Origin of the sequence: Actinomyces ihuae (genome assembly GCF_001457875.1) — a bacterium.
GTDB lineage: Bacteria > Actinomycetota > Actinomycetes > Actinomycetales > Actinomycetaceae > Pauljensenia > Pauljensenia radingae_A.
In genome coordinates this window covers 1-115,343 of sequence record NZ_CZPX01000005.1, presented here as the reverse complement: position 1 = coordinate 115,343, position 115,343 = coordinate 1, and the positions used below count along the sequence as shown (strand labels likewise).

93 protein-coding genes, 4 tRNA genes, 3 rRNA genes and 1 other RNA gene (1 of these 101 running past the window's edge) are annotated in these 115,343 nt (G+C 59.6%); 73 read left to right on the top strand and 28 right to left on the bottom strand.

The features are described 5' to 3' along the window. A protein-coding gene (locus BN3002_RS05275) for a S8 family serine peptidase (RefSeq protein ID WP_157843508.1) crosses the window boundary here: on the top strand, positions 1-976 show its end. The gene continues 1,253 nt to the left of window position 1, outside the view; 976 of the gene's 2,229 nt are visible here — the last part of the coding sequence; its start codon lies off the left edge, out of view; its stop codon occupies positions 974-976. Positions 977-1,159: 183 nt separating this feature from the next. On the opposite strand, the gene hrpB is transcribed toward BN3002_RS05275, so the two are convergent. The 6 genes from hrpB to BN3002_RS05245 all read right to left on the bottom strand — a co-directional run bounded on the left by hrpB (position 1,160) and on the right by BN3002_RS05245 (position 10,265). Then, positions 1,160-3,823 carry an ATP-dependent helicase HrpB gene (hrpB, locus tag BN3002_RS05270; protein WP_058236999.1) on the bottom strand — a complete coding sequence of 888 codons (2,664 nt, stop codon included), beginning with the start codon at positions 3,821-3,823 and terminating at the stop codon, positions 1,160-1,162. After that, positions 3,804-4,700, bottom strand: coding sequence for an aldose-1-epimerase (locus BN3002_RS05265; protein WP_058237823.1), 897 nt, complete (start codon positions 4,698-4,700; stop codon positions 3,804-3,806). The genes hrpB and BN3002_RS05265 overlap by 20 nt, the downstream gene beginning before the upstream one ends. Positions 4,701-4,823: 123 nt before the next feature. Then, positions 4,824-5,705: a pyruvate formate-lyase-activating protein gene (gene pflA, locus BN3002_RS05260; RefSeq protein ID WP_058236998.1), complete on the bottom strand. Its 882-nt coding sequence runs from the start codon at positions 5,703-5,705 to the stop codon at positions 4,824-4,826. A 148-nt stretch (positions 5,706-5,853) separates the two neighbouring features. Beyond that, positions 5,854-6,105 (bottom strand): autonomous glycyl radical cofactor GrcA2, encoded by a 252-nt coding sequence (gene grcA2, locus BN3002_RS05255; RefSeq protein WP_058236997.1) that lies wholly within the window; start codon positions 6,103-6,105, stop codon positions 5,854-5,856. A 56-nt stretch (positions 6,106-6,161) separates the two neighbouring features. Continuing rightward, positions 6,162-8,258, bottom strand: a complete 2,097-nt coding sequence (gene pflB / locus BN3002_RS05250) for a formate C-acetyltransferase (RefSeq protein WP_058236996.1) — start codon at positions 8,256-8,258, stop codon at positions 6,162-6,164. Positions 8,259-8,522: 264 nt separating this feature from the next. Continuing rightward, positions 8,523-10,265 carry a pyruvate dehydrogenase gene (locus BN3002_RS05245; RefSeq protein ID WP_058236995.1) on the bottom strand — a complete coding sequence of 581 codons (1,743 nt, stop codon included), beginning with the start codon at positions 10,263-10,265 and terminating at the stop codon, positions 8,523-8,525. A gap of 263 nt (positions 10,266-10,528) precedes the next feature. Between BN3002_RS05245 and BN3002_RS11265 the strand changes: the two genes are divergently transcribed. The 25 genes from BN3002_RS11265 (at position 10,529) to BN3002_RS05120 (ending at position 34,679) form a co-directional block, all read left to right on the top strand. After that, the gene (locus BN3002_RS11265; protein WP_058236994.1) at positions 10,529-11,836 is read left to right on the top strand and encodes a homoserine dehydrogenase; all 1,308 of its coding nucleotides are present in this window, start codon (positions 10,529-10,531) and stop codon (positions 11,834-11,836) included. 3 nt (positions 11,837-11,839) lie between these two features. Further along, positions 11,840-12,952, top strand: coding sequence for a threonine synthase (gene thrC / locus BN3002_RS11260; RefSeq protein ID WP_058236993.1), 1,113 nt, complete (start codon positions 11,840-11,842; stop codon positions 12,950-12,952). Between the two features lie 148 nt (positions 12,953-13,100). Further along, positions 13,101-14,045, top strand: coding sequence for a homoserine kinase (gene thrB / locus BN3002_RS05230; protein WP_058237822.1), 945 nt, complete (start codon positions 13,101-13,103; stop codon positions 14,043-14,045). A gap of 269 nt (positions 14,046-14,314) precedes the next feature. Further along, positions 14,315-16,180 (top strand): transcription termination factor Rho, encoded by a 1,866-nt coding sequence (rho, locus tag BN3002_RS05225; RefSeq protein ID WP_058237821.1) that lies wholly within the window; start codon positions 14,315-14,317, stop codon positions 16,178-16,180. A 174-nt stretch (positions 16,181-16,354) separates the two neighbouring features. Then, positions 16,355-16,567: a 50S ribosomal protein L31 gene (gene rpmE / locus BN3002_RS05220; protein WP_058236992.1), complete on the top strand. Its 213-nt coding sequence runs from the start codon at positions 16,355-16,357 to the stop codon at positions 16,565-16,567. An 83-nt stretch (positions 16,568-16,650) separates the two neighbouring features. Further along, the gene (prfA, locus tag BN3002_RS05215) at positions 16,651-17,754 is read left to right on the top strand and encodes a peptide chain release factor 1 (RefSeq protein WP_058236991.1); all 1,104 of its coding nucleotides are present in this window, start codon (positions 16,651-16,653) and stop codon (positions 17,752-17,754) included. After that, positions 17,747-18,655 carry a peptide chain release factor N(5)-glutamine methyltransferase gene (prmC, locus tag BN3002_RS05210; protein WP_074026190.1) on the top strand — a complete coding sequence of 303 codons (909 nt, stop codon included), beginning with the start codon at positions 17,747-17,749 and terminating at the stop codon, positions 18,653-18,655. Before prfA ends, prmC begins: the two co-directional genes overlap by 8 nt. 4 nt (positions 18,656-18,659) lie before the next feature. Beyond that, on the top strand, positions 18,660-19,319 hold the full coding sequence (locus BN3002_RS05205; protein WP_058236990.1) for an L-threonylcarbamoyladenylate synthase: 660 nt from the start codon (positions 18,660-18,662) through the stop codon (positions 19,317-19,319). Between the two features lie 12 nt (positions 19,320-19,331). Then, a complete protein-coding gene (locus BN3002_RS05200; RefSeq protein ID WP_058236989.1) occupies positions 19,332-20,474 on the top strand; it encodes a glycosyltransferase family 4 protein in 1,143 nt (380 codons plus the stop codon). Positions 20,475-20,476: 2 nt separating this feature from the next. Further along, the gene (locus tag BN3002_RS05195) at positions 20,477-21,004 is read left to right on the top strand and encodes a hypothetical protein (protein WP_058236988.1); all 528 of its coding nucleotides are present in this window, start codon (positions 20,477-20,479) and stop codon (positions 21,002-21,004) included. Positions 21,005-21,147: 143 nt separating this feature from the next. Beyond that, positions 21,148-22,047: a F0F1 ATP synthase subunit A gene (atpB, locus tag BN3002_RS05190; RefSeq protein ID WP_058236987.1), complete on the top strand. Its 900-nt coding sequence runs from the start codon at positions 21,148-21,150 to the stop codon at positions 22,045-22,047. A 45-nt stretch (positions 22,048-22,092) separates the two neighbouring features. Further along, the gene (gene atpE / locus BN3002_RS05185) at positions 22,093-22,299 is read left to right on the top strand and encodes an ATP synthase F0 subunit C (protein ID WP_058236986.1); all 207 of its coding nucleotides are present in this window, start codon (positions 22,093-22,095) and stop codon (positions 22,297-22,299) included. Positions 22,300-22,304: 5 nt separating this feature from the next. Further along, positions 22,305-22,889, top strand: coding sequence for a F0F1 ATP synthase subunit B (locus BN3002_RS05180; RefSeq protein WP_058237819.1), 585 nt, complete (start codon positions 22,305-22,307; stop codon positions 22,887-22,889). After that, entirely contained in the window at positions 22,889-23,716 is an 828-nt protein-coding gene (locus BN3002_RS05175) for a F0F1 ATP synthase subunit delta (protein WP_058236985.1), read from the top strand. Before BN3002_RS05180 ends, BN3002_RS05175 begins: the two co-directional genes overlap by 1 nt. 43 nt (positions 23,717-23,759) lie before the next feature. Further along, the gene (atpA, locus tag BN3002_RS05170) at positions 23,760-25,394 is read left to right on the top strand and encodes a F0F1 ATP synthase subunit alpha (RefSeq protein ID WP_058236984.1); all 1,635 of its coding nucleotides are present in this window, start codon (positions 23,760-23,762) and stop codon (positions 25,392-25,394) included. Between the two features lie 3 nt (positions 25,395-25,397). After that, positions 25,398-26,324, top strand: coding sequence for a F0F1 ATP synthase subunit gamma (locus BN3002_RS05165; protein ID WP_058236983.1), 927 nt, complete (start codon positions 25,398-25,400; stop codon positions 26,322-26,324). An 18-nt stretch (positions 26,325-26,342) separates the two neighbouring features. Beyond that, positions 26,343-27,797, top strand: coding sequence for a F0F1 ATP synthase subunit beta (gene atpD, locus BN3002_RS05160; protein WP_371935771.1), 1,455 nt, complete (start codon positions 26,343-26,345; stop codon positions 27,795-27,797). Then, positions 27,797-28,060 carry a F0F1 ATP synthase subunit delta/epsilon gene (locus BN3002_RS05155; protein WP_058236982.1) on the top strand — a complete coding sequence of 88 codons (264 nt, stop codon included), beginning with the start codon at positions 27,797-27,799 and terminating at the stop codon, positions 28,058-28,060. Before atpD ends, BN3002_RS05155 begins: the two co-directional genes overlap by 1 nt. A 79-nt stretch (positions 28,061-28,139) precedes the next feature. Continuing rightward, the gene (locus tag BN3002_RS05150; RefSeq protein ID WP_058236981.1) at positions 28,140-28,562 is read left to right on the top strand and encodes a DUF2550 family protein; all 423 of its coding nucleotides are present in this window, start codon (positions 28,140-28,142) and stop codon (positions 28,560-28,562) included. Positions 28,563-28,589: 27 nt separating this feature from the next. Continuing rightward, a complete protein-coding gene (gene nucS, locus BN3002_RS05145) occupies positions 28,590-29,288 on the top strand; it encodes an endonuclease NucS (protein ID WP_058236980.1) in 699 nt (232 codons plus the stop codon). A 13-nt stretch (positions 29,289-29,301) separates the two neighbouring features. Next, the gene (locus BN3002_RS05140) at positions 29,302-30,555 is read left to right on the top strand and encodes an N-acetylglucosamine-6-phosphate deacetylase (RefSeq protein ID WP_058236979.1); all 1,254 of its coding nucleotides are present in this window, start codon (positions 29,302-29,304) and stop codon (positions 30,553-30,555) included. Between the two features lie 102 nt (positions 30,556-30,657). Further along, entirely contained in the window at positions 30,658-30,900 is a 243-nt protein-coding gene (locus tag BN3002_RS11570) for an Rv1322 family protein (RefSeq protein WP_227469285.1), read from the top strand. A gap of 153 nt (positions 30,901-31,053) precedes the next feature. After that, positions 31,054-32,706, top strand: coding sequence for a hypothetical protein (locus BN3002_RS05130; protein ID WP_058236977.1), 1,653 nt, complete (start codon positions 31,054-31,056; stop codon positions 32,704-32,706). Further along, a complete protein-coding gene (locus tag BN3002_RS05125) occupies positions 32,703-33,716 on the top strand; it encodes a DUF8094 domain-containing protein (RefSeq protein WP_058236976.1) in 1,014 nt (337 codons plus the stop codon). Before BN3002_RS05130 ends, BN3002_RS05125 begins: the two co-directional genes overlap by 4 nt. After that, on the top strand, positions 33,717-34,679 hold the full coding sequence (locus tag BN3002_RS05120) for a tetratricopeptide repeat protein (protein ID WP_227469280.1): 963 nt from the start codon (positions 33,717-33,719) through the stop codon (positions 34,677-34,679). It abuts the gene before it with no gap. Positions 34,680-34,741: 62 nt separating this feature from the next. Here BN3002_RS05120 and BN3002_RS05115 read toward each other — a convergent pair whose 3' ends face one another. The 5 genes from BN3002_RS05115 to BN3002_RS05095 form a co-directional block, all read right to left on the bottom strand. After that, positions 34,742-35,263: an O-acetyl-ADP-ribose deacetylase gene (locus BN3002_RS05115; RefSeq protein ID WP_058236975.1), complete on the bottom strand. Its 522-nt coding sequence runs from the start codon at positions 35,261-35,263 to the stop codon at positions 34,742-34,744. 70 nt (positions 35,264-35,333) lie between these two features. Then, positions 35,334-37,523 carry a 1,4-alpha-glucan branching protein GlgB gene (gene glgB, locus BN3002_RS05110; protein ID WP_058236974.1) on the bottom strand — a complete coding sequence of 730 codons (2,190 nt, stop codon included), beginning with the start codon at positions 37,521-37,523 and terminating at the stop codon, positions 35,334-35,336. 102 nt (positions 37,524-37,625) lie between these two features. Then, a complete protein-coding gene (locus tag BN3002_RS05105; RefSeq protein WP_058236973.1) occupies positions 37,626-39,035 on the bottom strand; it encodes a phosphotransferase in 1,410 nt (469 codons plus the stop codon). After that, entirely contained in the window at positions 39,028-40,743 is a 1,716-nt protein-coding gene (gene treS, locus BN3002_RS05100) for a maltose alpha-D-glucosyltransferase (RefSeq protein ID WP_058237816.1), read from the bottom strand. Before treS ends, BN3002_RS05105 begins: the two co-directional genes overlap by 8 nt. A 197-nt stretch (positions 40,744-40,940) precedes the next feature. Further along, a complete protein-coding gene (locus BN3002_RS05095; protein WP_058236972.1) occupies positions 40,941-42,965 on the bottom strand; it encodes a maltotransferase domain-containing protein in 2,025 nt (674 codons plus the stop codon). A gap of 333 nt (positions 42,966-43,298) precedes the next feature. Between BN3002_RS05095 and BN3002_RS05090 the strand changes: the two genes are divergently transcribed. Beyond that, positions 43,299-45,668 carry a glycogen/starch/alpha-glucan phosphorylase gene (locus BN3002_RS05090; protein WP_058236971.1) on the top strand — a complete coding sequence of 790 codons (2,370 nt, stop codon included), beginning with the start codon at positions 43,299-43,301 and terminating at the stop codon, positions 45,666-45,668. Positions 45,669-45,683: 15 nt separating this feature from the next. Here BN3002_RS05090 and BN3002_RS05085 read toward each other — a convergent pair whose 3' ends face one another. The 4 genes from BN3002_RS05085 to glgX form a co-directional block, all read right to left on the bottom strand. Continuing rightward, positions 45,684-46,337 (bottom strand): hypothetical protein, encoded by a 654-nt coding sequence (locus BN3002_RS05085; protein ID WP_257525475.1) that lies wholly within the window; start codon positions 46,335-46,337, stop codon positions 45,684-45,686. A 174-nt stretch (positions 46,338-46,511) separates the two neighbouring features. After that, positions 46,512-47,234, bottom strand: coding sequence for a VIT1/CCC1 transporter family protein (locus BN3002_RS05080; protein WP_058236969.1), 723 nt, complete (start codon positions 47,232-47,234; stop codon positions 46,512-46,514). A gap of 86 nt (positions 47,235-47,320) precedes the next feature. Beyond that, on the bottom strand, positions 47,321-48,421 hold the full coding sequence (gene trpS / locus BN3002_RS05075) for a tryptophan--tRNA ligase (RefSeq protein ID WP_058236968.1): 1,101 nt from the start codon (positions 48,419-48,421) through the stop codon (positions 47,321-47,323). Next, positions 48,414-50,768: a glycogen debranching protein GlgX gene (gene glgX / locus BN3002_RS05070; protein WP_257525474.1), complete on the bottom strand. Its 2,355-nt coding sequence runs from the start codon at positions 50,766-50,768 to the stop codon at positions 48,414-48,416. The genes trpS and glgX overlap by 8 nt, the downstream gene beginning before the upstream one ends. A 180-nt stretch (positions 50,769-50,948) precedes the next feature. Between glgX and BN3002_RS05065 the strand changes: the two genes are divergently transcribed. The 15 genes from BN3002_RS05065 to BN3002_RS04990 all read left to right on the top strand — a co-directional run bounded on the left by BN3002_RS05065 (position 50,949) and on the right by BN3002_RS04990 (position 64,381). Continuing rightward, complete coding sequence (locus BN3002_RS05065) at positions 50,949-51,749, top strand: electron transfer flavoprotein subunit beta/FixA family protein (RefSeq protein ID WP_058236966.1); 801 nt, start codon at positions 50,949-50,951, stop codon at positions 51,747-51,749. A 2-nt stretch (positions 51,750-51,751) separates the two neighbouring features. Beyond that, the gene (locus BN3002_RS05060; protein ID WP_058236965.1) at positions 51,752-52,750 is read left to right on the top strand and encodes an electron transfer flavoprotein subunit alpha/FixB family protein; all 999 of its coding nucleotides are present in this window, start codon (positions 51,752-51,754) and stop codon (positions 52,748-52,750) included. Beyond that, positions 52,747-53,982 (top strand): cysteine desulfurase family protein, encoded by a 1,236-nt coding sequence (locus BN3002_RS05055; protein WP_058236964.1) that lies wholly within the window; start codon positions 52,747-52,749, stop codon positions 53,980-53,982. Before BN3002_RS05060 ends, BN3002_RS05055 begins: the two co-directional genes overlap by 4 nt. Continuing rightward, complete coding sequence (mnmA, locus tag BN3002_RS05050) at positions 53,979-55,196, top strand: tRNA 2-thiouridine(34) synthase MnmA (RefSeq protein ID WP_058236963.1); 1,218 nt, start codon at positions 53,979-53,981, stop codon at positions 55,194-55,196. Before BN3002_RS05055 ends, mnmA begins: the two co-directional genes overlap by 4 nt. Before the next feature lie 38 nt (positions 55,197-55,234). Continuing rightward, a tRNA-Leu gene (locus BN3002_RS05045) sits at positions 55,235-55,315 on the top strand. A 738-nt stretch (positions 55,316-56,053) separates the two neighbouring features. After that, positions 56,054-57,049 carry a hypothetical protein gene (locus tag BN3002_RS05040; protein WP_154955702.1) on the top strand — a complete coding sequence of 332 codons (996 nt, stop codon included), beginning with the start codon at positions 56,054-56,056 and terminating at the stop codon, positions 57,047-57,049. Between the two features lie 132 nt (positions 57,050-57,181). Beyond that, positions 57,182-58,354 (top strand): hypothetical protein, encoded by a 1,173-nt coding sequence (locus BN3002_RS05035; protein ID WP_058236961.1) that lies wholly within the window; start codon positions 57,182-57,184, stop codon positions 58,352-58,354. Between the two features lie 102 nt (positions 58,355-58,456). Then, complete coding sequence (locus BN3002_RS05030; RefSeq protein WP_058236960.1) at positions 58,457-59,206, top strand: TetR/AcrR family transcriptional regulator; 750 nt, start codon at positions 58,457-58,459, stop codon at positions 59,204-59,206. A gap of 147 nt (positions 59,207-59,353) precedes the next feature. Continuing rightward, entirely contained in the window at positions 59,354-60,451 is a 1,098-nt protein-coding gene (locus BN3002_RS05025; protein ID WP_307781424.1) for an MFS transporter, read from the top strand. Positions 60,452-60,559: 108 nt separating this feature from the next. Continuing rightward, entirely contained in the window at positions 60,560-61,033 is a 474-nt protein-coding gene (locus tag BN3002_RS05020; RefSeq protein ID WP_058236959.1) for a peroxiredoxin, read from the top strand. Positions 61,034-61,107: 74 nt separating this feature from the next. Next, a complete protein-coding gene (locus BN3002_RS11470) occupies positions 61,108-61,521 on the top strand; it encodes a YbaB/EbfC family nucleoid-associated protein (RefSeq protein ID WP_074026187.1) in 414 nt (137 codons plus the stop codon). Further along, entirely contained in the window at positions 61,518-61,856 is a 339-nt protein-coding gene (locus tag BN3002_RS05005) for a type VII secretion target (protein ID WP_074026186.1), read from the top strand. The genes BN3002_RS11470 and BN3002_RS05005 overlap by 4 nt, the downstream gene beginning before the upstream one ends. Next, positions 61,849-63,189, top strand: coding sequence for a TNT domain-containing protein (locus tag BN3002_RS05000; RefSeq protein ID WP_058236955.1), 1,341 nt, complete (start codon positions 61,849-61,851; stop codon positions 63,187-63,189). Before BN3002_RS05005 ends, BN3002_RS05000 begins: the two co-directional genes overlap by 8 nt. Continuing rightward, positions 63,177-63,707, top strand: coding sequence for an Imm61 family immunity protein (locus BN3002_RS04995; RefSeq protein ID WP_058236954.1), 531 nt, complete (start codon positions 63,177-63,179; stop codon positions 63,705-63,707). Before BN3002_RS05000 ends, BN3002_RS04995 begins: the two co-directional genes overlap by 13 nt. A gap of 200 nt (positions 63,708-63,907) precedes the next feature. Beyond that, entirely contained in the window at positions 63,908-64,381 is a 474-nt protein-coding gene (locus BN3002_RS04990) for an Imm61 family immunity protein (RefSeq protein WP_157843507.1), read from the top strand. Between the two features lie 337 nt (positions 64,382-64,718). Here BN3002_RS04990 and BN3002_RS04985 read toward each other — a convergent pair. Both BN3002_RS04985 and BN3002_RS04980 read right to left on the bottom strand, forming a co-directional pair. Further along, positions 64,719-64,791: transfer RNA gene (locus tag BN3002_RS04985), tRNA-Lys, on the bottom strand. A gap of 12 nt (positions 64,792-64,803) precedes the next feature. Further along, positions 64,804-64,879: transfer RNA gene (locus tag BN3002_RS04980), tRNA-Lys, on the bottom strand. Between the two features lie 167 nt (positions 64,880-65,046). Between BN3002_RS04980 and BN3002_RS04975 the strand changes: the two genes are divergently transcribed. Beyond that, entirely contained in the window at positions 65,047-65,775 is a 729-nt protein-coding gene (locus tag BN3002_RS04975; protein ID WP_058236952.1) for a metal-dependent transcriptional regulator, read from the top strand. 42 nt (positions 65,776-65,817) lie between these two features. Here BN3002_RS04975 and BN3002_RS04970 read toward each other — a convergent pair whose 3' ends face one another. Beyond that, a complete protein-coding gene (locus BN3002_RS04970) occupies positions 65,818-66,264 on the bottom strand; it encodes an HIT family protein (RefSeq protein WP_058236951.1) in 447 nt (148 codons plus the stop codon). 181 nt (positions 66,265-66,445) lie between these two features. Here BN3002_RS04970 and BN3002_RS04965 point away from each other — a divergent pair, with 181 nt between their 5' ends. After that, positions 66,446-69,352: a leucine--tRNA ligase gene (locus tag BN3002_RS04965; protein ID WP_058237814.1), complete on the top strand. Its 2,907-nt coding sequence runs from the start codon at positions 66,446-66,448 to the stop codon at positions 69,350-69,352. Between the two features lie 34 nt (positions 69,353-69,386). Next, complete coding sequence (locus BN3002_RS04960) at positions 69,387-70,334, top strand: Fpg/Nei family DNA glycosylase (RefSeq protein ID WP_058236950.1); 948 nt, start codon at positions 69,387-69,389, stop codon at positions 70,332-70,334. Between the two features lie 34 nt (positions 70,335-70,368). Here the strand turns inward: BN3002_RS04960 and BN3002_RS04955 are convergent, their stop codons facing one another. Further along, entirely contained in the window at positions 70,369-71,496 is a 1,128-nt protein-coding gene (locus BN3002_RS04955; protein ID WP_058236949.1) for a glycoside hydrolase family 172 protein, read from the bottom strand. Between the two features lie 224 nt (positions 71,497-71,720). On the opposite strand from BN3002_RS04955, the gene BN3002_RS04950 reads away from it, so the two are divergent. The 4 genes from BN3002_RS04950 to BN3002_RS04935 all read left to right on the top strand — a co-directional run bounded on the left by BN3002_RS04950 (position 71,721) and on the right by BN3002_RS04935 (position 76,966). Next, positions 71,721-73,115: an ABC transporter substrate-binding protein gene (locus tag BN3002_RS04950; RefSeq protein ID WP_058236948.1), complete on the top strand. Its 1,395-nt coding sequence runs from the start codon at positions 71,721-71,723 to the stop codon at positions 73,113-73,115. Between the two features lie 47 nt (positions 73,116-73,162). Continuing rightward, the gene (locus BN3002_RS04945; RefSeq protein ID WP_058236947.1) at positions 73,163-74,071 is read left to right on the top strand and encodes a carbohydrate ABC transporter permease; all 909 of its coding nucleotides are present in this window, start codon (positions 73,163-73,165) and stop codon (positions 74,069-74,071) included. Positions 74,072-74,073: 2 nt separating this feature from the next. Continuing rightward, positions 74,074-74,988: a carbohydrate ABC transporter permease gene (locus BN3002_RS04940; protein ID WP_058236946.1), complete on the top strand. Its 915-nt coding sequence runs from the start codon at positions 74,074-74,076 to the stop codon at positions 74,986-74,988. Between the two features lie 64 nt (positions 74,989-75,052). Then, the gene (locus tag BN3002_RS04935; protein WP_058236945.1) at positions 75,053-76,966 is read left to right on the top strand and encodes a glycoside hydrolase family 183 protein; all 1,914 of its coding nucleotides are present in this window, start codon (positions 75,053-75,055) and stop codon (positions 76,964-76,966) included. A 233-nt stretch (positions 76,967-77,199) separates the two neighbouring features. On the opposite strand, the gene BN3002_RS04930 is transcribed toward BN3002_RS04935, so the two are convergent. From BN3002_RS04930 to BN3002_RS04915, 4 genes are all read right to left on the bottom strand, one after another. Next, complete coding sequence (locus tag BN3002_RS04930; protein ID WP_058236944.1) at positions 77,200-77,718, bottom strand: GNAT family N-acetyltransferase; 519 nt, start codon at positions 77,716-77,718, stop codon at positions 77,200-77,202. Positions 77,719-77,863: 145 nt separating this feature from the next. Next, positions 77,864-78,472, bottom strand: a complete 609-nt coding sequence (gene cysE / locus BN3002_RS04925; RefSeq protein WP_058236943.1) for a serine O-acetyltransferase — start codon at positions 78,470-78,472, stop codon at positions 77,864-77,866. A gap of 96 nt (positions 78,473-78,568) precedes the next feature. Continuing rightward, positions 78,569-79,510 carry a cysteine synthase A gene (gene cysK / locus BN3002_RS04920; protein WP_058236942.1) on the bottom strand — a complete coding sequence of 314 codons (942 nt, stop codon included), beginning with the start codon at positions 79,508-79,510 and terminating at the stop codon, positions 78,569-78,571. 249 nt (positions 79,511-79,759) lie between these two features. Further along, a complete protein-coding gene (locus BN3002_RS04915; protein WP_058236941.1) occupies positions 79,760-80,401 on the bottom strand; it encodes a YigZ family protein in 642 nt (213 codons plus the stop codon). Between the two features lie 318 nt (positions 80,402-80,719). On the opposite strand from BN3002_RS04915, the gene rpmF reads away from it, so the two are divergent. From rpmF to dcuC, 3 genes are all read left to right on the top strand, one after another. After that, complete coding sequence (gene rpmF / locus BN3002_RS04910) at positions 80,720-80,896, top strand: 50S ribosomal protein L32 (protein WP_058236940.1); 177 nt, start codon at positions 80,720-80,722, stop codon at positions 80,894-80,896. A gap of 255 nt (positions 80,897-81,151) precedes the next feature. Continuing rightward, positions 81,152-81,880, top strand: a complete 729-nt coding sequence (locus BN3002_RS04905; protein ID WP_058236939.1) for a Type 1 glutamine amidotransferase-like domain-containing protein — start codon at positions 81,152-81,154, stop codon at positions 81,878-81,880. 117 nt (positions 81,881-81,997) lie between these two features. Further along, complete coding sequence (gene dcuC / locus BN3002_RS04900) at positions 81,998-83,491, top strand: C4-dicarboxylate transporter DcuC (protein ID WP_058236938.1); 1,494 nt, start codon at positions 81,998-82,000, stop codon at positions 83,489-83,491. Positions 83,492-84,003: 512 nt separating this feature from the next. Here the strand turns inward: dcuC and BN3002_RS04895 are convergent. Continuing rightward, a tRNA-Arg gene (locus BN3002_RS04895) sits at positions 84,004-84,076 on the bottom strand. 66 nt (positions 84,077-84,142) lie between these two features. Next, positions 84,143-85,462 carry a threonine ammonia-lyase IlvA gene (gene ilvA, locus BN3002_RS04890; RefSeq protein WP_227469076.1) on the bottom strand — a complete coding sequence of 440 codons (1,320 nt, stop codon included), beginning with the start codon at positions 85,460-85,462 and terminating at the stop codon, positions 84,143-84,145. Positions 85,463-85,694: 232 nt separating this feature from the next. On the opposite strand from ilvA, the gene orn reads away from it, so the two are divergent. From orn to rnpB, 6 genes are all read left to right on the top strand, one after another. Beyond that, entirely contained in the window at positions 85,695-86,336 is a 642-nt protein-coding gene (gene orn, locus BN3002_RS04885; protein ID WP_058236937.1) for an oligoribonuclease, read from the top strand. A 165-nt stretch (positions 86,337-86,501) separates the two neighbouring features. Further along, a complete protein-coding gene (locus BN3002_RS04880; protein ID WP_082628544.1) occupies positions 86,502-86,999 on the top strand; it encodes a single-stranded DNA-binding protein in 498 nt (165 codons plus the stop codon). 181 nt (positions 87,000-87,180) lie between these two features. After that, positions 87,181-88,863 (top strand): energy-dependent translational throttle protein EttA, encoded by a 1,683-nt coding sequence (gene ettA / locus BN3002_RS04875; RefSeq protein ID WP_058236935.1) that lies wholly within the window; start codon positions 87,181-87,183, stop codon positions 88,861-88,863. A 71-nt stretch (positions 88,864-88,934) separates the two neighbouring features. Next, positions 88,935-89,783, top strand: coding sequence for a Nif3-like dinuclear metal center hexameric protein (locus BN3002_RS04870; protein WP_058236934.1), 849 nt, complete (start codon positions 88,935-88,937; stop codon positions 89,781-89,783). Next, a complete protein-coding gene (locus BN3002_RS04865; protein ID WP_058236933.1) occupies positions 89,780-90,511 on the top strand; it encodes a zinc ribbon domain-containing protein in 732 nt (243 codons plus the stop codon). The genes BN3002_RS04870 and BN3002_RS04865 overlap by 4 nt, the downstream gene beginning before the upstream one ends. 152 nt (positions 90,512-90,663) lie before the next feature. Further along, positions 90,664-91,044, top strand: an RNA gene (rnpB, locus tag BN3002_RS10645) — RNase P RNA component class A. Between the two features lie 5 nt (positions 91,045-91,049). Here rnpB and map read toward each other — a convergent pair. Both map and panB read right to left on the bottom strand, forming a co-directional pair. Then, entirely contained in the window at positions 91,050-91,970 is a 921-nt protein-coding gene (gene map, locus BN3002_RS04860; RefSeq protein WP_257525473.1) for a type I methionyl aminopeptidase, read from the bottom strand. 39 nt (positions 91,971-92,009) lie between these two features. Further along, a complete protein-coding gene (gene panB / locus BN3002_RS04855) occupies positions 92,010-92,864 on the bottom strand; it encodes a 3-methyl-2-oxobutanoate hydroxymethyltransferase (RefSeq protein WP_058236932.1) in 855 nt (284 codons plus the stop codon). A gap of 176 nt (positions 92,865-93,040) precedes the next feature. Between panB and pheS the strand changes: the two genes are divergently transcribed. The 10 genes from pheS (at position 93,041) to BN3002_RS04805 (ending at position 105,542) form a co-directional block, all read left to right on the top strand. Continuing rightward, positions 93,041-94,126: a phenylalanine--tRNA ligase subunit alpha gene (pheS, locus tag BN3002_RS04850; RefSeq protein ID WP_058236931.1), complete on the top strand. Its 1,086-nt coding sequence runs from the start codon at positions 93,041-93,043 to the stop codon at positions 94,124-94,126. A gap of 2 nt (positions 94,127-94,128) precedes the next feature. Then, positions 94,129-96,783 (top strand): phenylalanine--tRNA ligase subunit beta, encoded by a 2,655-nt coding sequence (gene pheT / locus BN3002_RS04845; protein ID WP_058236930.1) that lies wholly within the window; start codon positions 94,129-94,131, stop codon positions 96,781-96,783. 181 nt (positions 96,784-96,964) lie between these two features. After that, positions 96,965-97,486, top strand: a complete 522-nt coding sequence (locus BN3002_RS04840) for a flavodoxin domain-containing protein (RefSeq protein ID WP_058236929.1) — start codon at positions 96,965-96,967, stop codon at positions 97,484-97,486. 64 nt (positions 97,487-97,550) lie between these two features. After that, positions 97,551-98,612 carry an N-acetyl-gamma-glutamyl-phosphate reductase gene (gene argC, locus BN3002_RS04835; protein ID WP_058237811.1) on the top strand — a complete coding sequence of 354 codons (1,062 nt, stop codon included), beginning with the start codon at positions 97,551-97,553 and terminating at the stop codon, positions 98,610-98,612. Continuing rightward, on the top strand, positions 98,609-99,805 hold the full coding sequence (argJ, locus tag BN3002_RS04830; RefSeq protein ID WP_058236928.1) for a bifunctional glutamate N-acetyltransferase/amino-acid acetyltransferase ArgJ: 1,197 nt from the start codon (positions 98,609-98,611) through the stop codon (positions 99,803-99,805). Before argC ends, argJ begins: the two co-directional genes overlap by 4 nt. After that, entirely contained in the window at positions 99,802-100,704 is a 903-nt protein-coding gene (gene argB, locus BN3002_RS04825) for an acetylglutamate kinase (protein WP_058236927.1), read from the top strand. The genes argJ and argB overlap by 4 nt, the downstream gene beginning before the upstream one ends. Continuing rightward, positions 100,701-101,954: an acetylornithine transaminase gene (locus BN3002_RS04820; RefSeq protein ID WP_058236926.1), complete on the top strand. Its 1,254-nt coding sequence runs from the start codon at positions 100,701-100,703 to the stop codon at positions 101,952-101,954. The genes argB and BN3002_RS04820 overlap by 4 nt, the downstream gene beginning before the upstream one ends. Next, the gene (gene argR, locus BN3002_RS04815; protein ID WP_058236925.1) at positions 101,954-102,472 is read left to right on the top strand and encodes an arginine repressor; all 519 of its coding nucleotides are present in this window, start codon (positions 101,954-101,956) and stop codon (positions 102,470-102,472) included. Before BN3002_RS04820 ends, argR begins: the two co-directional genes overlap by 1 nt. 42 nt (positions 102,473-102,514) lie before the next feature. After that, positions 102,515-103,753, top strand: coding sequence for an argininosuccinate synthase (locus BN3002_RS04810; protein WP_058236924.1), 1,239 nt, complete (start codon positions 102,515-102,517; stop codon positions 103,751-103,753). Between the two features lie 193 nt (positions 103,754-103,946). Continuing rightward, on the top strand, positions 103,947-105,542 hold the full coding sequence (locus BN3002_RS04805) for an O-antigen ligase family protein (protein ID WP_058236923.1): 1,596 nt from the start codon (positions 103,947-103,949) through the stop codon (positions 105,540-105,542). On the opposite strand, the gene BN3002_RS04800 is transcribed toward BN3002_RS04805, so the two are convergent. Continuing rightward, positions 105,448-106,677, bottom strand: coding sequence for an arginine deiminase (locus BN3002_RS04800; RefSeq protein WP_058236922.1), 1,230 nt, complete (start codon positions 106,675-106,677; stop codon positions 105,448-105,450). The two genes, BN3002_RS04805 and BN3002_RS04800, sit on opposite strands and share 95 nt — an antisense overlap. Positions 106,678-106,768: 91 nt before the next feature. Here BN3002_RS04800 and argH point away from each other — a divergent pair, with 91 nt between their 5' ends. The 5 genes from argH to rrf all read left to right on the top strand — a co-directional run bounded on the left by argH (position 106,769) and on the right by rrf (position 115,301). Beyond that, a complete protein-coding gene (gene argH / locus BN3002_RS04795; RefSeq protein WP_058236921.1) occupies positions 106,769-108,244 on the top strand; it encodes an argininosuccinate lyase in 1,476 nt (491 codons plus the stop codon). A 121-nt stretch (positions 108,245-108,365) separates the two neighbouring features. Then, positions 108,366-109,634 carry a tyrosine--tRNA ligase gene (tyrS, locus tag BN3002_RS04790; RefSeq protein WP_058236920.1) on the top strand — a complete coding sequence of 423 codons (1,269 nt, stop codon included), beginning with the start codon at positions 108,366-108,368 and terminating at the stop codon, positions 109,632-109,634. A 513-nt stretch (positions 109,635-110,147) separates the two neighbouring features. Then, a 16S ribosomal RNA gene (locus BN3002_RS04785) occupies positions 110,148-111,698 on the top strand. 261 nt (positions 111,699-111,959) lie between these two features. Continuing rightward, positions 111,960-115,060: ribosomal RNA gene (locus tag BN3002_RS04780) — 23S ribosomal RNA — on the top strand. A gap of 122 nt (positions 115,061-115,182) precedes the next feature. Further along, a 5S ribosomal RNA gene (gene rrf, locus BN3002_RS04775) occupies positions 115,183-115,301 on the top strand. Together the 16S, 23S and 5S rRNA genes form the textbook arrangement of a ribosomal RNA operon. Positions 115,302-115,343 lie beyond the last annotated feature (42 nt).

Sequence of the window (115,343 nt, the reverse complement as noted above, 5' to 3'; positions counted from 1 at the left end):
AGCTGCAATTGAGAACCGCTCGTCAGTGGGAGGCGTGGACCTTCCCAGCGATCTTTCCGGAGTGGTCGTGGTCTCTTCGGTGGCAAAGCCAGAGGGTTCAGATCCGCTTGACGGACCCTTCATTCGCTCATACTTCTCGAACTACGGCGCGAATGCTATTGATGTCGCCGCACCTGGATCGAGAATCTTTTCAACGATTCCACTTGGTTTCGACTGGAGGGATGAGACTGCACTGTACGCATCGAAGAGCGGTACATCTATGGCGTCGCCACATGCCGCAGGCGTTGCAGCACTTTTGCGGTCCGTTAACCCGACACTGAGTGCTGACCAGGCAGCAAACCTTCTGCGTGAACAGGCAGGTGGGCGCTACAAGGTCTTGGCCGACCCGAACAACGCAGAGGCGCCAGACGGCAAGGAATACCGCGGCACCGGTCTGGTGGACGCACTGGCAGCTGTCACAGTGAATCAGCCTCAGCCGACGGTTGCGGGAGTGGAGTACTGGGACTCTGAGAGCCAGTCGTGGAAGGCCATTGCGGATGCGAAAGTTGCGCCCCAGGGTGAGTACGTCAGGATTCGTGCAGCAGTGGCCGGGCCCTACACGAAAGCTGCTTTGCGAGTCAACGGTCGGTCCGTGGCCACCCTTGACGGGACTGGCGCCTTCGACTCGCAAGTTGCCTTTCTGGAAGCTGAGTTGAAAGTCGCTCAGGCATTCACTGCGGACAGGAAGCTGAATGTTGCAGTCGACGCGTGGGGACGTAATAACGATGCGCGTGCTGATGACGATGTGACGGTGGCTGTTCAGGGAACTCTGGACACGACCCGCAAGCACGACGAGCAAAATAAGCAGCCAGCTGCATACAGTGCAAAGCCCAGCGTTGCCCGTACCGGCGCATCGGTGCCCGCGATGGCACTGGCCGGTCTTGCGCTTGCTGGGGCTGGAGCGTTGACAGCTTCGCGGCGCATGACGCGTTTCTGATTTAGTGAAGATGGCACCGGGTGTAACCGCAGCCGATGTCGCACTCAAACGTGGCGCCTGCACCGTGTGGTGTGGGCGCCACGTTGTCTGTCCAGGCCACCACAGGCAGCGCCGGCGGGAATCCTTCGCTCTTTGAGCCGCCCCGGCGAACCCTCGGCGTTCAACAACCGCCGTTCAACACTCTCAGCGGGATCGCCCTCGTCCCTTTGCGCGCGAGCTGGGAGTAGCCGACAGGGGGTCTTCAGGCCAGGCATGCTTCGTGTACCGGCCGCGAAGCTCGGAGCGAACCTGTTGGTAGGGACCAGCCCAAAACGACGCAAGATCGGAAGTGATCGCCACCGGACGACCGGCCGGATCGGTTAGGCGAATAATCAGCGGAACTCGGCCGTCGACGAATCTGGGCGTAGACGTCCACCCGAATGCTTCCTGGACTCGCAGCGTGAGCGTCGGCCCGTTCTCAGTCCACTCAATGCGCCGACGTGCTCCCGTTGGAATCTCAATATCGGGCGGAGTCAGTTCATCCAGTCGCGCAGCCTGAGGCCAGGGCAACAGCGAACGCAACAGTCGCATCGTATCGATGCTGGTCAGTGGTTTTCCCGAAGCCAAGGCAGGTAAATCCTCAGCTCCCCACTGCGGAAAACTCGAGGCCAATGCTGCATCCGACACATCCGGCCACGGATCTGTGACAGTCTCGTGAAGCGCTGCCATGCGGGCACGCAACTGCACGGCGGTCGGTGTCCACGTCAGCGCTGACATTCCGTGCTCATTCAAGACCTGCTCCATGAGATCTTGAACAGTCTGCGGCGGCAGCGTCCTGAGTGACCGTGACGCGAGTCGAATAGCACCCAGCATGGTGGCCTGTTCGCCGCGAAATCGCTGTGCTGCCGGATCATACCAGGCGCGCGTGTCCTCATGGACAAGGGCGCCCGCACACCCCAGCGCATCATCCTCGCTGAGGGGGAGCGCCGCCCGGATCAGCGCGGTTGAACTGCCTGACGGCCGTGTCATATCGCTCACCGCCAGCCACTGCTGTCCGGCGAGGGGACTGGTGGCGGGCAGGGACGCTCCCAGACCGGACACCGACTGGTAGGACAAGGGAGAATCGCGGCGCCTACGCATGATCCACTGCGGGTGAGCGGTGGCCGCGACGAGGGCAAGCTGGTCATCACGGCTGAGCTGGTCTGCAGGGGCGTGGCGCGACATGTCGGCAGCGTATCGACCCATGAGGCGTGTCAGTCGCGCCGACTGGTCGCGTATATGCGACCACTCGGCGTGCGAGGAGTGGCGCAGACGGCGCACGCTGGCAGCAAGATCGGCGTTGTCACAGCGAATCTGCTCATCAATGATCGCAACACACTCACACGCGGCCTCCACCCCGATGACCGGCGCGCAGGCTGCCAGTGCGTGAGCAAGCGAGGGTGCGACCGGCAGTCGCGCAATCATCTCGCCATGAGGTGTGGGCGCGCCCTCAGTGTCGAGCGCCCCGATAGCGACCAGCGCCTCGCGAGCAGCCTGGACATTGCCCGAGGGGGGCTGATCCATCAACGGCAAGTCAGCAAAGTCGCGCACGCCCCACACCGCGCACTGCAACAGTGCATCAGTCAGATCAGACTCCACGATTTCCGGGGCCGGGGTCTGCCGGCGGCGCGCCCACTCATTTTCCGCGCAGCACCGCACCGCCCAACCAGGGCCGAGCCTGGCTGCACGCCCTGAACGCTGGACCATCTCAGCTCGTGACGCTGGCACTGTGACCAGGGTGGTGACACCGCGTGCCGGGTCGATGGACGGGTGGCGAGCCAGCGCAGAATCAACAACGACGCGCACTCCGGGAACAGTCAGTGACGATTCAGCGATCGACGTGGACACGATGACGCGTCGCCGTCGCTCGCAGCCCTCAGGCACAGGTGTCAGGATACGGTCCTGCTCGGCCGCTGACAGAGCAGACAACAGAGGCACTATCTCCACGTCGCCTCGCAGACGCGCACGCAACTCATCAATCAGCATGCGGATCTCGCGTGCACCTGGCACAAAGACCAGGACATCTGCGCTGGTGCGCTGCACAGTCTCATCGACAACGCGACCCATGTGAGCTAGGAACTCTCGACTTACTCCCACTCGACCACTGCCACCGACAGGTGCGAGAGCAGAAACGCTCGGTGCGGCAGGCGCCCACGACTGTTCCAGTGGAAACAGCACGCCCGGCGCCTCAATCGTCATGACATCTGCACCCTCGCACTCGCAGGCGTGGGTGCGGACGAAAGTCAGTGTCGGCGCCATATCCAGCGTTGCCGAGGTGAGGAAGATCGTCAGATCCTCACGCAGTGTCTGCCGTACATCGAGCAGGAACGCCAGGGCCAGATCAGAGTCGAGCGCACGCTCATGGAACTCGTCCAGAATTACGGCACTCACTCCCGGCAAATCCGGATGAGTCTGGAGGCGGCGCACCAACACGCCAGGGGTGACCATCTCGATACGCGTGTGCGGGCCGACGGCGCGCTCGCCGCGCACCGTGAACCCGACCGTTTCCCCCACACGCTCACCCAGCAGGGAGGCAATTCGTCGGGCGGAAGCGCGCGCAGCCATACGTCGCGGCTGCGTGCAGACCACCGTGCCGCTGACGCGCGCTGCGACAGCGGGCGCAATGAGCGTCGTCTTACCGGACCCGGTGGTGGCTGACACGACGGCAAACGTCCCCGGGTGCGCGGCGCGCGTCACCTGATCGAGGACTGACACGATAGGCAGGTCCGGTGGATGTGTGATCAGATCAAACAGCGATCGCCGGGGCTCGCTGGCACTCAACCCCGGATCCGTCACAGTGTCAGTGTGCTCACTCGACGAAGTCAGCACTGATCATGAACGTCATCGAGTAGTCCTCGCCCGGTTCCAGCACGATCAGGTCGATCCCGGAATTGAACGCATCAGGCGGGCAAGTCATCGGCTCAACAGCGGTGGCGATACGTCCCTGCTGATCACCGGAGTACACCTGAACCCACGGCGCGTCAGAGGTGACCGACACGGATGAGCCACCCTCGTCACACAGGCTGACTTGCCACGTGCCGTCGGGCAATTCGGTGAACGCGTGATCGACCGACTGGCTGCCGATGAGCCGCCCGGAGCGGAAATCCAGATCCAGATCTTCCACATCCTTCAGCTCGACGGGTGCCAAACGCTTATCGACATCGAAAACCTTGCCGGCCGGAACCGTCAGCGTCATCGCGTCGATCGACTGCTGACCGATCGTGATGTAGGGGTGGTGTGAGCAACCATAGGGGGCAGGTTCGCTGCCCACATTCTTCGCGTAGATCGTGATGCTCAGGCCGCGCTCCGCGCTCAGTGCGTACGTCACCGACAGGTCGAGGGCGAAGGGGTAGCCGTATTGCGGCGGCAGGAATGTGCTCATGGTCGCTGAATCAGAATCGGAGTGTACGACGGTCCAGTCGGTCCAGGACACCAGCCCATGCAGAGCTGCCCCGGTTTCGATTTCGTTTCGCGGCACGTCCATGCGCTCACCGTTCCACGTGTACGTCGCCTCGGTGATGCGGTTGGGCCACGGTGCCAGCGTCTTGCCGAAGTAGCCCTTCGTCAAAACGTTCGGGTCGAACGGAAGCGTGACATCGCGGCCGTTGAACGTCAGGGAAGCAAGAGCCGCTCCCACCGACACCACGTGAGCGGTGTATGCGCCTGCGCGCAGAGCAATATCGTGTCCGGAAAGTGTGCGTGTCATCGTTCCCACCCATCTGTGCTGGCAATCGTCATAGATTTCTTCCAGTGTAGTGGCTCGAGGCCGCTGCGCTGACACCCCGAGCGAGGGTGACGGAACCCACGCCAAGGGTGGCGCGAGGCACTGCTACATCACCGCTGCAATATCGAAGCGGCGCAGCTGCTCGCGCACCTTATCCACGTGCTCCACACTCGGGGGCTTGACGTCCTCCAGCGTGTACGTCATCCCCAGGTTCTTCCACTTGTCAATCGCCATCTGGTGGAACGGAAGGACTTCCAGACGGGACACGTTCGGCCACTTTTCGACGATCTGTCCCACTCGGTCGATGTTGTCCGGATCGTCGGTCAAACCCGGCACCAGGACGAAACGTACCCATACTTCGGTGCCGTGCTGAGCCAGGCGATCTCCGAAACTGATGGTGGGTTGCAGGTCGCGGCCAGTGACCTTTCGGTAGGTATCAGGATCACCGGACTTCACGTCGAGCAGCACCAGGTTCGTGTCCTCGATCATTTCATCGGTTGCCATCGCACCCAGGAAGCCGGAAGTGTCCAGCGCCGTGTGAATACCCATTTCACGGGCGCCGCGCAGGATGCGTGCAGTAAAAGCAGGCTGCATCAGTGCTTCGCCGCCCGACAGCGTGATTCCGCCGCCGGTGGTACGGAAGATTCTGCGATAGCGCTTAATGCGGCGCAACAGTTCATCGGACTCGATGGGCTGGCCGTCGCGCATATTCAGAGTGTCAGGGTTGTGGCAGTACAGGCAGCGCAGCGGGCACCCGTTGAGAAAAATCGTCATGCGGGTACCAGGTCCGTCCACCGCGGTCACGAGTTCCCACGAGTGAATCGACCCGAGTGTTCCTTCGCGCATACGGCGCAGACGATCTGTTCGCTCAAGGTCGGTCAGCTCCTGCAGGCCGGCTGTGCCCGCCCCGGCCATCCGATTAGCTGGCGGCTGAAAATCCTGGTCGCCGAGCAGCTCAATAGCCACTGGCTGTGACTGTGTCGTCATGTATATGCACCTCCTGCCATAAAAAGCGCTTGGCTGCCTGCCATCGTTGAATCGATCGGCAGGCAACCAAGCGGCACGTTTCAGTTTTCTGATCTTCGCATTGCGGTGTCATCGCGCAGTGCCGAGGACGCCCTCGTACCTGCGGGGATCAGGCTGAGTGGTGGAACGTACGGGACAGAACATCCAGCTGCTGCTCGCGGGTGAGCTTCACGAAGTTCACTGCGTAGCCGGACACACGCACCGTCAGGTTCGGGTATTTCTCAGGATGGTCGATCGCATCTTCCAGGGTGGAACGGTCCAGCACATTAATGTTGGCGTGGTACAGCCCCTTGATGCCGCCGTTCTCCTCACGCTTGTCCTTCATGTCGGCCAGGCGCTCATCAAACGTCTTCGTTGCCATGATCTCTCCTTCTCAGGTTGTTTCTAGTATCTCAAAAGAACTGTTCGTCGTCTCAATCAGTCTTCAGGAATGAAGCCGGAATCGAGGATGCCGACCAGGTTCGTGACCTGCTCGCCCTTGTTCCGACCCAGACCTGATGGCGTGATCGTGTTGGTCAACGAAATGCCGTCAAGGGCATCGTTGTAGTCCAGTTTACCGACCGACAACATGGATGCGACCATGCCGTGCGTGTCCACACCGTTCTGCGGGTTGGCGCCCGGCGCGAAAGGTGTGCCGGCCTTGTGTCCGCAGGGGAACGCGCCGGTTGCGCGGCCGTAAACCACGTTCGAGGTAATGGTCAGCACCGACTGAGTCGGGATGGCATCACGGTACAGGGGGATCTGACGGATCTTGTCCATGATGGTGTGAACAACGGTGGCGGCGATTTCGTCTGCACGATCATCGTCGTTGCCGTAGGTCGGGAAGTCACCTTCGACCTCGTAGTCCACAACCAGGCCGGTCTCATCACGCACGGGGACGACCTTGGCGTACTTGATGGCAGCCAGGGAGTCGGCCACGATGGACAGGCCGGCGATACCGCAGCCCATGGTGCGCACGATATCCGAATCATGCAGTGCCATTTCCATCGCTTCGTAGGCGTAACGGTCGTGGCAGTAGTGGATGATGTTGAGGGCCTCAACGTAGGTGCCCACAACCCAGTCCAGCATGTCCTCGTACTTGGCCCAGACCTCATCGAAGTCCAGCGGGCCGTCACCCTTGATGGGCTCGTACTCGTCAACGATCTGCTTGCCGGTCATCTCATCGCGACCACCGTTGATGGCGTACAGCAGAGCCTTGGCGGCGTTGACGCGCGCGCCGAAGAACTGCATCTGCTTGCCCACGCGCATCGGAGACACACAGCATGCGATCGCTGCATCGTCGCCCCAGTGAGCGCGGATCTGCTCATCGGATTCGTACTGGATGGAGGACGTCTCAATCGAGATCGAGGCACAGAATTCCTTGTAACCTGCGGGCAGGTTCTCATCCCAGAAGATCGTGATGTTTGGCTCGGGAGCCGGTCCCAGGTTGCGCAGTGTCTGCAGCAGACGGAAAGACGTCTTGGTGACCAGTGTGCGACCGTCCTCTGAGAAACCGGCATCTGACCAGGTTGCCCAGTAGGGATCGCCGGAGAAGATCTGATCGTACGCCTCGGTGCGCAGGAAACGCACGATACGCAGCTTGACAACCAGGGCGTCGATGATTTCCTGAGCGTCCTGCTCGGTGATCACGCCTGCCTTGAGGTCGCGCTCGAAGTAGATATCGAAGAATGCGGACAGGCGGCCGATTGACATTGCAGCGCCGTCCTGAGACTTCACGGACCCGAGGTAAGCGAAGTAGGTCCACTGCACAGCTTCCTGCGCGTTCTTCGCGGGGCCGGAGATGTCGAAGCCATAGCTGGCAGCCATGCTCTTCAGTTTCTTCAAAGCCTTGATCTGCTCGGCGTGTTCTTCACGGTAGCGGGCCCAGTGCTCGGAGAACGGCTGATCAGCGTAGCGGTCCTTGTCAACCTGCTTGGCTTCGATCAACGCGTCGACACCGTACAGAGCGACGCGGCGATAGTCACCGATGATACGGCCACGGCCGTAGGCGTCCGGCAGGCCGGTGATGATGTGGGAAGAACGGGCTGCGCGAATACGAGGTGTGTAAATATCGAACACGGCATCGTTGTGGGTCTTGCGGTACTGAGTGAAGATCTTCTTCACGTCAGGGTTGACCTCTTTACCGGCTTCCTTGATGGCGGTTTCCACCATGCGCCATCCGCCGAACGGCATCATCGCGCGCTTGAGGGGTGAGTCGGTCTGCAAGCCGACGATCACATTGTCGTCGTCGCTGATGTATCCGGGGCCGAACGCGTCAACGTCTGCCGGTGTATCCGTGTCAACGTCGAGTACGCGCTTCCTGCGCTCCTCGGACAGGTAATTCTTCTCCAGTGTGTCCCACAGGCGCAGTGTCTTGTCTGTAGGGCCAGAAAGGAAGGAGGCGTCGCCCTCGTATGGCGTGTAGTTGCGCTGAATGAAATCACGAACGTCGATGTGCTCGGTCCATGCACCGCGCTCGAACCCATCCCACGGGTCTTCGCTGACGGATGTTGGAGCGGTCATCTGGGTGGTCATAATCCCTCTTCTCCGGTTCCGGTCCCTTCGATCTGAAGGGTTTCGGTGGCGTGGTTCGCGGCCAGCCAATGTATGTCTGTTTGACATCTGACCTTATTGTCTCTCGAAAGCGCTGGGCCTTCTAGGAGGATCCTGAATCAGGACCTATGGACTACGTCTCACTGCGCGTGGTTATGCTGACGGCATTCTGAGCAATGGGACAAAAGTCCCATGACGAATGTCGCATTATGCAGTAAGCGACGAGGGAGTCCTGTCCGCGCCGGATCAGAAGCGTGGAATGTTGCGCATATTTGACGTTGCCATTGACACTGCTTCGCCGGCACCGCGGTTCAACACGATCTTCGACATGGCCGTGGCAAAGCCGAACAGCTGCTCGCCGGTAATTTCAGGTGGAAGGCTCAGCGCGTTTGGATCGGTGATGACTTCGACGAGGGAGGGACCGCGATGGCTGAGCGCCCTCGTCAAGGCATTGCGCACATCCTGAGGATCGTCCACGCGTTCAGCCTGGAATCCCATTGCGGACGCGACATCTGCATAGTGCATGTCGTGCACGTCGGTGCCGAAGTCAGGCATTCCGTCCACGAGCATCTCCAGCTTGACCATGCCCAGCGTTGAGTTATTGAACACGATGACCGTGATGGGCAGGTCATGCATGCGGGCTGTGACCAGCTCGCCGAGCAGCATTGACAGGCCGCCGTCGCCTGAAATGGAGATCACCTGGCGGTCCGGGAATGCTTCCTGAGCGCCGATGGCCTGAGGCAGAGCATTCGCCATTGATCCGTGCAGGAAGGAGCCGATCAGTCGGCGCGACCCCAGCGGATCGATGTAGCGGGCTGTCCACACGTTGCACATGCCGGTGTCGGCGGTGAAGATCGCGTCGCGTGCGGCAATCTCGTTCAGGACGTGTGCGACGTATTCGGGGTGAATCGGCTTGATGTGCTCGACCTTGCGCGTATAGGAGCCGACGGGTGCCTTCATGATCTTGGCGTGCTTCTTGAGCTGCTTCTTCAGGAATGCTGATGAGCGGCGCCCCTTGAGCTGCGGCATGAGGCTGTCAATCAATGCCTTGACATCGGCGCAGATCGGCAGGGACACGTCGGTGCGTCGTCCGAGTTTTTCGGGGCTGTTGTCGACCTGTACGGTCAGCGTGTCAGGCAGGAACTGGTTGTACGGGAAGTCTGTTCCAAGCAGCAGCAGGACATCCGCATCGTTCATGCCTTCTGCAGCTGCGCCGTATCCCAGCAGGCCGGTCATGCCGACATCGAAGGGGTTGTCGTACTGAATGAAGTCTTTCCCGCGCAGGGTATGCCCGATTGGTGCCTGCAGTGCGTCTGCCAGTGCAATGACCTCATCATGTGCGCCCGCCACACCGATACCCGCGAAAATCGCGACCTTCTTGGCTTTGTTGAGCATGGTGGCAAGCTGAGCAACATCATCGGGGTTGGGGTGCAGAATCGGACGGCGAGCCGGAACGAACTGGGGTGTGGGAGCCTGCGCCTTCTGGTCAGACACGTCACCGGGAATCGTCACCACTGCGACACCCTGAGTGCCAATCGCGTGACGGATCGCAGCGTTCATGACGCGCGGAGCCTGTTGAGCGGTGGAAACCATTTCGCAGTACGACGAGCACTCCACAAAAAGCCGGTCGGGGTGGGTCTCCTGGAAGTAAGACTGTCCGATCTGCACGCTGGGAATGTGTGAGGCGATAGCCAGGACAGGCGCGCCGGAACGCTGCGCATCAAAGAGGCCGTTGATCAGGTGCAGGTTTCCCGGGCCGCATGAACCCGCACACACTGCCAGTTTTCCGGACACCTGAGCATCAGCGGCAGCGGCGAACGCGGCCGACTCCTCGTGGCGCACGTGCACCCAGTCGATACCGCCCCTGGCGGATCCTCCGGTTTTGCGCACCGCATCAACAATTGGGTTGAGCGAATCGCCCACGATTCCATAGATCCGATGTACTCCAGCTTCCACCATTTGGCTGACGAGTTGTTCTGCGACGTTCATTGCGTCTTTTTCCTTAACCGTCGAGGATCGATCTGCGAATCACCACATACATGCGGCGCATCTTTTACTGTACGCAATCTTGCTGCCATATACCTCGTGATGACGCTCACGAGGGAGCCCTCGCTCGCAGTGACGGTCGCCATTGACGAGGAGCGAGCATCAACGACGCGGATCCATGTGCCGCACACTGGACACTGTCGCATCGGGCCTGTGGCCTTGGTTAGGATCACTATCGAAACGTCTGATCAATGAAGGGGTGCACGATGTCGGAACAGCCGCGCACAGTGCGAGTCGCCATCCTGGGAGCGGGAACCGTCGGCTCGCAGGTCATTCGACTGATCCACGAACGAAGCGATGACTTGAGCGAACGATGCGGAGCGCAGCTGGAAATCTCAGCTGTCGTCGTGCGAAATGTGCACGCTCCGCGTGATGTTGACATCGATCCGGAACTGCTGACAACGGATGCGGCAGAAGCGATCGACCATGCAGACATCGTCATCGAACTGATCGGCGGCATTGAACCGGCACGTGAATACGTGCTGCGGGCCCTGAATGGTGGGGCAACGGTCGTGACCGGCAACAAAGCACTGCTTGCCGCCCACGGCCCGGAACTGTACGAGGCTGCGGCCCAGGCGGATACGGACCTGTACTTCGAAGCGGCAGTGGCTGGAGCCGTCCCAGTTGTCTACGGTCTGCGTGAATCGCTGGCAGGTGACAAGATCAGCCGTATTGTCGGCATCGTCAACGGCACGACGAACTTCATCCTTGATTCCATGCTCACCGCACACGCCAGCTACGAACAAGCCCTTGCCGACGCGCAGAAACGAGGCTACGCGGAAGCTGACCCCACTGCTGATGTCGAAGGGTATGACGCTGCCGCTAAGTGCGCACTGCTGGCCTCCCTGGCGTTCCATTCACGCGTATCCATGAACGATGTCAGCGTCGAAGGCATCTCGCAGATCACCGCTGACGACATGATGGAAGCGGCGCGCACCAATCACGTGATCAAACTGCTCGCCGTGGCTGAGCGTTGCCTCGACGATCTGGGCAATGAAGTGATCAACGCGCGCGTCCACCCCGCCCTCGTGCCGACAGGACACCCACTGGCCACTGTCGACGGCGTGTACAACGCCGTCATCATCGAAGGCGAATCTGCCGGACGGCTCATGTTCTACGGGCAAGGCGCAGGCGGTGCGCCAACTGCCTCAGCGGTATTGTCCGACCTGGTCGCCGGGGCGTCCCACCGTGTGCACGGTGGCCATGCTCCGCGCGAATCCACCTACGCGCATCTGCCTATCATTGAACAGGGCATGACACGCACCCGCTATCAGCTTCGTCTGCATGTTCATGACGATCTGGGTGTTTTAGCTGACGTGGCCTCCGTATTCGCCCGTCACGGCGTATCCATCCACTCGGTCGACCAGCGTGACGGTGAACCGGGTGCGCAAACCACCATCGTGATCGCCACGCACTGTGCCCGTGAGGCTGACGTGCTGGCAGTAGCTGAAGCACTCCGTCAATCTGACGCCGTCATCGACGTGGCGTCGCTCCTACGTATGGAAGGTGAATAACACATGGCTCATCAATGGCGCGGATTGCTGCGTGAATACGCTGAGCGGCTCCCACTGGAAGAATCCGACCCGGTTGTCACGCTGCTGGAAGGTGGTACGCCACTGGTAGAAGCTCCTGCCATTTCGAAGCGCGTCGGAGCGCGCGTCTGGCTGAAAGTGGAAGGCGCCAACCCGACTGGCTCGTTCAAGGACCGCGGCATGACAATGGCCGTGTCCAAAATCGCCGCCACTGACACCCAGATGATCGCCTGCGCCTCCACCGGCAACACGTCAGCCTCGGCTGCAGCCTATGCTGTGGCTGCCGGACTGCAATGCGTCGTGATCCTGCCCGCCGGAAAAATCGCTGCAGGAAAGCTGGCCCAGGCCATCATGCATGGTGCCCGCCTGGTTCAGGTCGACGGAAACTTCGACGATGCGCTGCGCATCGTGCGCAAGCTGACGGAAACCTACCCTGTCGCACTGGTCAACTCGGTCAACCCCTACCGCCTACAGGGGCAAAAGACCGCCGCATTCGAAATCGTTGACGCGCTGGGCGATGCGCCCGACATTCACATACTGCCCGTGGGAAACGCCGGGAACATTTCCGCCTACTGGATGGGTTACAACGAATACGCTGGCCAGAAAGCTGTCACCACGATGGAAGAGTCCTACCGAAACCTTCCAGCCGTTGCCACACACGTACCGCAGATGTGGGGCGTGCAGGCAGCCGGAGCGGCACCATTTGTTGCCGGACACCCCATCGACAACCCGGAAACAATTGCGACCGCCATCCGGATCGGATTCCCTGCGTCGTGGGATTTCGCCTCACGTGCGCGCGACGATTCCAAGGGACTCATCACCGCTGTTCCCGACGAGAAAATCATGCGCGCCCAGCAGATCATCGCCGGCGAAGCCGGAGTATTCGTCGAGCCGGCATCTGCCGCATCCGTGGCCGGGCTGCTCCGCGCAGCTGAAGACGGACGCGTTCCGCGCGACGCACGAATTGTGTGCACGGTGACGGGCAATGGCCTGAAGGATACGAAGACGGCGCTCGCGGCTCTGCCTGACGGGGGTGTGCAGGCCGAAGTCGTTGCACCCGACACGCACGAAGTTGCTGAACTGCTGGGGTTGAAGTAGCCGACGTTATCGAGGTGCACGCAGGCGCATCGCTGTGCCGTTAGTGGGCGATTCGGCGCCGTGTGCGGTCTAGACTAAGTTTCATCGCCTCATGAACGGCGGCGAGCGCCGCCCTCGTTCACTGTTAATCAATGTGTGGGAGACCATCGTGCAACTGCGTGCGGATTTTGCTCGTGTCAGCGTGCCGGCCACCAGCGCCAATTTGGGGCCGGGTTTTGACTGTCTCGGGATCGCACTGGATCTGCGCGACATCGTGTCCGTTCACGCCACTGCCGGCCCGACCAGCATTGTTGTCGAGGGCGAAGGGGTAGGCACTGTCAGCGAGGGCGACGACAACCTGATCGTGCGTGCGATGCGAGTGGGCTTGGATCATGTGGGCGCGCCGCAGGTAGGCGTGAGAATGCACTGCCATAACGTCATTCCGCACAGCAGGGGATTAGGCTCATCGGCCAGTGCCGTCGTGGCGGGACTGGCCCTGGCGCGCGAGCTGATCCGCGACGCTGAGGCGCTGGATGATCACACGATCCTGCAGCTCGCCACGCACATGGAAGGGCATCCGGACAATGTGGCCCCCGCAATCGAAGGCGGCATGACAGTGGCGTGGATGGGTGATGATGACGCTCAGGCCCTGCGATTTGAGCCCCCCGCGTCGATGACGCCCACCGTGTTTATTCCTGATTTCCCACTCGCCACGTCGAAGGCGCGTCAGGTCCTGCCCGACGTCGTGCCCTATCGCGATGCTGTTGCCAACATTTCACGTGCAGCTGTGCTGGTTGCCGTCATGTCCGACAATGCGCGCACTGTCGGCTCGGACGATGCGGATATCAGCCGCTGGCTTTTCGACGCAACTGAGGACCATCTGCACCAGGAATACCGGCGCGCCGTGATGGAGCCGTCACTGGCACTGGTTGACTGGCTGCGTGAAGCCGGCGTGGCGGCAGTGGTCTCCGGCGCAGGACCCACTGTCATGGCGTTGAACCACGTGGATGATGACATGCGTGCGAGCGCGCAGCGGTCGGGTTGGACTGTGCGCTCTCTGGCTGTCAGCGGGGATGGAATCCGAACAGATCGCCCGCAGCGTCCCAATGTGTGATTTTCCGCTCAACAATCCTCGCATTGCCACGCGAAAGATGGCATAGTGGGGGGAGAAGTGGTTAAACTTTTCAGCGGTGACTGTGTTGTACAGTCATAGCCGCTGTGTCGGCCATCCTGGTACTCGTCACAAGACTTGTTCGACGTGTACACCTCCGTTTGTGTATCTTTCAACGGATTTCATCTGCCCGCATAGGGCGATCAAGTGAGGAACAATTAGTGAGCAACGATCACACTGATGGCGCATCGAATCACGCGCCATTGTCAGCCATGAAGCTGACGGAGCTGAAGGCACTTGCAGCGCAGATGGGGCTCCGCGGAGTCTCGACCATGCGCAAGGCCGATCTGGTCTCCACCATCGAAGCCGCCCGCCGCGGCAACAATTTGTCTCAAGCACGCTCAGAGCACAAACGCCCTGCCGCTGACGCCTCTGAACGCCACCAATCTGAATCGACAGGCGAACAGGCCTCGACACCGACACGGTCACGAGGACGTCGCCGCGTCGCCACTGCCGGTGCTGTCGAGCCGCGTCAATTCTCACTCGACTTTCCTGGGTCGGACTTCCAGAGCAAGCCGCTGGCTCCCAAGGGTGACGGCCACGACGAGGGCGACTCATCTGACGAGCACCGCGAACGCAAGCCACTGGCCCGCAAGGGCAATGGTCACGGACGTTCACGCTCCAACCAGTATGACCGCAGCAACGAGGCGCGTGAGAATCGCGCGGCTGCCCTCGATGTGCGTGCTGAACTCGCCGGTGTTCACAGTGATGATGACTCGGCCGACGCCGAGCAGTCCGGTAGCGAGTCAGCTCACCGCAAACTCAATGAGATTGAACTGCCTGAAGGCGACAACGCGAACAACTCCCGTGGGCGCGGTCGCAGAGAACGCAATGCGCGCCGCCGCGGACGAGACCGTGACGAGCGCCGAGACCGCTCAGATCGTTCGGAGCGAAATTCGCGCAACAACCGCCGTCGCGACAATGAGCCGGAAATTCGTGAAGACGATGTGCTGGCACCTATCGCAGGCATCCTGGACGTTCAGGAAAACCACGCCTTTGTTCGTACCTCGGGATACCTGCCCGGCCCGAACGATGTGTACGTCACTTTGGGCAATGTGCGCCGATGGAACCTGCGCGCAGGCGATGCCGTCTCCGGTGCGGTGCGTCAGCCTCGCGAAGGCGAGCGCCAGCGCCAGAAGTACAACGCACTGGTCAAGGTGGACACCGTTAACGGAATGTCTGTCGAGGAAGCCGGCGAGCGCCGCGAATTCGGCAAACTGACGCCGCTGTACCCCAATGAGCAGCTGCGCCTGGAAACCACCCCGAAGGCCGTAACGCCTCGCGTCATCGACCTGGTGGCACCGATCGGCAAGGGACAGCGAGGATTGATCGTCTCCCCGCCGAAGGCCGGTAAGACGATGATTATCCAGCAGATCGCCAAGGCAATCGAGGTCAATAACCCTGAGGTTCACCTCATGGTCGTCCTGGTTGACGAGCGTCCTGAAGAAGTCACCGACATGCGCTCCATTGTCAAGGGTGAAGTCATCGCCTCCACCTTCGACCGCCCCGCTTCCGACCACACCACGGTTGCCGAACTTGCCATTGAGCGAGCCAAGCGCCTGGTCGAGCTGGGACAGGACGTTGTCGTGCTGCTCGATTCACTCACGCGCCTGTCACGCGCCTACAACCTGGCGGCACCGGCGTCAGGTCGTATCCTCTCCGGTGGTGTGGACGCTTCCGCGCTGTACCCGCCCAAGAAGTTCTTCGGCGCAGCCCGCAACCTCAAGGAAGGCGGCTCACTGACCATCGTGGCCTCTGCCCTGGTGGAGACCGGGTCCAAGATGGACGAAGTCATCTTTGAAGAGTTCAAGGGCACCGGCAACATGGAACTGCGCCTGTCGCGCGCGCTGGCAGATCGTCGAATCTTCCCGGCCATCGATGTCAACGCCTCGGGCACTCGTCGCGAGGAAGTCCTGTTCAAGCCTGAAGAGCTGCGCATCATGTGGAAGCTGCGCCGCGTCCTCGGATCCCTTGAGCAACAGCAGGCACTGGAAGTGGTTCTGGACAAACTCAAGGAAACCCAGTCCAATGCTGAGTTCCTCATGCTGATCCAGAAGACCACGCCGAACGCTGACTAGATCACACACCGGCGGTGCAGGTGGGTAATCTCACCTGCACCGCCGGTACATCATCTGGATCTATCGGCCGGAAAGTGGCACAATTGCAACTCGGTTCCGGTTCACCGCGTAATGCGCGATGTCGATGATTGCGCATGCGGACCCGGCGTCCTCGAATCCCGTAAGGAGAAAACCATGAAAAAGGGTATCCACCCCGAATACGTTCCCACCACGGTGACGTGCACATGCGGCAACTCGTTTGAAACACGCTCGACGATTACGTCGGGTCAGATGCGCGTGGACGTGTGCTCCCAGTGCCACCCGTTCTACACGGGTAAGCAGAAGATTATGGATACTGGTGGCCGCGTGGCTCGCTTCGAAGCCCGTTACGGCAAACGCAGCAAGTAGCGTTTGACTTCAGCGCCGGTGACCCGTCAGGGCACCGGCGTCTTTGTATCGCACATCTTTTCGCCACAATCGGAGGAGCTCGCATGGCATCGGCATCACACGCAGATGAATTCCCGACGCTGCAGGCACTGCTCGAAGAGCACCATAGTGTCGAGCAGCAAATGGCAGATCCTGCACTGCACAACGATCAGGCAAAGGCTCGTAAAGTGGGGCGGCGCTACGCCGAACTGAACCGTGTTGCCGAGGCTTACCAGCGCTACTGCGCAGCCACTGATGATATGGAAGCAGCTCGCGAACTCGCTGAGGAGGATCCCTCATTCGCGGATGAGGTGACAAGCCTGGAGGAACAGACCCGCCAGGCGCACGATGCCCTCGTCGATATTCTGACGCCGCGCGACCCTGACGACGCGCTCGATGTGATCCTGGAAGTCAAGAGCGGTGAAGGCGGCGAAGAATCCGCCCTGTTCGCAGCAGACCTGGCACGTATGTACGAGCGCTACGCCACCACGAAGGGATGGTCGGTCACCGAACTGTCCTCCACGCCCACCGAGCTGGGCGGCTTCAAGGACATCACGATGGCGATCCGCGCCAAAGGCACACCCAGCCCGGAAGAAGGCGTGTGGGCTCATCTCAAGTACGAGGGTGGCGTTCACCGCGTCCAACGCATTCCTGTCACCGAATCGCAGGGACGAATCCACACCTCTGCTGTCGGCGTATTCGTCATGCCGGAAGTTGAAGAAGATGACGAAGTTGAAATCGACCAGAACGATCTGCGCATCGACGTCTACCGTTCGTCAGGGCCTGGCGGACAGTCAGTGAACACGACGGACTCGGCTGTGCGCATCACTCACATTCCGACCGGCATCGTCGTGTCGATGCAAAATGAGAAATCGCAGCTGCAAAACCGTATCGCAGCTATGCGCGTGCTGGCATCCAGACTTGCTGCTGAAGCCAGGGCCAAGCGTGAGGCTGAAGCCAGCGCACAGCGCCTGTCTCAGGTACGCACCGTTGACCGCTCGGAGCGCATCCGCACCTACAATTTCCCGGAAAACCGCATCTCTGACCATCGCACCGGTTTCAAGGCCTACAACCTTGACCAGGTGTTGTCCGGCTCCTTGGATCCTGTCATCCAGTCAGCGATCGACACTGACGAGGCAGCGCGCCTGGGCAAAGCGGGCGATGAATAGGGCACTGAACGAGCAGCTGGTGCTGCCGCGTTCAGCAACCTATACGCCACGCGAATTGTTCGCGTGGGGCAGACGCGCCCTTCAAGCAGTCAACCTGGAGGGAGCACACGCCGACCAGGATGCCCGTGAGCTGCTGGAATGGGTACTGGGCTGTGACAGCCTCGTGAGTGCCCCGGACCAGGTGGGCGCGCGCGCAGCAGAACGCTACCGCTGCGCCATCGCATCGAGGCGCACCAGCATTCCTCTGCAGCACATCACAGGTCGCATGTATTTTCGGATGCTCACCCTGCGCGCAGAGCCCGGCGTATTCGTTGTTCGACCCGAAACCGAAATGGTCGCGCAGCACGCCATTGACGCGGCGCGAACCTGCAGTGCGGATGAGCCTGTGGTGGTGGACCTGTGTACAGGGTCGGGAGCCATCGCACTTGCGGTTGCCACCGAGGTACCCGCCTCGCGCGTTCTTGCCGTGGAGATTGACGAGGCTGCCTGTCAGCTTGCCGCTCGCAATATCGCTGACATCGAGCCGGTGCGCGTTCATCTGGTACGCGCCGATGCATTATCCGCCCTCGTCGAATACGAGGGGAGGGCCGACGTTGTCGTGTCGAACCCGCCGTATGTTCCCGGCAGCGCCCACCCTACGCAACGCGAAGCGCAACTGGACCCGCCGCGTGCCTTGTATGGCGGGGGAGAAGATGGGCTGGTGATCCCACGTGGCATCATGACCCGGGCGCGCGCCCTGCTGGCTCCGGGCGGCACACTCGTTATGGAGCACGCCGAATCTCAGGCAGAGGATCTGGTGGCATACGCTACAGCTCAGGGCTTCACGAATGCGCATACGGCACCGGATTTGACGGGACGGCCCCGCATGGTTATCGCAACCGCCCCCGTCGTGGAACAATAGCCGCGTGGCACATTCGACTATTCTTCACTGTTCACATGGCATCTCAGCGCAGGATCTGCAGCGCATCCGCGCATGTGTCAACGGTGGTGGCCTCATCGTCATGCCGACCGACACGGTCTACGGGATCGGCGCAACCGCACACGACCCTGCCGCCGTCGAAGCTGTTCAACACGCCAAGGGGCGAGGACGCTCCAAACCGCCGCCGGTTCTGGTCGCAGATAATGAAGCGCTGGACGTGCTTGGCACTGACATCAGTGAGAGCACGCGTTTACTGGCGCGACGGTTCTGGCCTGGAGGTTTGACGCTGATCGTCCGCGCCCACCCCGACCTGGGCTGGGATCTGGGCGACACGGGCGGCACGATCGCACTGCGCATGCCTGATAGTGAGGTGGCGCTGTCGATTTTGCGCGAATGCGGTCCAATGGCCGTCACATCAGCGAATCTGACGGGCGAGCCTCCCGCCACCAGTGTTGAGGCGGCCGCTGCCTCGTTCGAGGATCACGTCGACCTGTATATTGACGGTGGTCCAACGGCGGGGGCGACTCCCTCGACGATCATCAATATGGCCACGGAGCAGCCCACACTGATCCGCCTGGGCGTCATCGACCCGCGCGACCTGGAAGATACGGCGGGCTGCACTTTTAAAAGTCCTGAGGACAAGTAGAGGCCGCCACCGATGAAGGTCTACCTGCTGCTCATGCTCATAGCCAGTGGTGTCACCGCGATTATGACGCCGCTGGTGCGATGGGCGTGTCTGCGGTGGGGGATTGTGCCGAAGCTGCGTGAACGCGATATTCAGGTCACACCGATACCGCGACTGGGTGGCATCGCCATGACCGTCGGTCTGCTCATCACTTTGCTGATCGGCTCACGAATCCCGTACATGGCGCCCGTGTATTCGACCAGCATCCCGTGGGCAGTGATGGCAGGTGCTGCAGCCATGTGCGTGCTGGGCGTGCTCGATGACCTGCTGGAGCTGGACTGGCTGACCAAACTGACCGGACAGATCCTGATCGCCGGTCTCATGGCACTCCAGGGTGTTCAACTCGTTTCATTTCCCATCTTCGGCATCACGATCGGGTCGTCACGGTTGTCGCTGATTGCCACCGTGTTCGTCATGGTCGGCATCATCAACGCCGTGAACTTCATTGACGGTCTGGACGGTCTGGCGGCCGGAGTCGTGGGGATTGGTGCGGCCGTGTTCTTCGGGTATTCCTACCTGCTGTCACGCCAGCTTGGTGCACAGTCATATGCGACAACCGCGTCACTGATCGTGATTGCACTGGTCGGGATCTGCGCCGGGTTCTTGTGGTACAACTATCACCCCTCGTCCATCATGATGGGCGGGGGAGCTGAGACGCTGGGATTGATTCTGGCTGCCTCCGGTGTCATCGTCACCGGTCAGATCGACCCCAACGTGCTGGAGCGAAGCCAGATCATCGCCGGTCTCATGCCGATTATTTTGCCCCTGGCTGTGATCGTCGTCCCCATCGGAGATCTGATGGTGACGGCAGTTCGACGCATGATGCGTGGGAAGAGCCCATTCCACGCCGACCGCTCCCACTTCCACGATCGCCTATTGGCACGAGGACGTTCCCATCGCGCCGTTGTCATGATTTTGTATTTATGGACGGCGATCATTTCGACTGCCGCATTGTCCTTGCTGCTGGTTGAATGGAACCGGACAGTGATGATTTTTGTGCCGCTGATTGTCCTGGCCACGATCCTGACCGCATCTGAATTCCCGTGGAAGATATCAGCGCGCGCACGCCCGCCACAGTCCGAGGCAGATGCGCCCGACCCGAGATCCGAAAGGTAGCCATGTCACTCGACAATGACCACACGCCCACCCGCGCAGCTACTCAGCCAGCGATGAATCACGCCATGACAGCGCTGCGCCGGTTCATAGTGCTTGCAGGCGTCGTGATGACAGGCGGGATCCTGGTGTGCTGGGCGTTGATGTCAACGGTCGGCTGGGCGACCGCGCTGGTCAGCATCCTGGTTGTGGCAGTCCTGTGCGCCGCCGAATTCGTTGCACTGCCGCGCATGGTCGCGCAGGGACCGAATCTGTTCCTGGCGTGGATCGGCGGGGGATATTTGCTCAAGCTTGTGGCAGTGGCGGTCGCGCTCTTGGCATCGCGCCCCCTGGGGCTCAATCACCGCGTTGTCGCGATGACGGTAATCGTGACAATCCTCTCATTGATGGTGATTGAACTCGTGATTTTGATGCGTACGCGCACCCCCACGGTGGTCCCAGCTGCGACGCAATCCGGTCAAGTGGCGCAAACTCGCGACTACTCCCGCACGCGGTTAGGTGAGCACGATCCGGGTGCTGACACCTCAATGTGACGTTTGTCCCGCGTATCAGGTAGTTTTGGCACTAAAGAGGGTCTGAACCCTGTTAGAGTAGGGACGCTGCAACGCTCGTGACACCACGTGTCGGCTAGCCTGTAGCGCAGTGCATGCGGATCGAAAGGAGGCCGTCCTCGGCGATGTCAACGACCCAGGTGTCCACACAGGTCACGTCACGCTCCGCTGAGCCCAGGCGACGTAACCTTCCGCTCTGGTACTGGATTGTCACGGCAGGTCTGGTTCTTCTGATAGCTCTGACAGCTATTCCTGCGCTGCGCAGCCATCCCCACAGTCCCGGTGTGACAGATTTCTTCCCGCCATCGCTGTTCGGACCTGAACACGGTACGGTGGTCAACCGCCTGACACTGGCACGCATCATTGCTGCGGTGCTGATCTGCGCTCTGTTTGCTGCGGGCGCAATGAGGGCGAAGATCGTCCCCACTCGCTTCCAGCAACTGATTGAAGCATGCGCCCTGTTTATCCGCGATTCGATCTCCATCCCGATGTTGGGGGAGAAGCGAGGGCGACAGTACGCGCCACTGATCGGCGTCTTTTTCTTCGGCGTGATCGCAATGAACATCACCGGCATCGTTCCCGGTATCAACATTGCCGCCTCGTCGGTAATCGCTGTGCCGCTGGTGTTCGCAATCTTCTCCTACGTGTCGTTCATCTGGGCGGGTATCCGTACCCGCGGTGTCGGCACGTTCTTTGCTGAGCAGCTCTTGCCGAAGGGACTCCCTAAGCCGGTTTACCTGCTGATCACTCCCATCGAGTTTTTCTCAACATTCATTGTCCGCCCTGCAACGCTGGCGGTCCGACTCCTGTGCAACATGATGTCGGGACACCTGTTGCTCGCATTGACGTTCTTCGGGACGTCAGCCCTGCTGGCGGCGGCAGGCTCGCTCAAGGCTCTGGCGGTCGCCACATTCGCGGCAGCCATTGCAATGACGCTTTTCGAGATCTTCGTCGCCTTCCTGCAGGCCTACATTTTTGCCACGCTGACTGCTGTCTACATCAAGTTGTCGGTGGAATCCCATTAGTCAAATACACAGCCGCTTGGCACACACACAGAAAAGGAAGAATCCATGACCGGAACAATCGCCTACATCGGCTACGGAATTGCAACCCTCGGACCTGGTTTGGGTATTGGCATGCTGGTGGGCAAGACCCAGGAAGCAACCGCCCGTCAGCCTGAGGTTGCCGGCCGTCTGTTCACCAACATGATCATCGGTGCCGCACTTGTCGAAGCCCTCGCCTTGATCGGCTTCGCAATGCCCTTCGTCGTTCAGTGATATTCATGTTGCCAATGCAAGAAGCAGGAGATGCGGCGGCTGGGACGAGCGTCCTCGTCCCACCAGTGGCCGAAGTCTTTCTGTCTGCCATCATTTTGCTGGGAATCTGGCTTGTCATCGGCAAGTTCGCTCTTCCCCGCATCTACGCGATGATGGATGAGCGCGAGGAGCGCATCGAGGCCGGTCTGCATGCTGCTGAACAGGCACGTGAAGACCGTGCACTTGCTGAACGCGAACGCGAAGAGGCGTTGGCGCAGGCCAACGTTGAGGCTCATTCCATTCGCGAGCAGGCAAATGCTGACGCGAAACGCATCAAGTCTCAGGCTCGCGAATCCGCCCAGGAAGAAGCCGCCCGCATTCAGGAGAACGCTCAGCGCCAGATTCAGGCTGAACGCCAGTCAGCAGTGGTTTCGCTGCGCTCGGACATTGGTGAGCTGGCAACCCAGCTGGCCGAACGCATCGTCTCTGAGCAGCTCAGGGATCAGGATCTGTCACATCGGGTGATGGACCGCTTCCTCGATGACCTTGATGACATGTCGTTGAGCACACCTGCGTCGACCTCCGCACAGCCGCAAGGAACGAACGCATAATGCGCAGATCAAGCCGCATGAGCGTCGATGCCGCACAGTCAGTTGTGTCGCGCATCTTGTCGCCCACGTTCTCTGAAACTGACCAGGGACTGCGTGTGGCGGAAGAGCTCTTCGCTATCGCAGATATGGTCAGGGACGATTCACGCTTGGGTCGCTCATTGACCGATCCGGCGCGCGCTCGTGAGGACAAGGTGCGTCTGGCTGACGACTTGTTCGCCGCCACGGTCACCTCTCAGACGCTCGAGGTGATTCACACTCTCGTTGAGGGCGAGTGGTCATCGTCCAGTGACATTATCGAGGGTCTGGAGCAGGTGGGTATTCACGCTCTTCTGCGTGACGCGAAGTCTCATGACGGCTTGGACCGGGTTCTTTCCGAATTGTCCGACATTCACCAGGTCCTCCTGTCCAACCGGGAGCTGCGCACGCAGCTGTCGGTGCTGGGGCGTGGATCATCTGACGATCGGGCAGCTCTGGCGGAAAAGATTTTCGGACCTCACGTCAGCGCATGGACTCTGCGGATTGTGCGCCGCCAGGTCGGACGGCTCAACAAAGGACAGCTGATGTCGCATCTGCGCCATATCGCGCAGGACGCAGCGTCCCTGAAAGATGAAAACCTGGTGTCCGTCATCAGTGCCGGCCCGTTGACAGATACTCAGATGCATCGCCTCCAGACGATGCTCAACGAGAAACTGGGCGAAACGGTCAGCATCGACATGACATACGATCCCTCCCTGATCGGAGGATTCCGAATCATCTCCGGCGACCTCGTCATAGATTCATCGATAGCAACGCGACTACGACAGTTGCACCAATCCCTCGCGCACTGATAGATGAAGGCGCACCACAATACACAGACAAAGGAAACGCTCAATGGCTGAACTCTCGATTAGCTCCGAAGAGATCCGCTCGGCTCTCGATTCTTTTGTGGACTCCTACAAGCCCACTCAAGCGGCAGTCGAAGAAGTCGGACACGTCACCGAAACGGCCGACGGCATTGCCCGCGTGGAAGGCCTGCCCGGTGCAATGGCAAACGAGCTTCTTCGCTTTGAAGACGGCACGCTTGGCGTGGCCATGAACCTCGACGTGCGCGAAATTGGTGCCGTTCTGCTGGGTGATTTCAGCGGCATTGAAGAAGGCCAGCCGGTTCACCGCACAGGTGACGTTCTGTCTGTGCCGGTTGGTGACGGATACCTGGGGCGCACCGTTGACCCCCTCGGCAATCCGATCGACGGTCTGGGCGAGATCCAGGATCTGACGGGTCGACGCGCCCTCGAACTTCAGGCACCCGGCGTGATGATGCGTCGTTCGGTCCACGAGCCGCTCCAGACCGGTCTGAAAGCTATCGACTCGATGATTCCGATCGGACGTGGCCAGCGTCAGCTGATCATCGGTGACCGTCAGACAGGTAAGACCACCATCGCGATCGACACGATCATGAACCAGCGTGATAACTGGCTGTCGGGCGATCCGAGCAAGCAGGTGCGCTGCATCTACGTGGCGGTTGGCCAGAAGGGTTCGACGATCGCATCGGTGCGCTCCACACTGGAAGAAAACGGGGCGATGGACTACACCACCATCATTGCCTCACCGGCATCCGACCCCGCAGGCTTTAAGTACCTTGCGCCCTACACCGGATCCGCTATCGGACAGCACTGGATGTACGAGGGCAAGCACGTCCTCATCGTGTTCGATGACCTGTCCAAGCAGGCCGAGGCCTACCGAGCCGTGTCCCTTCTGCTGCGTCGCCCACCGGGGCGTGAAGCATACCCCGGCGACGTGTTCTACCTGCATTCACGTCTGCTCGAACGTTGCGCCAAACTCTCCGATGAACTGGGCGGCGGATCGATGACGGGTCTTCCCATCATCGAAACGAAAGCGAACGACGTATCGGCCTACATTCCGACCAACGTCATTTCAATCACCGACGGCCAGATCTTCCTGCAGTCGAATCTGTTCAACTCGAACCAGCGCCCTGCAGTCGACGTCGGTATCTCGGTGTCCCGCGTGGGTGGCGACGCTCAGATCAAGGCCATGAAGAAAGTGGCGGGCACGCTGAAACTGACGCTGGCCCAGTACCGTTCGATGGCGGCGTTCGCAATGTTCGCTTCCGACCTTGACGCCACGACCCGTTCGCAGTTGACTCGTGGTGAGCGTCTGATGGAACTGCTCAAGCAGCCGCAGTCCACGCCGTACCCCGTGGAAGAACAGGTCGCATCGATCTGGGTGGGTACGCACGGCTACCTCGACGAGCTGGACGTGTCTGACGTGAGTTCCTATGAGCATCAGCTTCTGGACTACCTGCGCTCACACTCCGACGTGCTGACCACGATCCGCGAGACTGGCGTGCTGGATGATGACACGGAGAATGCTCTGCGTGAGGCCGCAGAGAAGTTCACGCAGCAGTGGCTGAGCGCTCAGCCAGGTGAGAACCTGGAGGACGGCGAGGTTGAAGCTGAACATTCACGTGAAGAGATTGTCCGTCGTCGCCGTGAGAAGAAGGCCTGATCGATGGCTGGTCAGCAGAGGATCTACAAGCAGCGCATTGCGTCTACGCAAACGCTGAGCAAGGTCTTCCGCGCCATGGAGATGATTGCAGCCTCCAGGATCGGCGCGGCGCGTCGCGATGCGACCGAAGTGGGACCCTACGAGCAGGCGATCACGCAGGCTGTGGCCTCAGTTGCCATCCACACGGATATGGGGCACCCGCTGACCGACGTGCGAAACGACACGCCTCGCGTGGCCGTGCTGGTGGTCGCTTCTGACCGAGGCATGGCGGGTGCCTATTCAGCGACAATTCTGCGTGAAACAGAGCACCTGATCACCACGCTGCGCGAAGAAGGGAAGACCCCGATCCTCTATACCTGCGGGCGTCGCGCCAAGAATTACTTCAGCTTCCGTGGCGCTGAGATCGAGCGTTCGTGGGAAGGTGAATCGGACGAACCCAGCCTGGAGATGACGCACAGCATCGCCGAGGAACTGCTGAAGCGGTTCCTGGATGAGGACAGGATGACCGGCGTGTCCGAGGTTCACCTGGTCTACACGCGATTCCGGAACATGATGAGTCAGATTCCTCAGGTCAGGCAGATGCTGCCGCTGACTGTCGTGGATGCCTATGGTGAAGGCGAGACAAATGAAGTCGATCCGGTAAAGGACGACGGATCACTGCTTTTCCCTGAATACGAATTCATCCCGTCTGCGCGCGACGTCCTCGATGCTTTGCTGCCTCTTTATGTGGAAAGCCGCATCCGCAACGTTCTGCTTCAAGCCGCCGCATCGGAACTGGCGTCGCGTCAGCGAGCGATGCACACGGCAACCGACAACGCTGAAGAATTGATTACGAAGTACACGCGTTTGGCGAATTCGGCCCGCCAGGCGGAGATCACGCAGGAAATTAGTGAGATCGTGGGCGGGGCCGACGCCTTGGCTAACGGCTGAGCCCACATGATGGAGAAGATGACCATGACAGAATCACCAGAAACCGGCGAAGGCCGAGTTGCCCGCGTCGTCGGCCCCGTTGTCGACGTCGAGTTTCCGCCTGACCGGATCCCGGCCCTCTACAACGCACTGCAGGTGGATGTGGAGCTGCCTGACCAGGGCGAAGGATCCGAATCATTCGTCATGACGCTGGAAGTCGCACAGCACTTGGGTGACAACCTGGTTCGCACAATCGCACTCAAGCCGACTGACGGCCTGGTGCGCGGTGCCCGCGTGCGCGACACCGGCGGCCCCATCACTGTCCCGGTCGGTGACGTCACCAAGGGACACGTCTTCAACGTGATCGGTGAACCGCTCAACCTCAAAGATGGCGAACAGCTCGAAATCACAGAGCGCTGGCCTATTCACCGTCAACCACCTGCATTCGATCAGCTTGAGCCACGCACCAAGATGTTCGAAACGGGCATCAAGGTGATCGACCTGCTTACCCCCTATGTGCAGGGCGGCAAGATCGGCCTGTTCGGCGGCGCAGGCGTGGGCAAGACCGTGCTGATTCAGGAAATGATTCAGCGTGTTGCTCAGGATCACGGCGGCGTGTCCGTGTTCGCCGGTGTGGGCGAACGTACCCGTGAAGGCAACGACCTGATTCACGAAATGGCTGATGCAGGCGTCTTCGACAAGACCGCACTGGTCTTTGGCCAGATGGACGAGCCGCCGGGGACCAGGTTGCGTATCGCGCTGACCGGCCTGACGATGGCGGAATACTTCCGCGATGTACAAAACCAGGACGTGCTGCTGTTCATCGACAACATCTTCCGTTTCACTCAGGCAGGTTCCGAGGTGTCCACCCTGCTGGGCCGTATGCCCTCGGCCGTGGGTTACCAGCCGAATCTGGCGGACGAGATGGGCCAGCTTCAAGAGCGCATCACCTCTGCCGGTGGTCACTCCATTACCTCGCTGCAGGCCATCTACGTGCCAGCCGATGACTACACGGACCCCGCGCCGGCTACCACGTTCGCGCACCTGGATGCGACCACGGAACTGTCCCGTGAGATCGCGTCGAAGGGTCTGTACCCGGCGGTTGACCCGCTGTCATCGACCAGCCGTCTGCTTGACCCGGCTGCGATCGGCCAGGAACACTACGATGTGGCAATCCACGTCAAGGCCATCTTGCAGAAGAACAAGGAGCTGCAGGACATCATCGCCATTCTGGGTGTCGACGAATTGTCCGAGGAAGACAAGGTCACGGTTGCGCGTGCACGTCGAATCGAACAGTTCCTGTCACAGAACATCTATATGGCTGAAAAGTTCACCGGCCAGCCAGGCTCCACCGTTCCGCTGTCAGAAACCATCGAAGCCTTCAAGCGCATTGCCGAGGGCTACTACGACAAGGTTCCTGAGCAGGCATTCTTCAATATCGGCGGCATTGAGGATCTGGAGCGCAAGTGGCACGAACTTGAGGCAGAATCCTGATGGCCGAGACAGGGGCGCTGAGCGTCAAAATCGTGACGAAGCGAGGCCTGTCCTGGCAGGGAGCTGCGCAGTATGTGCAGGTCCCAGTCGAAGACGGCTCGCTGGGCATTTTGCCTCATCGTCAACCATTGTTGGCTAGATTGAAAGAAGGTCCCGTCATTCTCACCATTGGCGACGACACGAAGACATTTCCGGTAGCCGGCGGATTCGTCTCCGTGGATTCTGACGTTGTCACCGTTGTTGCAGAAGGCATGGAGTCCTGAGAACACTGAGAACTACGTCCGTGATGAGCATTCATCACGGACGTAGGCGATATTACTGCATGGAAGGAGCTACAGCATCATGAACACTGCGTTGGTGTGGGCGCTGTGGCTCATCGTCATACTCGCCGTCATCGCTATGCTGATCGTCGGCTATATCAATGTGCGTGCCCGCCGGCTGGACACCTACCTGGGATCGTTTAGATGCTGGGCGCGCCGAGACTCTCAGTCCGGCTGGACAGCCGGAGTCGCCCATTACGGAGTCGAAACCCTCACCTGGTACCGCCTGGTGGGGTTTTCCATGCGGCCGGTTTTCTCAATGCCTCGACGTACCCTTGAAGTCTCAGCGCCCGACACTCGCTCTGTTGACGGAACCATGATCGAGGTGCATCTGGTCTCCGGTGATGATCGCTGGCAGGTGGCGATGGCCGCATCCAGTTACAACGGCCTGGTGTCATGGGCAGAATCTGGCCCTCCGCGTTCCTCGCAATCGTCCATCGACTAAAACGAGCAAAAAGGCAGGCACGCTTTCGTGCGTATCGTAGTAGCAACATGTTCAGTTGATTATTCAGGCCGGCTAACCGCGCACCTGGACAAAGCCCCGCGCGTCATCATGCTGAAGGCAGACGGCTCGGTCCTGGTTCACTCCGATGGCGGCTCCTATAAGCCGCTGAACTGGATGAGCGCCCCGTGCCATATGCGCATCGATGAGCCCAGCACCGATGAAACGGATCTAGGCGTGAGCGAGGTGTGGACTGTTCAGGCCGCCAAGTCTGACGACCAGCTGCTCATCCGTATTTTCGACGTTCTCCACGACGTCAACGAGGACCTCGGCGTGGATCCAGGCCTCATTAAGGACGGCGTGGAAGCCCACCTGCAGGCTCTGCTGGCTGAACAGGTGCCCTTGATCCTAGGAACGGGATACTCGCTGGTTCGCAGAGAATATCCCACGCCAATCGGGCCGGTGGATCTGCTGGTGCGCGACGAACACAATGTTCCCATCGCTATCGAGGTGAAGCGACGCGGTGGCGTCGACGGAGTGGAACAGCTCACTCGCTACCTGTCGCTACTGGCCAGAGATCCCCTGCTTTCTGACATTCGCGGCATTTTCGCTGCTCAGGAGGTCACGCGGCAGGCACGCACACTGGCAGAAGACAGAGGAATCCAAGTAGTCGTACTCGACTACGACGCAATGCGAGGCGTCGATGACGCAGAATCTCGCCTGTTCTAGGAAAAGAGAGACCATGACGGATCAGACTGATCAATCCACTTCACTCGTTGCTCTTCGAGGACGGGTCGTCACACCGGATACGGTGATCGACGATGGGGCAGTGGCGTGGGACCGCGACACCATTATCTGGGTCGGTGATGCGGCGGCGCAGGAGGCCCCCTCGTCAATTCGTGAACAACTCAATGATCTGAAGCCGAGCGATGACATCATCATCCCTGGCCTCGTCGACGTGCACTGCCACGGCGGTGGTGGCGAATCGTTCCCGAACGCGCAGACCCCCGAGCAAGCGATGACGGCTGTTACCGAGCACCGCGCTCACGGGACGACCTCCCTTGTTGCATCGCTGGTGACTGCTGACGCGCAGACCCTCAAGGAACGTGCTGCCATGCTCGCCACGCTGGCCGATCGAGGGGAGCTGGCTGGAATCCACTTTGAAGGTCCGTTCGTGTCTCATGAGCGCTGTGGCGCGCAGGACCCACAGTTCATCTGCGACCCGGATCCCGTGCTGACAGCTGAACTGCTGGACGTGGCTGGCGGGCACGCGGTGACCATGACCGTGGCGCCGGAGAAACCGCACGCCAGCGGTGAGGGATCAGTGGCTGAAGTACTGCGCGAGGGGGGTGCTCTGCCATCGTGGGGGCATACGGATGCAGAGCCGGACGACGTTCGAGCCGTCTTTGAGGACGCCCGAGGACGCTACGCTGATCAGCTGAAAGACCCGGACCATACACGTCCCCTGGCGACGGTGACGCACCTGTTTAACGGCATGAAGCCGATGCACCACCGCGATCCCGGTTCCATTGCAGAGTTCCTTGCAGCGGGTGCGCGAGGTGATGCGGTCGTGGAGATGATCTGTGATGGTGTGCATGTCAATCCCACGCTGGTGCGCTGTGTGTACGAGGTTCTCGGACGGTCGCGCTGCGTCTTCATCACTGATGCGATGGCTGCTGCCGGAATGGCGGATGGCAGCTACCAGCTTGGGCCTCAGGCTGTGACGGTAACTGATGGGATTGCTCGTCTGACTGATGGCGGAGCGATCGCCGGTGGAACAGCTCACCTGCTCGATTGCGTGCGCGTCGCAGTAGGCGCTGGAATTCCGCTGGTCGATGCGGTATTTATGGCATCTGCTCAAGGTGCCAGAATCCTTGGCGATGAGACGGTGGGGGCACTCGAAGTCGGCAAGCGTGCTGACGTGGTCTGTCTGGATTCTGAGCTGCACCCCTTGCGCGTGTGGCGCGCGGGTGTCGTGTGCGATAGGAATAAGTAAGAGCGGCAAGACGACGTAGGCGGCCAGAGGAGCGATCACGACATGGGGCGGGGCAGACGGTCACGAAAACGACCTTGGGGCGGCGAACATCCGCGCCTCGATATGAGTCGTCTGGCCTCCATGCCGCTTAGTGCCGAGGGGCCTGGTGGGCTGCACTATCAGGTGTCGTACGTGTCGGGATCGCAGAAGACGTACACGTGTCCTGGTTGTGTCCATCCGATTGCTCCTGGCACACCTCATGTGGTCGCGTGGCCCGAAGAAGCACCCTTTGGATGGGATCAGGGGGTGGAAGCCAGACGTCATTGGCACCGGCATTGCTGGGAGCACCGGCTTCGGCCCCTCTGAGCCTGACTTGTTGGGCCTGTCTCGTGAGCCCGTCAGGCACTGCCCTTTTCGACTCTGCGATATGATGGATTATTACCATCGGTTCTGCGCTCACATCAACGGGCACTGTATTGTGAATGGCATACGAGGAATTTTTGCGGAGGAGCGGACACTGTGAGTGGTATCAGACGTTACGCCAGCGCTTTAGCCCTTGCAGCAGTGGCTCTTGTTGCTGGCATCATCGGCATTTTGACACTGACCGTTTGGGCACCTGGACAGCACATTGAGGCCAAGGCTGACCCAGATCAGCCCTATGTGATGACGCGTGCGCGTGTGCTCCCTTTGAAAGCAGAAGACGTGACAGTGACCGTCGAAGCTGCCGATGCGTCGACGCCCGTCAGTGTCGTGGTTGGATCCACTCCTGATGTGATCGGGTGGCTCGGTGACGAGGCTTATACCGAAGTTGTGGGCCTGGAAGCTGGTATGACACAGCTGAAAGTAACCGACCATGCGGAAACGGATGCGAATCAGGCGCAATCGTCGGATGTGGCTGATGGCGAGCAATCCGCAGCTGCTCCTCAGTCAACGGCCGATGGCCAGGCACAGTCCGAAGCTCAGACTGCCAAGGAAGAAGCTCAGTCGGGGGCCTCGATTGCGAACCCGTTGGATAATGACATGTGGTTGGATCAGGCAGCCGGCCAGGGGAGCGCGTCGCTCACACTGAAAGCCGTTCCTGACACGGTGTCCGTACTGGCCACGACAGACGGTTCGAAAGCCCCGACATTGACGTTGACTTGGCCGGTTGAGCGCACCAATATCGCAGCGATCGCCGTGTGGCTTTTGACCATTGTCCTGGCACTGATCGCCGCAGTCATGGCGGTCATCATCTGGCGCAACCAGCGTCGCCGCGCGGCACGTGCCGACGAGCTGAAGTCTCGTGACCAGGCTGATACCACCGACACCGCCCCGATCGACATCTCCCAGATGCCAGACGCCGAGGAAGCCTCTGACGAGGCAGACGATGAGGGTGACGTGTCGCAAGCTGAGGACGGTACCCATGAAGCAGACGAGGCTGAGTCGCTTGATGTCAGCGAGCCGGTCCCGGTAGCCGACCTGACAGATGAAGCTGACGGCTTGCCTGAGGAGCAAGCTCACCGGGAAGAACACGATCACTGTGAAGAGGTGAAACGCTCCGAAGAGGCGGACCAGTACGAAGAAGCGGAAGAGCCGGAAGAACTTGCTGAATCCGCTGAACCTGTCGAGCCGGCCATGAACGGCGAAGCTGAAGACCTCGTCGAACAGAAACAGGCTGCCGAACCCGCTGAGTCGGAGGAAGCTGTAGAACCGGCTGAGCTTGCTGAGCCGGCTGAGACTGCAAAGCCAGCCGAACCAGTCGAACATTCGGCCCCCACCGATTCGGGTGTCATTGACATGTCCGTGGCTCGTGTACCGATGGTCTTCCCGACGCGACGCGCATTACGCGAAGCGCGCTCCCGAGGCGAAGAATCGGTGAATATCGATGGCCACGAATTCAACACTGGCCTCATCCCGATCGTCCCGTCGGCGCACCAAGCAGACAGCGGCGACACCCTCGTACGTCAGACAGACGGCGACCGTGCGGAAAACGAAGCCGACCATGTGAGCGGCACTGGACACGCGAGCCGAACCGACCGTTCACAGGACGGCGACGATCCACGGGGCGACGATACACAAGCTGACGCCGAACGACCTCAGGACACTGGCCGTTCCCAAAAGGGCGCATGGACGTCCATCATGTCGAACTGGCTGCATCGTGACGGAACAGGATCGACCAAGGAGGAACAGTGATACGCCGCCGCATCTGCGCTGCCGTGGTGATGCTCGCATCACTGTCGATGGTCAGCGCCTGCTCGTCAGGAGAAATAGAAGTACCGGCCACTGAACAGCCAGCGTCCGGCGCAAACGGTGCGGCCAACCTGGATGCCAACCGCATCAACACGATCCTCGGACATATCCAGGCCGCACTCGACCAAGCCAGTGACGAGGGCACGACCGAAGCCCTGTCCGGACGCGTCAAAGACCCGGCTCTGCGCATGCGCGGTGCACAGTTCGTGCTCGCCAAAGCCAAGGACACCACGGTGCCGCAGCTGAGTCTCACCGGGGAAATGGTGACATCGACCAACTCAACGACGTGGCCGCGAATGTTCCTGGACATCGAGCAAAGCTCGGACGGGGAACTGCCGATTGTTTACGTCATCACTCAGCAGGATGCGCGCTCCAATTACGAACTGGAGAACTGGGTGCGCCTTCTGGGCGGCTCAGAATTCACGACAGCCCCACTGGAGACGGGTGCAGCATACGTACCTGCCGATGCCGACGGCTTCATCATGACGCCCAGCGAAGCAGTGGAAAAATACGTCGAAATGCTCAATTCTGGCACCGCCGGATCCGACATGTTCGCAGAAGACGAGTATGCGCGCTCGCACTTCGACGAGATCGCATCGCTCGGACAATCCGTGCAGGCCGCCGGTACCGTCACGGCTCACGCACAGACGGAGGGATTGCCGATCTCAGGACTCGTCTTGAACAACGGATCAGCCCTCGTGTCCGCATCGTTCGCAATGACGCACACCTACCAGCGCACGGTTGCCAGATCCACCATGCAGCTGGGCGGCTCCCCTGCGGCTATTAACGAGGGAGACCCCAAGGTTATCGGATCGGCATCTGCAAAATACCTGGTCTCGGTTTTGATTGAGCTGCCGCAGGCCGGATCCGATCAGAAAGCTCGCGTCATCGGCGCTGAACGTGTGATCGAGCAGGTCACGCGCGACGATTCAACCAAACCCGAAGGAGAATAAGTGGCAGAGAGTGATCCATCAATGGCGCAGCACAATTCGCAGCGGGAACCAGCCTCGCGTGCAGCGCACAGCGCGGAGGCCTCCGAACAGTCTCACGTGCAGCGTCAGGTCGCCGATTCTCACGGTGCCGTTGACCTGTCCGCTTCGGGCGTCCCTGCTGCCGCTCCTGCCGACGGTGATGCCGGGGTGCAACTGAACGTGCCTTTGATTCGCGACTGCGATGACGCTCAGTTCGAGGACATCATGGCAACGTCACGCACTGTTCCTGTGCTGATGGCACTGTGGTCATCGCGCTCCTTGGAGTCATCGTCCGTTCTGTCCATGCTGGAGGGGATCGTCCGCGAAAGGAGCGGCGCCTTCCAGTTGGTGAAGATCGAGGTGGAGAAAGCTCCGGGCATCACTCGCGCACTTCAGGTGCAGGCCTTGCCGACGGTGTGTGCACTGATCGGTGGGCGCCCGATCCCGCTCTTCCAGGGAAATGCGATTAAAGAACAGGTCGTGCCGGTCCTGGATGAACTGTTGACGGCAGCCCAGCAGATGGGGGTTACGGGCCGCGTCGCAGTCAGCGGGGAGGACGTGAAGGCGCCCGTACCGCCTGAACACCAGCATGCGTTGGACCTGGAAGAATCAGGTGACCTCGACGGCGCGATCGCGGCGTGGGAGAAGATCGTGGAGCGCAATGCGCGCGACCACGATGCCGAAGCCCAGTTGGCGCGCGTGCGTCTGCTTGAGCGCGGCACGGCTGGGAATGCGGATAACGACCTGGATCATGCTGATGAGCTGTTTAACGCCGGCCAGCACGCTCAGGCCTTCGACGTTCTGATCAGCGCTTTGGAGCACAGCACCGATGATGACAGGCGTGAAGAGCTGCGCACACGCATCCTGGACTTGTTCCGCGTGGCCGGATCCTCACCGGAAGTCAACGCTGCCCGTCGCAGGCTGGCAACCGCTCTCATGATCTAGAGGCTGGTGTGGTGATCGCACCTGAGGCAGCTCGAATCGGCTCGTCCGCGCGTCGGGGCAGTCTAGTGCTCGCCGGCGACGCTGCGCCATACGTGCAGGGCTCGGTCATCAAATAAGCAGAACACGATCCTGATTGCGTGCTCGTCCTGTTCGCTTTCATAGGTGCGAGCCGCCTCTATGCCGATACTCGCAACCTGTTCCATATCCCAGCCGTACACTCCTGCTGAAATTGCAGGGAACGCTACGGAGCGTGCACTGATGTCCTCGGCAACCCGCAGACTCGACGTGAAGCAGGAGCGTAGCAGATCCGGGTCAGTCTGCCCGCGATGCCGGTTAGGTCCGACAGTGTGGATTACCCAGCGCGCCGGCAGTCTGAAACCCTCAGTCGCTACAGCGTGCCCCACGGGAAGACCATCAGGGAACTGGCTGGCACGCACTTTCTTGCAGGCGGCGAGCAGGTCGGGCCCAGCTCCGCGGTGAATTGCCCCATCCACGCCGCCACCACCCAGCAGTGACGAGTTCGCAGCGTTGACAATGGCGTCCACCTCAAGTGTTGTGATGTCGCCGCTGATCAGTTCCATCATTGCTCGCATATCTCACGGGCGGTTGAGCGAGCAGGCAGGAATTGCTGCCCGTCCGCTCAACCGTCCGTGTCTAGTTCTCAGATGTGACAGGACGCAGCCAGAGCGCACCCAGCGGTGGCACGCGCAGCTCAGCCGATGCTGGCCGGCCGTTCCATGGAACATCTTCAGCGATGACCGGCCCCATGTTGATCACACCGGATCCGCCGAACTCTTCGCTGTCAGTGTTGAGGATTTCCTCCCACTGGCCGCTGAACGGCAGCCCCACGCGGTAGCCCTCGTGAGGTGTGCCGGCAAAGTTCGTGACGCAGACAAGGAGGTGCTGCTTGTCATCGGAGCCCATTCCCTTGCGGATATGGGAGATCACGTTGTGATCGCCGTCTGACGCGTCGATCCACTCAAAGCCCGTGTAGTCGTCGTCCCACAGCGCGGGCTCGTCGCGATAGATCCTGTTGAGAGCCGACACCAGCGACAGCAACCCGGAATGCAGATCGTCATCGAGCAGCCACCAATCCAGAGAATGCTGCTCGGTCCATTCCTGTTCCTGCCCAAATTCCTGTCCCATGAACAGCAGTTGTTTGCCAGGATGCGACCACTGGTAGGCGTACAGTGCGCGAAGCGAGGCCATTTTCTGCCACTTATCACCGGGCATCTTCGAAACGAGCGAGCCTTTGCCGTGAACGACCTCATCATGGGACAGCGGCAGAATGTAGTTCTCGGAGAATGCGTACACCAACGAGAACGTGAGTTCACCGTGGTGCCAGCGACGGTTGACAGGGTCTTCCTGCATGTACCGCAGCGTGTCGTTCATCCAGCCCATATTCCACTTCATGCCGAACCCCAGGCCGCCTCCTGACGTTGGCGCGGTCACGCCGGGCCACGCTGTTGACTCTTCAGCCACCATTACGATGCCGGGGTGACGCCTGTAGGCAGTTGCGTTGGCTTCCTGCAGGAACTGGATGGCTTCCAGGTGTTCGCGACCGCCGTACTGATTCGGCCGCCACTGGCCTTCCTTGCGTGAATAATCCAGATACAGCATGGAGGCCACCGCATCGACACGCAAGCCATCGACGTGGAACTCCTCGAGCCAGTACAGGGCGTTGGCAACCAGGAAGTTACGCACCTCCCGACGCCCGAAGTTGAAGACGTACGTTCCCCAATCCGGATGTTCACCACGCAACGGATCGGGATCCTCGTACAGGGGAGTGCCGTCGAAACGGGCAAGCGCCCAGTCATCCTTCGGGAAGTGGGCTGGCACCCAGTCCAGGATGACGCCGATACCTGCCTGGTGGAGGCGGTCCACCAGATAACGGAAGTCGTCGGGCGTGCCGTAGCGTGAGGTCGGCGCGTAGTACGAGGTGACCTGGTAGCCCCACGAACCGCCGAACGGATGTTCAGCCACCGGCATGAATTCGACGTGCGTGAAACCGGCTTCGGTGACGTAGGCGATCAGCTCATCAGCGAGCTGACGGTAGCCCAGCCCCTGTTTCCAGGATCCAATGTGGACTTCGTACACTGACATGGCAGCGGTGTGCGGGGTGGTGTGAGCACGCCTGTCCATCCACTCATCGTCATCCCACCTGTGGAAACGGTCGGTGACAACAGAGGCAGTTGCCGGAGGAATCTCGGTGGCACGTGCCATCGGGTCAGCCTTTTGGAACCAGTTACCGCCCGGCCCTCGGATCTCGAATTTGTAGCGCGCTCCCACGCCCACACCTGGGATGAACAGCTCCCACACGCCGGACGATCCCAGTGAGCGCATTGCGCTGGCGCTGCCGTCCCAATAGTTGAAGTCGCCGACGACGCGCACGGCAGACGCGTTGGGCGCCCATACCGCAAATGCGACGCCCTCGACGTCACCCATCGGGCCGGTGTAGTGAGTCAGATGTGCTCCCAGAACTTTCCACAGTTCTTCGTGTCGTCCCTCGGAAATGAGGTAAATATCCATTTCGCCCAGTGTGGGCAGGAAACGGTAGGGGTCGTCCATCAGTGTCGTCTGGTCACCGTAGGTCACGCGCACTCGGTAGTCGGGAATATCGTCACATTCAAAGACGGCAACCCACACGCCGGAGCGTTCGTGAACAGCGTCAACTGTTTGATCGGGCGTGACAATTTGGACGGCGTCGGCCAAATGATGCACCGTGCGGATCGTCACTGACCCGTCACTGAGGTGCGCTCCGAGCACGGCATGAGGCAGGTAGTACTGCCCCTGCGCCACTGTATCAAGGAGGTCTGGATCTTGAGGAATCGGTGAGGCGTTCATGACCTCATTTTCCCATGCACACGGTCACGGCGTGGCCGTTCGGACGGTCGTGGCGTTCTTTGCAACAAACGACCGTCCGATGTGCTCCACGTGTCGACCGTTTTACCGCTCAGCCAGTTCGGTGAGCGCATCGAGGGGAATACTCAGCCAGTCTGGACGCATCCTATGTTCGTAGATCGACTCATAGGCTGCCTTCTCAATGATCAGTGCAGTCATGAGTGCGTCGTCGCGACCCGAGAAATCAGCGTGATACCCCTCAAGGAACGCACGCTGGTGCTGGCTGACCCACTCGTGAGCGACGGCATCGTCAATCGCTGAGTCATCATCGGCAAGGCGTCGTGCCTGCGCCATCGCATAGTCGAAGGAACGCAGCATCCCGGCAACGTCCTTGAGCGGCAGGTCAGGGGCGGTGCGCTCGGCCAGGGGGCGCAGCGGCTCGCCCTCGAAGTCCAGAATCTTCCACCCATCATCGCTGAGCAGGGTCTGCCCCAGGTGGTAGTCGCCGTGAATGCGGGTCGCCTGAAGCGGCTCGTCCCATTGTGCGAGCTGGTCCAGCTCGCGGCCCAATGTATCCACGAGTTCGCCGGTCAGGCCAGGGACCTCAGCGTGCGCAGCATCGAGGTTGTTGCGCACCCGCGCAGCGATCTGCGATGGCGTCGGCCCGTCAGCAGTGGGCAGAGCCCTCGCCAGAATCTCATGCATCTGAGCTGTCACGGTACCCAGTGAACGTGCCTGCTCGGTAAGATCTTCACCGCGGGAGGCACCATCGACAAAGAAGACGAAACCGTCGCGCCCATCGCGTACCAGCTCACTGATAATGGTCGCCACACACAGTTCCGATTCCTTCTTGGGCCACGAACGCACGCGTGCCGGGACGGCAACGTAGCCGAAAACGCGTGGCACGTGGTTCCAGTCAGCCTCGCATAGCGCGGTGGGCACCTCAACATCCGGGTGAGCACCCTCCGTGAGCACGCGCAGTACCTTCGCGATGATTCCAGGAGTCTCGTCTGTGGTACCTCGGAAAATAACCGAGGTGTTCGACTGCTCGCCTCCATACACCTGTACCTGGTCACGCATGTCGCGCATGCGTTCAACGGTGTCAGCATCCACCGTTCCAACGGCACGACCCATCGCCAGCCACGTGTCCCAAAATGCCCACACCGACACGCCGTCCAGAATACTCAGGTCACCAATCGATCCGATGGGGTCGCCCTCGTCAACGTCCGTCGCAGGATTGTCGAACGTTTCGGCAACGTCGTCTCCGGCCTGCGGAACGAGAACGAGGGGGACGTTGAGCAGTTGCGAGCCGGCCTGGATGATCAGCAGGCGAACTGACGCTAAATCACCGGAATCGGACTCCGGAGTTCCCGGCGGTTCCAGATAGCCTGAATCGGCATTGAGCTCGCCAATGACCTGCAATGTGCGGTCGCTGGTGCGTGGGAACCATCGCCTCGACGTGAGCCACGGGGCGATCGCTTCCAGGAGTTGAATGGAAGACGGTGCGTTACTCATCTTCTTCCTCACTTTCTGGTTCAAGGAACGTCACGCCCAGCCAGTAAAAGCCGTGGCGCGGCAGCGTGATGTCCACCGTCTCATCGTCACGCACATCCGGGAACGCGTTGCCCGATCCAAGATCGTACAGATGCCAGCCGGCCATGCCGGGCAGGTGGATCTTCGCGGAGTGCGGTTCAGTGGACAGGTTGTTGACGCACAGAATCGTTTCGGATTCGTCTCGGCGCAAGAACGCGAGCACAGCATCGTCAGAGGACCACAGCAGCGTCATGTCACCAAATCCGAACGGCGCATGCTTGCGGCGCGTGTTCAGCATCTTGCGCGTCCAGTTCAGCATCGAGGTCGGGCGGGTGGCGTGCTCGGCCACGTTCACTGCGCGCTGGTCATAGGTCGGTGATGAAATTCCCGGCAGGAACCACTGATCCTGCGGGGCATCGGAAAAGCCCATCGTCGGCGTGTCATCCCACTGCATAGGGGTGCGCACGCCGAAACGGTCAGGCAGATCCACGTTGTCACCCATACCGATCTCATCGCCATAGAACAGGAACGGGGAACCGGGCAAGGACAGCAGCAGCGCGTAGGCCAGTTCAACCTCGCGGCGCGAGGCATGCAGCAGCGGCATGAGTCGTCGACGTATACCGACATTGGAACGCATGCGCTCTTCAGGGCAGTACCACTCATACATCCTGGCGCGTTCCTCGTCCGTGACCATCTCCAGGGTCAGTTCATCGTGATTGCGCAGGAAAACACCCCATTGGCCACCCTTGGGCAGGGGAGGGGTGGCAGCCAGGATTTCGCGCAGCCCGTGTGAGGATTCCTCGCGCAGCGCGGCGAAAATGCGCGGCATGATCGGGAAGTGGAAGCAGATATGGCACTCGGGTGCCTCATCGGTTCCAAAATAGGCGACAACCTCGTGAGGCGGCTGGTTCGCCTCGGCAATCATGACGGTGCCGGGGAACTCTTCTTCGACCATTGCGCGCAGGTCCGCGATGAACTCGTGCGTGGCCGGGAGGTTCTCGCAGTTCGTACCTTCTTCTTCGAACAGGTAGGGGATGGCATCCAACCTGAAGCCGTCCACACCGGTGGTGCACCAAAAACGCACCACGTCTTTCATGGCTTCGCGCACCGCAGGGTTTTCATAGTTCAGGTCCGGCTGGTGTGAGAAGAAACGATGCCAGAAGAACTGGTGGCGCTCCTCATCCCACGTCCAGTTCGATACTTCCGAGTCCACGAAAATGATGCGCGCGTCGGCGTATTCGTTGGGTCGGTCACGCCAGACGTAGAAATCGCCGTACGGTCCGTTCGGGTCGGAGCGTGAGGACTGGAACCACGGGTGCTGGTCGGACGTGTGGTTCATGACCATGTCCAGCACGATGCGCAGGCCTCGTTCATGTGCGGCTTCCACGAGGGCACGGAAATCATCCATCGTGCCGAAGCGTTCGTCGATGCCCTTGTAGTCGGAAATGTCGTAGCCGCCGTCGGCCAGAGGGGAAGGAAAGAACGGGGGCAGCCAGATTGCATCGATACCGAGCCACTTGAGGTAGTCGAGCCGCGAGATCAGGCCGGGAATGTCACCCACGCCGTCGCCGTTGGAGTCCTGGAAAGAGTGGATCAGCAGCTCATAGAAGACTGCGTGGCGGTACCAACTGGGGTCGTCGGCCACAGGGACGAGGGCGGCTTCATCCTCGTGTGGCTGGTCCACCGTCATATTGTGGAATGGTGAGAGTTGCGCATAGTGGCTGGAGGTGGCGGTCGTCGTCTCAGGTGCGGCGTCCAGTTCAGCGCGCGATGAATCATCAACGGTCATGGCATCATACTGCCAGTTACGGCGCGCTGATGCACGGTGTGTATGCATTTCATGCCCGGCGAGTGGGACCCGCGGCGCCTGGAGGCGCGCGGTGCATTCTACTGTTGCTGTTCAACCCCAAAGACGTGTCCGATGCGGGTCCACGGGCTCAGCCGCACCACATTCGACGCACCCCAGCGGTACTCCATGCCGTCCAGTTCATCGACAAGGTTCAACCCGCCGCCGTGGCCAGCGTTGAGCAGCTCCATGCCGGGCGCGTTGACATCGAGGTCAACAGAGCCCCACACTTCATGATGCGGATCCAGTGAGACCACCACGATCACCGTGTCCGGGTTCCCATCAGGTGTGAACTGTCCGGGAATGTGCCGTGAGAAGCACAGCAACTGGTCGTTGGATGTACGGTGAATGCTGATCTGGTGAAGCTGCTGCAGGGCACGATGTCGCCCTCGTGCAGTGTTGAGCAGGGTGAGCAACTGAGGAATACCCGTGCGCTCCGCATCCTCCCACCTGCGCGGACGGTACTCGTATTTCTCGTTGTTGATCTGTTCTTCAAAACCGGGGCGCGGTACCGATTCGACCAGCTCGTAGCCGGAGTAGATGCCCCACGTCGGAGCGCCGCATGCGGCCAGAATCGCGCGGATTGCAAACATGGCGGTGCCGCCCTCGGTCATCTGCGGCGTCAAAATATCGTGCGTCGTCGGCCAGAATGTCGGGCGCATCAGGTGCGGTGTCTGCTCGGAGACTTCCTTGAGGTACTCTTCGATCTCCTTCTTATAGGTACGCCACGCGAAGTACGTGTAGGACTGGTCAAAACCGACGGCACCCAGCGTGCGCATCATGGCGGGGCGAGTGAACGCTTCAGCCAGGCAGATCACGTCTGGATATTCGCGATGCAGCGTGTCCATCATGCGTTTCCAGAAGTTCACTGGCTTGGTGTGCGGGTTGTCCACTCGGAAAATCTTCACGCCGTGTGCGATCCACAGGCGGAACAGGTCGTGGATCGCTTCGAACAGGCCTTCAGGATCGTGATCGAAGTTAATGGGGTAGATGTCCTGGTACTTCTTGGGCGGATTCTCCGCATACGCGATGGAGCCGTCGGCTCGCTGCGAGAACCATTCGGGATGGTCCCTGACCCACGGGTGATCCGGTGAACACTGCAGGGCAAAGTCGAGTGCGACCTCCATGCCGCGTTCGTATGCGGCAGCGACGAATGCATCGAAATCGTCAAAATCTCCCAGGTCAGGGTGAATCGCGTCGTGGCCCCCTTCATCTGACCCGATGCCGTAGGGGGAACCAGGATCGGTTTCCAGAGCATTCAGCGTATTGTTCTTGCCCTTGCGGAACGTCGTGCCGATGGGGTGAACTGGTGTGAGGTAGATGACATCAAATCCCATCGCACTGATGCGATCGAGTTCCTCAATTGCGGTGCGCAGTGTGCCTGAGACCCATGTGCCATCAGGGCGCTGGAATGCTCCGGCTGAGCGGGGGAAAATCTCATACCAGGAGCCCACCAGGGCGCGGGTGCGCGCGACATGCAGCGGATAGGCCTCAGTGCGACCGACCAGGTCACGCAGTGGGTACTGACGCACAATGTGGCGCACAGAAGACGATATACCGGCCGACAGGCGCTGCTGGTTTGATCGGGTGGCATCGCGCATGATGGAGATTGCACTGTGGAGGACGCGCGCATGGGGCTCAGCCAGACCCTGCTGGTCAGAATTGGCCAGTGCCCTCCCTTCGATCATGCGCTCAAACAGGCGTGCGCCCTCTTCCAGCATGAGGTCAGCGTCGATGTCGGCATCGACTTTAATGGTGGCATCATGTCGCCACGTAGCGTAGGGATCTGACCACGTCTGAATGCAAAATGACCAGTTGCCGGGTCGGTCAGGCATCACCCATGCCTCGTAGCGATCCAGACCGGGTGCAATATCCACCATTGGAGCAATCGTGTGGTCATGTCCGTCGGGGTCAATCAGGACCGCTTCGGCCTGATAGGCGTCGTGTCCCTCGCGAAACACCGTTGCGCGAATGGGGAATGGCTCACCGGCGGTCGCCTTGGCTGGAAGTCGCCCGCCTTCCACAACGGGGGAGAGTTCCACCGCGGGGATGCGTGTCACGGTCATGTCGAGTGGTCGAGAAGATTTGTGGCTCACATTGTTAGGGTACTGAATTTGGGAGGCACGTGGGGGACCATGGGTGGTGTGCGCATCGCCGAGAAGAATTCCCATGCCGTATCTTGTGGTCGCATCAAGGCTGAACGTGACTGAGCCATGACACGTTCGAGACCCCACGTGAAACGTCAATGAAATTTTCTCACCATGCATTCAGCGGAGTTATTCACCATTCGACGCTGAATGCAGGGACCACTAGACTGCTGTGTGTGAGAATGATTCAGCGTATTACACGCGGGTGCTTCAGCTGCTGCAGCGTGTCTAACTGAAGGGATTGATTACTAGATGTCTTATAGCCTGGCTGATGCAGCCACTTCGCAAGTCCGCTCCTTTTCAGGTCGACCAGCAGATCGCTCCACCCTCATGGAAATGTGGCAGGGCCTTTCTGCGGCAGTTGTTGACCGCGTCGCGAGCGACTGGGATCGTACCAACCGTCTGTATGCAACCAAACGACGGGAACACTATTTTTCGGCCGAATTCCTGATGGGTCGCGCCCTGCTGAATAACCTGTCGAACCTCGGCCTGACGAACGAAGCAGAAAAGATCGTCAATTCTTTTGGCCAGACGCTGTCCGATGTCCTGGAACAGGAACCGGATGCAGCGCTGGGCAACGGTGGCCTCGGGCGACTGGCAGCCTGCTTCCTCGACTCATGCGCCACACTGGACTACCCGGTGAACGGCTACGGAATCCTGTACCGCTACGGCCTGTTCAAGCAGCTGTTTGAGGACGGCTTCCAGCGTGAACAGCCCGATGCGTGGATGGAGGAGGGCTACCCCTTCATTGTGCGCCGCGAGGAAGAACAGCGCATCATTCACTATGCCGACATGGATGTGCGAGCCATTCCCTACGACATGCCGATCACCGGATACGGCACACGCAACGTGGGAACGCTGCGACTGTGGCGTGCAGAGCCGGTTGAAGAATTCGACTACGACGCGTTCAACTCGCAGCGCTTCACTGACGCCATTGTCGAGCGTGAAGCCGTCGCCGACATTTCACGCGTGCTGTACCCCAATGACTCCACGTTCGAGGGCAAGATCCTGCGCGTGCGCCAGCAGTACTTCTTCTGCGCCGCCTCGCTGCACGACATTGTTGCCAACCATATTGCCCAGCACGAGGGCGACCTGACAACTCTGGCTGATTTCAACGCGATTCAGCTCAACGACACTCACCCGGTTCTGGCTATCCCCGAACTGATGCGAATCCTGCTGGATGAGTACGGCTGGACGTGGGAAGCAGCATGGGACGTCGTCAGTCACACGTTCGCGTACACGAACCACACGGTGCTGGCTGAAGCGCTGGAGAAGTGGGAGACATCGATCTTTGATCGCCTCTTCCCGCGCATCATGGAAATTGTGCGCGAAATCGACCGCCGCTTCCGCATCGACATGACTGAGCGCGCCATCGACGAGGGAACCATCAACTACATGGCTCCGGTCCAGGGCAACATGGTGCACATGGCGTGGATCGCCTGCTATGCGTCGTATTCGATTAACGGTGTGGCCGCGCTGCACACAGAAATTATCAAGCGCGAAACGCTGCGTCAGTGGCATGACATCTGGCCCGAGCGCTTCAATAACAAGACGAACGGTGTGACCCCTCGTCGCTGGCTGCGTCAGTGCAACCCGCGCCTGTCCGCCCTGCTTGACGAGGTGACCGGCTCAGACCAGTGGGTCACCGATCTTGACGTCCTCGCACAGTTCACTGACAGCGTTGACGAGAGTGTTCTGCAGCGACTGATCGACATCAAGCATGACAACAAGGTTGACTTTGCTCAGTGGATCAAGAACCGCCAGGGCATTGAGGTCAATCCTGATGCGATCTTCGACGTGCAGATCAAGCGTTTGCACGAGTACAAGCGTCAGCTGATGAATGCGTTCTACATTCTGGACCTGTACTACCGCCTCAAGGAGGATCCGTCACTGGATCTGCCGCCGCGCGTGTTCATCTTCGGTGCGAAGGCAGCGCCGGGATATGTGCGCGCCAAGGCGATCATCAAGCTGATCAACTCAATCGGGGATCTGGTCAACAACGATCCTGACATTGACGGGCGCATCACAGTTGTCTTCGTGGAAAACTACAACGTCTCGCCTGCTGAGCACATCATTCCGGCTGCTGACGTGTCTGAGCAGATTTCAACTGCCGGCAAGGAAGCGTCGGGCACCTCGAACATGAAGTTCATGATGAACGGTGCACTGACGCTGGGCACGCTCGATGGCGCGAACGTGGAGATTCTGGACGCTGTTGGCCAGGATAACGCCTACATCTTCGGTGCCACGGAAGATGAGTTGCCTGAGCTGCGCCGCACATACGATCCGCGCTGGCACTATGAAAACGTACCTGGACTGAAGCGTGTGCTCGATGCAATGACTGACGGCACGCTGGATGACGGCGGCACAGGTGATTTCCATGACCTGCGTCTGTCACTGCTGGAAGGTAGTTACGATCCGGCCGACGTGTACTACGTGCTGGGTGATTTTGATGCCTACCGCACGGCTCGCGACCAGATGGCGCGTGACTACTGTGACCGCCAGGCATGGGCACGCAAGACATGGGTCAACATCACGAAGTCGGGACGTTTCTCATCGGACCGCACGATCCGCGACTATGCGCGCGAGGTGTGGAAGCTTGAGGCAGCCCCGATCGACCAGTGATCCTGTCACGCTGAACTATTCAGGCTCGCTACATGTCGTAGCGAGCCAATAGTTCGCAAATTCGACGTCTCCTTGCTGGATACGGGGAATGACGTCACGGGCGTGTCCTTCACCGACTTCAGGGTTAAAACGCTGGATGACGTCAAGATCGGGGAATTTGCTGATCTGCGTCACTGCTGTGTTCACACGGTCCGCGTTTCCACTGTTCGTGGCGTTAACGAATTCCTTGATCCAGGCACACTCCCAGTCAAGGGCTGCGAGGACCGCAACATCTCCTTCGGCGGTGACGACTGTGACGGGAGTGTCGGCAGACGGGTCAGTTTGCTGTGCCTGACGCATTGCTACGGGGTTATCGGCGCCGGACGTGTACTGAATGTGATCGGTGCTTACTGAATCCACTTCAGCGCCTACTGCCCACGGAAGCAGGTCGGCAACGGTGGGAGGGGTGGCGCCGGGCGGGTATTCCTCGCCCACTTGTGCCATTTCCTGCTGTGCCTGAGTGGTGATCTGCTCTGGAATATCGGCGCTTTGAGCGTATTGTGCAAGATCAGGATTGCGCGCTTCAGTCCTGTTTGCCTGCGTGCTGGGCGTGAGGACGAACAGTGCAAGACAGGTCGCTGTGATGCATAAGAGTCCTGCTGCGATCAGAAGAATGCGCGTGGCGCGCATGTGATTCGTGATGGATGTGTGCATGAGTACTGGATCACTCCCCATACTGATCGAGATTCTTCCCATGGCGGCGCGCCTGTCTGACACGAGCGCAACCGTATCTGCTTTCCAACTACGTCGTTAGTATTGAGTCTGTAGTAAAGCAGTGTAGCACGGGCATCGCGATCTCGTCAATCACACCATTGACGCACTTTCCAGCAGTCGACCGATCGTGTAGGTGATGATCATTGCCGCACTGCCGGCGCACACCAGTCGCAGGACCGACCTCTGGCGCGGAGAGCGTCCCAGCCACGCGCTGATCCACCCTGTCAATGCGAGAGCCACAAATACAGACACAAAGGTTGACACGATGCGAAGCGGTGGGGGAGCCAGAACCATTGTCAGCATCGGCAGGGCAGCACCGCTGACGAATGCGATGAAGGAGCTGCCGGCCGCAGCCCACGGACTGGTCAGTGAATCCGAATCGATGCCGTACTTGAATGAAATGACGGCATTGACCGGCTCATGTGAGGACAGGTCCGAGGCAACCTGGTGCGCGCTCTCCTCGCTCATGCCGCGTTGCAGACACACCTGCTTGATCTCGTTGAAAGCGTGGCCGGGATTGCGGCTCTGTGCCACGTGCTGCAGGCGGACAATTTCGCGCTCAGTGTCACGTTGAGTGGATACCGATACGTATTCGCCGATTGCCATTGACAGTGCTGCCGAGGCGATACCGGCGATTCCGGCAATCACGATGGCATGTGTGTTCGTGGGGTCGACAGCGGCGATGCCGATCAGTAGACCGGCGATCGACACAATGCCGTCATTGGCTCCCAACACTCCTGCACGCAGCCAGTTGAGCTTGGAGGAAATGAAGCCCTGCCGTTCACTGCGCACCGCTTCGACAACAGTACTCATGAGAGCACATTATCGCAGGTCAAAGCGGGTTTCTAGCAAGGAAAAGCTGATCTAAAAATGGCCAGCTTACGCAAACCTTGGCTCGCTCAGTACACCATATCCATCGCGCGACGCACCTCAGCCAGCGTGCGATCAGCCTGCTCATTGGCGACTTCATCACCGTGATGGAGAACCTCCAGCAGGTAATCCTCGTTAGCGGCCAGCTCTTCACGGCGCTCGCGGATCGGCGCGAGGAACTCGTTGAGCGCGTCGGTCACGACTGATTTGAGCGTGCCGCCGCCACCATCGCCGATACGGTCGGCAATGGCGTGGGGATCCTCGCCAGTGGCCAGTGACGCCATCATCAACAGGTTCGACACCTCGGGTCGATTCTCCGGGTCATAGGTGATGACGCGATCAGGATCAGTCTTGGCTTTCTTGAGCACACGCGCCGTCTCATCGGCAGTCATATCCAGCTCGATCGTGTTGCCACGAGACTTTGACATCTTGTTGCCGTCGGTGCCCAGCAGCAGCGGGGTCTTCGACAGCAACGCGTCAGGGCGCGGGAAAACAGGATGCTCCTTGTCGGCGCGCCCGTAGCGGCGGTCAAAACGCTGAGCGATCAGGCGTGTCTGCTCCAGGTGGGGGAGCTGGTCCTGTCCCACCGGCACGAGGTTCGCCTTGCAGAACAGGATATCTGCGGCCTGATGCACCGGGTAGGTCAGCAGCAATCCCGACATGGCGCGACCGTTCGTCGCATCAAGCTCTGACTTGACCGTAGGGTTGCGATGCAGTTCAGACTCGGTGACCAATGACAGGAACGGCAACAGCAACTGGTTCAGTGCCGGCACTGCCGAGTGGTTGAAGATGATGCTGCGCTTTGGGTCGATACCCACGGCCAGGTAATCGGCAACGAGGCCCAGGACGCGCTGGCGCAGCGGGCCAACAGCGTCGCGGTCAGTGATGACCTGATAATCGGCCACCAGAACCCACGTTTCAACGCCGCGGTTTTGCAGTTCCACGCGGTTCTTCAACGTGCCGAAATAGTGCCCCAGGTGCAGCTTTCCGGTCGGCCGGTCGCCGGTGAGGATGCGGAATCGCGACGGATCCTGATCAATGGCTTCCTCAAGTTCAACGGATCGAGTCTTTGCCCGTTCCAGCGAAGCGTGGTTGGTGGAATTTTCAAGTTGGTCTTCACTACTAGTCACGCCCGTAGTCTACCGAATGATGAGGGGTGCGTGCTGACAACATGACGATCACGGACTGTGGCTCGATCGTCACTTCGTCCCCACAACGGACAACTTCCAGTCTGTCAGGAAGCCCGCGTTCCAGGCGCTCGATGTCTCCCTCGACGTTGATACCGCCATCGGAAGGGCACGACCAGGAGGTATCCATGACGACGTACCAGTCAGAGCCGCGCCCGCTCACCAGACGAACCGTGGCAACATCCAATGTTCCATTCACCACAACGAGGGCGTCGCGGTCACCCAGCTGATACCCCGAACGGAGCATCTGGAAGACACGGTTGTGCTCCTGAGCCCAGCCATCCTGCGCAATGTCGTGAGCGTCACGATCAAACCACCCCAGATCGGCTATGACATCGCCCTCAGCTATCCTGCCATCTGCGAAAAGGGAGGGACGCAAGACCGGATGATGACGTCGCAGGGCCAGCAGCCAGCGAACAGTGGCAAGCTGCTGCTTCTGCGAGTCCGACATGTTCCAATCGATCCATGAGATGGGAGAGTCCTGGCAGTAAGCGTTGTTATTGCCGAACTGCGTGCGCTGAAACTCATCGCCCGCCACAATCATCGGAGTACCAGACGAGGTGAGCAGCGTCGTCAGCAAATTGCGCTGGCTCCTGTGACGCGTGGGGTAAATGTCCTGCAGGAAGTCAGAACTGACAGGCGACCCGTTCAGCGCGTCGTGAGCGTCATCGACCGGAGTCTGCGCAATAGTGCCTTCGATGCCGTGGTTCCACGAATGATTATTCGTCGTACCATCGCGGTTCTGTTCCAGGTTCGCCATGTTGTGTTTGTGATCAAAAGCGGTCAGGTCAGCCAGGGTGAACCCGTCGTGAGCTGTCACGAAATTCACGGAGCGCCGCGGTCCGTCAAAACGGTGACCACCGTGAGCAAACAGATCAGAAGAGCCGGACACGCGTGTGGCCAGCTTCATCGGGCCGATCGCACCGCGACCCATTGCCAGGGACCTGAAATCGGAAAGCCAGAACTCGCGCACCGTGTCGCGGTAACGATCATTCCACTCAGAAAATGGTGAGGGGAAATTACCGGTCTGCCACCCGCCCGGGCCAATGTCCCACGGCTCGGCAATGAGCTTGTCCTGGCACAGGTCCTCATCGGTTCCGATCCCGATAAGCAGAGGGTGCATCGGCGCAAAGCCCGTTGAGAAGCGTCCAAGCGTGGCCGCCAGATCGAAGCGGAAGCCATCGATCCCCATTTCGCGCGACCAGTAGCGCAGTGAATCCAGCACCATTTTCATGGCCAGTGGCTCGTCCGTGTTCAGCGAGTTGCCCGTTCCCGTCACGTCGATCATGCGACGAGGGCGCCCATGATCGAATCGATAGTACAGCGGTGCATCAAAACCGCTCCACGACAGTGTCGATCCCGTTTCCGACCCTTCGCATGTGTGGTTATAGACCACGTCCAGAAGCACCTCGATGTCGGCCTGATGCAGGATCGACACCATGCCTCGGAACTCATCAATCACACCCTGAGCGCCGCGCCTGCGTGCAGCCTCGGTAGCGTACGACGGTTCAGGGGCAAAGAACGACAGCGTCGAATAACCCCAATAATTCGTCAACCCGCGCTCAATCAGGAACGTCTCATCGTGTTTGGCGTGGATGGGCAGCAATTCCACAGCCGTGATGCCCAGCTTCTTCAGATAGTCCACCGCTGCGGGGTGCGCCAGTCCTGCGTAAGTTCCCCGCAGGTCATCCGGAATGTCAGGCATATTGAGCGTGAAGCCCTTGACGTGCAGCTCATAGATCACGGTCTGGTCCCACGGTGTGCGCGGTTTGTCGGCAATGTCGAACTGCGTGGACACGACAACCGAGTGCGGCATGTAGGGTGCTGAGTTCAGGTCAGACTTTTCCAGCGGATAGGTTGCCGGGTACAGGTCCTCGTCAACGGTGTGCGCGTGAACGGCAGCCCCCATCTGGACCGAACCGGCTAGGCCGCGCCCATAGGGGTCCAGCAAAAGTTTTGCCGGATTGTGAAACATTGCGGCGTCAGGATCCCACGGGCCGTGGACTCGGAAACCGTAGTGCGTTCCCAGGCCTGCGCCGTCCAGGTGCCCATGCCAGATTCCGTCTTCGGGTCCGAGCAATGACCAGCGCTTTTCATGTGCCGTACCGTCATCTGCCAGGATGCACAGATCCACGCGCGTCGCATGGCGCGCCACAACAGCAACGTCGATTCCGCCTTCACGCGCATACACTCCGATCCGGCGAGGTGTGGGATTCGGTGAGGGGATGCGCGGTGCAGGAGCGGCGAAGTCGTGATCGGAGCTGGGCACCATGTTTCTTTTACTATCCATTTACTCTCAAACGTGTGTCAGGCAGGCACAATTCCTGTCTCGATTGTAAGTGATCACCCCCAGTCATGCGTCTCAATGACGGCTCTGACCGCGCATTTCTTCGCGAGGAGCTGAGACGCTCCTGGTGGACGTAACGTAAGCCACCACGAGGTTCGCCTCAAAGTGTGGCACGCTAAAGGCATGAGAATTGCAGTATGTGTCAAGCACGTACCTGACGTCCAATCGGAGCGTCGTATCGAAGACGGGCGGTTGGTACGCGGAGAAGATGACGTGCTCAATGAACTCGATGAAAACGCGATCGAGGCTGCCGTCTCCCTGGTCGAAGAACACGGCGGTGAAGTGATCGCAGTGACAATGGGGCCGCAGGACGCTGAAGATGCCCTCGTGCGCGCACTTCAAATGGGAGCCGACCGCGCCATCCTCGTCACTGATGAGCGTCTCGAAGGCGCAGACGTGGTCACCACGGCGCGGGTGCTGGGAGCCGCACTCGACCAGCTGCGCGAGGATGAGCCTCTCGACATGGTGATCACCGGAATGGCCGCACTTGACTCTCTCACCTCGGCGTTGCCGGCGGCACTGGCCACGATCCTGCATCTGCCATACCTGGGTCTTGCCCATCAGATGAGCCTGACGGGCGAGGAAGAAGGGCCGTGGACTGTGACGATTCAGCGCACCGCTGATGGCTTCGATGACACGCTGACCAGTTCCACTCCTGTCCTCGTGTCGGTAACCGACCAGATCAATGAGCCGCGCTATCCCTCGTTCAAGACGATGCGTGCTGCGCGTTCCAAGCCGCTCGACGAGCTCTCACTGGACGATGTGGACGATGCGTCGCTCGATGAGATTCGCCAGGACGGCGCTCCGCGTGCCATTAACGTCCTTGATGCGCAGGAACGTGAACGCGACGGTGAGGGCACGATCGTGGCCGATTCGGGAGACGGCGGTCACCAACTGGCTCGCTACCTGATGGAGGAGTGCTGATTATGGCAGAAACACTTGACCAGCCGTTGCTGGTGATGACCGACCACACGGGTGACGACGCGCAGGGATACACGCTGACCCCGGCATCGCACCAGCTCCTCACACTGGCACGCTCACTGACCACCGGGCCGATTACAGCGATCGCTCTGAACAGTGCGCCGGACATGGAGGCGTTGGGAGCGCAGGGCGTAGCGCACGTCCTGAGCCCGGACCTTGCCGGCCATTCGCCGCGCATCAGTGCTGTTGTGGCGGACGCGGTTCGAGCCTGCTTCGACCGCGTTCCAGATGCTGCCGCCATTTTGTGTGTGGCGAATTACCGAGGGCGAGAGGTTGCCGCTCGGCTGGCTGTCCAGCTCGACTCGGGTGCGGCTGTTGACGTGTCAGATGTGCATATCAGCGGCGGCGTTCTCCACGCAGCCAAGACAGTTCTGGCCGGAACATGGGAAACGACAATGGAAATCACTCGCGGCACGCCGATTATCGGTCTGCGGCCTTCGTCTGTTCAGGCCGAGGACGCAGAGACGGCGACCACGCCTGACGTGACCACCGTGGCCGTGAAGTTCAGTGCAGAAGCCGACGCCGTTCAGGTCCCACAATCCGTTCACGCCGCGGGTGACGGACGCGTGTCACTGACCGACGCAGACGTCGTCGTGGTCGGCGGGCGCGGCACCGGCGGAGACTTCTCACTGGTCGAACAGCTGGCTGACGAACTTGGAGGTGCGGTGGGTGCAACCCGCGTTGCCTCAGATGAAGGGTGGGTACCGCGTTCCATCCAGATCGGCCAGACCGGCGTGTCAGTGGCACCGTCGGTGTACATCGGCCTGGGCGTGTCCGGCGCAATCCACCACACTGTTGGTATGCAAGCCTCCGACACGATCATTGCCGTGTGCGATGACCCGGATGCTCCGATCTTTGAGATCGCTGACTTCGGCATCGTTGGCGACATCTTCGAGGTCGTTCCGCAGGCTCTGGAGGATCTGCGGGCGCGAAAGGACCAATGACCACGCCCACGCACTATCTGGATTTTGCGGCGACCACGCCGCTTCGGCCCGTTGCCCGGGAAGCCTGGCTGAAAGCCCAACATGACTTGACGGCCACCCCCGGCAACCCGTCCTCCCTGCATGCGGGTGGGCGTGCTGCCCGCCGGATGCTGGACGATGCGCGTGAACAGATCGCAGACCTGCTGAGTGTGAACCTGCACGAAGTGCTCTTCACATCCGGCGCCACTGAATCTGACGCCCTCGCCGTGTCGGGGACAGCTCGGGCGGTGCGGGCTGTCAACCCTGCACGCAGCGTTGTGGCAGTGTCCGCCCTCGAACATGACGCAGTGGCACATCAGCGCGAGGTCCTTGAACCTGCCGGATTCACGTGGCAGGTACTGCCTTCCAGCGCTCAGGGCATCACATTCATTGGCGAGCTCGACGCTGCACACCTCAGTGAGCACTTGGCGGTGGTGTCGGTGTGCACGGTGTGCTCGGAAGTGGGAACCATTCAGCCGGTTGCCCAGCTTGCCGACATGTTCGGCGCTGCCGGTAATGATCCGGTAAGAGCTGCGCGTGGTCAGCGCCCCATCATTCACACGGATGCGGCTCAGGCCTTTTCATGCCTGCCGATCAGCATGGACACCCTCGGCGCTGACCTGCTGAGCATCGGGGGACATAAAGTGGGTGCGCCTGTGGGGACGGGCATCCTGGTTGCGCGGCGCGGCATCCCGTTGACAACGGACCGACCCGGTGGGGGGCATGAGCGCGGAATCCGTTCGGGAACACCGGACGTGGCGGGCGCGGTCGCCCTGGCTGCCGCGATGGTCGAATGTGTTTCCGAGCGGGATCAGATGCATCGGCACTGCTCGCAGATGCGTCGCGAGATCCTTGACCACCTGCCTGAGGGCGTGTCAGCGACGGTGGGGGATGCGCCCACCGTGCCCTCGATCATTCACCTGTCGATGCCGACCGTACACCCCGAAGTGGTGCTCATGGCGATGGACCGAGCCGGTGTGATGGTGTCAGCAGGCTCTGCTTGCCATGCTGGTGTGACACGCCCATCTGAGGTGGTCATGGCTATGGACAGATCGGAACGTGAAGCACTGGGCGTGCTACGTGTGTGCGTCTCCACATCAACAACCCTCGACGATGTGCGCGCACTGTGTCAGGCTCTACCTGACGCGCTTTCGCAGGCGCAGGCAATGGACGGATTCGATGAACGGGGACATGTTGTGAAGGAGGACAGATGAGGGTCCTGGCTGCACTATCAGGGGGAGTGGACTCTGCTGTGGCGTGTGCGCTCGCTGTCGAAGCAGGCCACGATGTGGTTGCCGTTCACATGGCGCTGTCCAGCCAGCCTCAGGAATGCCGCATCGGTTCACGCGGATGCTGCTCGGTGGAGGACGCAGGGGATGCCGCCCGCGCGGCGCAGACGCTGGGCGTGCCGTTCTACGTGTGGGACCTGGCAGAGGAGTTTGAACGAACTGTCGTCACCGACTTTGTCGATCAATATCGCCAGGGGCATACTCCCAACCCGTGTGTGCGATGCAACGAATTCGTGAAATTCCGTGAACTGGCCGATCGCGCCCGCACCCTCGGTTTCGATGCCGTGTGCACCGGGCACTACGCGCGCGTTATCGACGGTCCGGATGGTCCCGAGCTGCATCGCGCCCGCGACGAAGCAAAAGACCAGTCCTATGTGCTGGCCATCATGGGGCGCGAGGAGCTTTCTCGTGTTATCACACCGCTAGGCGATGCGCCCGATAAAGCGTGGGTGCGTGCCGAGGCGGATCGGCGCGGACTGGGCGTGTCCAACAAACCCGATTCCTACGACATCTGCTTTATCCCTGACGGCGATACGCAGGGCTTCCTGCAGCGCGCCCTTGGCAAGGACATGGGTGAGATCGTGGATGCGGACGGCAACATCGTGGGTGAACACGGTGGATACTGGAACTTCACGGTGGGGCAGCGCCGCGGACTGCGTTTGGAACGACCGGCCGCTGACGGCAAGCCGCGCTACGTTCTGCGCACCAACCCGCAATCCAATCAGGTGATCGTGGGGCCTGCTGAATTGCTGAGCGTGGATCACATTTCGACCACCGACGTGGTGTGGATGGCGCCGCGCTCCCTCGCCACTGTTGATCAGGAGGCGACCGTCGCGTTCGGGTCTGCGTTGGCCGGACGGATGCTGGCAGATGTCCCCGAGGATGTCCTGACCGCGCAGGTGCGCGCTCACGGAACGCCCTCCGTTGTCGCCGGGGTTCATATTGACGAGGGCGACGCTGCGCCTGCACTGAGTGTGGATCTGGCTGATCCGATCCGCGGCGTGGCTCCGGGCCAGTCGCTGGTGCTGTACCGAGGCACGCAGGTGATCGCTGAAGCAACGATCGAGTCGACCGCTCGGCGGGGGAGTGTGTCCGGTGTCTCGCGGGGTGTGAGCCATGAGGGAGCTCGTGCCAGCTAGAAACCGTTAGAATAGATGCCGCGTAAGATAAATGTCGCGCGCGAGTGGCGGAATTGGCAGACGCGCTGGATTTAGGTTCCAGTGTCTTTGACGTGGGGGTTCAAGTCCCCCCTCGCGCACTCTTGTGATGTATCGGGACATCGTGGACATTGTGTTGGCGGTGTCCCGGCTTTTTTGTGTGTGGCGGTGGCCCGATCCGGGGCTAATGCCCGAAATATGTGTATGGGGTGGGCGTGTCCGGTCCTTCATAAACTTCCTAATGCACTGACGCTACTGCTCTGCCAGTGCCCGGTGTGCACAAGCCCCTAAAAAGTAGCGCGAAAGTGCACATTCCCCTAGATTTAAGTGGTCGGCATGCACATACCCCTAAATCTTGGGCCTTCCCGTGCACATGCCCCTAAAAAGTAGCGCGAAAGTGCACATTCCCCTAAATCTTCGTGATCCGGTTTCCGCGCTATTTCTATAACCGCTGGTCAGAGCCTTGTTCCTTGTTGGCCTACCCGGCAGCACGGAGTTTAGCTAGGGGAATGTGCAAAATTTGCTTTAAATCTAGGGGTATGTGCACCGTTGCGCGGCAGTTTTAGGGGTATGTGCACAATTTGTCTTGAATCTAGGGGAATGTGTACTGAACGATCGCGCCGCCTCGGCCGGCCCCTCTGTACGAAAGGTTGCGGGCGGAGGTTTTCGGAATGCTGTCATACTTGATCATGCTACATAAGAAGTTGGCTATGCTATGAGTGCACTGATGCGCGCGGATCGTGTGAATGGCGTTCGTGTGCGGCGTGTGGAGTGTTCTCGTCCCACAACTCGGGTGAATCCAAAACTTACTCGGGTAAAAGAAAGGTCACGTGAGGGCAATGAGTACGAGTGGTGGAGTTCAAGAAAACGGCGTGTTTGCGCGGCTTGTGAAGAACCGCAAGGCTATGGTCGTGGCGGTGTGCGTCGCGGTTGTCGTCGCACTGGTGGTGGCGATTATTGGCGTGAGCGCCTACCGCTCTCACGCGGCAAGCCAGGCGCGCAGCGAGTTTGACGCGGCGCAGTCTGCTGCCACTGGCGCATACACGTCCCTGACGGACGCGATCAGTGGGGGTGAGCAGCTGTATGCCGACTCGGAGGGCAAGGTGGCTGACGATGATTCGAGCCGGGCTGACCTTCGCGCTGCACTGGACGAGGGAGCAGCACTGACGATGCCTGCCGCCCAGTCGGGCACTACCCGTGAGCTGGCTGATGGTGCGCAGTCATTGAACGATTCGGCTGGAGTGTTCACCAGTGCCGCCCAGAAAATTGACACTGCCAGTGACAAGGTTCGCTCCGCAATGGCCTCCCACGCGAAAGACCTGATGGTGGCTGCGCGCGACGGCCTCAAGGCGGAAGTAGACAAAGCAATCAAGGTTCTGTCCGACACGACCGGCAAAGTCAGTGACGAGGCGACACGCACCCAGGCGCAACAAGTGGTAGACGAGGCGACAGCCCTGATCGGTCAGGCTGATGCTGTGAGCGGTGAGACGGCTGACCCGTTTGACGAGATGAGCGCGAAACTGACTGAGATGACCGGCCAGGTGAAGGCTGCTGCTCAGAAGGTGTCGGATTCTCACGCCGCGTGGAAGAAGGCCGAGGACGCGAAGGCTGCGGCCAGTGAGCCTGCTGGCGGTTACGTGGAGCCGACGTATTCGGAGCCTGACTACACGTCGGGCGGCGGCTACGTGGAGCCGGACTACTCTGCGCCCGCACCAGCCCCGAGCACTCCCGCGCCCAGCGGCGGAAACACCAGCGGCGGATGGGTTACTAACGAGCAGGACTATTGTTCCGAGGCGGATACATCGGGCAACGGATGGGAGGTTCCCTGCAACTGAGAATCCATCCCGATTGGCTCCCGTTCAGCTTGGTCTGTTCGAGAGCTTTTTGTGCCTCCAGATGTGTTTGTCGCATTACGCATGAGTGAGGCGGTTGTTTGCCGTCTGCGAATACGAAACAGGAGGATAACGATGGTTCGACTACGGGGTGGTTCATACAGCCGCCTGGTGGCGCAAGGCGGAAAGAAAATCACCGCTATGTGTGCCGCGCTCTTTGTCACTTTCGCCATGCTGATCTCGCCCCAACCCGCGAAAGCTGCTGATTTCCCCGGCCAGGTAGAACCCGGCTACGAGGTCAACGGTATTTTGGGGATGGGGCCGGTATGGTTCGGCGCACTGGAAAACCCCAATGGGGCCAACTGGCTTGCATGGTGTATTGAAAAGGGTGTCCCATCTCCGACGCGTGGGAATGCGGTCACCGTCCAGACACTGCGAACCGTGCGAGATAACGGTCAGCCCGCAGAACTTCGGCTCACCACACCCCAGTTGGCGTGGGTGCTGCAAAACAAGGAGCACATTGCGACCGCCGATTCGCGTGCCGCGATCTCGTACCTTGTTCATGCGAACTACGAGCAGGGTTTGGGCGCAGTCAGTGGCTCTTCACGCGTGGCGACAATGGTCAGTGTGATCCGCTCCCAGCATCCCCAGGTGGATCGCCTGGCACAGCAGTACGCGAGTGAAGCACGCAACAGTGCGCCTGTTGGCTTCAAGTCCCCTGGGTACACCGGTGACAAGCAGCGCGAAGGCGTCATCAACAACATTGGCATTCAAAACGCTTCCGGCGGTTGGGTCGCAGGGCGCAACGTGTCTGTCACACTCAATGGTCCTGCTGTGTTCAAGTCGACCGGCAAGGCGACCTGGAGCGGTAAGACCGGCACCACGCCGATCAGTCTGGAGTGGCGCTCCACCGGAAACGGCAAAGTCTCATCCAAGGCACGATATGAGGGCGGCCGCGTCACGCTGACCAAGTATGACACGAACGGCAACGTTCAGGACACACTCTCGTACGGCAACCGCCCGCACAACGACCCTGAGTACCGTGACGTTGACGGTCCGACCTGGAATGTCATCTTCGACTTCCAGCCCCAAGCCACCACCGTGGCCGACCCCAAAGTCGGTGACAACGGCACCATCTCCGACAAGGTCACCGTCATGGCAGACCCCACCTACGGAGACGGCAAATGGGTCCAGATCGACGGCACATACGTGCCCGTCACCTTCGAAGGCACCGCTTACCACACCGGCATGACAAAACCCACCGTCGCCGACACAGGACCGAGCAGCGCCGGAGCAAATTGTTGCTGAATATGCGCGACACACTGTCCGAAGCGGCCTCAAGCTTGGCGCTGCTCAAGAGCCCTGATGCTGGTCAGCAGCTGTCTATCGCAGCGGAATTTGCGCGCTGACATGCTGGACGGTTGTCCCGACCTGTGTGCGACGAACGATGAGGAGGAAGGACTTGTGGGGCCTCCCCGTCGATACATCATGCAGATCGTGGACGACGACGGTATCGACGCACTGACCATGCGACGGCTCGGACGCGATCTCGGCGTCGATCCGATGATGATCTACCGGCATTTTTCCAACAAGGTGGCGGTGCTTGACGGCCTGATGGAGGTCATGTGGCGCGACGTCACCGTACCGGCAGCCGCCCAGACAACACCTTCGTGGCGCGAGCACCTGGTCGCTGTGATGCACACTTTGAGACGCGCATTGCTCAGACACCCTCGTGCCATCTCAATCGTCGGCACACGCCCCGCAACCGGACCGGAACTATTCGCCCTGATGGAACGCCTGCTGACGTCTCTCGCGGAGGCAGGAATGCCTGTGAACTCCCAGGCCGCTGACCAGCTGAACGCTCTGGTGAACTACACGGTTGGCCATGTCCTCGCAGAGGCGGGGGAGCCAGTGGGCGGCGAGGCCGACCAGATGAGCCACCAAACGGTACTTCCAGCCTCGTTTCCGCACCTCGCAGCCGTGTTCAACAGCGGGTGGCGCTACGATGCAGACCGTCAATACGACTATGCGCTGCGAGCAATGGTGTACGGCTGGAGCGAAGCTACGAGGGAGGCCGACGGCGCACTGACCGAGGGAAAGAGCACGAACGCCGAGGGTGGCGCGACTGCCTCGCAAGCCATGTTGGATGGACGCGACTGAGATGAGTACCGCTGCACCCACCGGCACGCCTTCTCCAACCGACGCGCCGCCACCAACTGGCGGGCCTCAGGGGCTAACTCGTCTGCACCGACCAGTACTCCGACGCTTACCAACTCACACGAACGCGAAGGCCGACGCCGCTTCGCCCTGATCTGGGTGGCGCAGCTGATCGCCAAGACTGGCAACGGCTTGACACCGTTCGCTCTGACCATCTATGCCTACCAGCACACCGGCTTGAGCACGTCGGTCGCGCTGATCACGCTGGCAGGGTTCCTGCCCGCCGTCCTGTTGGCACCGCCCGCCGGAGTGCTTGCCGATCGATTTGACCGCACACGCCTGATGGCGATCGGCAATATTATCTGCGCCGTTGCACTTGGTCTGGTGTGGGCAACAATGCGCATGGCCGCAGACAACATGGAAGCGCGCGAACCTGCAGATCACACACAGCAGGCGGGGCAGACGCTGCTGCGCGTGCAGGGCCTGACGAAGACCTTTTCGACGACGGAGCCGCCCACGCAGGTGCTGCGAGGCATCGACCTGGAGGCGCCGCGCGGACAGTTCGTGGCCGTGATGGGGGCGTTAGGTTCGGGGAAGTCCACATTGTTGTATTGCATGAGCGGAATGGATCGACCCACCGGCGGTTCCGTCGAACTGGCAGGGCATGAGCTCACCGAGTTGAACGATCAGCAGATGAGCCACGTGCGCCTGCACGAGATGGGTTTCGTTTTCCAACAGGCGCACTTCCTGAAGAACTTTACGATTCGCGACAACATTGCGCTGCCCGCCTTGAAAGCTGCCGGACGGTCAGGGACGAGGGCGGCCGAGGAACGCGTCGACGCACTGATGGAGCGATTCGACATTGGCGCAGTAGCTGATCATGAGATCACCCAGGTATCCGGGGGACAGCTCCAGCGCGCCACCATCTGTCGCGCACTCGCCACCCAGCCATCGATCGTGTTCGCTGACGAGCCAACCGGTGCGCTGAACACCTCCATGACCGGTGAGGTGCTGGAGGCGCTTGAGGAAGCACATCAGGATGGCACCACCATTGTCATGGTGACACATGACCCGGTGTGCGCTGCGCGCGCGGACCGGATCGTCTACCTGCGTGACGGGGTGATCGTGGATGCCATTGACAGCAGGAAACTCGATAGGAGGCACGAGGGCGACGCGGCTGACCGGGATGACTACTGGGAGGCCAGGACACGTGAACTGATGAGATGGCTGCAGTCCAAAGGATTCTAGCGTTGCCGTGATGCGGCAGGATGGTTCCTTCATGAGCGCTCGCAGCGGGCGTGACCTACAGTGGTGGATGACGACGGACAAATACGGCGGACACATGAGGAGGCTGCCATGGCTGAACTGAAGGTGGGGGACAAGGCTCCTGAATTCACTTTGGATTCCACGCACGGCACTGTGTCACTGACTGACATGCTGGCTCGTGCTGCACGCGGCGTGGTGGTGTACTTCTACCCGCGTGCGTTCACGCCCGGATGCACCACCGAGGCGTGCGATTTTCGTGACTCGCTGGCCTCGCTGCAGGGCGCAGGATATGAGGTTGTCGGCATCAGCAAGGATGACATGGCGGCGCTGGAAAAGTTCGAGGCAAACCAGTTACTGACATTTCCGCTGCTGTCAGATCCGGAAGGCACCGTGATTGACGCCTATGGGGCCTTTGGCGAAAAAATGAGTTTCGGCCGCAAAATTCTGGGACCAAAACGTTGCACATTTGTCGTCAACCCTGACGGCACAATTGCCCTTGCACAATATGGCGTCAGGGCTTCAGGCCACGTCAAGCGTCTGCGCAGGGAACTCGGCATCGACTGAGTCGTACAGGGACGGTCTGCGCCTGCAGGTCTGGAGGGCAGGTGCCCGTGTCCCAAACGAGGCGCGACAGCTCTATGCGCGTGTCGGCTGAAGGTGTGACGTGTGTTTCATGGACGGGATGCCGTGCAAACTCGTATATACGTTGTGTGGATGAATTTGATGGGGCGCATGATGCGGTTGACTGTCAGGTGGCGGGCGCTGAGCGTCATGCCCAAGCGGCGGTGAGTTTTCAGCGCCGGGCTGAGGATACGTGTGGGAGTGGTTCGAGCCGTGATCGTATTGTCACGGTGCATGTGGATCACAGTGGTCATCTTGACAGGATTGAGTTCGCCGCCCAGGTGTCGACCTTGTCGAAAAGCCAGTTGACGTCCAGCGTGATGGAGGCGTACAGGGCAGCGTTGAGCGATGTGCGCACCCAGATGGTTGCTGTGGCCTCAGAGATCTTCGGTGCTGATTCGCCGACTGTGCGAAAGCTTGCGGACCAATGACTGGTGATCTGCGTATTAACACTGACCAGCTTGATGAGCACCGGTGTCATGTCGCTCACGTGGGGCAGGGAATTCAGATGGCCCGTGATGCGTCCGTTCAGGTCGGTGTGGGTGATGGTGCGTTCGGCGTGTTGTGTTCGCCTTTTTTGGTCCCGCCCCTGTCGCTCGTGGAAGGTCAGGCGCGTGACGCGCTGTCAAGCGCGTCGAGCGCGTTGGACCGGCTGTGCAGTCAGCTGGGTATTGCTGTGGAGGATTTTACTGCTCACGAAGACGAGCTGGCACGCTCCTTCAACAATGAGGTGAGCGTGTGGGGGAAGCGAGGTCGGCGTGGCTAATCCTTTGGTGGCGCAGCGTCAGGACTCGACCAGCCCGCTTGCCGGCACGTTTCTTCTTGAAGACGGCGAGCAGCTGGTTGGCGCGTTCAATTCAGGCAGCTGGGTCAGTGGCGGTATGGCTGCTTTCGCTGCTGTAGGTGATGCGGCCAGTTTTATCGCTGACCCGATCGGTTCGCTGATCGCGATGGGTGCCGGATGGGTGCTTGAGCATGTTCACCCTTTGGATCAGTGGCTCGATGAGTTCACTGGCGATGCGGACCAGGTTGCGGCCTATGCTCAGACGTGGGGCAACATTAACACTCAGCTGTCCGCGTGCTCCCAGCAGTTGGCCGGGTATACGCGCTCTGACCTGTCATCTATGAGCGGGCAAACCATCAGCGCGATCACCGTCTTGGAAGCCGACCTGGGCAAGCTGATTGAGCAGGCAGGCAAGTGGGCCAGCGCGATGGGGCAGGCTCTTAACGTTGCTGCCACGCTTGTTCAGATTGTTCACGACCTGGTGCGTGATGCTCTATCTGAAATCATCGGCAAGTTCGCATCCGCCATTATCGAAGCGGTTGCCACCGCTGGGCTGGGTATTCCCGCAATCGCGGCGCAAATATCCACCAGTGTTGCCACGATGACATCCAGGATCAGCACAACTGTTCACAAGGTCATTGATTCAGTCAAGAATCTCAAGGGACTGCTCGGCAAGCTCACCGAGTTGTTCAGGAAGTTCTCTGACACCCTCAACAGGCTCCTCCGCAAAGGCGCAGACACACCCTCGACACGCATCAACGCTTCTGCCCCTCACGTAGACCCAGCTCAATATACCGAGTTTTCCTTGCATCGCTCCGACGCAACCCCCCATTGGGACACAAGCCCCGCGCCATTTGGGAAGAACGCGCACGGAGAGCCGTATCCGACCTACGACGCGTGGGCTTCAAAGAATTTAAACTCGAGAGGTGTTCCGAATTATAGATTTCAAGATACAAACGGCGCCTTGCCTGACTCAGTTGTGCGCCATAGCAGCCTTCAACAAATCAAGGAAAAGTATGGACGATTCGTCGACCGGATCGGTCATCCAGGGGGACAATTCGTCGCATCGGCACCTGAAGGCCGTCATATTCCATTTGAAAAGCGATCAATGCCGCCTCCGAAAGCTCATGACCGTCTCTACGGTTATCAGCTGGGTGAACTGCCTCGTGGCTACTCTGTTGAAGAGGGTACAATCGCCCCCGCATTAGGATTTGAAGGCGGAGGTAAGCAATTCATCTTCTTAAATGAACGAGGTGAAATGGTGTCAATTGCAGAGTGCATAGAGAAAGGAATTCTCCTCGAATGGATACACTGAGTTTCGATGAGTTACGGCCTTTAGCTGAATGCCGATGGGCCCGATTTGCACTCAACGAGGTAGCACATGAATCTGTCACGCTGAGCTACGACTATGGCGACCCCGCCCTCCACGTGGTACACCACAACGACGGATCTTTCGCATTCGGTTCAAGCGGTCGAGGTGGTCCTATTTCCTTCTCACTTGTCACTATGGACGCACAGATTGCCCTACGCTGGCTTATCTTAAACGCCAGCTTCCCCTATCGATACGCTCGCGCCTACCTGCAGTTCTCCATTCCTCACCGAACTAGTCAGATACGGGAAGGATATGCTCTCCACCGCTTGACGCGCACACTTTCGACTCTGCGAGCTCCAGATGGCGAACTTCTGCCGATGAAGATGAGCGACGACCTTGTACATGACGTCTCCCAATGCGTGCGCTACTCTCACATTCATGACATAGAGGTACACGACCTGGTCGATTCAGTGACCAACGCAAACGGAGAACCTTCGCTTTCCCAATTCCTTGCCCCTTAGAGCCAACGCAAGAAAACTCTGAGAGCGGAGGCTCCACCCGGAGCTGGATGGCTCTCATATGTTCAGACCGTATAATGAAGGATAAGACTCCCTCACATGTCTTAAGAATAAGGGATGATGCAATATTGACGCTCAGGAGTCTTGATGAGCCGTTTTTCGAGGAGCTGAGGCCGCTGGCGGAAAGTTCGGACGCTCTTTTCATGCGTAATGTGTTTCATCCGAATTCAGTCAGCCTCAGTTACAACGACGAGGACCCTGTCTATCACGTGGCTCAGCTTGAGGACGGGCAGTTCGCATACGGGGAAAGCTCCCGAAGCGGGGGTATCCAGTTTACGTTCTTTTCCCCGGATCTTGAACTGCCTACTCGCTGGCTTATTTACCAAGCAGGCGAGGCGTTCCGCGTAAGAGCTGACTGTGCGTCCTTGTACTTTCCGTGTTATACCTACGAGCAGCGGCCCGGATATGAACTGGTGGAGGTAGAAAAGTACACGTACACTCTTAAGACGCCAGCTGGCCAGGTCCTACCGATGCGTATGCATGACGATCTCGTCAACGACTATTCAGAGACTGTGCTGTTTTCTTATATCTGTGATATTCCGGTTCGGGATCTTCTTGACTCTTTTCTGGATCCTGATGGTCGTCCGGCTTTGGAAGCCTTTATCGTCGAGGAATAACGTGTGTGAGGAAGGCACAAGGCTGTGTCGTTGATGAGTCTTGATGAGCCGTTTGTCGAAGAGCTGAGGCTGCTGGCGGAAAGTTCGGACGCTCTTTTCATGCGCAATGTGTTTCATCCGCACTCGATCCAGCGTCAGCTACTCGAACGGGGATCACGACAATCGCCTCGCCGATCTCGATGACGGGGATGCGCATTGAGACGCCAACCATGGCCGACCCTCGGCTCACTCTGCGCAGTATCTGTGCAGGCTTTGGTGTCGACCGCCAAGACGTGCACGTGACCGAAGAAGCATGAAGAGGTGACAAATTCTCTCGGAGGAGCGGAAGCATAAAAAGTGCGCCGTGAGGGAATCGAACCCCCAACCCGCTGGTTAAGAGCCAGCTGCTCTGCCAATTGAGCTAACGGCGCATGAGTTACAGGTGGTGCGCCGTGAGGGAATCGAACCCCCAACCCGCTGGTTAAGAGCCAGCTGCTCTGCCAATTGAGCTAACGGCGCTACGTCTCGTAACGAAGTAATACTGTACTCGTGTCAAGGGGCTTCAGACAACTTGAAAAGTAGGCGATAGGACACATCTGCAGGACGCATGCACAGGCGCGCATGGGCATCTACAGTAAGAACCGGAGCGCCAACGCGTCTTTGACACTGACAAACCTGGAGGGCTGATGGAACACCACGACGATCTGCGTGACGTGCCCATCACGCAAATGACGCAGGACTACTTGAAGACCATTTACTCCGCAGGGGAGTGGAGTGGTGCCGGAGTGTCGGTGAACGATCTTGCCGCCAGAATGGGGGTCGTCGCATCAACGGCATCTGAAAACGTCAAAAGGCTCAAAGACCAGGGGTTGGTTGAACATGAGCCATACCACAAGGTTCACCTGACCGAAAAAGGCCGCGCAATAGCAGTAGGTGTGGTGCGCCGACACCGCCTCCTCGAAACATACCTGTACGAAAAGCTCGACTTTGAGTGGGACGAAGTTCACCGAGAAGCAGAAATCCTTGAACATGCGGTCTCCGAGACGCTGCTTGAGCACCTCGACCGTGCGCTTGGTTTCCCGATGCGCGACCCACATGGCGACCCGATTCCGGCTCCTGACGGCACTCGCCTGGCTCCCGGTATGATGCCGCTGTCTGACGTTGTCGAAGGAACTGACACGGTCATCGTGCGAATCTCAGATGGCCATCCGCAGATGCTGCGCGATCTGGCCAGCAGGGGGATCGCCCTGGATGCCCGTATCACGGTGGTGCGCCGCTCACCTGCGCTGGGAACACTCACACTTGACGTGCGTGAATCTGGTGAAGAGCGCGCGCATACCGTCGAAATCGGTGACGTGGCCGCAGATGCCATTTTCGTAGCCACCGACCCCGACGATCTTCACGTCGAACAGTAACGGGCGCAATCGCGCGCCAACTGTCGCAGCCGCGCACCCGAGCTAGCTCAGGGAAGCTGACCCCATCGACGGCGGCACGTTCGCCTCGTACCCCAGGCCCACCAGTGCCTCACGCACCCTCGTCGTAGCATCGTCGAGGGCATCATCACTAGCCTGAGCAGCATTGGCGAATGCAATATCTGCTTCCGACTTCATGGGGATCACATGCAGATGGGTGTGAGGTACCTCAAAACCGGCAATGATCAGGCCGGCTCGTTCCACGTCGAAGGCTTCGATCTGTGCTCGCCCAATGATGTGAGCCACGCGCATCAGGTGCTCGGCAACCTCCACCGGCGCGTCCGTCCACGACGGGTAAGGGTGGCGCGGCACCACCAGCATGTGACCAGCGCGGATCGGCTCAATGGTGGCAAAAACAACACAAACGTCGTCAGCCCATGCGAAGCGTCCCGACCATGTTCCATCAATGATGTTCTCAAATGCTGTACTCATGGCTCTATTGTCACCCATCTTGCGCCCGCATGGGCCACCCTCGTCGCGATACCCCTCCGCACCTGCGCCCGATCGTACGCTGAACGAATCCGGTAGCCAGTGGCGCGATGAGATACCCTTAAGTGGTTGGCAACAGGCCAATTTGACGAGCATGACCGAAGAATTCGAGAGGGATCCATCAATGAGCCAGAATCAAGGTTCGGAGCCGGAATTCCGCTACACCGCACAGATGGCCAACGCCATCGAAGACAAGTGGCACAAGCAGTGGGATGACCGTGGCACATTCAATGCCGATAACCCAACCGGAGACCTTGAAGGGCCACTGGCGCAACTGACCCCTTACTTCCTGCTCGACATGTTCCCCTACCCGTCAGGCAAAGGCCTGCACGTTGGACACCCACTGGGCTATATCGCCACTGACACGATCGCACGTTTCCAGCGCATGCGCGGCTTTAACGTGCTGTACACGATGGGATTCGACGCATTCGGTCTTCCCGCTGAACAGTACGCCATCCAGACTGGCCAACATCCGCGCATCACGACATACGACAACATTGCGAATATGCGTCGCCAACTGGCGCGCCTGGGACTGTCGCACGACAAGCGCCGCTCATTTGCTACAACCGATGACCTGTTTGTGCGTTGGACGCAGTGGATCTTCCTGAAGATCTTCAACGCGTGGTATGACACTGAAGCGACGAACCCGGCCGGCACGAAAGGCTGCGCCCGTCCGATCAGCGAACTGGAAGACGAATTCCGCTCCGGCACGCGCCCGATCGCCACATCTGAGGGCGAGGAAACATTCGACAAGGCGTGGGACGATCTGACAGCGATCGAACAGGCCCGCGTGCTCGATTCCTACCGCCTGGCCTATATCAACGAGGCGCCCGTGAACTGGGCTCCCGGCTTGGGCACCGTGCTCGCCAACGAGGAAGTCACCGCCGAGGGACGCTCCGAGCGCGGCAATTTCCCAGTCTTTACCAAGCGCATGCGCCAATGGATGATGCGAATCACTGCCTACGCTGACCGCCTGGACGCTGACCTGGACACAGTGAACTGGCCGGACAAGGTGCGCTCAATGCAGCATCACTGGATTGGCCGCTCCACCGGCGCGCGCGTCACATTTGACGCTGACGGCACGCGGCTCGATGTGTTCACCACCCGCCCTGACACGCTTTTTGGCGCAACATTCATGGTCGTTGCCCCCGAACACCCCCTGCTCGGGGACGAGGGCGACGCTGCTGACCTGAACGTGCCTGCCGAGTGGCCCGAGGGAACACGCGAAGCGTGGACAGGTGGATACGCCACACCAGCTACGGCTGTGAAAGCCTACCGTGAACGCGCTGCACGCATGACGGATGCGGAGCGAACCGCCGAAGCAGGGGAGAAGACAGGCGTGTTCTCCGGGCGTTTCGCCACCAACCCTGTTAACGGCACGAGCATCCCGATTTTTGTGGCCGACTATGTCCTGATGGGATACGGCACCGGCGCGATTATGGCTGTGCCCGCGCACGACCAGCGTGACTTTGACTTCGCACGTCGTTTCGACCTGGACATCATCACCACGATCACCCCACCCGAAGACTTCGACCGCGACGAAGCCGCGTGGGTCGGTGACGGTGTCATCACCAACTCGGCCAATGAGGAAGTGGACCTCAACGGTCTGGGCAAGGAAGCAGCCATTGAGCGCATCACACAGTGGCTGGAAGAACGCGGCCTGGGCAAGAAAACCGTGACGTACCGCCTGCGTGACTGGCTGTTCTCACGTCAGCGCTACTGGGGTGAACCGTTCCCCGTGGTGTATTCGGCTGATGGCCGCGTGCACGCGCTGCCTGATGAGATGCTCCCCGTCACCCTGCCGGAAATTGATGACTTTTCGCCGCGCACATTCGATGAGAACGATGCTGCGTCTGAGCCGGAAGCACCGCTGGGTCGGGCAACGGACTGGTTGGACGTTGAACTGGATCTGGGTGAAGGCAAACAGACGTATCGTCGTGACACGAACACCATGCCGAACTGGGCTGGCTCGTGCGCTTACGAAATCCGTTACGGCGACCCGAATAACACCGAACATTTCGCTGATCCGGTCAATGAGCAGTACTGGATGGGGCCGCGCAACCCGGGCGAATCCGGCGGTGCAGACCTGTATGTCGGTGGCGTCGAACACGCCGTTTTGCACCTGCTGTATGCGCGTTTCTGGCAGAAGATCCTCTTCGACCTGGGATACGTCAGCGCATCTGAGCCGTTCCACCGGCTGTTCAACCAGGGCTACATCCAGGCCTACGCCTACACGGATTCACGCGGCGCATACGTGCCGGCCGATGAAGTGACGGGCGACGAGGAAAGCGGATTCACCTGGAAGGGTGAGCCCGTCACACAGGAATACGGCAAGATGGGCAAGTCCCTGAAGAACGTTGTCACACCTGACGAATTCGCTCAGGACTATGGCGCGGACACGCTGCGAGTGTATGAGATGTCGATGGGACCGCTGGATATTTCCCGCCCGTGGGAGACGCGAGCCGTCGTTGGATCTCAGCGCTTCCTGCAGCGCCTGTGGCGCAATGTCCTCGATGAAGAAACTGGTGAGGTCACTGTCAGTGACGAACCGGCCGATCTGGCCACGCGCAAACTGCTGGCCCGCACGATCGCGGATGTGACGGTTGAGTTCGAGAACCTGCGCATTAACACCGCCATTGCCCGCATGATCGTGTTGAATAACCACATCACGTCGATGGATGCGGTACCGCGCGAAATCATCGAACCCCTGGTGCTGATGGTCAGCCCTGTTGCGCCGCACATCGCTGAAGAACTGTGGCACAAACTGGGGCACGGTGAGTCGCTCGCACGTGAACCGTTCCCGGTCGTTGAGGACGAATCACTGCTCGAAGAAGAAACGATTACTGCGATCGTGCAGGTCAACGGCAAGGTTCGTGCCCGCCTCGATGTATCGCCCTCAATTGACGAGGACGATCTGCGCACTCGCGCGCTCGACCTGGAGCCGATCCGCGCCATCCTCGATGGACGTGAGCCGCTGAAAGTTATTGTGCGCGCACCTAAACTGGTGAACCTGGTTCTGCCGAAGAACTAGCCGCGCACTGCCAGATTGGTAGTGGCGAGAACCTATGCCTGAAGGCGACGTTATTCATGCTCTGACCCGCACATTCGACACGCTGTTTGTCGGACGTGCGGTCCGGGTGTCATCGCCGCAGGGGCGCTTCGCCGGCGGAGCACGCCTGATCAACGGCAGGATAGTGACGTCGGTTCGTGCGCACGGCAAGCATTTCTTCATGCAGTTGAGCGCGCCCGGACCGGTACGCGAGGGACACCCCGACGGTACGCAGGTGGCATATACCGACGACCTGTGGCTGCATGTCCACCTGGGTCTGTATGGGTCGTGGCGTTTATATGGCGGTGAATCGGTGGAGGTTCCGGTATCGATCGGAGCTCCGCGGCTGGCTGGCGACAACGGCACAACGGACGAGTACGGCCGATGGACTCCACCCGAGCCGGTTGGCCAGGTCAGGGTCCGCATCGAAACAGATGACGCGGTCGCCGACCTGTCAGGTCCCAATCGCTGCGAAGTCATCACACCTGATGAACAGCGCCAGGTGCTGCGGCGTCTGGGTCCCGATCCGCTGTCACCCCACGCGTTGACTCGTCCCGACCTGGAGCGCGCCTTCATCGATGCGATCCGCTCACGATCGCGCACCATCGGCGAACTGGTTATGGATCAGTCTGTGATTGCCGGCGTTGGGAACATTTACCGCGCAGAATCGCTGTTCATTACGGGGATTCATCCCAGACGCCGAGGCAACCGAGTGGCCGAGGCGCGCCTGAGCCTGCTGTGGAAAACGATCTGCCCACTCATGGCACACGGCCTTGAAGTGGGCAGAATCGAAACAGTGAGCGACGAGGATGCTCCGGAACCACCCCTTGAGGGTGATCCTGAAGCATCACGCTGGTATGTCTATCACCGCACCGGTAGGCCGTGCCTGCGTTGCGGCACTCCCGTTGCGGAGGATCTGATGGCTACGAGGCGTCTCTTCTGGTGTCCGAGCTGTCAGCGCTAGGCAAAAGCCCGACGCTGACAGGAAGGCTATGACACTAGGCCAGGTCAGTGGCCGGAGCTGCTCCCAGGTGGACCTCCATGGAATCGTAGGTCGGCGCCTCGGGACGGTTCGTGACCGGACGATCCAGGTAGAACATGGCGGTCGAGGCGATGTCGTCATGCAGCGGCAGGTAGCGGCCACCTGAACGCCAGCCCAAAGCCTGAATGTCGACGCGCGGCAGTCCCTTGGAGAAGTGGATTGCATCCTGAATATGGAAGCGGTACATTCCGAAACGCTGATTGGCGATATACAGGCCATCGGGGCGGATGACCTGCGGCATTCCCAAATACGGCGTGGAGAACGTCGTGTATCCGCGGCCGGGGACATCGAAGTTCCAGGCACCACCGAAATAATCCTCAGTGCCGGTGCCACAGATCGTGGGATAGTCAGTGTCGTCGTCCATGTAGAACTTGATTTCGCCTTCGCCCCACCAGCCATTGTCATTGACTGACCATGCGATGTAGGTGCCCACGTAGTGCCCTTGGCCCTCGATGTTTTCCAGAATCGGGTGTGTGGTGAGCGTCGGCAGGGGGTTGGAGCGGCGCCACTGCGCATGGAAGTAGGCGATATCATCCTTGGCGGCTGCGCCGTCAGCGGCGGATGAGTCACCCTCGTCAATGTCGTAGGTGATCTGGTAGTAGACGCGGGCATCCTCGTCGGAGGTGTTCTCCAGTGTCAGGCGAGCACCGGACTTGAACGGCATGGGCCAGTAGGAGTTGAAACCACCGTGCGGGTTGGCGGCGATCGGAACAGAATTAACCTGCGAGAACACGGACCAGCCATTGCAGAAGAAGTCGCCGTAGGGCACCTCAACGGCAGGTTCGTCACTGCCGTCCCAGTAGCAGCGGAAGACCAGGCGACGCCACAGTGAGGTGTGAGCGGTCATCCAGATATGAGTGATGCATCCGGCACCTGAGATGTTGGCCAGCTCGAATGTGCCGCGAGCCGGAACGTCGATACTGGGGGAGATCTTCCACGTGGGTCCCAGGTCGCGTGCACATTCCGCACCGGTTCCCTCGGTCGCACGGCCGCCATCCCCAGGTGTGCCGTCGAAGTTTTCCGGAGAGATGGAGCGAGTGGCTACGTTGCGAATTGTGGTCAGACCTGTCAAGGGGGAGAGCATCGTTGATCGCCTTTCCTGAGAAAATATCACAATGTGTGTCGAAATTTCACGAGTTGTAATCGATTACTGTATAGTGTAGAGCACCAGGTAGTCAGGGTCAATTAGCCATTGGCTTCCAGGTGCCATAATCAGCGAGTTTTCCACTGGTGGAATGCTCAAAGATCATCACAACGCGAGATAGGACTAACGGACTCAACGTTGAGTCATATCGAAGAGGAGACACCATGAATTCAGGAAAGAGCAGGTGGGCGTGGGCAGGGATTGCGTCGTTCACCTTGGCATCTGTTCTCGTAGGAGGATGTGGCTCGGGAACGCCAGGTGAACCCGCAGGTTCAGAAAGCGGCGCAGCAGCCTCGGGGTCATCATCCGAGGGCGGCACGACCATTGAATTCTGGCACCGCACATTCACCCCCGTGGAAAATGAGTGGTACAAGAACATCGTTCAGAAGTTCAACGAAGCGCAGGACGAGATCACCGTAGTCGACACCGAAGTACCGGCCGACGCGTGGGATCAGAAGATGAAGTCGGCGCAGGCAGCAAACAAGAGTCCCGACATTTACACCTTCGCCGGACCGCTCAATGACGGCGTGAATGCCGCTCAGTTCCACGATCTGGATTCGATCGTGTCCAAGGAAGGCCTGGACAAGATGACCGACCTGGCACGTTCGGTTTCCCAGATTGATGGCACTTACTACGCATACCCGCTGGTTCTGGAGCCGCAGACAGTGCTGTTCTGGAACAAGGAAATGGTCTCCGCTGCCGGCCTTGACGCTGAGCAGGCACCGAAGACGTGGCAGGATCTGCTCGACAACTGCGCGAAGATTCAGCCAACCCTGTCGGATGGTCAGTACTGCATTTCCCCGGCATCTGATGCCGGCACATTCGCCTGGGCATCTGTGGGCCAGCAGTTCAATGCTTCCGGACACAACGCACTGACCGATGACTGGAGCGCACCGAACATCAACGACCAGGGCTACCGTGACCTCATGCAGTTCTACAAGGATCTGTGGGACAACGGCTACATGGCCAAGCAGCCTCTGGGCAGCTACCTGGAAGCCAAGGAATTCGGTGAAAAGAAGGTGGCCTACAAGGTGTCCGGTTCCTGGATGATGTCCGAGGTTGGCTCCGACTACCAGGACATGCTGACGAACACGGGTCTGGGCCTGTTCCCGAGCTCACCGAACGGAGAGGGACGAACCACCACCACACTGGGTGACTTCAAGTGGGTTGTTGACGCAAAGGCCAAGCACCCTGAAGAAGCAGGCAAGTTCCTCGAATGGGTTCTGGCCGGAGACGTTGAGAACCTCGTTCCGTTCTATGTTGCCACCCAGTTCACCAAGATTCCTCCGCGCGACGACGTTCAGGAAGGCGTGGCCGCCACTGAAGAGGCCAAGTCCGCTCCGTGGTCAGACGTCATCATGACTGAGATTGCTCCCGATGCCATTCCAAGCGTTGCCTACCCGTGGGATGTCTCGATGGCAGTCGGCACGGCGATGGAGACCGTGATGAAGGGTGCCGCGACCGCTGACCAGGCGATCGACACTGCTGAGAAGGCGATCCAGACCGTGATCGATCGTGAGAGCCTTCCCGAGAAAGCACCTGCTCCCGGCGATAAGTAACTCAGCCCTGTCATAGGACTGTTCCCAGGCTGAAGAAAGGAATCCCGATGTCCAGTACAAAGGTGCGGAAGGACTCAAAGAAGTTCCGTTTCCGTGATGGACGACTCGCATACCTCTTGATCCTTCCCGCCTTTGTGCTGCTCGGGATCTTCGTGGTGTGGCCAGCAATTTACGCAGCGTACCTGTCATTCCAGGACTGGAGCTTTTACAAGCCCGCAGTATTCGTTGCGTTCAAGAACTACACGGACGTCCTCAAGGACCCGCTGTTTATCGCCGCCATTAAACGCGGTTTCATGTTCGTTCTGTTCACCGTGCCCACCACGTTGGTTCTCGCATTCCTCTTTTCCAGTCTTGTCGTATCTGTGTCGCGCAGATTTGCTGACACGTTGAAGGTCAGCATCTATCTGCCGACCATTATTTCCGGCGTTATTACCTCGATCATCTTCGTGTTGATCTATGACTACTCCGGCGGCATTTTGAACTGGTTCCTCGGGTTCTTCGGAGTTGAACCAATCGCATGGCTGGGTGACCCCCAGTGGGCGCTTCTGGCCATCGCAGTCCCGGCAATCTGGCTGGGAATGGGCCTCACATCCCTGATCATGGTGGCAGCCATGATTGACATCCCCAGCGAGTTCTACGAAGCCGCCTCGCTCGAGGGAGCGAACTGGTGGCAAAAGACCTTCTACATCACATTGCCGCAGATGAAGAATGTGGGGTTGTATCTGCTGGTAACAGGCATTATCGGCGCGATCCAACAGTACGAGCTCCCGCTGGTCATGACCGGCGGCGGGCCGTTGGATTCGACAACCACACCGAACCTGTTCATCTTCAATCACTTCCGCGGAGACATGAACGTGGGCTACTCGATTGCAGCAGCCCTGCTGATGTTCCTGGTTCTGGGAACCCTCTCCGCACTGATCTTCAAATTCGTGAACTCCGAGAAGCTGGTGGATTAATCATGTCAGTAATGTCAACGTCGACGGGTGTCAGCACCGCAATGGAGACATCGGACTCCACGAAGAAAGAACAGGCAGCAGCACCGCAGTTCCACCGGAAACAATGGTGGCCGGTCATCCTGATCAAAGGCCTGTTCGGTGCGATCTTCATCTTCGCTGCACTGTTCCCCCTGCTGTGGATGGTCATCGCAGGATTCAAGGCAAAGACCGAAGTTGTTCAGACCCCCTTCCAGTTCTTCCCCGAAGTGTGGCACTGGGAAAACTACGCGCGCATCGCGCAGGATCCCACGTTCATCCGCGCATTGCTGTGGACGCTTCTGGGTGCGCTGCTCTTCATGACTGCCAGCCTGACCGTCAACTCACTTGCTGCCTATGCGTTCGCACGCCTGGAGTTCCGCTTCAAGAAAATCCTGTGGGTCGTCATGATCACGACGATGTTCATTCCGGGTATGACGATTCTGCTGACCAGCTTCATCGTTGTGACGAAGTTACGCATGCTGGATACTCTGGCCGTTCTGGTTATTCCCGGTATCGCGAACGCGGGAATGATCTTCTTTATCCGACAGTTCTACCTGTCGATCCCCTCATCCCTCGAAGAGGCAGCCATGCTGGATGGGTGCGGGCGTTTCCAGATTTTCGTGCGTCTGTTCCTGCCCCTGTCGAAGCCTCCGTTCGTCGTCATGGGCATCACGTCCTTCCTGGGATACTGGAATGCATACGTGTGGCCGATTCTGACCATCACGTCCCCGGAGAAGTACCAGCTCCAGCAATACCTTGCGACGTTCCGCTCGGAACGTACCTCTGAACTGGGTTTACTCATGGCGGGCTCTGTCCTGTCAGCGGCGCCAGTGATCATCATCTTCCTTATTTTCCAGCGCCAGATCATTGGCAACATCAAAATGTCCGGTCTGAAGTAGGAGCGTCCTCATCGATGAGGACGACGGTCACGGCCGACACACCCATCCAAGGAAAGGACACGCTATGCGTGAGTCTAGCTCACCACCAGGGCGCTGCTTATTCACTCGACGAGGAGCAATCATTGCTGCCTGCGCATGCGCCGGCGCGCTGTGTCTGGCAGGAACAGCGTGCGCTGCCGATCCAGCCGCACCCGAGGCGGAGAAGCCATACGCTCATCCTTCGGCTGCACGCGTTGTCGCTCAGCTGACAGGTGCTAAAGGTTTTACAAACACCGCCCAGACCATGAAAATCCAGGGAACCGACCTTGGAATCATGTGGGATGACGGACACGGTCATGTGTTATTCGCTGTTGGTGACACCTTCGGCGAATGGAGCGGCAATGGTGGCGGCGGAGAAGACTGGCGTTCGAATGCACTGCTGCGTTCGTCCACCAGGAACTTCGCTGAAGACGGAATCCTGTTCGATTCTGCCGTGGTCGATGAGAACGGAAAAGCGCGGGAGATCATTCCCTCGCTCAAGATCCCTGAAACCGAGCACACCACTATTCCCACCGGCGGCATCGCGGTGGGCGGCCGGCAGTATTTGGCGTTCATGTCCGTCAATAAGTGGGGCGTCCCCGGAGAATGGTTCACGAACTATTCCCGTATCGCGTACTCCGATGACGGGGGAGAAACCTGGAATACGACCGACGGCCCGCAGTGGACCAACGATGACAAGTGGTCCAATAACTTTCAGATGGTGGGCTTTGCTCACGGTCAAGGCGATGGCTTCGTCTACATGATGGGCACGCCGAATGGTCGCTTCGGTGCCATCCGCATCGCCAGGGTTGATGAGAACAAGATCCTCGAAAAGGATGCGTACCAGTACTGGAACGGCAGCGAGTGGGGTGCCGACGAGGGTGCCGCGGTCGACATCGTTGAAGCTCCGACGACGGAACTGTCTTTGCAGTACAACTCTTACCTGAACAAGTGGATGCTGATGTACACCACTGATTCAGACGAAGCGGGAATCTTTGACGTGGTGTACCGTCTGGCAGATCGTCCGGAAGGCCCGTGGTCAGACAAGACAGTAGTGGCAACCTCACTGGATTATCCCGGAATGTATGCACCGTACATGCACCCGTGGAATTCAGGTTCAGAAGTGCATTTCGCCATGTCAATCTGGGGCTCCTACAACATTTTCCAGATGGCATTCGAGGTAGATAAGAATGGCAATGTGATCCACCCGAACCTCGTTAAGGACCCCGGTTTTGAGCGCGTAGAGAATGGCGGTATGAGTCCCCATTGGCAATGCCACGGACCTTGCGGTCTTGATGGCAAGCCGGATTGGGCATATGGGTCAGAACACCAGGCATGGATGCGGAACAACCAAGGCACGTTGGAGCTTTCCCAGACAGTAACCGTCACACGCAACACTCACTACAAGATGACAGCGTTCGTGACGACTGGTCCTGACAACCCGCAGCGCACTGACAAGGGAACGGTGGGTGCGCGTCAAACCGGTCCAGGCGGACAGGTTCTTGCCTCTCAGGAATTCACACACTTGGCCGGATACACGCGCTTTGTTGTGGAATTCGACTCGGGAAGCAACAGCCAGATCGATATTTTCGTGGACGCTGCCCCTACTGCTGACCAGTGGGTGCAGATGGATAGCTTGTCTCTGAAGGCCACTGGACCGAGTAAGTCCGACACCAAGCCTGCAGATGGTGATGCAAACGCCGATGCCGATGCGGGTAAAGACGAGGGCGGGAACGCCGATGCCGGTAGTGGAAAGGGCGAGGGCAATCTTGGTGGCGACGTGAACCGGCCAGAAAACGGCAACGGGGGTAAGGCAGGAGCGGCATCCGCTCAAGCCGGCTACAAGGCAACGGTTGCGCGTACCGGCTCCACAGTCGGAAGCCTCGTGCCCGCACTTGTTGGAATCAGCCTGATTGGTGGGCTCTCCTTGGTTGCAGCAAGGCGCCGACAGGCTAGGTAATGTTCAGCTGAATACGACATTGACGAGGGCGACTCACGCACTGGTGGTGTGCACCGAACATCGGATGGGTCGCCCTCGTCAATCGTGTTAGGGCGTCTAGGTGCGGTGACCCGCAGTGGTCATGGATGCAAGCCGGAGCTAGCTCGGGCATACAGGCCCATGCAAAATAGAAGACGGACGAAAGCCGGTAGAGAAGCGGGGTAGACAGGCGTCTGCAGCGAGCAGGGGAGGACCTAGGACGCGGAATCGTCCGATTCGGCGTTGACCTCCACAAAACCGAGTGCGTCGTAGAACTTCTGCGCGTCGGGCGCGGATTTCAGATCAAGGCGCAAGGACAAGTCATTTTCACCCCACGACGCGCAACGGCGGGCAAGCTCGGCAATGAGCACCGTTGCAATGCCTTCACGACGACATTCAGGATCAACAATCAAGTCAATGACGAACGGACCGCGCGGAGCATCATCCCACACAACATCGGTGACGCACAGGATCGCTCCCACCAGGCTTCCGTCACGCCACGCGCCGATGAACGAGTCGTCACGAGGCTGACCAAACGCACCTTCAAAATACAGACGCATTTCATCCGTTGATTCCCACAGGTTCTCCGCAGTGGAGGGCGCTCCATAGGCGATGACATGGAGCGATGCCAACGCTGGGATGTCGTACCTCGTGAGGGTGGCAAGCTGGACGCCCTGGGGCTGATCGACATCGGCCAACGTATTCAAAGAAGCTTGCAACGTTCGCTTCGTCATGCCCTTAGCCTACGTGACCTGGCGCACGTTTGTGGGTATTTTGGCAGGTGACGTCACCTCCGGTGTCACACGCATTGACGTGAGCGCGTGCGACATGCGGTGTGGGCCGAGGGGGAAGCGCAGCGCGGAGGCCGAGAAACCTTGGTTAAATCAGCAGGGATGGATCCACGTAGGAGTTCGGATCCACAATCAGCTCATCATCGGGCTCTTCCACCGATTCGGGGGAAGGATGCGACCTGGCCGGAACCCCTAAGGCCACCGAACATTCCGGAACATCGCGGGTCACCACGGCGTTCGCCCCCACCTTTGAATTGTCACCGATGGTGATCGGGCCCAGAACTTTTGCGCCCGCACCGATCATGACATGGTGCCCCACTGTGGGGTGACGCTTCCCCGGACTCATCGACACACCGCCCAGCGTGACACCATGGAAGATCACGACGTCGTCGCCCACTTCAGTCGTCTGGCCGATCACGACACCGGTCGCATGGTCAATGAAAACCTGATGGCCGATCTGCGCGGCCGGATGGATATCAACTCCAGTCATGACACGGGCGAAAGAGGAAATCAGGCGAGCCGGTATACGCACATTGCGCTGCCACAGTGCGTGCGCAACACGGTGACTCCACAGGGCGTGCACACCAGGGTAGGTCAACGCCACTTCAGTGCGCGATCGTGCAGCTGGGTCACGTTTGAGCGCAGTGTCGAGGTCCTCTCGCAGAAGCTTAAGCGCACGTGAGGGAGAAAGTGCCATGATGCCTCTTATTCAATCAGTGGCCGAGATCCCCAGTGCGGGTGACAGGAGCACACCGCTCGTGCCACCCACACGTGAGACCGATCAGTATCAGTATTACTCGTTGTCGTCGCGCAGATCTTCAAACAGCGCAGTTGACAGGTATCGCTCGCCCGTATCAGGCAACACGACCACGATGTTCTTACCGGCGTTTTCAGCACGCTCAGCAACCTGGGCTGCTGCAGCCAGAGCAGCACCCGAGGAAATGCCGACAAGCAGGCCTTCTTCAGCAGCGGCGCGGCGGGCAAAGGTGAGAGCAGTGGGGGTGTCGATATTTATCACCTCATCGACGACCTGCGCGTTATAAGTGTCGGCCACGAAGTTCGGTCCAATTCCTTGGATTCCGTGGGGGCCACTTGCGCCACCGGTCAGCATAGGGGATTCAGCGGGCTGCACGGCGATGATCTGGATATCAGGGTTCTTCTGTTTGAGCGCGTCGCCCACACCTGAGATCGTGCCGCCAGTTCCAACTCCGGCAACGACGATATTCACCGTGCCGTCGGTATCCGCCCAGATTTCTTCCGCGGTTGTGACGCGGTGTATTTGCGGGTTGGCAGGGTTGGTGAACTGTGAGGCGATGATTGAGCCTTCACGTTCGTCACGAATCTTCTCGGCTGCGGCCACGGCACCGGAGATGCCGTCCTTCGGGTCGGTCAGCACCAGTTCAGCGCCGAAGGCTTTCATCAGCAGGCGGCGCTCAATGCTCATCGACGAGGGCATTGCGATGACCACGTGGTAACCACGCGAGGCGCCCACCATTGCCAGTGCGACACCCGTGTTGCCTGAGGTGGCCTCGATGATGGTTCCGCCTTCCTTGAGGGCGCCCGATTCCTCGGCAGCGTCGATGATGGCGGCAGCGATACGGTCCTTGACAGATGACGCAGGGTTGAACGCCTCTACTTTTGCGATGACGTGGGCGTTGTCGCCCGCGAGGCGATTGATAGCGACGAGGGGGGTGCGGCCAATGAGTTCAGTGACGTTTGCGGCGATAGCGGTCATGAAAAATCACTCCATAGAGAAAAAGTCAGGAAGGAAAGAAGAAGAAAAATGGGCTGGTTCAATCACCATGCGGGCGAACAGCAGTACGCACAGACGTACGGAGAAGGCTATTCGCCCTAGAGACACTCCGCCGTGCAGATACAGAAAAAGCACGCAGAAACTGCGTGCACGCAACGCCGCGCGACCTGTGTCGCGTTCATCTGGTTCGTTGCTGTGTGAATCACATGCGACACTGTACGGCCTTTTGTCTCATGCGTCCACTTCTATTCGAGTTCGTCCCGTTACGTGAACGCTGGCCTGCCCGTGGGTCAGAACCATCGCGCGGTCTCCCCACTGCTCGATGTCGTCGTCAGTGGCGGCGATGTCGAGGTGGACACGCGCATCCCACGTGCTGCCCACAATCGGCACATTCGCGCTGTGCAGCTCCGACTGGAACTTACCGGCATCATTGGGATCGACAGTGATGCGAGCAATGTTGAGAGTCTTGATGACCACGTGAGGTGCGCGGGCCAGTGCCTCACTCACCGCCGACGAATACGCGCGAATGAGGCCTCCCGCACCCAGCAGCACTCCGCCGAAATAACGGGTGACGACAGCTGTCACATTCCACGTGTCAGACATTTTGAGGGCTTCGAGCATGGGCGTGCCGGCTGTGCCCGATGGTTCCCCGTCGTCAGAGGAATGCTGGATTGCGTTTCGGCCATCCGCACTGATGAGGTAGGCCGAACAGTTATGTCGTGCCTGTGGGTGCTCCGAACGGACCATGTCGATGAGTGCGCGCGCTTCATCTTCGGTGTCGGCGCGGGCCAGAGTGGCGATGAAGCGTGAGCGTTTGATCTCGATTTCATGGGTGATCAGCGTTCCCGCACGAAGCGTTCGGATATCGTTCACGGAATCTGTGTCACCCCTCCGCTTGCTCGTGGTTCCATTGATGATGCTGTCACTCTATCGTGTCGGCACGCAGCAGCGGCGCATGGTTGTCCTCGTCAATTACGACAATTACGAGGGGAGTGGAGGGCACAAATGTGGGCAAAGTCCTACAAAGAGGGAAGAAAGTCACGCCCCTGGCGTGCTAGAGTTTTTGGGTTGCCGGTACGCGAGTGAAATCACAGCGAAACTGGAGTCAGCAGCTGGCATTTTGTCAGCAGGCATGGCACAGTTATTGCCGGTAGTGATGTCCACGAATGTAGAAAGAGGAGCGGTAGGGCCATGGCAGTTCCCAAACGCAAGATGTCCCGAGCGAACACCCGCACTCGCCGGTCAGCATGGAAGGCTGATCTCACCCAGCTCGACAATCTGAAGGTTGCCGGTCGTGAGATTCGCGTGCCCCGTCGCCTGGCGAAGGCGTACAAGAAGGGCTTGCTCAGCGTCGACGATCTCGACTGAGACATTTTTCTTACGCGTCACTCGATGACGTGAGGACCCGGACACCCCGCGAGGTGTCCGGGTCTTTTGTTGTGTGTACGATCGCTGCCGCCGTGGATGATGCAACGCTGCTGATCCATGCGCTGTGCGTGCCCAGAAGGATCAGCCGAACACTCAGACAGGACGTGTCTTTCCGTTAACATAAGAACAGCACGGCAATCCGGTGCCTGTGGCCGCACATCACAGCGGCGGCATGAAGAATCTGAGAGGTGAGGGATGACTCGAGAGCGCTTTATTGTGGGCACGTCAGGCACATATCATCCGGGACGGCGGTGCGACGTTGAATATGGTCCTCTTGCCGCATACGCAGTGGAGCTGGCAGGCGTCGAAGGGCGGGCACCGAAGATCGGCTACCTCGCCACGGCGTGCGGTGACCAGAAGGCGCGAATCGCTGAACGCATGGAGGCGGCGCGGTTGCGCGGGTGGCAGCTTAACCCGTTGACCTGTTTCATGATGCCGAATGTCGACGACCCTCGCGAATACCTCCTGGACCAGGACGTCATCTGGGTTGACGGGGGATCGGTGGTGAACCTGCTGGCAGTGTGGCGCGCACACGGACTGGACGAGGTCATGCGCGAAGCGTGGGAGAAAGGCATTGTTCTGGCTGGCGTGTCCGCCGGATCAATGTGCTGGCACATCGGCGGAGCCACGGATTCATTCGGGCCGGACCTGCGTCCCGTAACCGATGGCCTCGGCTTCCTTCCCTACGGCAACGGCGTGCACTACGGAGTGAACCCGCAGCGTCGTGAACTCCTGCAGCGCATGGTGGCCGAGGGTGACTTCACTGATGCCTACTCGTCAGAAAACGGGATCGGCCTGGTCTACCGCGATACGGAACTTGTCGAAGTGGTGTCGGATCGGGACGAGGTCTACGGCTGGCACACGTTCAAGGACGGGGATGAGGTTGTCGAAGAACAACTCACGCCTCGCCGTCTTGCTGATTAATTACATCATCATCACAGTTTTGGGTCTGTCCACTGATACAGTGCGACTCGTCCCCACGGCGGCACCGCACGGGTGATGCCGCTTTGGCATGTAAAACATTTGAAAGAAAGGGTCCGCATGATTGCTTTCCTCGTGATTGTTATTGCTCTGGCGGGCATTGCTGCGGTCGGATACCTGGTGATCAAGAAGGTACATCCGGCTGCGTCAATTTTCACCGTCGGCATCGTGCTCATGATGATCGCTGCAGCGATGGGCAAGATCGATAACGCAACACGCGAAATTGAAGCCACTGGCAATGCGTTCTACGACGAGCTGCAGATAGTCGAATCGATCTTCGCCAATCGCTTCACCGGAATCGGTATGGCGATCATGGTGCTGTTCGGCTTCGTATCCTACATGCGGTACATCGGCGCAGATGCCAAAGCCGTCGTCATCTTGTCGAAACCCCTCAGGGCTTTGCACGGCTCATATTGGCTGATCCCCATCGGTTTCATCCTGGGCAACATCTTGTCTCTGGTGGTGCCGTCGGCCGCATCCCTGTCGCTGCTGCTCATCGCCACGCTGTTGCCGGCGCTGGTGGCATCAGGATTGACGCCGCTGACGGTGGGCGCAATTGTGGTGACGTCGTCGACCATTGTCCCGACGCCGCTGGAAGCGGGCCTGATCCAGGGCGCTGACCTGGTTGGTATGCCTGTCACGCAGTACGTGTTTGGCCATGTGGCGTTAGCGACGATTCCGACACTGCTGATCACGGCTTTCATTCATATGTGGTGGCAGCGTCGATGCGATCTGGTTGATGCACGCAAACGTGCTGACGTGGCTGCTGGCATTGTCGCAGCGACCGGTGCGACCGGAGCTGAAATGAAGGCTGCGAAGAAGGGTGAGAAATTTGCGTCGGGCGCATCGAACAGTGCCTCAGAAGCAACGATCCAGGATGCCCTCAAGCGTGCAGCCAACTTGCCGTGGTTCTACGCATTGTTGCCGTTGCTGCCACTGCTGCTCATCATCATTTCAGCGGCTCTGAATCGTCTGGGTGTCATCCCGTTTGAGGCTGGCATCCTGCCTGTCACCGTTGTCTCCCTGTTCATTGCGATGATTGTCGAGGCTATCCGCCTGCGTTCACTGAACAAGGCGATCGATGCGGGTAAGAACTTCTTCACCGGTATGGGTGAGGCAGCGGGCGGCGTGGTTGCGCTGCTGGTCGCCGCCGCAATTCTGGTGGAAGGTATCACGCAGCTTGGTGTCATCAAGATGCTGACTGATGCGACGGAAGGTTCAAGCGGCGCTGCGGCATTGATCATCTTGATCTTTGTCGTGTCGGTCGCGCTGCTGTCTACCCTGACGGGGTCTGGTACCGCTCCGTACTTCGCTTTCTCCGAGGTTGTCCCTCACTTGGCCGAAAGCGGTGGTGTGCTGCCCATTCGTATGCTGAACTCGATGTGGGCAACGTCAAACCTGATGCGTCAGGTGTCGCCTGTGTGCGCTGCAGTCCTGATCGTGTCGGGCGCCATTAACGTCAATCCGATTGAACTGGTCAAGCGCACAGCGGTTCCGATGATCGCCGCAACAGTTCTGAACGTGATTTTCTCGTTCCTGTTCATTCACGCATAAGCGGTGAGACTGGCTCACTCAGGGGGCTTGCTCCACGCGGCGGGATTGGTAATCCGGCCGCAGAGAGCAGGCCCCCTGTTCGTGTGCTGTCCACGTGCATTGAACACGCTTAGCGCATGTATGAGAACGCGGCTTATCAAACTGATTGTGGCAGGATTCAACAGGTCGAGGTAGACATCATCGGATCGAGGTAGCAGTGCCCTGGTTACAGTCAGTGAAGCGAGTGCCAGTCAACCGGTCAAGGTAGGAGTCAACGGGTCAAGGTCATCGCGCGGTCTGGAATCAACCAGTCAAGGTATGAGCGGACGATTCGGACTGAACACTTATCAGCGACAGTGACTTTCCCGCACTATTATGCGGATCTTGAATAGTGAGACGGGGCAGTAGTGGTCTCTTGCCTTGACCGGTTGACGAAAAGCCCCTTCGTTTACCTTGACCGGTTGACGCACATTGTCTGTCGTACAACACGCCAGCTGAACTGGTGTCGGCACTACCAGTCGCTTCACGAAATGCGCCCCCGACAGGACTCGAACCTGCAACCTAAGGATTAGAAGGCCTTTGCTCTATCCATTGAGCTACGGGGGCTACTCGCATAAGGATAGCGTGCCTGCACCCTCGGGTGTGAATACAGGCAGGTGAAGTGGTCTCACTTCACACCAGCAGACGGAAAATCTCCGAATCCGGAGCAACTTCTTCGACATGCAGGGGAGAGGCTTCCATCCGTGTGCGCAGCCGTTCAATGTCTGCCGGATCGCTCAGATCGATCCCCACCAACGCAGGCCCGGTCTCACGATTGTTCTTCTTCGTATACTCGAAATGCACCACGTCATCACCTGGACCCAACACTTCTGACAGGAACAGGCGCAACGCACCCGGCTGCTGCGGGAAGGTCACAACAAAATAGTGCCGCAGCCCCTCATGACGCAGCGAGCGTTCCACCACTTCCGCATAACGGCTCAAGTCATTGTTGCCACCGGACACGACACAGACAATGGATCCCTCATCGCTGCCCGTGAGCTCAGCGCGCCGTTTCGGATCGGTCAGCAACGTGCGAGCAGCCGTGCTGGCCAGCGCCCCCGCAGGCTCAGCAATGATGCCGTCAGTTTGATACAGAGACACCATCTCCGTGCACACGGCCCCTTCGGGCACCGACACAAGAGAGGACACGTTTTCCTGCGCCAGCTGGAACGGCAAGGTTCCCACCGTCCCGACAGCGGTCCCGTCAACAAAGGAATCAACACGATCCAGCGCGGTAGGACCACCCTCGTCAAAGGCGCGCTGCATCGAGGCAGCGCCGTACGGCTCCACACCAATGACACGCACGTCAGGTCGCAGATGGCTGAGCGCTGTCGCAATCCCCGCGATGAGGCCACCGCCCCCGACAGGCACCAGCACGCAGGACGTGTCAGCAGGGATCTGCTCGGCCAGTTCGACACCGATGGTGCCTCCGCCCGCGATTGTTCCTGGATCATCGTAGGGGTGGACATATTCGCGTCCCGTGACGCGCGCAGCCTCCGTCGCCAAAGCGTTCGCACGGTCAAAACCGCCATCCACGATGACCTGTTCCACCCATTCGCCTCCGATGGCGGCGATACGTTTACGTTTCTGACGCGGCGTGGTCGACGGCAGATAGATGGTGCCGCGTACGTTCAGGTGCGCGCATGCGAACGCCACACCCTGAGCATGGTTACCGGCCGAAGCGCACACCACACCCTGTTGACGCGACTGCGCGCTCAGTGCACTCATCTTCGCGTACGCGCCGCGCACTTTGAATGAGCGGCACACCTGCTGATCCTCACGCTTGAGCAAGACGGGCACGCCCAGTTCCTGCGTCAACCGTTCCGACACATCCAGCGGCGTGTGCTTGACGACGTCTTTCAGGGACAGGCTGGCACGCATAATGTCATTGAGCGTCACTGTCGATGTGTCGTTGAGTTCTGAATGTGGCGGTACGTGCTGAGATGATGCCACGGCAACGCTCCTTCCATCTGCGTGTATACGTTGTTCGTGAACTCAGTGTATTCACCTGTGTGCCGATTCGGAGAGGCTGTCCACGTGTACGACACTCCGCAGCAGGTCGCGGCAGTCGCCCTCGTTTCCCTCGACAATCCGGACGGTCCCTGTGGCCCTGAGCGTCCGCTTGACCATCCGCACACCCAAGCTAGTCACCCGCATTCCCGCGCGGGTCACTACACTGGGAGACATGACGAAGCAACTGAAGAATCCACTGGTGTGGATCGACTGCGAAATGACCGGTCTTGACGTGGCGCATGACGCCCTGATCGAAGTGGCGGTCGTGATCACCGACGCGAGCCTGACCGTCGTGGACCCCGGAATCGACATTCTGATCCAGCCCTCTGAGGAGGCGCTGAATCACATGGACGACTATGTGCGCAACATGCACACACAATCCGGCCTGCTTGACGAGCTCAAGGACGGCATCGCGTCGATGGAGGAAGCCGAGAGCATCGTCCTGGACTACATCAAGAAGTTCGTCCCTGTGTCGGGTCGCGCCCTGCTGGCGGGGAACACGGTCGGCATGGATCGCCTGTTCCTGAGCGCGAACATGCCACGCGTCATCGACCACCTGCACTACCGCATTATCGACGTGTCCTCCATCAAGGAACTCGCCAAGCGCTGGTACCCGTGCGTTTACGAGTGCTCACCTGAGAAGCATGGGGGCCACCGCGCACTGGCCGACATTCGTGAATCCATCCAGGAACTTGAGTACTACCGTCGCGCACTTTTCCCTTCTGACCAGGGACCCAGTCGCGAAGACGCCCAGAAGATTGCCGGCGAGGTTGCCGCTTTGGGCATTGTCGAGGGTGCCGCCCAGCAGAATTGACGAGGGGAACGCCCTATCCACAGTTCACTGCCAGCCCGCCGTTGTCCACAGGGATGCGGCGGGCTGAGTGTGTGTCCACAGATTGCCCGCGAAGCCTTTGGACGAGGGCCTGGCGCGGTGAGGATTGTCCTACGGCACAGGGCCGATAACACGAAAGGACAATTCATGAGCGCGAATATGACAGTGACATTACGCGGACGCATCGGAACGGACGTGAAGGAAATCAGGACTGCGACGGGACGAACGACCACACGTTTCCGGCTTGCCACACCGCGTTGGCGCATCAACGATCGGGGAGAATTCGATGAGCAGGAACCCCAGTGGTACACGATCCGCGCATGGGACAAGCTCGCGCATAATATGTCGACCTCATTTGCCAAGGGGCATCCCATCGTGCTGACTGGACGGCCCAGCGTTAATGCGTGGAAGGATGCGGCGGGTGAGGTTAAGAGCGAACTGGTTATTGTGGCGCACAGCGCCGGGCACGACCTGAACTACGGGTGGTCGCACTTCGATAGGCCAAAGGAATCACGGCCAGAGGGAGAAGCAGAACGTGACGACGGAGGCACGGGAAACCTTCAGATCCGGACCTCGCGCGATGATGGCGGCGATGCGGTCGCAGCAGATGCTCCAGCGGCCCAGATGGTAACGGCAGCGGTGTAAGGGAGGCGGTGCGAACGGGGCACTGTATGCAGGGAGCTGCCTCAATGCGGCGAATCGGCGGGCAGTGCGCTTGTGGTGAAAATCAGCCATTTCGGGTTATCTCACGTTGACCGTGGGTGGGCTTCGTGCCGTAGCATGGAGTGACACGAAGTTGACGAGTCCCTTCTTGAAATGGAGAACTGTGGCTGAGTACATATACCAAATGATCAAAGCGCGCAAAGCTCATGGCGACAAGATCATTCTTGATGACGTATCCATGTCGTTCTTCCCCGGAGCGAAAATCGGCATGGTTGGTCCTAACGGTGCTGGAAAGTCATCGATCCTCAAGATCATGGCGGGTCTGGATGAGCCAAGCAACGGCGAAGCACGTCTGACACCCGGTTACACAGTGGGCATCCTCGAGCAGGAACCCCAACTCGACGACACGAAAACCGTGTTGGAAAACGTGCAGATGGGTGCCAGGGAAACGTTCGACAAGCTCGCGCGTTTCAACAAGATCTCTGAGGAGATGGCTGAACCGGACGCCGACTTTGATGCGCTCATGGAAGAAATGGGCAAGCTGCAAAGTGAGATCGACGCTGCAAACGCGTGGGATATCGACTCCCAGCTGGAGCAGGCCATGGACGCACTGCGCTGCCCGCCTGCCGATCAGGATGTGAAGGTTCTTTCCGGTGGGGAACGTCGTCGCGTGGCGCTGTGCCGTCTGCTGATCGAAGCTCCTGAGCTGCTGCTGCTGGATGAGCCAACGAACCACTTGGATGCCGAGTCCGTGCAGTGGCTGGAAAAGCACCTGTCCACGTATGCCGGCGCGGTGATCGCAGTGACCCACGACCGCTACTTCCTTGACCACGTAGCCGAATGGATCGCTGAAGTGGACCGCGGTCACCTCTACCCCTATGAGGGCAACTACTCCACCTACCTGGAAACGAAGGAAAAACGCCTGAAAGTCCAGGGACAGAAGGATGCGAAACTGGCCAAGCGGCTGCGTGAAGAGCTCGACTGGGTTCGTTCCAATCCCAAGGGACGCCAAGCCAAGTCACGAGCCCGTCTGGAACGCTACGAAGAGATGGCTGCCGAAGCGGAGCGCACACGCAAGCTTGACTTTGAGGAAATTCAGATCCCGCCAGGGCCTCGTTTGGGCTCTATCGTGATCGAGGCAAACAATCTGCACAAGGGCTTCGGTGACCGTGTCCTCATCAATGACCTGTCGTTCTCACTGCCGCGCAACGGAATCGTCGGTGTGATCGGTCCGAACGGTGTGGGCAAGACAACTCTGTTCAAGACCATTGTTGGGCTTGAACCGCTGGACGGGGGAGACCTCAGGATCGGTGAGACCGTCAAGATCTCATACGTCGACCAGAACCGTGCGGGCATCGATCCGGACAAATCAGTGTGGGAGGTTGTCTCAGATGGCCTCGACTTCCTGGAAGTCGGCAACGTTGAAATGCCGTCGCGAGCCTACGTGTCCGCATTCGGATTCAAGGGACCGGACCAGCAGAAGCCGTCAGGCGTGCTTTCCGGTGGTGAACGCAACCGCTTGAACCTGGCGCTCACGCTTAAACAGGGCGGCAACCTGCTCCTGTTGGATGAGCCGACCAACGACCTCGATGTGGAAACACTTGGATCACTGGAAAACGCGCTGCTCGAATTCCCCGGGTGCGCGGTGGTTGTCACCCACGACCGTTGGTTCCTCGACCGCGTTGCCACGCACATCCTCGCGTGGGAAGGCACGGAAGAAAACCCTGCGAAGTGGTACTGGTTCGAAGGAAACTTCGAATCCTACGAGAACAACAAGGTGGAGCGTCTTGGTCTTGATGCAGCCCGCCCGCACCGCGTCACGCACCGTCGTCTCACGCGCGACTGAGGAGAGCGTCAAACTGACACACCTCGTCCCACCTTGTGCACATCGCATGCGAACACGCTTAGGGTAATTCCATGACTACAACGTGGACTGTGAGCGATGTCGTTACTGTGATGGATCGGTGGTATCCACCCGAAACGGCACAAGAGTGGGACAAGGTAGGCCTCATTGTGGGAGATCCCTCACGCGAGGTGCGCCGCGTTCTCATTGCCGTTGATCCCGTGGCAGCGGTAATCGACGAAGCTGTGAGCAATGAGATCGACATGATCATCACACATCATCCGCTGTATCTGCGAGGCGTGTCGTTCCTACCTGAAAGCGACCCGAAAGGGCGCGTCGTCGCCACACTCGTACGTGGCGAGTGCGCACTGTTCAACGCCCACACCAATGCCGACATCGCCTATCGGGGAGTCGCGCATGCTTTGGCAGACCTGCTGGGACTGGAACGCACGCAGCCGCTGGACCCCTCGGGACGTGACCGCGACGGCCGCTCGGTGGGACTGGGGCGCGTCGGAACAATAGATCCGGTGACCCTGCGTGAATTTGCGCAGCGAGTGGCATCTGCATTGCCTGCCGGTCCGCACGGCCTGTTCGTGGGCGGAGACCTGGAATCAACCGTCGCGCGTGTGGCGGTGTCAGGCGGTGCAGGTGATTCCCTGCTTGAGCAGGCACGCGCATCCGGTGCCGACGTGTTCGTCACCGCTGATCTGCGCCACCACCCCTCGTCCGAACACCTCGAAGGCGGAGCGCCTGCACTGATCTCAGGATCCCATTGGGCGACCGAATGGCCGTGGGTTCCGGTGCTCGCGCAACGACTCAGCGAGCAAGCCGAGGCGGACAACGTCTCCGTCGACATCACAGCGTCTACCATAGTGACAGAACCATGGACGGCTCACATGCAGACAACCGGAGGAACTCAGTGAAGGCATCACCTGAAGATCAACGCTCGCTACTCGAGTTGCAGTCATTGGATCGCGCCATCATGAAGATGCGACACCAGCGTGACACACACCCGGCGCACGCCAAGCTGCGTGAACTTGCCGGACGGGCAGAGGACCTCAAGCGTGCTGCGATCAACCAGAGTGCAGTGATAGCCGACACGAAACGTGACGTGGCGCGCATCGAAGCGGACATTGAGCGAGTCAACACACGCAAGAGTGCCCAGGAAGGACGCATCGAACGCAATGAAGTTCCCCTGCGCGACATTAACGCAATGGAACACGAAATCGCCCAGATGCGCACCCGGCTCAACAGCCTCGAAGAAGACCAACTTGAAGTTGAAGAACGCCTCGAAGCTGCCCAAAAAGCACAAGACGACATGATCCGCGAAGCGCAGGCGTTGACGCAGGACGTGGAAGCAACCAAGAAACAGTTCGAAGATGATAACGCGCAATCTGACCTCGAACTGGCTGACCTGGAGTGCAAGAGAGCTGACCTGAATGACTCGCTGCCCTCTGACCTCATCGCCGAATACGACTCGGTCTGGCAGCGGCACAGCCCCTTCGCCATCGTGGAGGTGCGAGGCGGCGTCGTCACAGGAGCCACCGGCGAAATTTCGCCCGCCGAGCTGCAGCAGATAAATGCATTGCCCGCAGACGAGGTGTACTGGTGCGTCGACACCGGCCAGATAGTGGTGCGAACCGACGCCTAAACGTCGCCCCGGCCACGCGCGGTTCTTGCCTGACCGCACGCTATTCCACCCCGCCCCCGCACGATATCACCCGACAGCACGCCGTCCCCTGAAAATCACACCGATCGAAGTAGGCCCTGGCGCCGCGCGCGTCGTAGACTCGAGGATGCAGATGAGTCGGCCGGGCGGCCGCGGCACCGCGTGATGCGGTGACGAGGAACGTCCGGGCTCCACAGGGCAGGGTGATGGCTAACAGCCACCCGGGGAAACCCGCGGGAAAGTGCCACAGAAACAAGACCGCCGCTGGCGCGAAGAACACTTCGCACCAGCGGTCAGGGTGAAAAGGTGGGGTAAGAGCCCACCAGTAGGCCAGGTGACTGGTCTAGCTAGGTAAACCCCACCCGGAGCAAAACCGAGCAGCAAGTACGAGCGGCCCGCTCCACGCTTGCGGGTAGGTTGCTTGAGGCCAGTGGCAACACTGGTCCTAGAGGAATGGTCGCCGCTGCCGACTTCGGTCAGCAGGACAGAACCCGGCGTACAGGCCGGCTCATCTGCACTCTCACGCGTCCGACGGCAGTGTCAAAATGTCGGCGCCATCTTCGGTCACCACGATCGTGTGCTCGAACTGCGCGGTGCGGGAACGATCGGCCGTGACAACAGTCCAGTCATCATCCCACTGCTCCCATTCGACAGTGCCCAGCGTCAGCATCGGCTCAATGGTGAACACCATGCCCGGCTCCATCACCGTGTCATACAGTGGTGCAGCATCATAGTGCGGAATGATCAAACCCGAGTGAAAGGCTTCGCCCACGCCGTGTCCGGTGTAATCGCGCACCACGCCGTAGTCAAAACGCTTCGCATACACCGAAATGACACGTCCGATCACGTTGATCTCACGGCCAGGTTTGACCGCCCGGATCCCACGTATCATCGCTTCGCGTGTCCTCTCACTGAGCAGACGCGACTCCTGATCAACATTTCCCACCTCAAACATGGCGCAGGTGTCACCGTGGACACCCTCGTAAAACGCCGTGATATCGACGTTGACAATGTCGCCATCTTCGAGGGGGCGATCATCAGGAATGCCGTGGCAGATGACCTCGTTGATGGAAGTACACAGCGACTTCGGATACCCCATGTAACCCAGGCATGACGGGTAGGCGCCAGCACCGACAATAAAATCATGTCCGATGCGGTCGAGCTCATCGGTTGTCACACCGGGGCGAACCGCCTCACCCACGACACGAAGCGCATCGGCGGCAATGCGGCCAGCGTGGCGGATCCGTTCCACAGTGTCCGCATCCTTAATATCCGAGGCAGTGACGTTTTCAGGGCCATCGTGGAACATGTACTCGGGGCGTTCAATCGACTCAGGCACCGAGCGCATGGGGGAGATACGTCCGGCAGTCAGGTTGCCCAGCGGCGCGCGACGCGCATTGGCAGATGCCGGAATACGACCAGAATTGTCAGAACTACTCATAGCCCTAGCCTAGATCTTTTGCCGACCAGTGCTGGGATGTCACTGCTGGTGATAATTCTCCGGAGCAGGAAATGTGCCATCTTCCACACTTTCCACATACTCGGCAGCAGCCGCCGTGATCTCACGCCCGATCTGCGCGAAACGATGGACGAACGAAGGAACCCATTCCTGCATCCCCACCATGTCCGACCACACCAGTACCTGCCCATCGGTGTGCGGGCCAGCACCGATACCAATAGTGGGAATCTCCAGCGCAGCAGTGACGTCAGTGGCCACGTCGTCAGGCACCATCTCCAACACAACGGCAATCGCACCGGCATCCTGCAAAGCCAGCGCGTCAGCAATCATCGCATCGCGCTGATCGCCACGGCCACGCATACGCGGACCGCCGATCGTGTTCTCTGATTGCGGCGTGTACCCCAGGTGTCCGACGACGGGAATACCGGACTGGCTCAGTAGTCGGACAGCTTCCACGCGCGGTCGGCCTCCCTCGAGTTTGACCGCATGGGCACCAGCGCGCATCAATTGGGAAGCCGATTCAAACGCCTGCTGTGCACTGGCCTCGTACGTTGCGAACGGAAGGTCTGCCACTACCAGGGCGCGGCGTGTGGAACGTGCCACTGCTGCAGTTGCTCGAACCATGTCGTCCAACGTGACGCGCAACGTGGAGTCATACCCCAACATCACGTTGCCGTAGGAATCACCCACCAGCAGCATGTCAACACCTGCCGCATCCAGCAGCGGGGCAATAAGCGCATCATAAGCTGTCAACATCGTGAGTTTTCGGCCCTGCTGCTTAGCTTGAGCAAGGTGGTGGACGCGAACTTTTTTCGGTTTCGTCGGCGCGGGGACCGTATCAACGGCCGCAGCGTCGGAGGGCGCAAGTGAACTCATATCTGTAGCCTAGACGCTTTCGTCAGTGCACCGGGCTTACACGCGATCGCGCTCAGTGAACTGTCCAGCCAATGGCGACGAATGGGCGGACTCGCTTCGACGGCTAATATGGGGGAAGAGGAAACGTGGAGTTTTCCCGTATGACCGATTGTCAATTTCGACCGAGGAAGCAGGATATGGCTGACTGTGCTCCTGAGCTCAATCCGCTTGACGGTGAAGCGGTGAGCGCCCTCGTCACTGATGCGCTGGCGCGTATCAGTGAGGCGAGTTCGCTGGCCCAACTCAAGACCGTTCGCACCCAGGTGATGGGTGATCAGGCACCCCTGATCCAGGCTAACCGCACGATCGGGTCACTGGACCCCGCTGACCGTGCGCAGGCAGGCAAGACACTGGGCGGTGCCCGCAAGCAACTCGCCACTGCGCTGTCCGAACGTGAATCAGTGCTGCGCGACGAAGAGGAAGCCCGCGCGCTGGAGACGGAAGCCGTGGACGTCACGGTGCCGACCGGGCGCCAGAGTCTGGGCGCGCGTCACCCTCTGGAAACCTTGATGGAGGAAGTGGCCGACCTGTTTGTGTCGATGGGATGGGACATCGCAGAAGGCCCGGAAATCGAGCACGAATGGTTCAACTTCGATGCGCTGAACTTCGACATTGACCACCCGGCTCGCCAGATGCAGGACACCCTCTACGTCGATGGCCGCTCCGTCGGTGGCGACCACGAGGATGACGGTCACCTGGTGATGCGCACGCACACCTCGCCAGTTCAGGCCCGCTCCATGCTCGCTCGCGGTGTTCCGCTCTACGTCGCATGCCCCGGTAAGGTATTCCGCTCCGACGCGCTCGACGCGACACATACACCTGTTTTCCACCAGGTTGAGGGTCTGGCAGTTGATCGCCACCTGACGATGGCGCACCTGAAGGGAACGCTGGATCACTTTGCGCGCCAGATGTTCGGCCCTGACGCGCGCACGCGGTTGCGCCCCAGCTTCTTCCCCTTCACTGAACCGAGCGCCGAGATGGATCTGTGGTTCCCGCAGAAGAAGGGCGGCCCCGGCTGGATTGAATGGGGTGGCTGTGGCATGGTCAACCCAAACGTGCTGCGCGCCTGCGGCGTCGACCCTGACGAGTATTCCGGTTTCGCATTCGGCATGGGTATTGAACGCACGCTCATGCTGCGTCACGGCATCGCTGACATGCACGACATCGTCGAGGGAGACGTGCGCTTCTCCCAGCAGTTCGGACTCAACGGAAGGGGATACTGAACATGCCTATGGTTCCATTGTCGTGGCTTCGTGACCACGTAGAAATTCCCGCCTCCGTGACGGTTCCGCAACTGGCCGCAGCGCTGGTGAAAGTGGGCCTGGAGGAAGAAACAATTCATCCCGCCCGCGTGACGGGCCCGCTTGTCGTGGGCAAAGTGCTCACACGCGAGCCGAAAGAACAATCCAACGGCAAAGTCATCAACTACTGCCGCGTCGATGTCGGCCAGCACAACGACGAGCCGGGAACTGGGAAAGAGCCATCTGACCTGCCCAGTCGCGGCATCATCTGCGGTGCTCACAATTTTGATGTGGGCGACCTGGTGGTCGTCAGCCTGCCGGGCGCAGTTCTGCCCGGCCCCTTCGAGATCTCTGCCCGCAAAACCTACGGTCACATCTCTGACGGCATGATCTGTTCGGAGCGCGAACTGGGCCTCGGGGAGGACCACAACGGCATCCTCGTTCTGACCGACAAGTTCGATGCCGACCAGATCCCCGCTCCCGGATCAGATGTGATCCCACTGCTGGGACTGGGGGAAGAGGTCCTCGAAATCAACGTCACCCCTGACCGTGGCTACTGCTTCTCCATGCGTGGCGTGGCGCGCGAATACTCCCACTCAACGGGAGCAACCCTGACTGATCCCGGTCTGCCCGATGGCCTTGACCTGCCCGAACACTCCGACTCAGCTTTGAGCGTGGAAGTTGAGGACAAGCGCCCGATCCGCGACCACGTCGGGTGCGACCGCTTCGTTACACGCATCGTGCGCGGCGTCGACACGCACGCTCAGACGCCCAAATGGATGGTGGAGCGCCTGGAGATGGCAGGCATGCGCTCAATCAGCCTGCCCGTCGACGTCACCAACTACATCATGTTGGATCTGGGCCAGCCGATGCACGCTTACGACCTCGGTTCTGTGGCAGCACCCATCGTGGTGCGCAGAGCTGAAGAAGGTGAACATCTCGTCACCCTCGATGGTGAAGATCGCGCACTGAACGACGAAGACCTGCTTATCACGGATTCTCCACAAGGCCAGCATGGATCGCGCATTATAGGACTTGCCGGAGTGATGGGCGGCCTCGACTCTGAAATCACTGAGGGGACAACAGACCTGGTCCTCGAAGCTGCGCACTTTGATTCCATTTCAATTGCGCGCACGTCCCGACGCCACTTCCTGGCCTCTGAAGCCTCGAAGCGTTTCGAACGCGGTTCGGATCCGGCGATTCCGCCCGTCGCGATTGCCCGGGCTTGCGCGCTGCTTGAAGAATACGGCGGGGGACGGGCTGACCCCCACGTGTTCGAGGTCAATACCGTGCCCGAAGCTCGACCGATCGACATGAAAGTGAGTGAGACGCAGCGCCTGACCGGACTCGAATTGCCTCCGGCACGCATTCGCGAACTGCTGGAAACAATCGGCTGCCAGGTTCATGGCGAGGACAGCGAGGCCCAATGGCAGGTGACACCTCCGAGCTGGCGACCTGACCTGACCGGGCCTGCCGACCTGGTCGAAGAGGTCGCGCGCCTGCACGGATACGATGAGATCCCGTCAATCCTGCCGCAAGCCCCCGCTGGACACGGCTTGACCACGGCGCAGAAGGCTCGCCGTGACGTCGCACGCGTCCTGGCCAATGCTGGACTGACCGAGGCAGAGTCCTACCCCTTCATGTCCACTGCTGCCCATGACCGCCAGCAGCTGGCTGCCGATGACCCGAACCGTCAGGCAGTGCGCCTGCGCAATCCGCTGGCCGACGATGCGCCGCTGCTGCGTACACGCATCCTGGACACGCTGCTCGATGTTGCCGGACGCAACATGTCACGCGGTATGAACCACATCGCGGTCTTTGAGATTGCGAAGGTTGTGCGCCCGGCAGGAACGGTTCCATCCGATCTGCCGTCCGCTGAGCAGCGTCCCTCTGCCGAGGTGGAAGCTCAGCTCCAGGCCGGCGTTCCCTCGCAGCCGTGGCATGTGGGAGCAATCTTGTGCGGAAATGCCACAGGTAACGGGGTGTTCGAGCAGCCCCGCGTCTACGACTGGGCCGATGCCATCGACCTCGTCTGGCGCGTCGCACAGTCACTGGGCGTCAAGGTGGAAACAGCACGCGGCTGGCTTCCTGAATCTACCCCCGTGCGCAAGGGGCCGCCGATGCCTCAGGCGAGCAGTGACCCGCACGCAGTGGCACCGTGGCATCCAGGCAGGATGGCGCAGGTTTTCGTCCGCAACGGCAAGACTCTGACTGTTGTGGCGCGAGCCGGCGAACTTCACCCGCGTGTATGTGAGGCATTCGGTTTACCCAAGCGCTCATGCGCACTGGAGCTGGACGTCGACGCGCTGGTGGCGCATATGGCGGAAGAACCAATCCAGGTGAGCGGCGTGTCAACGTTCCCGGTGGCAAAAGAAGACTTCGCACTGGTTGTCGCCAATGACATTCCCGTTGCCCGCGTTGCTCAGGTGATTCGCCAGGCGGCAGGTGCCCTGGCCGAAGAGGTATCCCTCTTTGACATTTACGAGGGCGACCAGGTTCCCGACGGTCACCGCTCGCTGGCCTTCACTGTGAAACTGCGTGCCGATGATCGCACTCTGAGTGCAGATGAGGTTACGCGCACACGCAACGACATCATTTCTCGCACAGGTAAGACGCTCGGGGCGCAACTTCGCGCATAACGAATGCGCGAATCGTGATCAGTGCGGCCGGTGCGTGAAGCGCCGGCCGCACTGGCGCATACGCGTGTGCTCGGGCGTTAGTCCTGCTCAGAGTCTGAAACGTATGCACAGCAGGGCAGTATTTGCGACTTCTTGACCGATTCGGCTCACATTGGCGCGCCAAAGCGTCCATACTGGGATTATGAAAATCCTCGTCACTGCTTCGTCAAAACATGGTGCAACCCGTGAGGTTGCCGAACGTATCTCTGACCGTCTGCGCTCGCACGACTTCGATGTCGAGATGATCAATCCGGAGGATGTGAAGTCTCTGGAATCCTACGATGCTGTTGTGTGCGGTTCAGCCGTGTACATGACGCAGTGGATGGCGCAGGCTAACGATTTCATGGAGCGTTTTCGCCCGAACCTGCTGTCGATGCCAGTGTGGGCTTTTTCAGTGGGTCTGTCCGGAGTGCCGAAGCATTCGCTGCAGGATCCCTCGCGCATTGGTCCGGTGCTGATGAAGGTGCCGATTGTTCACCACCAGAAGTTCCCGGGTCGTTACGACCCCTCGCGCCTGTCACTGCGTGAGCGCACCATCGCGCGCCTTGCCGGTGCGGTAGAAGGTGATTTTCGGCCGTGGGACGAAGTGGATCAGTGGGCAGATGAGATAGCACAGGATCTGAAGTTGGGTAATACGGCACCGCAGGAGTCGGACGCTCAGTAGTCCTGGTGTCCATATAGAGGACACCCGTTATGCAAATTATGCATGACTGTGTATAGTCATGCATATGAATTTTCGGGCAGCTATTGCAGGAGTATCGGGATACGCAGGAGGCGAAATCGCACGCCTCCTTACCGCGCATCCTGACATCACGCTCAGCATAGTTACGGGAGCATCTTCCGCCGGCAACACCCTGGCACAGATGCATCCGAACATCACCGGGCCCCAAGGTGCGCTGGTGATCCAGGACACAACAGCCCAGGCTCTCGGCGGCGTTGATGTGATTTTCCTGGCCCTGCCACACGGACACTCCGCCCGACTTTCCGATGAGCTCGCACGCGCAGGCACGTCAGCACTGATCATCGACTGCGCTGCCGACCATCGACTGACCGATGCAGACGAATGGCATCGCTACTACGGCACCGACGCAGCCGAACCGTGGACCTATGGAATGCCAGAGTTGCTGCACAGCGGCGAAACACAGATGACACGTCAACGCGACGCCCTCGCACACGCCGGTCAGATCGCCGTGCCCGGCTGCAATGCGACAGCAGTCACCCTGGCAATACAGCCAGCCATCGCCGCGCACATCGTCGAACCCACCCTATGCGCCACCTTGTCAGTGGGTTATTCAGGTGCCGGTCGATCACCCAAACAGCATCTGCTGGCCTCCGAGGCACTCGGCGCGATCGTGCCTTACGGCGTGGGAGGGACCCACCGGCACATCCCCGAAATCATCCAAAACCTGCGCATCAGCGGGGCGGACGACGTTCGCCTGACATTCACGCCCGTTCTGGTCCCCACAGCTCGCGGCATCGTGGCGACAGTGGTGGCACCGCTGCACGCATCCGTCAGTGCAGATGACGTGGCCCACGCCTACAGCATCTACGATAATGAGCCGCTGATCGGTGTCAGCCACGAGGCACCCTGGCCGTCCACTGCGCCTGTCAACGCGACCGGCTGTGCCCTCGTCAATGCAGTGATTGACGAACGTGCCCACAGTCTTGTCACTATCTGCGCACTCGACAACCTCGGTAAAGGAACTGCGAGTGCAGCCATCCAGAGCGCAAACCTTGCGCTCGGCCTGCCTGAACTGACCGGAATCCCCACCATCGGAGTGACACCATGAACCAGACAGCACCATTGGCCGGCGTGACAGCACCTCAGGGATTTCTCGCATCAGGGGTTCACGCAGGGATCAAAGCCAGCGGTAACCGTGACGTTGCCCTCGTCGTCAACACCGGACCGACCGAGCTTCGCGCCTCGGCAGCAGTCTTTACCTCCAACCGCGTCGCCGCTGCTCCCGTCCATCTTTCCCGCGCACACTTCGCCGCGGGCACTGTCAGTGCCGTCGTGTTGAACTCCGGGGGAGCGAACGCCTGCACGGGCGAGCAGGGCGCACGTGACGCCCAACAGATGGCCGACCACGTCGCGCAGGCACTCAGCCTGGCCGACAGCATGCAGGTCGGTGTGTGCTCCACCGGTTTGATCGGTGAGCTGCTGCCGATGGAGGCAGTAATCAGCGGAATTGATATGGCGGTGGGCGAACTTGCTGATACGCCTGAAGCGGGAGCCAACGCTGCCGATGCCATCCGAACCACCGATACCGTGAACAAGACGATCGAGATTCATGCAGACGGCTACACAGTCGGAGGAATGGCGAAAGGTGCAGGTATGCTCGCGCCGGCACTGGCGACCATGCTGTGCGTCCTGACAACCGATGCAGTCGTTGACCAGCGTGAACTTGACGCCGCCTTGCGTGAAGCGGTCCGCACGACGTTTAACCGCGTGGACTCAGATGGATGCCGCTCCACCAATGACACCGTCATTGTACTGGCTTCTGGAGCATCCGGTCACCGCGCCGATGCACAGGAACTGACCGAACATCTGCGCAGCGCCTGCGCAACGCTGGCACGCCAGCTCATTGCGGACGCCGAGGGCGCCACTCATGACATCGACATCACCGTGCGCGGTTCACACAGTGAAGAAGCAGCCGAGATTATCGCCCGTGCCGTCGCGCGATCGAACCTGCTCAAAGCCGCCATATTCGGCAATGACCCGAACTGGGGGCGAGTCCTGTCAGAAATCGGCACAATCCCTGAAGAGATCGCACCATTTGACCCGGATGCCATTGACGTGAGCTTCAACGGTGTGCAGGTCTGCCAGGCAGGGGGAGTGGGGCAGTCGCGAGACCTCGTCGACATGACGGATCGGCAGGTCAGTATTGAGGTCGATCTGCACAATGGTTCAGCCAGTGCCACCGTCATCACCTCCGACCTGACCTACGACTACGTCCACGAGAACAGCGCGTACTCATCATGACCACACTGACAGCGCGGGATAAGACCGCTATTTTGCTGGAAACAATGCCGTGGCTGCGTCACCACCGCGGCAAGTATGTCGTGATCAAGTATGGCGGCAATGCGATGGTGGACGACTCACTCATGCACGCATTTGCCCAGGATGTCCTTTTCTTGCACCAGTGGGGTGTCAAGCCGGTCGTCGTTCACGGCGGTGGTCCTCAGATCAACCAGATGCTGTCCCGGGTGGGCCTTGATGCGCCCTTCACCAAAGGGCTGCGGGTCACCACCGAGGACGTCATGGAGATTGTGCGCATGGTGCTGATTGGAAAAGTACAGCGCGAACTGGTCAGCCTGCTTAACGTTCAGGGTTACCGGGCCATCGGACTGGCAGGAGAAGACGCGGGTCTGTTCCAGGCTCAACGCACACCCGCATGGGTCGATGGTGAAGCCGTTGATATTGGATTGGTGGGAACTATTACCCACGTCAACGCCCAGCCACTGATGGCGCTGGTGGATTCGGGTTTCATCCCGGTAGTCTCCTCCGTTGCACCCAACCAGGATGCGCCATCTGGAGTGCTCAACATTAACGCCGATTCTGCTGCAGCAGCACTGGCTGGCGCGATCGGTGCTGAAAAGCTCATCATGTTGACCGACGTGGAAGGACTCTACGCAAACTATCCGGATCCAAACTCTCTGATCAGTCGCCTTTCGCGCAGTGAACTGGCCGCCCTCGTTCCCACCCTTGATTCGGGGATGGCGCCGAAGATGACTGCTGCGCTGGCCGCCCTCGAACAGGGTGTGCCGCGTGTCCACGTCATCGACGGCCGCCAGCCGCACTCCATGCTGCTGGAAGTCTTTACTGACGAGGGCGTCGGAACGATGATCACCACCGACGGAAATGAAGGGGAGGATCAATGACCTGGGAAAATCGCTACCATGAGGCGCTCATGGACACATTTGGACCTCCTCAGCGTATCCTCACGCGTGCACAGGGCTGCACGGTTGTGGACGACACCGGAGCAGAGTACCTGGACCTGCTGGGCGGAATTGCCGTCAACGTGCTGGGACATTGCCACCCGGCCATTGAGCGCGCAGTGAGTACGCAACTGGCAACACTGGATCACGTCTCCAATTTCTTTGCCACACCGCCGCAGATTGAACTGGCCGAACGTGTTCTCGGCATCGTGTGCGCGGACGCCGTTCCAGACGGATCACGTGTCTTTTTCACCAATTCGGGTACGGAGTCCAACGAGTGCGCCATCAAAATGATCCGCACCTGGGGCAACAGGAAGATCGACGAGGGTACCAAGGGCTTTTCTGCCGACACGACACCTCGCATCATTGCGTTGACTGGCGCATTCCACGGACGCTCAGCGGGCGCACTCTCAGTGACCTGGAAAGAGGCTTACCGCACGCCATTTGCACCGTTGCTCGAAGGAATCGAATTCATTGAGCCGAACAATTTGGACGCACTCGACCGCCACCTGACCCAAGGCGTGGCAGGCATCATCGTTGAACCCATCCAGGGAGAAGCAGGCGTCTACCCGCTCAGTGATGAGTACCTTCAGGCCGTGCGTCTGCGCTGCAATGAGATCGGCGCACTGATGGTCGTTGACGAAGTACAAAGCGGCATGGGACGCACCGGACAGTGGATGGCGCACCACCACGCAGGAATCACGCCCGACGTCGTCACCCTCGCCAAAGGACTAGGTGGAGGCATGCCGATTGGAGCCTGCGTCGGTATCGGCCAGGCTGGATCGATCCTGACCCAGGGAATGCACGGCACGACTTTTGGCGGCAACCCGGTGTGCGCCGCCGCAGGCCTGGCCGTCATCGACACCATCGAAAACGATGCGTTGCTGGCACACGCCCTCACGCTGGGTGAACAGTGGCGCGCCGAACTGCGTGAGACAGGCGGAGCGGCGGTGCGCGAGGTGCGCGGACGCGGCCTGCTTATTGCGGTCGAATTTAATGAACCGTGCGCCAGTGCGCTTGTGCGCCATGCAGCTGACGAAGGATTTATCATTAATGCGCCAAACGCCCATACAATCCGTCTGGCACCACCGTTAACGCTGTCACACCAGCAGGCTCAGTCCTTCACTGAGGCTCTGCCTGCATTGGTTCACAGCGCCCGGCAGACACTCGGCCACGCACACAAGGAGGACTGATGACAGACCACGCCGGCCCTGACACGCAAGGCATCCCGTCGTCACGCACCGCTCGACGCGGAGCCATTGTGGACATCCTTGCCGATCAGCAGATCTCCTCTCAGAAGGAACTGCGTGAAGCACTGGCCGTATTGGGTATCGAAACGACGCAGGCCACTTTGTCACGTGACCTCGTGGAGATGCACGCCACGAAGATTCGCACGGCCTCAGGTAAACAGATCTATTCAGTGCCGGACCTGGACGGGGAACAGACGCGTCGTGGAGAAGAATCACTGGCGCGCCTGGAGCGATGGGCTCAGGACCTGCTCGTTGCAGTAGACACCGCCGGCACATTCCTGGTTGTGCGCACACCAGTGGGCGCAGCCAACCTGCTCGGATCAGCCATCGACACCGCGCGGCTCGAGGGAGTCGTTGGCACCGTGGCAGGAGATGACACTATTTTCGTCGCATGTCGCAGCACTGAGGACGCCGTGGAACTTCAGTCAACACTGATCGCACTGGTCGAGCCTCGCCAATAAGCGTGAATCATTCGAGTACGACAATCAAAGGGTAGAAACGAAATGAGTGAACACAAAGACCGCGTTGTACTGGCCTACTCCGGTGGGCTTGACACCTCTGTTGCAATCGGCTGGATCGAACAGCAGACAGGTATGGAAGTGGTTGCCGTTGCCGTTGACGTGGGGCAGGGCGGCGAAGACCTGGAGGTGATCCGCCAACGCGCCCTCGACTGCGGCGCCGTGGAAGCATACGTCGCAGATGCGAAGGAAGAGTTTGCTTTCGACTACTGCATGCCCGCGCTGAAAGCCAACGGACTGTACCAGGGGCGCTACCCCCTCGTATCTGCGCTGTCACGCCCGCTGATCGTTAAGCACCTGGTGCGCGCCGCACGGCAATTCGGCGCCACCACCGTGGCACACGGCTGCACCGGCAAAGGCAACGACCAGGTCCGCTTCGAAGTATCCCTCACATCGATGGCTCCTGACCTGAAAACGATCGCTCCCGTGCGTGACCTCGCGTTGACCCGCGACGTGGCCATCGACTACGCCAACAAGCACAATCTGCCCATTGAGACGACGAAACACAATCCCTTCTCGATCGACCAGAACGTGTGGGGTCGTGCCATCGAAACAGGGTTCCTTGAAGACATCTGGAACGCGCCGACCAAGGACGTGTACAACTACACCGACGACCCGACCTACCCGCCACTTCCTGACGAGGTAGTCATCACCTTCGAGCAGGGTGTCCCCGTCGCCATCGATGGGCGTGCCGTGACTCCTCTGGAAGCCGTTCAGGAAATGAACCGCCGCGCTGGCGCGCAGGGCATCGGCCGTATCGACATTGTCGAGGACCGCCTGGTGGGCATCAAGTCGCGTGAAATATATGAAGCACCAGGAGCCGTGGCCCTGATCGCCGCTCACCAGGAGCTTGAAAACGTCACCGTCGAGCGCGAACTGGCACGCTACAAGCGCCGCGTGGACGAACGCTGGTCCGAACTCGTCTACGACGCGCAGTGGTACTCACCGCTCAAGAATGCGCTGGACGCTTTCATCGAGAACACGCAGACCTACGTCAGTGGTGACATTCGCATGACGCTGCACGGTGGGCGAGCAACGGTGACAGGTCGACGCTCCGACTCCTCCCTGTACGACTTCAACCTTGCGACCTACGAGACGGGCGATACCTTCGACCAGTCCCACTCGCGCGGCTTCATTGAAATCTACGGAATGAGCGCCAAACTGGCAGCAGCCCGCGACGTGCGTTTCGGACGCGGTGTGAACTTCGACGAGGACGCGCACTAGTCGGCGCTTCCTCTCGTGATCGAACCGTAACCGGATCGTTTCTAAAGAGCGTCCGACTCCTCATCGAACCGATTAGGACTTACCCCCGGTTTTTCGTACCCTCGTATTCTGAGGCATCGAAGCCGGGGGTTGTCCCTGCCCACGGCACGAACCTCCGCTTCTTCATTTCACCACCAGGTTTTCGAGGGGACACATGGCGCACCACCTTGCGATCGCATCCTCCTCGTCACGGCGTCTTCTTGACCGGACAGTGACGAGGGAGGCTTCCTCGGATGTGCGCCCTCGTGAGCTGCGCGTCACCATGTCGTCTCCGCTGCGAAACGCCGGCTGGGCGCTCAGCACCTTGACGTGGGCAATTCGCAGAGCACGCCTGAATGCAACACTTCGGTGGGGTGCTCACGCCAACGAATACCTCGAACCCATGATTGCCTGGGTCTTTTTCCTGACATTCAGCGGAACGGGATTTCGCGCGCTGATCGGATGGGTCGGATACGGCATCATCGTCGTGCTGTCCGCAGCAGTATTCATCGCGATGTTTGTCATTGCGGGGCGGCGCGTGACGATCCGCCGTGTCCCGTGGACGATCGCGGCATTCCTACTGGTGTGCTGGATGTCAGCCCTGTGGGCCGAGTATCCGGGGATCTCAGCGTTAGCATCACTGGGCAGCACACTGAGCGCTCTCATTGGAATCATGATCGCCATCGCGGTGCCGCTGGAGCGCCTCATCGACGCGTTCGCCGCAGCGATGCGATGGTCGGTGGGAATCAGCCTGGTGATGGAGCTATGGTGCGCCATCTTTGTCGGCCATCCGATCGTTCCTGTGTGGCTGCGCGGCCAGGGTAACGTGGGCGCCACGCAGCTGTGGACTGAATCCGCACTGTTCAGAGGTGGCCCCATCCAGGGGTTTGTCGGCAACCGCAACCCACTGGCCGCAATCGCACTGTTCGGCATCATCTGCACGGTGATTCAGCTCCGCGCGCGACGCATGAGCTCCAGGCGTGCCCTCACATGGTTCGCCCTCTACGCGGCGACACTGGCGCTGACACGGTCAGCTACCGTTTTCGTGGCGCTGCTGGCATGCGCCGGAGTATTCCTGGTTGGAACCGTTCTACGGCGCGTGCGCGCGCACAGGCGGCAGCGCGTCCTGCGAATTTCGGCGATGGCTCTGCTGATCGTCAGCGTCGTCGGAGCGCTCCTGTACGCCCCGATCGCTGAGTTTATCGGTCGCGACGCAGACCTGACGGGACGCTCTGACATCTGGCGTGCAGTGTTTGAGCTGTGGAAACAACGGCCCATCGGCGGGTGGGGATGGGTCATGCTGTGGCCACCGTGGATCCCGATGTATCGCGATCTGGTGATTCGTCAGGACGGCGCGCCCACGCCTCACGCCCACAACGCATTCGTGGACGTGTCGTTCCAGACCGGACTCATTGGCCTGGCCGTCTTCGTCATTGCCATCTGCGTCATCGGTATTCGCGTCTTGCACGTCGCCATTCGCCGTATCGACGGTGACGTGTACTCGCTGGCACCGGCACTGATGATGACGGCCATTTTGGTGCAGTCCCTCACTGAATCGCGCCTCCTATTCGAAGGCACATGGATTCTGTTCGTCGCCCTGGCCACATGGCTGGTCGTCAGGGTCGAACAGGAAGACAGCGAAGTGGGCGTGGGGGTATTGTCCCTGCCGGTCCCGCCTAGTCCTGGTCAACGGGGTCGCGCACCACAGGACACGACATACAGCGCGGACCGCCGCGGCCGCGTCCCAGCTCAGCCCCCTGAATCTCGATGACATCGATGCCTGCGCGGCGCAACGCAGCATTACACAGCGGGGAACGATCATAGGTAATCACCTTGCCAGGTGCAATCGCCAGCGCATTGAAACCGTCATTCCACTGCTCGCGATCCACGTCGGAGAAGGTGCCATCTGGACTGATGAAACGCAACGAGCGGCCCATCAGCACTTCCAGTGCGCGTCGAAGATCGTAATGCATATCCTCGACGATCGGAGCGCCCCCATCGGGGCCGGGTCGCAACGTCATCGTGCGCACGTCACCCAAGCGCGGATACAGCAAGAAAGCATCCCGGTCGACCTGCGTCAACACTGTGTCCAAGTGCATGAAGGTACGCACATGCGGCAATACGACAGCCAGGACCGTGTGGGCGTGACCGGCCTCGAACATTTTGACAGCCAAGCGCTCAACACCTTGCGGCGTGGTGCGTTCCGACACGCCAAACACACCGATCCCATCGCCCACCACCAGAGCGTCGCCGCCCTCGGCACTGCGAATAGCACCTGATGTGCCGCGCGACCACCAGTGGAAATCCCAGGGGGCAAAACGTGGATGGTACTGGTAGATAACCGAATAGTGCAGCGATTCGCGCTCGCGCGCCAGACGTGACATCGAATTGACGGCCACACCACCGTGAATCCACGCAGACGCATCCCTCGTGAACAGGTGGTTTGGCAGGGGACGAATCAGGAAATCTTCATCTTCGAGCGTGCGTGTCACCAGCGAGCGCACAGGCGACACGCTCTTCCACTCATCGACCGTCAAACCGTCCACACACATGGCGGTCAGGCGATCTGCCGACAGATCCGCCGTCCATTCGCGCAGCGCAGGGGTGAGCACCGGTCCGAGCCGGCGTTCATTGAGCGTGCGATCCAGTACCGCCTGGCGGGCCTGCTCGTGGTGCAGTGTCTGCGACAACAATGTGCGCAGCTTGTGCACCTCGATGCCTTCGCCCTCCATGACTTCGACGAACTGATCGTGCTCAGCTCGTGCACGGCCCGGATCCATCAGATCATCAAAAAGAAGCTCAGCATGATTGAGGGGAGTGAGCCGTTCGACTTCCTGACCGGGGCGGTGCACGATCACCTCACGCAGCCGACCGATCTCGGAATCCACACGGGGATTGACGTCCACTGTTCCTCCTCACATTGCTGCAGTGCTGAGTATATGCATTTTGTCTGTGTCGATGTTGGCATCGCGGCGTGCGAACAGGCATCATGAAACTATGAGCGCAAACTCGACATTTGATGCAGCACAACGCCAATCGTCTCCCGCCCGTCCCGTCGCATTGTGGGGTGGACGATTTTCAGGCGGCCCCTCTCAGGCGCTTGCCAGATTGTCCGTGTCAACTCACTTTGACTGGCGGCTGGCCCAGGCTGATCTGGCCGGCTCGAAAGCTCATGCACGCGCCCTAAACAGAGCAGGGCTGCTGACCGACGAAGAACTGGACGGCATGGAATCCGCTCTCGACGAACTCAGCGCAGAAGTCGCATCGGGCGCCCTCGTCCCTGACCCTGATGACGAGGACGTGCACACTGCGCTCGAACGCGCATTGATCGACAAAGCGGGCGCTGAACTGGGTGGGAAGTTGCGCGCCGGCCGCTCACGCAACGATCAGATCGCTACGCTCATCCGCATGTATCTGCGCGACGAGGCGCGACACATTGGAGCGCTGACACTTGACGTTGTGGACGCACTGCTCGAACAGGCTCGCCTGGCGGGGGATGCGATCATGCCCGGACGCACTCACATGCAGCACGCGCAGCCCGTTCTGGTCGCCCATCACCTCGGCGCACATGTGTGGCCCTTACTGCGCGATGTGGAACGTCTGCGTGACTGGGATCAACGAGCTGCCGTCAGCCCGTACGGTTCGGGCGCACTGGCAGGAAACACGCTGGGAATGGACCCACAGACCATTGCCGAGGAACTGGGCTTTACCGACAGTGTCGCCAACTCTATCGACGGCACAGCTTCGCGCGACGTGGTTGCAGAGTTCGCCTTCGTCATGACGATGATCGGAATCGACCTATCGACCCTGTGCGAAGAAATCGTCATCTGGAATACCCGAGAATTCGACTATGTGACTCTGGATGATTCGTTCTCCACGGGCTCATCGATCATGCCGCAGAAGAAGAATCCCGACGTGGCCGAACTGGGACGAGGCAAGGCCGGGCGCATGATCGGTGACCTCACGGCGCTGCTGAGCGTCCTCAAAGGAATCCCGCTGGCTTACGATCGAGACCTGCAGGAAGATAAGGAACCTGTCTTTGATCAGATCGACACGCTTGACGTGCTGCTGCCGGCCATTGCCGGAATGGTCTCCACGATGCGCCTGAACTTCGAGCGAATGGCGCAGCTTGCACCACAGGGTTTCTCGCTGGCTACAGATATTGCCGAGTGGCTCGTCAAACAGGGAGTGCCTTTTAGAGTGGCGCACGAACTGTCCGGTGCGTGCGTGCGCCAGGCAGAGGCACGAGGCGTGGAATTGTGGGACCTGACCGATGACGAATTTGCTGCGATCAGCGAGCACCTGACACCTCGCGTGCGCGACGTGCTCAGCGTTGAGGGATCGGTTGCTGCCCGCAATGCCCGAGGAGGAACGGCGCCGGACCGGGTGCGCGAGCAGTTGTCCGAGGCGACCCGTCTGGCCAGCACGCATCGCGCCTGGATTCAGGAGGGCGTGGCGTCGTCTCATTCGTAGTGGACACGTGTGACGAGGGTGGCCCGACCCGACTAAGCTAACCGCAGTAGGTGAACGCCTGCCTGGCGCGCGCCTGAGAGAAGAAAGCCAACACGACCGCGATCATAAGGAGAGCAGAGCGGTGACACAGGATTTAGTGGACGAACTACAGTGGCGTGGGCTGATTGCTCAGCACACGGATTTGGATGCGCTGCGTGCGCACCTGAACGCTGGTCCGGTCACCTTCTATTGCGGTTTTGATCCAACTGCCGCCTCTTTGCATCACGGTCACCTGGTGCAGGTGCTTCTCATGCGGCACCTGCAAAACGCTGGCCACAAGCCGTTGGCACTGGTTGGTGGCGCAACGGGCATGATCGGTGATCCGCGCCTGTCCGGTGAACGCCAGCTTCAGTCACGCGACGTGGTGGGACAGTGGGCGGACAGACTACGCGCCCAGCTTTCGCAGTTCCTTGAGTTCGACGGGCCGGCCGCGGCACGCCTCGTCAATAACCTTGACTGGACCAGCCAGCTGTCCGCGATCGACCTGCTGCGCGACGTGGGCCAGTACTTCCGAGTCGGCACCATGCTGTCAAAAGATATCGTCGCTCGCCGCCTGAATTCTGAAGAGGGAATCTCGTTTACCGAATTCAGCTACCAGATCCTCCAGGCGCATGACTACCTGCAACTGTTCCGGAACTACGGCTGCACCTTGGAAACCGGCGGAAACGACCAGTGGGGCAACATGATTGGCGGTGTGGAACTGATCCGCCGAGTCGAGGGCGCCACCACGCATGTGATGACCACACCGATCATCACGAAGTCTGACGGCACCAAGTTCGGCAAGTCCGAGGGCGGCGCGATCTGGCTGGATCCTCAGATGATGAGCCCGTACGCGTTCTACCAGTTCTGGCTGCAGGTCGCGGATGAGGATGTCGTGAAGTTGCTGAAGGTCTTCACCTTTGATTCCCGCGAACGCATCGAAGAGCTTGCCCAGTCGGTTGCCGAGCGTCCACATCTTCGCGAAGGACAGAAGGAGCTGGCCGAAAAGGTCACCACGCTGGTGCACGGTGCAGATGCAGTCGCTCGCGTGCAGGCTGCGACAGAAGCGCTGTGGGGCAGAGGAGATCTGCGTGAAGTTGACGAAGAGACGCTGGTTGCTGCGACTGGCGAACTACCATCCGGTAGCATTCGCGTTGGCCATGACACGATTGTGGATGCCTTGATTGCGTCGGGCCTGGAGAAGGGCCGCTCTGCTGCGCGCCGTACCGTCGCATCCGGTGGTGCGTATCTGAACAATGTCAAGGTCGAAGACGAAGACGCCCCGATTGAAGCATCAGACCTGCTCGCCGGCGGTCTGGCGCTCATTCGACGAGGGCGCCGCAACCTTGCTGTTGTGCATGCCAATCAGTGAACAAGTGCTGACTGAACCGAGGTGCGTGCAGGTGGCCGTGAACCGGCCTGAATGCGATGCTTGCCACTGACACGGCACGGCTTAGTGCTACGTTGAGAATGTCGAGTGGCGAATCGACGATGCCAGCTGGCGTATTGAGAACATCGACCGGCGCGATGAGAACGTCAACGAGCGTGGTGAGAATGTCAATCGGTACGTGAGACCTGACGAAGGGCCGGGATCTGTGATGCAGATCCCGGCCCACTCATTTGACAGATCGCCCGATTGTTCGTAGAGTATTTTCTTGTCGCCCGGGCGGTGCTGATTGTTTGTGGTTGGTGTTGTTTGTGGTGGTTGTCCCGCGTTTGTGGCCTTTTGTTTGGGGTTGTGGGCGTAGTGGGGGTGTTGTTTGTGAACTCGATAGTGTGTTTGTTTTGTTGATGCTTGTTTTTGTTTTTTGAGTTTTTTTTGGTTGGGATTGGCTGCCCTGTTGTGGGGTGGTTGTTTTCTGAGCAGATTATGGTTTTTGTTTTTTGTTTGGAGAGTTTGATCCTGGCTCAGGACGAACGCTGGCGGCGTGCTTAACACATGCAAGTCGAACGGGATCTGCGTGGCCTTTGTGGTTGTGTGGTGAGAGTGGCGAACGGGTGAGTAACACGTGAGTAACCTGCCTTTTTCTTTGGGATAACGCTCAGAAATGGGTGCTAATACTGGATGTTCTGCGCTTTCCGCATGGGGGGTGTGGGAAAGGGGCCTTTGTGGTTTCTGGAGGGAGATGGGCTCGCGGCTTATCAGCTTGTTGGTGGGGTGATGGCTTACCAAGGCTTTGACGGGTAGCCGGCCTGAGAGGGTGGGCGGTCACATTGGGACTGAGATACGGCCCAGACTCCTACGGGAGGCAGCAGTGGGGAATTTTGCACAATGGGGGGAACCTTGATGCAGCGACGCCGCGTGAGGGATGGAGGCCTTCGGGTTGTGAACCTCTTTCGCTCGTGTGCAAGCCGCTATTTGGGTAGTGGTGAGTGTAGCGGGTAAAGAAGCGCCGGCTAACTACGTGCCAGCAGCCGCGGTAATACGTAGGGCGCGAGCGTTGTCCGGATTTATTGGGCGTAAAGGGCTTGTAGGCGGTTTGTCGCGCCTGTCGTGTAATCCTCTGGCTTAACTGGGGGTGTGCGGTGGGTACGGGCAGGCTTGAGTGCGGTAGGGGAGATTGGAATTCCTGGTGTAGCGGTGGAATGCGCAGATATCAGGAGGAACACCGGTGGCGAAGGCGGGTCTCTGGGCCGTTACTGACGCTGAGGAGCGAAAGCGTGGGGAGCGAACAGGATTAGATACCCTGGTAGTCCATGCTGTAAACGTTGGGCACTAGGTGTGGGGGCCGCCCTTGGTTTCTGCGCCGTAGCTAACGCTTTAAGTGCCCCGCCTGGGGAGTACGGCCGCAAGGCTAAAACTCAAAGGAATTGACGGGGGCCCGCACAAGCGGCGGAGCATGCGGATTAATTCGATGCAACGCGAAGAACCTTACCAAGGCTTGACATGCGCCCTGAGCGCCTAGAGATAGGTGTGCATTTGGTTGGGGGTGTGCAGGTGGTGCATGGTTGTCGTCAGCTCGTGTCGTGAGATGTTGGGTTAAGTCCCGCAACGAGCGCAACCCTTGCCCTATGTTGCCAGCGCGTTATGGTGGGGACTCGTGGGGGACTGCCGGGGTTAACTCGGAGGAAGGTGGGGATGACGTCAAATCATCATGCCCCTTATGTCTTGGGCTTCACGCATGCTACAATGGCAGGTACAGAGGGTTGCGATGCTGTGAGGTGGAGCGAATCCTTTAAAGCTTGTCTCAGTTCGGATCGGGGTCTGCAATTCGACCTCGTGAAGGTGGAGTCGCTAGTAATCGCAGATCAGCTACGCTGCGGTGAATACGTTCTCGGGCCTTGTACACACCGCCCGTCACGTCACGAAAGTTGGTAACACCCGAAGCTTGTGGCTTAACCTTTTTGGGGGGAGCAGGTGACGGTGGGATTGGCGATTGGGACGAAGTCGTAACAAGGTAGGCGTACCGGAAGGTGCGGCTGGATCACCTCCTTTCTAGGGAGCCCTGTTTGTGCGTTTGTTTCTGCTCTTTTTGGGGTGGGGCGCGTTGTGGGGTTGCAAGTGTTGGCGGAGCAGACACATTGTCGGGTTTTCTTTCAATTCCTGTGTGTTTTGGAAGTGTGTGTTGCCTGCGTCTGGCTGCTGTTGTGGTGGTTGGGTGTGTGGTGGGTTGTTTGTGAACTGTATAGTGGTTGTGAGCATCTTTATTGTGTTTTCTGTGTTTTGTTGTTTTTGCATGTTTTCATGTTTGTGTTGTGTTTAGTTTTTGTGGGCATTCGGTGGATGCCTTGGTACCAAGAGCTGATGAAGGACGTGGCGGCCTGCGATAATCCTTGGGGAGTTGGCGAGCGAGCGTTGATCTGAGGGTGTCCGAATGGGGGAACCTGGCTGGGGTTGTGCCTGGTCACTATCATCTGAATTCATAGGGTGGTAGGGGGAACGCGGGGAAGTGAAACATCTTAGTACCCGTAGGAGAAGATATTTCGTCAGTAGTGGTGAGCGAAAGCGGATGATGGCTAAACCGTGTGCGTGTGTGACTCGGCGGGGGTTGCGTGTGCGGGGTTGTGGGGCTCTTTTTTCTCATCTTCTGCCGGGGGTGGGGGTGTGTGCGTGTGCGTGTGGTGAACATCTTGGGATGGGTGACCGAAGTGCGTGATAGTCGTGTAGCTGTGTGTGTGCGTGTGTGCCAAAGGGGTGCCCGAGTAGTGCGGGGCTCGTGGAATCTCGTGTGAATCTGCCAGGACCACCTGGTAAGCCTGAATACTTTTTGGTGACCGATAGTGCATAGTACCGTGAGGGAATGGTGAAAAGTACCCCGGGAGGGGAGTGAAATAGTGCCTGAAACCGGGTGCCTGTAAGCCGTCAGAGCCTGCTTTTGTTGGGTGATGGCGTGCCTTTTGAAGAATGAGCCTGCGAGTCAGTGATGCGTGGCGTGCTTAACCCGTGTGGGGGATGCGTAGCGAAAGCGAGTCTTAATTTTGGGCGTGTGTCGCGTGTTGTGGACCCGAAGCGGGGTGATCTACCTATGGTCAGGGTGAAGCTATGGTAAGACGTGGTGGAGGCCCGTACCCACCAGGGTTGAAAACCTGGGGGATGAACTGTGGGTAGGGGTGAAAGGCCAATCAAACTCCGTGATAGCTGGTTCTCCCCGAAATGCATTTAGGTGCAGCGTCACACTGGGCTTGGTGGAGGTAGAGCTACTGGTTGGTTGATGGGCCGTGTTGGTTACTGACGTCAGCTAAACTCCGAATGCCATTTCAAGTGGGTGTGGCAGTGAGACTGCGGGGGATAAGCTTCGTGGTCGAGAGGGAAACAGCCCAGATCATCGGCTAAGGCCCCTAAGCGTGCGCTGAGTGGGAAAGGATGTGGAGTCGCGTTGACAGCCAGGAGGTTGGCTTAGAAGCAGCCATCCTTGAAAGAGTGCGTAATAGCTCACTGGTCGAGTGGTTGTGCGCCGATAATGTAGCGGGGCTTAAGCGTGCCGCCGAAGCCGTGGCAATAACTTTTTGTTTTTGGGTAGGGGAGCGTCCTGCTCTGGGTGAAGCTGCCTGGTGATGGGTGGTGGACGGGGTGGGAGTGAGAATGCAGGCATGAGTAGCGTTTCGTGGGTGAGAATCCTACGCGCTGATTGACTAAGGGTTCCAGGGGCAGGTTTGTCCGCCCTGGGTTAGTCGGGTCCTAAGGCGAGGCCGACAGGCGTAGTCGATGGGTGACCAGTTGATATTCTGGTACCGTTTGTTTTCCGTCTAACGCTGCATGCTTTCGCGTCGTGTGCTTGCCGTGCGTGGTGTTGTCTTTCGGGATGATGCTGAGTGTGGCTGTGTGTGGTGTGGGGTGTGTGGTGAGCATTGGGGTGACGCAGGGAGGTAGTTGCTGCACACTGGTGGTTATGTGTGTCTAAGGTTGTGGCCTGTTTCTTGGGTGAAATCCGGGAAGCTGCGTTTGATCGCGTGGGTGAGGGCTGATGGGGCTGCCTGTTGGGGTGGCTAGTGGTGATCCTGTACTGCCGAGAAAAGCCTGGATGTGAGGAAGATGAGCGCCCGTACCCTAAACCGACTCTGGTGGTCAGGTAGAGTATACCGAGGCGTGCGAGTGAATCATGGTTAAGGAATTCGGCAAATTGCCCCCGTAACTTTGGGATAAGGGGGGCCCTGCTGGTGTGCCTGCTGTGCGTGGGTGGTGCTGGTTGGGGTCGCAGAGAATTGGGAGAAGCGACTGTTTATTAAAAACATAGGTGTGTGCTAAGCCGTAAGGCGCTGTATACGCACTGACGCCTGCCCGGTGCTGGAAGGTTAAGAGGACGACTTAACTGCTTTTTTGTGGTGAAGGTTTGAATTTAAGCCCCAGTAAACGGCGGTGGTAACTATAACCATCCTAAGGTAGCGAAATTCCTTGTCGGGTAAGTTCCGACCTGCACGAATGGCGTAACGACTTCTCCGCTGTCTCGACCGTGATCTCGGTGAAATTGCAGTACGAGTAAAGATGCTCGTTTCGCGCAGCAGGACGGAAAGACCCCGGGACCTTTACTATAGCTTGGTATTGGTGTGTGTTTGTGCTTGTGTAGGATAGGTGGGAGACTGTGATGCCGTGCCGCTAGGTGTGGTGGAGTCGTTGGTGAAATACCATTCTGGTTCAAGTATGCATCTAACTTGGAGCCCTGATCGGGTTTGGGGACAGTGCCTGGTGGGTAGTTTAACTGGGGCGGTTGCCTCCTAAAGGGTAACGGAGGCGCTCAAAGGTTCTCTCAGCCTGGTTGGTGATCAGGTGGTGAGTGTAAGTGCACAAGAGGGCTTGACTGTGACACTGACGGGTGGAGCAGGTACGAAAGTAGGAACTAGTGATCCGGCCATGGCTTGTGGAAGCGTGGTCGCTCAACGGATAAAAGGTACCCCGGGGATAACAGGCTGATCTTGCCCAAGAGTCCATATCGACGGCATGGTTTGGCACCTCGATGTCGGCTCGTCGCATCCTGGGGCTGGAGTTGGTCCCAAGGGTTGGGCTGTTCGCCCATTAAAGCGGTACGCGAGCTGGGTTTAGAACGTCGTGAGACAGTTCGGTCCCTATCCGCTGCGCGCGTTGGAAACTTGATGAAGGCCCGTCCCTAGTACGAGAGGACCGGGATGGACGAACCTCTGGTGTGCCAGTTGTACTGCCAGGTGCATTGCTGGTTGGCTACGTTCGGTTGGGATAACCGCTGAAAGCATCTAAGCGGGAAGCTTTCTTCGAGATGAGGTTTCCGTGCCCCCCTTTTTGGGGGGTGGGAGGTCCCCAGTAGATGACTGGGTTGATAGGCCAGAGGTGGAAGCATTGTGAGGTGTTGTGAGCCGACTGGTACTAATGGGCCGATTCTAAACCAACACTCCACACTAGTGTGTGGGGCGAAGCGAGAAAACACGTGCACCCTATGTTTGGGGTGTGGTGCTTGCAATCACTGTGCGGTACACACTCAACCCACATACGGTGGGTGGGTGACATTTTTTGCGGTGGCTCATGGCAGGCGGGAAACGCCCGGCTCCTTTCCGAACCCGGAAGCTAAGCCGCCTTTGCGCTGATGGTACTGCGACCGGGGGGTCGTGGGAGAGTAAGACACTGCCGCAATCAACCGTGAGTTGGGGGTGGGGTACAGGCCTGGAGACAGGC

Excerpts from the sequence above, each read along its gene's own strand:
- BN3002_RS05265 (WP_058237823.1), bottom strand. The coding sequence starts at position 4,700 with ATGACACGCACACTTTCCGGACACGATATTGCTCTGCGCGCAGGCGCA.
- pflA (WP_058236998.1), bottom strand. The coding sequence starts at position 5,705 with ATGACGACACAGTCACAGCCAGTGGCTATTGAGCTGCTCGGCGACCAG.
- grcA2 (WP_058236997.1), bottom strand. The coding sequence starts at position 6,105 with ATGGCAACGAAGACGTTTGATGAGCGCCTGGCCGACATGAAGGACAAG.
- pflB (WP_058236996.1), bottom strand. The coding sequence starts at position 8,258 with ATGACCACCCAGATGACCGCTCCAACATCCGTCAGCGAAGACCCGTGG.
- BN3002_RS05245 (WP_058236995.1), bottom strand. The coding sequence starts at position 10,265 with ATGAACGTCGCAGAACAACTCGTCAGCCAAATGGTGGAAGCTGGAGTA.
- BN3002_RS11265 (WP_058236994.1), top strand. The coding sequence starts at position 10,529 with ATGTCGGAACAGCCGCGCACAGTGCGAGTCGCCATCCTGGGAGCGGGA.
- thrC (WP_058236993.1), top strand. The coding sequence starts at position 11,840 with ATGGCTCATCAATGGCGCGGATTGCTGCGTGAATACGCTGAGCGGCTC.
- rho (WP_058237821.1), top strand. The coding sequence starts at position 14,315 with ATGAAGCTGACGGAGCTGAAGGCACTTGCAGCGCAGATGGGGCTCCGC.
- rpmE (WP_058236992.1), top strand. The coding sequence starts at position 16,355 with ATGAAAAAGGGTATCCACCCCGAATACGTTCCCACCACGGTGACGTGC.
- prfA (WP_058236991.1), top strand. The coding sequence starts at position 16,651 with ATGGCATCGGCATCACACGCAGATGAATTCCCGACGCTGCAGGCACTG.
- prmC (WP_074026190.1), top strand. The coding sequence starts at position 17,747 with ATGAATAGGGCACTGAACGAGCAGCTGGTGCTGCCGCGTTCAGCAACC.
- BN3002_RS05200 (WP_058236989.1), top strand. The coding sequence starts at position 19,332 with ATGAAGGTCTACCTGCTGCTCATGCTCATAGCCAGTGGTGTCACCGCG.
- BN3002_RS05195 (WP_058236988.1), top strand. The coding sequence starts at position 20,477 with ATGTCACTCGACAATGACCACACGCCCACCCGCGCAGCTACTCAGCCA.
- atpB (WP_058236987.1), top strand. The coding sequence starts at position 21,148 with ATGTCAACGACCCAGGTGTCCACACAGGTCACGTCACGCTCCGCTGAG.
- atpE (WP_058236986.1), top strand. The coding sequence starts at position 22,093 with ATGACCGGAACAATCGCCTACATCGGCTACGGAATTGCAACCCTCGGA.
- BN3002_RS05180 (WP_058237819.1), top strand. The coding sequence starts at position 22,305 with ATGTTGCCAATGCAAGAAGCAGGAGATGCGGCGGCTGGGACGAGCGTC.
- BN3002_RS05175 (WP_058236985.1), top strand. The coding sequence starts at position 22,889 with ATGCGCAGATCAAGCCGCATGAGCGTCGATGCCGCACAGTCAGTTGTG.
- atpA (WP_058236984.1), top strand. The coding sequence starts at position 23,760 with ATGGCTGAACTCTCGATTAGCTCCGAAGAGATCCGCTCGGCTCTCGAT.
- BN3002_RS05165 (WP_058236983.1), top strand. The coding sequence starts at position 25,398 with ATGGCTGGTCAGCAGAGGATCTACAAGCAGCGCATTGCGTCTACGCAA.
- atpD (WP_371935771.1), top strand. The coding sequence starts at position 26,343 with ATGACCATGACAGAATCACCAGAAACCGGCGAAGGCCGAGTTGCCCGC.
- BN3002_RS05155 (WP_058236982.1), top strand. The coding sequence starts at position 27,797 with ATGGCCGAGACAGGGGCGCTGAGCGTCAAAATCGTGACGAAGCGAGGC.
- BN3002_RS05150 (WP_058236981.1), top strand. The coding sequence starts at position 28,140 with ATGAACACTGCGTTGGTGTGGGCGCTGTGGCTCATCGTCATACTCGCC.
- BN3002_RS05140 (WP_058236979.1), top strand. The coding sequence starts at position 29,302 with ATGACGGATCAGACTGATCAATCCACTTCACTCGTTGCTCTTCGAGGA.
- BN3002_RS11570 (WP_227469285.1), top strand. The coding sequence starts at position 30,658 with ATGAGTCGTCTGGCCTCCATGCCGCTTAGTGCCGAGGGGCCTGGTGGG.
- BN3002_RS05115 (WP_058236975.1), bottom strand. The coding sequence starts at position 35,263 with ATGATGGAACTGATCAGCGGCGACATCACAACACTTGAGGTGGACGCC.
- glgB (WP_058236974.1), bottom strand. The coding sequence starts at position 37,523 with ATGAACGCCTCACCGATTCCTCAAGATCCAGACCTCCTTGATACAGTG.
- BN3002_RS05105 (WP_058236973.1), bottom strand. The coding sequence starts at position 39,035 with ATGAGTAACGCACCGTCTTCCATTCAACTCCTGGAAGCGATCGCCCCG.
- treS (WP_058237816.1), bottom strand. The coding sequence starts at position 40,743 with ATGACGGTGGACCAGCCACACGAGGATGAAGCCGCCCTCGTCCCTGTG.
- BN3002_RS05095 (WP_058236972.1), bottom strand. The coding sequence starts at position 42,965 with ATGACCGTGACACGCATCCCCGCGGTGGAACTCTCCCCCGTTGTGGAA.
- BN3002_RS05090 (WP_058236971.1), top strand. The coding sequence starts at position 43,299 with ATGTCTTATAGCCTGGCTGATGCAGCCACTTCGCAAGTCCGCTCCTTT.
- BN3002_RS05085 (WP_257525475.1), bottom strand. The coding sequence starts at position 46,337 with ATGCGCGCCACGCGCATTCTTCTGATCGCAGCAGGACTCTTATGCATC.
- BN3002_RS05080 (WP_058236969.1), bottom strand. The coding sequence starts at position 47,234 with ATGAGTACTGTTGTCGAAGCGGTGCGCAGTGAACGGCAGGGCTTCATT.
- glgX (WP_257525474.1), bottom strand. The coding sequence starts at position 50,768 with ATGGATAGTAAAAGAAACATGGTGCCCAGCTCCGATCACGACTTCGCC.
- BN3002_RS05065 (WP_058236966.1), top strand. The coding sequence starts at position 50,949 with ATGAGAATTGCAGTATGTGTCAAGCACGTACCTGACGTCCAATCGGAG.
- BN3002_RS05060 (WP_058236965.1), top strand. The coding sequence starts at position 51,752 with ATGGCAGAAACACTTGACCAGCCGTTGCTGGTGATGACCGACCACACG.
- BN3002_RS05055 (WP_058236964.1), top strand. The coding sequence starts at position 52,747 with ATGACCACGCCCACGCACTATCTGGATTTTGCGGCGACCACGCCGCTT.
- mnmA (WP_058236963.1), top strand. The coding sequence starts at position 53,979 with ATGAGGGTCCTGGCTGCACTATCAGGGGGAGTGGACTCTGCTGTGGCG.
- BN3002_RS05040 (WP_154955702.1), top strand. The coding sequence starts at position 56,054 with ATGAGTACGAGTGGTGGAGTTCAAGAAAACGGCGTGTTTGCGCGGCTT.
- BN3002_RS05035 (WP_058236961.1), top strand. The coding sequence starts at position 57,182 with ATGGTTCGACTACGGGGTGGTTCATACAGCCGCCTGGTGGCGCAAGGC.
- BN3002_RS05030 (WP_058236960.1), top strand. The coding sequence starts at position 58,457 with ATGCTGGACGGTTGTCCCGACCTGTGTGCGACGAACGATGAGGAGGAA.
- BN3002_RS05020 (WP_058236959.1), top strand. The coding sequence starts at position 60,560 with ATGGCTGAACTGAAGGTGGGGGACAAGGCTCCTGAATTCACTTTGGAT.
- BN3002_RS11470 (WP_074026187.1), top strand. The coding sequence starts at position 61,108 with ATGCGCGTGTCGGCTGAAGGTGTGACGTGTGTTTCATGGACGGGATGC.
- BN3002_RS05005 (WP_074026186.1), top strand. The coding sequence starts at position 61,518 with ATGACTGGTGATCTGCGTATTAACACTGACCAGCTTGATGAGCACCGG.
- BN3002_RS04995 (WP_058236954.1), top strand. The coding sequence starts at position 63,177 with ATGGATACACTGAGTTTCGATGAGTTACGGCCTTTAGCTGAATGCCGA.
- BN3002_RS04990 (WP_157843507.1), top strand. The coding sequence starts at position 63,908 with ATGCGTAATGTGTTTCATCCGAATTCAGTCAGCCTCAGTTACAACGAC.
- BN3002_RS04975 (WP_058236952.1), top strand. The coding sequence starts at position 65,047 with ATGGAACACCACGACGATCTGCGTGACGTGCCCATCACGCAAATGACG.
- BN3002_RS04970 (WP_058236951.1), bottom strand. The coding sequence starts at position 66,264 with ATGAGTACAGCATTTGAGAACATCATTGATGGAACATGGTCGGGACGC.
- BN3002_RS04965 (WP_058237814.1), top strand. The coding sequence starts at position 66,446 with ATGAGCCAGAATCAAGGTTCGGAGCCGGAATTCCGCTACACCGCACAG.
- BN3002_RS04960 (WP_058236950.1), top strand. The coding sequence starts at position 69,387 with ATGCCTGAAGGCGACGTTATTCATGCTCTGACCCGCACATTCGACACG.
- BN3002_RS04955 (WP_058236949.1), bottom strand. The coding sequence starts at position 71,496 with ATGCTCTCCCCCTTGACAGGTCTGACCACAATTCGCAACGTAGCCACT.
- BN3002_RS04950 (WP_058236948.1), top strand. The coding sequence starts at position 71,721 with ATGAATTCAGGAAAGAGCAGGTGGGCGTGGGCAGGGATTGCGTCGTTC.
- BN3002_RS04945 (WP_058236947.1), top strand. The coding sequence starts at position 73,163 with ATGTCCAGTACAAAGGTGCGGAAGGACTCAAAGAAGTTCCGTTTCCGT.
- BN3002_RS04940 (WP_058236946.1), top strand. The coding sequence starts at position 74,074 with ATGTCAGTAATGTCAACGTCGACGGGTGTCAGCACCGCAATGGAGACA.
- BN3002_RS04935 (WP_058236945.1), top strand. The coding sequence starts at position 75,053 with ATGCGTGAGTCTAGCTCACCACCAGGGCGCTGCTTATTCACTCGACGA.
- BN3002_RS04930 (WP_058236944.1), bottom strand. The coding sequence starts at position 77,718 with ATGACGAAGCGAACGTTGCAAGCTTCTTTGAATACGTTGGCCGATGTC.
- cysE (WP_058236943.1), bottom strand. The coding sequence starts at position 78,472 with ATGGCACTTTCTCCCTCACGTGCGCTTAAGCTTCTGCGAGAGGACCTC.
- cysK (WP_058236942.1), bottom strand. The coding sequence starts at position 79,510 with ATGACCGCTATCGCCGCAAACGTCACTGAACTCATTGGCCGCACCCCC.
- rpmF (WP_058236940.1), top strand. The coding sequence starts at position 80,720 with ATGGCAGTTCCCAAACGCAAGATGTCCCGAGCGAACACCCGCACTCGC.
- BN3002_RS04905 (WP_058236939.1), top strand. The coding sequence starts at position 81,152 with ATGACTCGAGAGCGCTTTATTGTGGGCACGTCAGGCACATATCATCCG.
- dcuC (WP_058236938.1), top strand. The coding sequence starts at position 81,998 with ATGATTGCTTTCCTCGTGATTGTTATTGCTCTGGCGGGCATTGCTGCG.
- orn (WP_058236937.1), top strand. The coding sequence starts at position 85,695 with ATGACGAAGCAACTGAAGAATCCACTGGTGTGGATCGACTGCGAAATG.
- BN3002_RS04880 (WP_082628544.1), top strand. The coding sequence starts at position 86,502 with ATGAGCGCGAATATGACAGTGACATTACGCGGACGCATCGGAACGGAC.
- BN3002_RS04870 (WP_058236934.1), top strand. The coding sequence starts at position 88,935 with ATGACTACAACGTGGACTGTGAGCGATGTCGTTACTGTGATGGATCGG.
- map (WP_257525473.1), bottom strand. The coding sequence starts at position 91,970 with ATGAGTAGTTCTGACAATTCTGGTCGTATTCCGGCATCTGCCAATGCG.
- panB (WP_058236932.1), bottom strand. The coding sequence starts at position 92,864 with ATGAGTTCACTTGCGCCCTCCGACGCTGCGGCCGTTGATACGGTCCCC.
- pheS (WP_058236931.1), top strand. The coding sequence starts at position 93,041 with ATGGCTGACTGTGCTCCTGAGCTCAATCCGCTTGACGGTGAAGCGGTG.
- pheT (WP_058236930.1), top strand. The coding sequence starts at position 94,129 with ATGCCTATGGTTCCATTGTCGTGGCTTCGTGACCACGTAGAAATTCCC.
- BN3002_RS04840 (WP_058236929.1), top strand. The coding sequence starts at position 96,965 with ATGAAAATCCTCGTCACTGCTTCGTCAAAACATGGTGCAACCCGTGAG.
- argC (WP_058237811.1), top strand. The coding sequence starts at position 97,551 with ATGAATTTTCGGGCAGCTATTGCAGGAGTATCGGGATACGCAGGAGGC.
- argJ (WP_058236928.1), top strand. The coding sequence starts at position 98,609 with ATGAACCAGACAGCACCATTGGCCGGCGTGACAGCACCTCAGGGATTT.
- argB (WP_058236927.1), top strand. The coding sequence starts at position 99,802 with ATGACCACACTGACAGCGCGGGATAAGACCGCTATTTTGCTGGAAACA.
- BN3002_RS04820 (WP_058236926.1), top strand. The coding sequence starts at position 100,701 with ATGACCTGGGAAAATCGCTACCATGAGGCGCTCATGGACACATTTGGA.
- argR (WP_058236925.1), top strand. The coding sequence starts at position 101,954 with ATGACAGACCACGCCGGCCCTGACACGCAAGGCATCCCGTCGTCACGC.
- BN3002_RS04810 (WP_058236924.1), top strand. The coding sequence starts at position 102,515 with ATGAGTGAACACAAAGACCGCGTTGTACTGGCCTACTCCGGTGGGCTT.
- BN3002_RS04805 (WP_058236923.1), top strand. The coding sequence starts at position 103,947 with ATGGCGCACCACCTTGCGATCGCATCCTCCTCGTCACGGCGTCTTCTT.
- argH (WP_058236921.1), top strand. The coding sequence starts at position 106,769 with ATGAGCGCAAACTCGACATTTGATGCAGCACAACGCCAATCGTCTCCC.